The sequence below is a fragment of the Roseburia sp. OM04-10BH genome, from assembly GCF_003462605.1.
Taxonomy (GTDB): Bacteria; Bacillota; Clostridia; order Lachnospirales; family Lachnospiraceae; genus Roseburia_C; species Roseburia_C amylophila.
In genome coordinates, this window is record NZ_QTZI01000001.1 from 461,374 (window position 1) to 555,262 (window position 93,889).

Here is a 93,889-nt window from a genome sequence, read left to right on the forward strand (position 1 = left end):
AGCTATCTATGTCAAACATTGGAAAGACTGTTTTTATAGCAAAAAGCAAAACGAAATATTAAGAACGGTGGTATTTCGGTGTGAAAATAAAATGTCCTTTTTTATAGAAAAAATTCTAATGTAAAATATATCCTCTTTTGCAGAGCTTTTTACAAATTAAACATGAAAGAAACATATTTTTCTCAACAAATAAACACAGAACTAACACAATTTATGGATATTATCATAATCAGAAAGTAACAAAGAGATGAAAGGAGTAATCTTTATGGAAAACAATTATAACAACAATTTTAACTCCGGCTCTCCTTATTCATATAATCAGACGAACCAGCAGACAGGAGACGGAACAAATACTTCATGGAGCAGTCAGGTGAACGGAAATACTTCACAGGGCTACAGTCAGGGAACCCAGTATGGACAGGGAAATGCCTATTATAGTCAGGGAACCCAGTATGGACAGGGAAATGCCTATTATAGTCAGGGAACACAGCCATATGGACAGAATCAGCAGAAGAAAAAACGGAAAGAAAAAGTAAAGAAAGAACATGGTAAAGGCGGATTTGGTGTAAAACTTGCAAAATGTGCAGCTATTGCATTAGTCTTTGGATTGATTTCAGGAAGCGTATTTGCGGGAACAAATCAGCTGCTTGGAACGAAGTGGAGCAACTCTGAATCTGCTAAGACAGAGGCTTCCCTGAATAAGAGCAGCAGCGGAGATACCGTTAAGGCAGCAAATACTTCATCCAAAGCAGTAACCGATTTGACGGATGTCTCAGATATTGCAGATAATGTAATGCCATCTATTGTTGCAATTACGAATATGAGTGAAAAACAGGTAAGCACCTGGTATGGATATACTGCATCACAGCCACAGGAAAGCTGTGGTTCCGGAATCATAGTAAGCCAGGATGACCAGTACATCTATGTAGCAACGAATAATCATGTGGTATCCGGTGCCCAAAGTATTACCGTGCAGTTCTCAGATGACAGCACAGTAGCCGCAGAAGTAAAAGGAACAGATGCAGGAAGTGACTTAGCAGTCGTTGCAGTTCCGATTTCCGATATCAGCGCAGACACCTTAAGTACCATTAAGGTTGCAACCCTTGGCAATTCTGATGACTTAAGTGTAGGTCAGGCAGCAGTCGCAATTGGAAATGCGTTAGGTTATGGGCAGTCTGTTACAACCGGTGTTATCAGTGCATTGAACCGAGAGGTGTCCGTAGAAAATGAAGACGGTTCTACCACAACCAATGAACTGATTCAGACTGATGCGGCTATTAACCCTGGTAATAGTGGTGGCGCATTGCTGAACGCCAAGGGTGAAGTAATCGGTATCAGTTCTGTAAAATATTCTGATACCAGTGTAGAAGGTATGGGCTATGCTATCCCGATTAATACAGCGTCTCCGATTATTGAAAAATTAATCAACCGGGAACAGGTGGATGAATCCCGTTCCGCATATCTTGGAATCTCCGGTGTAGATGTATCCTCCACCGTTGCACAGACCTATAATATGCCGGAAGGAATATATCTCTATCAGGTAAAGGAAGGTTCACCGGCAGAGCAGGCAGGCTTACAGGCAGGAGATATTATCACATCCTTTGATGGAAGCAAGGTTTCATCTACAACAGAATTAAATGATGCGATTAAGTATTGTGCAGCAGGTGATTCTGTAGAAGTTGTATTTGAACGTCAGACAGATGGACAGTATCAGGAACAGACGGTAACCGTAACTTTAGGGCAGAAAAACTAAAAACGGATAACAAAATGTAACCCTTAGTCATCTATAAAGCAAAGCTACCGATAAGGCAGATAAAACAGCAGTGTCTTAAATATGTTGAAGAAAACATGGACACTGCTGTTTTTTTACTTTACAGGAAATTGCTTTCCTGTAAAGTAAAAAACGCTCCGCGAGGATGCACACTGCGGCGTATAAGGTAGATGTCGCAAGCGACCGCCGCAGGCGCGAGAATGTGCAAGGCACATTCTTTGTTACGCAAGTAGCGAGAAAAAGTCTAGCAGAAAAGAAGGAGCCAAGTTTGTTTGAGCGAACTTCTTTTCTGCTAGACTTTGGTGAGCACTGCGATAACTTTAGAAAAAATTAATAGTTGTTTTGGGTATTTTCTGATATGATAGAAAAGTAAGAAAAATAAACTTATGAGGAAAGTAAAAGATGAATCCATTAGATTTTAGTAGAATAAAAGACGAGGCACATCCGGAGGATTTTTTAAGTGAGATGAAACCCTTTGGGGATTTGATGATGTATTACCGGTGTGCCATGATGGAAGTGGAAACAAAGTTTAAGGTATTAAATGAGCAGTTTTCCACACAATATAACAGGAATCCGATTGAGTCCATAAAAACAAGACTGAAGAAACCGGCAAGTATTATTGAAAAAATCAAACGGAAGAACATTGGATTTTCCATGAAAGCAATTGAGGAGAATATGTTTGATATTGCGGGAGTGCGTGTCATCTGTTCTTTTCAGGAAGATATTTATACTATGGCAGATTTGCTGCTGCAGCAGGATGATATCATTCTGGTAGAGAAGAAAGATTATATTGCACATCCGAAGGATAACGGATACCGTAGTCTGCATCTGATTGTAGATGTGCCGATATTTTTATCGAACGAGAAGCGCCATATGAAAGTGGAGGTGCAGCTCCGAACCATTGCCATGGATTTCTGGGCGAGTCTTGAGCACAAGCTTCGCTATAAGAAACATATTAATAATTCAGAAGAAATAGCAGATAAATTAAAGCATGTTGCAGATGTAATTACAGAAATGGACTGCGAGATGCAGGATATCCGTCATATGATAGAATTTATAGACGATAATACAGAATCGTAGTATACTATAGATATCTGGCACAAGGAGGAGGTAATAAGATGACAGAGGGTGGACTTCTGATTTTCCTTGGAATTTTAATCTTATTTGTAATAATTGTAGCTGTAATAGCGGTAGTAGCCGCAGTATCCGGGGCAGCAGCGGCAATTGCAGATGAGGACAAAGAAGAAGAGTAGAGAAAAAGAACGTTCCTGAATGGAAATTATTCCAGACGGGAACGTCCTTTTTTGTCTTTTACAATGTTATAAATCGATACCAAGTCCTTCAAAAAGCACTTTCATAGAGTCTATTTCAAGAATCAGAATCATGGCACTTTTAATCTGGGTATGGGCAAAACTTAACCGTTCATCAATAAAGAGAACCTGATAATCCAGTCTTGTAAATTCTTTTTCCGGGACAGCCAGAATTTCACCAATGGTACCAAGATGGTTCTGCGGTGGTTCAATATCAATAAAGGTATTTGTCATTTTTGCAATAGAATTTACATAAGCAGCAGTTGTGATGTTTGCCATTTCGCGCAATACGGATAAATCCATATCATTCAGTGAATCAATGGAATCGACATTTTTTTCATAAAAGGTGTTGATAAGCCGGCTGGTAAATTCTTTCTCCACAATCTGAAGCATAACACCATTCATATCACCTTTTACATTTACAGTCATACCAATAGCAGTTTTATCTGCCCCACCAAGATAATCTGCAGCTTTGGTATAATCCATCAGGCAGATATTTGGCACTTCAATATCTACCGGTGTATTTAAGAGACCTGCCAGTGCAGTAGCAGCATTACCGGAACCGATGTTGCCAATTTCAGCTAGAACGCTTAAATGCATAGAATCCAGTTCTTTTAAATTTAGCATAGACATAAAAACTCTCCCTTTGTCATTACAGTATAAATTTTTCTCGTTTTCGTTTATTATAACATAGGATACAGGCAATGAGAATGGATTCTTATGGCATTTCAAAAGGAATTATAAAGAATTTTGAAGAATAAAAAACTCACCCTTGACAAAAGTGCCTGGCAAATTTAATATAATGCCTAGAGATAAAGGTAATGAGAAAGAGGAGTACATCGGTACGGTTCTAAGAGAGGACGGCTCATCGGCTGAAAGGTTGTCTGAATACGACAGATGGAAGGTAGCTTTCGAACCGGAAGACCCAGAAAGCCTGTAACCGGAATCATATAAAGAATTTCAACAAGGCATAAGTTTTCCCGACACTCCACGTTACGGAGAAGAGATATGCATAGATACTATGCATAACGAAGGTGGTACCGCGCTGATTCGCCCTTCTTATCCAGTTGGATAGGGAGGGCTTTTTAACTTTACAGGAAATTGCTTTCCTATAAAGTAAAAAACGCTCCGCGAGGATGCACCAAGTCCCATACCTTTCAGATAACTGAAATGTCTACTAATAAAGATAGCACTTTTACAAATTACGAAACGTCCAATTTAGAAAAAGGAGAACAATTATGAGCAAAGAACTTGCAAAAACCTACGACCCAAAAGGGATTGAAGACCGACTTTATAAGAAATGGGAAAACAATGGATATTTCCATGCACAGGCTGACCGCAGCAAGAAACCGTTTACCATTGTAATGCCGCCGCCAAATATTACCGGACAGCTTCATATGGGACATGCATTGGATAATACCATGCAGGATATATTAATCCGTTACAAGAGAATGCAGGGATATAATGCATTATGGCAGCCGGGAACAGACCATGCAGCCATTGCAACAGAGGTAAAGGTTATTGATTCCTTAAAGAAGCAGGGAATTGACAAGAATGACCTCGGAAGAGAAGGCTTCTTAGAAAAATGCTGGGAGTGGAAGGATGAGTATGGCAGCCGCATCATCAACCAGTTAAAGAAAATGGGTTCTTCCGCGGACTGGAGTAGAGAACGTTTTACCATGGATAAAGGATGCTCTGATGCAGTTCTTGAAGTATTTATAAAATTATATGAAAAAGGTCTTATTTATAAAGGCTCCCGTATTGTAAACTGGTGTCCTGTCTGCAAGACATCTATTTCCGATGCCGAGGTAGAACATGAAGAACAGGATGGCTTCTTCTGGCATATCAATTATCCGGTAGTAGGAGAAGCGGGAAGATTCGTAGAAATCGCAACCACCCGTCCGGAGACTTTATTTGGTGATACTGCAGTAGCAGTAAATCCGGATGATGAACGTTATCAGGATATTATCGGAAAAATGTTAAAGCTTCCGATGACAGACCGTGAGATTCCGGTTATTGCAGACTCCTATGTAGATAAAGAATTTGGAACCGGATGTGTAAAGATTACACCGGCTCATGACCCGAACGACTTTGAAGTTGGAAAACGTCATAATCTGGAAGAAATCGTTGTTATCAATGATGATGCAACCATGAACAGCAAAGCCGGCAAATATGCGGGCATGGACAGATACGAATGCCGGAAAGCACTGGTAGAGGATTTAGAGAAGGAAGGACTTTTGGTAAAAGTTGTTCCGCATTCCCATAACGTAGGAACCCATGACCGCTGTGGCACAACCGTAGAGCCAATGATTAAACAGCAGTGGTTTGTAAAAATGGATGATTTAATCAAACCGGCAGTAGAAGGTGTAAAGAATGGAGAAATCAAGCTCCTTCCAAAACGTATGGAGAAAACCTACTTCAACTGGACGGATAATATCCGTGACTGGTGTATTTCCAGACAGCTCTGGTGGGGACATCGTATTCCTGCATATTACTGTGATGAATGCGGAGAAATGGTAGTATCTAAGAATGCACCGGAGAAATGTCCGAAGTGCGGCTGCACCCATATGACACAGGATCCGGATACTCTGGATACCTGGTTCTCTTCTGCATTATGGCCATTCTCAACCTTAGGCTGGCCGGAGAAAACAGAAGACTTAGATTATTTCTATCCGAATGATGTATTAGTAACCGGATACGATATTATTTTCTTCTGGGTAATCCGTATGATTTTCTCAGGATATGAGCAGATGGGAAAAGCACCATTCCATACTGTATTATTCCACGGACTGGTTCGTGATTCCCAGGGCCGTAAGATGAGTAAATCTCTTGGAAATGGAATTGACCCGTTAGAGGTTATTGATAAATATGGTGCAGATGCCTTGAGACTGACGCTGATTACCGGAAATGCACCGGGAAATGATATGCGTTTCTACTGGGAGCGTGTAGAAGCATCCCGTAACTTTGCCAATAAAGTGTGGAATGCATCCCGTTTCATTATGATGAACTTAGAGGGTATGGAAGTAACAAAGCCTGCAATTTCTGACCTGGCACCGGAAGATAAATGGATTCTTTCAGCAGTTAATACATTGACCAAAGATGTAACAGAAAATATGGATAAATTCGAACTTGGTATTGCAGTACAGAAAGTATATGACTTTATCTGGGATGAATTCTGTGACTGGTATATCGAGATCGCCAAAGTTCGTACTTATAAGAAAGACGAGGATGCCAGGGCTGCCAACAGTGCACTCTGGACACTTCGTACTGTATTAGGACAGGCATTAAAATTATTACATCCATATATGCCATTTATCACAGAAGAAATCTACTGTACCTTAAATCCGCAGGAAGAGACCATTATGCTGGCTGACTGGCCGGTTTACAAAGAAGAGTGGAATTTCCCGGCAGAAGAAGAGATGCTTGCTCATGTAAAAGAGCTGGTAAAAGGCATCCGTAACTTAAGAACAGAGATGGATGTTCCACCATCCAGAAAGGCAAAGGTATTTATCGTATCTGAAGACAAAGCACTTTGTGAGACCTTCGAGAGCATGAAGAAAACATACCAGAATCTTATCAGTGCCAGCGAGATTGATGTCCAGTCCGATAAGGCAGGAATCGAAGAAGATGCAGTATCCGTAGTTATTCCGGGAGCTGTTGTATACATGCCGTTGGAAGACTTGGTAGATATGGAAAAAGAAAAAGAGCGTCTTTTGAAAGAAGAAGAGCGTCTTAAGAAAGAACTTGCCCGCTCCCACGGCATGTTAAATAATGAGAAGTTTGTAAGCAAGGCACCTGCTGCAAAGATTCAGGAAGAGAAAGATAAGCTTGCAAAATATGAGCAGATGATGGCTACCGTACAGGAGCGTCTGGCTCAGATGAAATAGTTACAAAAGTTAAAAGACAGGTATTGTCGATTCGCCGCAGTTTCTGCGGCGAAAACTTTTTATGGAAACAGGATAACCTCTTGAAAAAATTTTCCACTATATTATACTTAGAAAAGTGGTGACAAAAATGACTTATGAAGAGATTTGCAATTATATATATGAAATACCAAAGTTCACAAAGAAAAACAGTTTAGAGCATACGAAAGAAATGCTGCAGAGACTTTCTATCAGAGAGCATCAGTTTGAAATCATCCATGTGGCAGGAAGCAATGGCAAAGGAAGTGTCTGTGCATTTATCAATCAGGTGCTGGTGGAACATGGATGTGAAGTGGGACTCTTTACTTCTCCGCACCTTGTATGCATGGAAGAACGTTTCGTAATCAATGGCGAAAAGTGCAGCCAGGAAGAATTTGTAGAAAGCTTTGAGGCAGTGCAGAAGGTGGTAGAGCAGATGGAAGCAGAAGGACTGCCGCATCCAGCATTTTTTGAATATCTTTTTGCCATGGGCATGTATCTTTTTCAGAAGCGGAAAGTACATTATCTTATTTTAGAGACCGGACTTGGCGGAAGGTTAGATGCAACGAATGTATTTGAGGAACCGTTGCTTACGATTATTACATCTATCAGTCTCGAACATACACAGATTTTAGGAGATTCCATTGAAGCAATTGCAGGAGAAAAGGCAGGGATTATCAAAGAAGGCGTTCCTGTTATCTTTGATGGAAGTAATGAAACAGCGGCAGAAGTGATAAGGCAGACTGCAAGGGCAAAAAGAGCACCTTATTACTGTATTTCTTTAGAAAGTCTTAAAATTCATAAAATAACCGGGAAAACTATTGATTTTTGTTATACCAATGGGTATGATGTTGTTGATTTGAAAATCCCGTTTCCGGCAGAATATCAGATGATGAATGCGTCACTGGCATATCGGGCGTTATCTGTCCTTCAGGTGGAAACCGGAATTGGAAAAGCAGAGATTATCTCTGCAATGGAACATACCAGATGGATGGGCAGAATGCAGCAGGCAGAGCCATTTATCTATTTTGACGGAGCACATAATGCAGATGGTATTGCCCACTTTGTGAAAAATGTGCAGAAGATTGCGGAAGAAAAGCCAGTTCTTCTTTTTTCCATGATGGAAGAGAAGAATCATAAAGAAGCAGTAAAAGTACTGTGCAAGGAAGTTTCGTGGGATAGTATTGTGCTGACCCGCATCCCGGACAGCCGTGGAATTGACCCATTGAAATTGCAGGATGAATTTATGGCAAACGACCGGGAAACAGTAGTAATAGAAGACTGTGCACAGGCATACAGATATGTAAAGGAATACAGGAAGGACAACCAGATGGTATTCTGTGCGGGTTCCCTGTATTTGATTGGAGAATTGGAAAAGATAGCAGGAGGAAATGAAGCATGATAGATTTTGAAGAAGAATTAAAGAAATTCAAACCAAGCCTGGAAGTAGAAGAGGCAGAGGAAGCTATTTACAATCAGGACTTAACGGATATGACAGACATTTTAAGAGAAATGATGAAAGAAGCAAGACGACAGTAGAATTCGTTAAGTGAGGTAAAGTATGAAATGTTATAATTGCGGAGCAGATCTGACAGGGGACAACCGTTGTCCGAACTGTGGAATTGACGTAAAAGTATATAAGAAAATTGTGATGACCTCTAATTATTATTATAATCAGGGATTAGAGCGAAGCAATGTCCGTGATTTATCCGGAGCGATTGAAAGTCTTAAGAAGAGTCTTCGGTTTGATAAGACGAACATTCAGGCAAGAAATCTCCTGGGACTGGTACTTTTTGAGACCGGTGAGGCGGTATCTGCCATGGGTGAATGGGTGATTAGTAAGAGCCTTCAGCCAAAGGATAATGATGCAGGACGTTATCTGGACGCTGTGCAGAAGAATCCGGCACAGTTAGAAACGGTAAATCAGACCATTAAGAAATACAATCAGGCATTGTTATATTGCAGACAGAATAGTACAGATCTTGCAATTATCCAGTTGAAGAAGGTATTGTCCTTAAACCCGAAACTGGTAAAGGGACATCAGCTGCTGGCTCTTTTGTACATGAAAGAGAATAAATTCGAGCAGGCAAAGAAGTCATTGCGGGCAGCTATGAAAATTGATTCCAGCAATACGATTACACTGCGTTACATGAAAGAGACCAATCAGATGCTGCGCAGTGCCAACAGCAGTAAGAAGAAAAAGAAAGAAGATGACCTTATTTCCTATAAGAGTGGAAATGACCTCATTATCCAGCCGACAAAATTCAAAGATACTTCAGGTTTTGCCACAATACTGACCATTTTGCTTGGGGTGGCAATTGGTGTTGCAGTCACCTGTTTCCTTGTAGTGCCAAGTGTAAAGCAGAAGGCAAAGAGTGATGCCAATACATCAGTGGTTCAGGCAAATGATACCATAACCACGAAGAATCAGCAGATTACCAATCTGGAAAATCAGATTGATGACCTGAACCAGCAGGTGTCTTCTGCAAAAAGCGATTCCGAGGAGACTTCCAATAAGATTAGCAGCTATGACCAGCTGCTTTCAGCATATAAATCCTTCCAGGAGGGAGATATTACAGCAGCAGGAGATGCACTTTCCGGTGTGAAGGAAGAAAACCTTTCCGATACCGCAAAGGAAATTTATCAGAATATCAACGCAACTGTAAATGACCAGTATCTTCAGGTGACTTATGCAGACAGTTATCAGGCATACAGTAATTATAACTATGAAGAAGCGAAGACCGGATTTGAAAAAGTAGTAGAGATGGATGAGGCATACCAGGATGGCAATGCGATTTATTATCTGGCACAGACCTACCGGAATCTGGGCGAGAATGAAAAAGCCATCGAATACTATCAGAAAGTGATTGATGGTTATCCGAATACGGAACGTGCAGCCAATTCTTCCCGCTATCTGGAAGAATTACAGAATGCAGAACAGTAACAGAATAAAGAAAAACAGTTTACAAAAGACGTCAGGCAGATTGCCGGGCGTCTTTTGTAGTTTACAGGAAATTGCTTTCCTGTAAACTACAAAACGCACCGCGAGGATGCACACTGCGGCGTATAAGGTAGATGTCGCAAGCGACCGCCGCAGGCGCGGGAATGTGCCAGGGCACATTCTTTTTACGTAATGTATATGGAGGATAGAAGAATGGAATTTAAGTATGAATTAGAAAATGGATGTCTTACCATCCGGGTACCAAAGGAGTTGGATCATCATTGCGCCACACAGCTGCGGGCAGAGGCAGATTTACTGATTGATTCTTACCGGGTTAACAAACTGGTTTTTGATTTTGCCGGTACAGAATTTATGGACAGCTCAGGGATTGGCGTGGTAATCGGAAGGTGCCGGAACATGAATTACAGCGGCGGAAAAGTGGTGGCAGAGAATATGAATGAGCGGATCCGGAAAATTTTTGTGGTATCAGGTCTGCATAAACTGGTTCAGATGAAAGAAGGGGAGAAGAAGTAGGTATGAAAATGGAGGCTGTAAGTATGGAAAGAAGAAATGAGATGAAACTGGAATTTGAGGCATTATCCGTAAATGAAGGATTTGCCAGAGTAGCGGTAGCAGCATTTTGCGCCCGGATGAATCCCACACTGGATGAGTTAGAGGATATTAAAACTGCGGTATCGGAGGCAGTAACCAATGCCATTATCCATGGCTATGAAGAAAAGGAAGGAACGGTAGTGATGCAGTGCTGTCTTTCCGGAAGTACCGTACATATTACCGTAAAAGACAGCGGGAAGGGAATTGCGGATATTGAACGGGCAAAGGAGCCGTTTTTTACGACAAGGCCGGAGCTGGAGCGGTCCGGTATGGGCTTTTCTTTTATGGAGGCTTTCATGGATGAAGTAGAAGTATGGTCAAAGGTAGGAGAAGGAACTGTTATAAAAATGAAAAAAAATCTGGTGCGGGAAAGTTAAGTGGAGAATGGAACAGACAATTGCTTATATCAAACGGGCACACAAAGGGGATAAGCAGGCAAGAGATACGCTGGTGCTTGGAAATCAGGGGCTGGTCTGGAGTGTGGTACAAAGATTTTTAGGAAGAGGACATGATAAAGAAGAACTGTTTCAGATCGGATGCATTGGACTGATGAAGGCAGTGGATAAATTTGATGTAAGTTATGAGGTATGCTTTTCCACTTATGCAGTGCCGGTGATTATGGGAGAAATACGCCGCTTCCTGAGGGATGACGGCATGGTGAAGGTCAGCAGGAGCATGAAAGAAAAAGGCTATCTTATCAGCAATGCAAGAAAGGAACTGACAGACATGCTTGGAAGGGAGCCGGAGTTAAAGGAACTGGCAGAAAAAACCGGGCTTTCGGAGGAAGAGATTGTCCTTGCAGTGGAAGCCAATGGAGAAGTAGAATCCATTTACCAGAGCGTCTATCAGTCGGATGGCAGTGAAATCTATCTATTGGACCGGTTAAAGGATAAGAAGAATGCGCAGGAAGAACTGGAAAATAAGCTTCTGATAGAAGAATTGCTGCAACAGTTATCCGGAAGGGAGCAGCAGCTGATTAAGATGCGTTATTTTGAAAATGCCACGCAAAGCCAGATTGCTGCAAAGCTTGGCACCAGTCAGGTACAGGTCAGCCGCATGGAGAAGAAAATATTACTGCAGATGAGAAATTACATGAGTCAGGGTTGACAAACAAAGGGGGTGGAAATATACTAAAAAAGGATTAAGCGAGATTCCCTTGTCAAAGTGTTCCGGCTTTGATGGGGATTTTTTTTACAGGAAATGAAGAGAAAGGAAGTGGAAAGATGATTAAGTACTATTGCAGTGAACAGAACCGTATCACCGAAATTGAATCACCAGGGGAGGATTGCTGGATTTCCCTTGTAAATCCAACAGAGGTAGAAGTCGCAGCAATGGTAAATCAGTATGGAATTGATGCAGATGCCATGCGTTCCGCACTGGATACGGACGAGCGCTCGCGTATTGAAACAGATGAGAATTATACTATGGTATTGGTTAATATCCCGAATATTGAAACCCATAATGATAAGGAACTTTATGATACCATTCCACTTTCTATTTTTGTGGTAAAAAAAGCAGTCATTACAGTAAGTCTTGAGAAGACTCCAATATTAGAAGCATTTGCCAATGGCACGGTGCGGGATTTTAATCCTGCCATGCGTTCCCGCTTTGTGCTTCAGATTTTGTACCGGACATCCTCTCTTTTCTTACAGTACTTAAGAAGTATTGACCGCCAGAGTGAAATTGTGGAAAACAAGCTGCACAAGTCCACACAGAACCGGGAGTTAATCGAGCTTTTGAAACTGGAAAAGAGTCTGGTTTACTTTACGACAGCACTCCGCTCCAATGAGGTGGTACTGGAAAAATTATTTAAAAATGACAATATTAAAAAATATCAGGAAGATGAAGAACTTCTTGAGGATGTTATTGTTGAAAACAAGCAGGCAATTGAGATGGCAAATATTTACAGCGGCATTTTGAGCGGAATGATGGATGCTTTTGCATCAGTTATTTCCAACAATCTGAATGTGGTAATGAAGGTGCTTGCCATAATAACAGCTGTACTTTCTGTTCCGACTATGATATTCTCAGCGTATGGCATGAATGTGGCTGCAAAGGGAATGCCGTTCGCAGAGAGTCCTTATGGATTTGTTATTATCGTATTAATTGCAGTGGTATGCAGTCTTATTGTTGCATTAATCTTTGCTAAGACAAAGATGTTTAAATAAAAGCAGGAAATGGAAGGTAATATGTACGACAATTATGTGTTTGACCTGTATGGAACACTGGTAGATATCCATACAGAGGAAAACGATGCTAAGGTATGGGAAAAACTGAGTCTGTTTTACGGATTTTATGGAGCTTTATATGACCCGCAGGAATTACAGGAATCTTATCTGGCATTGATTCAAAGCAAAGAGACAGATTTAAAGGGAGAGTTGGAAAAGGAGCCGCACTATGCCCATGAGGCATTTCCGGAGATTCGTATTGAAGAAGTATTCAAAGAGCTTTATGCGAAGAAGGGGATAAAGGCTGATGATGCGCTGGCAGTTCATACCGGACAGTTCTTCCGGGTACTGACCATGGAGTATGTGCGGATTTATGATGGCGTAAGAGAATTATTAAAAGCATTGAAAAAATGTGGTAAAAAGGTATATCTTTTATCCAATGCCCAGAGAATCTTTACGGAATATGAGATGAATTATTTGGATATTACAAAATATTTTGACGATATTTTAATTTCATCCGATTATGGAACCAAGAAACCGGACATCCGTTTTTTTGAACAACTGATAGAAAAGTATCATCTGGATGTGAAGAAAACACTGATGATAGGAAATGATGTACGTTGTGACATCAACGGGGCCAAAGAGGCAGGTCTTGACACTTTTTACATTCATTCGAATATTTCTCCAAAAGATGACAAAAAGCCGGACAGTACCTATTACCTGCCTGCAATGGATATGAAAAAAGTAAAAGAACTTATCCTGCAAAACGCTTCCGGTACTCACGGGGTGTAACATAAAAGCGTTTCTTAAACAGCCGGTTGAAGTAAGAGAGGTTGTCAAAGCCTACTTCAGCGGCAATGTCTAATATAGAAGCTTCAGACGAAATAAGCAGCCGGCTGGCCATGGTCAGCCGGTAATCATTTAAATATTCTGTAAAAGTAGTTCCCATGGTATTTTTGAAAAACTTCATAAAATGAGACTGGCTTAAGTCCAGCGCATCTGCCATTTCTTCAATGGAAATTTTACTGGCATAATTTGTCTCAATATATTTAATGATGCGTTTCATCTTTTCCAGGGATTTCTGGTTCTTGCGGGAGGCACTTGTTTCGCAGCAGTTAGAAATCAGAATGGAAAAGAGCAGGAAAAGCTGTCCTTTAATCACAAGCTGGAAGGCCGGGGGATTGGTCCTGCAGACTTCATCCGCAGCATTGATACAGCCGGCAACCTCGTTATAGAATGGCATACCCGGTGTAAAATGTGTGGTAAGCCGCAGTGTGCCGTCTAAAAGCGGTGTAAAGTAGCGGCTGTTACAGATGTCTGTCTGTTTGGCAAGGAGCATTTCCAGTTTAAAAATAATATTAATATATTCCATTTTGTAATCGAGATACTGTTCAATGGAATGAACCTGTCCCGGAAGAATCAGAAGAATACTTCCTTCCTGAACCGGATATTCTTCCAAATCTACGGTAATCAGTCCGCAGCCTTTTTTGATGTAGATAATTTCCGTTTCATCATGCCAGTGGGCAGGCACTCGCTCAAAATCTAAGGGAATTGAACAGGGATAGGTGATATATGGGAAACTTTCTGAACCATGTGATTTCTTTTCCTGGTAATTTTCATATTCGAGAATATTCATGGGAAACGCCTTTCGTCAAAATGTACAAAAAAGTGATTTTTTCTAAAATCACCGAAATATGATAGTATTGTACCACTTTTGACCGGTATATTACAAGAAAATGTAAAAGAAATGTTAGATAATGCATACATAAGAGAACGAACTGAATTCAAATTTTACGGAGGGTCAAAAATGAATTTACAGGAAATCGTAACAAAGAAATATAACAAGGGAATTGCTGATTGCTCTAATGAAGAATTATACTTCGCATTATTAGAGATGACAAAAGCAATGGCTGAGAAGAAAGAAAACCACAACGGAAAGAAAAAATTATATTATATTTCCGCAGAGTTCTTAATTGGAAAACTTCTCTCCAACAACCTGATTAATTTAGGTGTATATGATGAAGTGAGAGATGTACTTGCAGCAAATGGCAAAGACATCTGTGCAATTGAAGAGGTTGAGCCGGAACCATCACTTGGTAACGGTGGTCTTGGAAGACTTGCAGCATGCTTCCTTGATTCTATTGCAACATTAGGATTAAACGGTGATGGAGTTGGACTTAACTATCATTACGGATTATTCAAACAGGTATTTGAAAACAACCTTCAGAAAGAAACCAAGAATCCTTGGATTCAGGATGAAAGTTGGCTGACAAAGACAGATAAGAGCTATCAGGTACAGTTTGGTGGATTTAATGTAACTTCAAAATTATATGATATTGATGTTACCGGATATGAAAACACAACCAACAAGCTTCATTTATTCGATATCGAAACAGTAGATGAGAGCATCGTTGGGGATGGAATTGACTTTGACAAAGAGGATATCAAGAAAAACCTGACATTATTCTTATATCCGGATGACAGCGATGACAAGGGACGTCTCCTTCGTGTTTACCAGCAGTACTTCATGGTAAGCAACGCTGCACAGTTAATCTTAGATGAGGCAGTAGAAAGAGGATGTAACTTACATGATCTTGCTGATTATGCAGTAATCCAGATTAATGATACCCATCCATCTATGGTAATCCCGGAGATGATTCGTCTGTTAATGGAAAGAGGAATCGGCATGGACGAGGCTATTGCAATCGTTTCCAAGTGTTGTGCATATACTAATCACACCATCTTAGCAGAAGCATTAGAGAAATGGCCAATCTCTTTCTTAGAGAAAGTTGTTCCACAGTTAATGCCAATCATCTACGAATTAAACAACCGTGTAGTTGCTAAATATGATGACAAGTCTGTATACATCATTGATGATGAAAAACGTGTACACATGGCTCATATGGATATCCACTACGGATTCAGCGTAAATGGTGTTGCATACCTTCATACAGAAATCTTAAAAGATTCTGAGTTAAATAACTTCTACAAGATTTATCCTGAGAAGTTCAATAACAAGACAAACGGTATCACATTCCGTCGTTGGTTATTACACTGTGATAAGGGATTGACATCCTTAATCGAAGAACTGATTGGACCAGGATTCAAGAAAGATGCAATGGAACTGGAAAAATTAGGACAGTTCGTAAATGATGATGCAGTATTAGATAAATTACTTGCAATCAAGACTGAGAACAAAGTTGTTCTTAAGAACTACTTAAAGGCAACACAGAACATCGACTTAGATGAGAACTCAGTATTTGATATCCAGATTAAGAGATTACATGAGTACAAGAGACAGCAGATGAATGCACTCTATGTAATTAACAAATATTTTGAAATCAAAGCAGGAAAGAAACCGGCAAGAAAGATTACTGCAATCTTTGGTGCAAAGGCAGCTCCGGCTTACATCATTGCAAAAGACATTATCCATTTAATTCTCTGCTTACAGCAGTTAATTGCAAATGACCCGGAAGTAAGTCCGTACTTACAGGTTGTTATGGTAGAGAACTACAATGTTACTTTAGCTGAGAAATTAATCCCGGCAGCAGATATCCATGAGCAGATTTCCTTAGCTTCTAAAGAGGCATCCGGAACATCTAACATGAAGTTCATGTTAAATGGTGCAGTAGCAATCGGAACCATGGACGGAGCAAACGTAGAAATGCATCAGTTAGTAGGAGATGATAACATCTACATCTTCGGAGAGTCTTCTGACGAAGTAATTGAGCATTATGCAAAAGCTGATTATGTATCACGCAAGTATTATGATAATGATGCAGATATCAAACGTGCAATCGACTTCATCGTAAGTGATGAAATGAAAGCAATCGGAAATGCAGAGAACTTAGAGAGACTTTTCAATGAGTTAATCAACAAAGACTGGTTCATGACTCTTCCGGATTTCGAATCTTATCGTGCAAAGAAAGATGAAATGCTTGCAGATTATGAAGATAGAAAAGCATGGGCAAAAATGATGCTGACAAACATCAGCAAAGCCGGCTTCTTCTCATCTGACCGTACAATTGAGCAGTACAACAAAGATATTTGGAAATTAGACTAAATTTTGATAAAAGTATTCTCCAACCTTTAAAAACAATGAGGGACAGATAGAAATATCTGTCCCTTGTTGCGTTTTATGAAATACGACTTAGAGCTTCAATCCCTTTAACAGTGCGCCAAGGCTGGTAGAAGCACTTTCATCAGAGGTGTAGGCGGATAAGTCTTCTTTTTCTTCTACAGAAGTATCTACCATTTCTTCTTCCAATGCACGCATGCTTAAGCTGATTTTGCCGTCGTTGGTATTTAAAAGCTTGGCTTTTATATGCTGTCCTTCCTTTAATACTTCGGAAGGCTTGTTGATACGGCGTTCACAAATCTGGGAAATGTGGACAAGTCCCGTAAGTCCGTCCCCAAGGTTGATAAATGCACCATATGGCATCAGACTTTCTACCGTTCCTTCTACGATACTTCCTGGAACAAGCATGGCAATCTTATGATTTCTTTCTTCTGTTTCTTTTTCAAGAGCAATGGATTTACCGGAGAGCACCAGACGGTCATCTTCCTCGTCTACAGTAATGACACGGACTTCTAATTCTTTGCCAACATAGCTTTCGGTATCTTCTACATAGGCTGTGGTAATCTGTGAAGCCGGAATAAATCCGCGAATGCCATAAAGGTATGCAACCACACCGGCTTTTACCGCTTCACTGACCTTTACGGTAACAACGGTTTCGTTTTCCAACAGCTCTTTTAACTTATCCCAGGCAAGCACTTCGTTGGCTTCTTTCATGGAAAGTAAAATGTTGCCTTCTCCATCATCCCGGCGGATGACCGTTGCTTCTAAGACATCTCCCGGATGAATGTGTTCGTCAATGACAAAGGATGGGTCGTTGCTGACTTCATCTGCTTTGATGATTCCCGGGGCATAATACTTTAAGTCCAATGTGATGGCGTCTTCATCCACAGAGATAACGGTTCCGGTTAAGATGTCTCCTTCGTTGATTTTCCGGAAGGAAGCCTCAAGCTCTGCTTCAAAGTCCTGCATGGTTTCTTTTGCTTCGTTTTCTGACATAGTAAAACCTCTTTTCTTATCTGATTCTGGTCAGGCGATTGCGAAAGGGGACAGGAGCTGCCGGTAAAGAAGTTTTGCGGTATTCCAAGACACTGTTTTTCGGATGATGAAATACCACCGTTCTAAGTGGTTCGTTTTTCTTTTTACGATAAAAACAGTCTTTTCCATGTTTGAGCAGAATCGGGACACTGTCCGTCAAAGTACGGATGCCTGATAAGGGCTGTTAGGGGCACCCGGAATTTCATCTGGCAGCAGGCAACGCTGGTACAGGGATGTACCAGCGAGGCACAATTGAACATGGATGTGAATTTGTGCCGGTTGCCAGATGAAAGAAAAAGTATGCCGAAATTCCCAGTGCCCCTTGCAGACATTATGTGGCATCCGCCCTTGATGGACAGTGCCCCGATTCTGTCAAAGCAAGTGAAAAGACAGTTTATAATCAAGAAAAATAAACCACTAAGAACGGTTGGCATTTCACATCAAAGAAAATCAGATTCCCTTGGAATGCCGCAAAATTTTTTTGTCGGAATCCTTTCTGTCCCGCTTCGCAATCGCCTAACCATATGCATGAGAATAACTCATGATTTTTCTTGCAGTGTATCACAGGAAACGAAGAAAAACAAGCCGGGGCGAGGTTGAAAGAAGAGCCTTAATTTGCTATACTAAAGCGGATGAAAGCGAGGCAATTATGAAGAAAATAAAATATATGGCAGTTGTACTTGCCACAGGACTACTGTTGGCCGGCTGTGAGGAGGATGAGACACAGAATAATAAAGATGCATATCGGCAGATAGGCATCAACTGTATGCAGGAGGGTGACTATGAAGGCGCCATTGATGCATTTCAGAATGCACTGGACCAGTCGCTGGCAGTTGTGGGAGAAGAAGAAATAGATACCTGTTATTATAAAGCAGCAGCACAGTATGCCGCAGGAAAGAAAGAGGATGCCATTGAGACCTATCAGGCGTTAATCAATTATGACAAGAAAAATGCCCAGGCATATTTCCTGTTAGGAGAACTGTACCGGAAAGAAAATGACATGGATAAAGCAAAAGAAAATTTTAATCTGGCAGCACAGTATGCCGGCAGTGACTATGAAATGTATATTGCTTTGTACCAGGAGTGTTATGCCGCAGGAATGCAGACCGAAGGTCAGGAGTATCTGAAAAAAGGTATTGAAGCAGGTGGTAAATCAGCGGAGGACTATGCCCAGAGAGGCAGAATTTATCTATTACTGGGAGATTATGATAATGCGGAAACAGAGCTTACGACAGCTATTAATAAAAAGAGCACGGAAGCTTCTTTGTATATGGCACAGCTCTATGAAGTGAAAGGCGAAGATGAGAAGGCAGCCGGATTATATAAAGAATATATCGATGAAAATCAGGATAATCCGACAGCATTGATCTGTCTGGGAGGAATGGAATTAGAAAAAGGTAATTATGACAGTGCAATAAACTATCTTAAGATGGCACTGGATTTAGATGCAGGCTCACAGAAGCAGGAGGCGCAGCGTAATCTGATACTGGCATATGAACAGAGCGGAGATTTCACATCTGCAAAAAGCGAGATGGAGGATTATACAAAGAATTATCCGAATGACGAAGAAGCTGCCCGGGAATACTTGTTTTTGATGACACGTTAAGCAAAAAGGGCAAAATGTATGGGACAGGAAAACGAGGGAAAAAGGCAGAGAGGAACAATACGAAAATGAGCGAAACCTATGAGATTATCGTGCTGGATTTAGATGGCACCTTAACCAATTCAAAGAAAGTCATTACACCAAAGACGAAAGACGCACTGATGCGGATTCAAAAGGAAGGGAAAAAAGTAGTGCTGGCATCCGGCCGTCCTACCGGGGGCATCGTAAAGCTGGCAGACGAACTGGATTTGAAGAGCTATGGCGGATTTGTACTGGCATTTAATGGTGGAAAGATTATTAATTATGAGACCGGAGAGATTGTATACAATAAGACAATACCGGTAGAACTGGTGCCGGCAGTGTATGAGCAGGCATGCAGACTGGGTGTAGGCGTGCTTACTTATAAAGGAAATACCATCATCCATGGAAACGGAGTGAATGAATATAGCCGTAACGAGGGAAAAATTAACGGAATGCCGATAAAAGAGGTAGATAATTTCGCAGAATATGTAGATTATCCGGTAAATAAATTCCTGATGACAGGAGAACCGGAAAAGATTGCAAAAGCACAGGATGTGATGCGGCAGACCTTTGGAGAACAATTAAACATTTTTCGCTCAGAACCGTTTTTCTTAGAAATTGTTCCACCATCCATTGATAAGGCATATTCTCTTGGAAAACTGTTAGAATATCTGGGAGAAAAGAAGGAGCAGATGATCTGCTGTGGAGATGGCTTTAATGACAAGTCTATGATTGCATTTGCCGGGCTTGGTGTGGCAATGGCAAACGCACAGCCGGAGGTAAAAGAGGTCGCAGATTATATTACCACTTCCAATGATGAAGACGGAGTGGCGCTTGTAATAGACAGATTCATGTAAGGAAGGCGTATGGCATGCAGAAAATAACAGAACTATTGTCAAAGGGAAAATCACCATATCATGTAACAGAATGGACAGGAAAGCAGTTACAGGAGGCAGGGTATGAAGAATTAAAGCTGCAGGAATCCTGGCAGCTTCATGCAGGCGGTAAATACTATGTAAGACCGTATTCCGGTATGGTAGCAGCATTCGCTGTTCCGGAACAGCTGGACAGAAAGACGGCACTCCGCCTGATGCTGGCCCATACAGATTTTCCATGTTTTAAAATAAAACCGAATCCTGAAGTGAAGACGAAGGATTACAGGCAGTTAAATGTGGAGCCATATGGCGGTATGCTCAAAAATACATGGTTTGACCGTCCACTTGGAATTTATGGGAAAGTGGTATTAGAATCGGAACATCCATTTGCACCGGAAGTAAAGCTTTTCGGAAGTGAGGAACCGGCAGCAGTGATTCCGTCATTAGCACCACACCTGAACCGTGAGGCAGGCGGAAAACAGGAATATGATATGCAAAGAGAACTGCTTCCACTGCTTGGAATAGAGCAGGACGGAGACGTTACAGAGAATTTTTTCACGGATTACTTAAAAGAACAGCTTGGGGCAGAGGCAAATGAGGTTTTAAGCTATGATTTATTTCTTACCAATATGGATGAACCGGAATTAATAGGAAGTGATAAGAAGCTTCTTTCTTCTCCGAGAATCGATAATCTGGCATCGGTAGCAGCAATTGTGGAGACAATGTGTGAAAAAACGACCGGAGATTCACTGGTTGTGGCAGGATTATTTGATAATGAGGAAATCGGCAGCCGCTCCAAGCAGGGAGCAGACAGCAGTCTTCTTAAGGATATCATAATGAAGATTGGTGCAGCCTTTGGAATGGCAGAAACAGAGGTAAATGATATGCTCCGGGGAGGCTTTCTCTTGTCTATAGACGGAGCTCATGCCGTACACCCGAATTACACAAATAAATCAGATATTACGAATGATGTGATATTGGGAAAAGGAATTACCGTAAAGACTTCTGCCAGCCAGCGGTATCTTTCTGACAGTGAGGCAACAGCGGTGGTGATGCAGCTTTGTAAAAAGACAGATATTCCATATCAGGTGCAGGTAAACCGTTCCGGCATGCCGGGTGGACAGACCCTTGGACCGATTGTGGTTTCCTATCTGCCAATGCAGGGAGCGGATATTGGAATTCCGATGCTTGCCATGCATTCTGCAAGAGAACTGGCAGATATGAGAGATTATCAGGCATTGGTAATGTTTTTGAAAATATTTTCTGCATAAAGAAATTGCAAAAAAAGTTGAATTTTTTGGAAAAATATCACAAAATGTCGTTGACAATCGGTAAGATTCAGTACAAAATTAGTAGTATAACGTAATGCACAGAAAGTGCATTGATTGGAGGAAATATATGGCATTGGGAAAGAATAAAAAAATTATAAATCTGGTTCAGTCAATTAGTGAGATGAAAGAAGAGAATTATGCTGCAGGTTCACCGGAACTGCAGAATATGTATGAACGCATGAGCGCTGGCAGACGTCAGCTTGCACAGGTATATGTGGAAGATATGCAGGCAGTTATGACAATGAGTGCCTTAGGCCTGAAAGTCGGACATGATACCGTAAAGATGACAACGACAGCAGAGGATGTCAATACAGCAACAAAGGCAATCCATGATGCAGCAGCAGAAACATCCAGTATTGCAGAGGAAGTAAGAAATGCCCATGAGGGTCTGACCAATACAATTGTTGATGTATCAGAGAAAACTACTGATATTTATAAGAAGATAGAGAATGGCCAGGAAGAACTGACAGCTATCCGGGATTTATCCAAAGATGCAATCTCAGAATCCACAGAAATGAAGAAGAATATGGATGCATTGATGGATGTTATCAATCATATGAATGAAGTCATTGAAGGTATCAATGCAATTTCCGAACAGACCAACCTGCTGGCATTGAACGCATCAATCGAGGCAGCAAGAGCAGGAGAAGCAGGAAAGGGATTTGCCGTTGTAGCGGAAGAAATCCGTCAGCTGGCAGAGGGAACCAAACAGTTAACTGGAAATATGGGTGAATTCGTAGAAGGAATCCGCGATGCTTCTGAGAAGAGTTCTAAGAGTGTGGATGTTGCAATTACATCTCTTGACAATATTGATCAGAAGATTAATGCTGTATGGAATATTAATGACGAGAACAAGAAAAATGTTGGAACCATCAGCGAATCGATTGGTTCCCTTGCTGGTATCAGTGAAGAAATCAGTAGCTCCATGAATGTGCTGGAAACCCAGGTGTCCTGTATTGAAGACCAGTGCAGTAATCTCAGCAATGATGCAGAATTGCTGACCGTTATAAATGGAAATTTAAAAGGTTCGGTAGAACCATTAACCCAGGTTGAAACGGGTATGGATAATGTGGCGAAGGTTATAGGAAAAATGAGCCGTGATGCATTTTACCGTATGGATAATGCAGTTTTTGATGCTTATGTACAAAAAGCAATGGAAGCACATAGGGCATGGCTTGAGACTTTACATACCATGGTAACTGAGAAGAATGTCCTTACGTTACAATTTGATGATACAAAATGCGGCTTTGGTCATTTTTACTATTCCATGCATCCGGAAAATCCGGCAATTGCACCGGCCTGGAATGCACTGGCAGAGAAACACAGAAGATTCCATGGATATGGAAAAGAAGTGCAGCAGGCACTGTTCGATGAGAACGCGGAAAGAGCAGAAGAAATTTATCTGGAAGCAGAGAAATGCTCAAATGAATTACAGAATGATTTTGCAGCAATTTTAAATATTTCTGCAGGATTATCCCAGAACGGACAGAGTGTGTTTGCATAAACAGAAAGTAAGAAAAGGATATTTTATGCCTGAATTTTTTGAAAACAATGAAATGGAAGAAAGAGTCATCCTGGTTGGCGTAAGCAGCCAGGATGGCGATGATACAGAAGACTCCCTGGATGAATTGGAGGAGCTGGTGAAGACTGCCGGAGCAGTAACGGTGGGCAGGGTAATCCAGAACCGTCAGACAATACATCCGGGGCTTTATATTGGTAGCGGAAAAGTAGAAGAACTGCTGGATGAAATTGCATGGACCAATGCAACAGGAATTGTTTGCGATGACGAACTAAGCCCGGCACAGCTTCGGAATCTTTCAGATGCCCTGAACGTAAAAGTGATGGACAGAACCTTAATTATCCTTGATATTTTTGCTGCCAGAGCATCTACCAGTGAAGGAAAGATACAGGTGGAACTGGCACAGCTTCGTTACCGCATGAGTCGTCTTTCCGGCATAGGAAAGAGTATGTCAAGGCTGGGAGGAGGAATTGGAACGAGAGGTCCGGGAGAGAAAAAGTTAGAGGTAGACCGTCGTCTGATTGCATCAAGAATCAGCCAGCTCAAACGGGAGTTAGAGGAAGTGAAACGGCACCGGGAAGTGAATCGTGTGGCAAGACAGCGGAATCATGTTCCGGTGGCAGCGATTGTAGGGTATACCAATGCCGGTAAATCAACCCTTTTAAATGCTCTGACCGGAGCTGGAATTCTTGCAGAGGATAAACTTTTTGCAACCTTAGACCCGACTACCAGAATGTTAGAACTTCCGGGAAGCCAGAAGCTTTTGCTTACGGATACGGTAGGGTTTATCCGAAAACTGCCGCATCATCTGATTGATGCCTTCCGTAGTACTTTAGAGGAAGCTAAGTATGCAGATTTTATCATTCATGTGGTGGATGCATCCAATCCACAGGCTGCCAAGCAGATGCATATTGTATATGAGACATTGCACCAGTTAGAGGTTACAGATAAAAAGATATTGACATTGTTTAATAAGCAGGATGCCATTACAGACCGGGAACCATTGCGGGATGGCAGGGCAGATATTACTTTACGGGTATCTGCAGCAAGAGGTGATGGACTAGAAGAATTGAAAGACTGCCTCGCCCGGATACTGCGGGAGAACAAACACTATCTTGAGACAGTGCTGCCATATGACAAGGGTGGATTGCTGCAGCAGATAAGAGAAACAGGAGAATTAATAGCAGAAGAATATCTGCCGGAGGGAATCCGTATAGAAGCATATGTACCTCCGGAGCTATTTGAGAAAATACATGCATGAGCAGATTGCCCCAGAACTGCTTGTATGCTAAAATAGGAGCAACAGGAGGTATTCCACATGACAATCTTAATAAAAGGTGGCCGCATTTTAGATCCGGCTACGAAAACAGATGATGTAATGGACCTTTTCATAGAAGATGGAGTCATTACCAAAAGAGGGAAAAATATCAAGAAAAAGGCAGAGAAGACTATCGATGCCAAAGGACTGTATGTAATGCCGGGACTCGTTGATATGCATGTGCATTTGCGGGATCCAGGATTTACTCATAAGGGTGATGTTGAAACAGAAACCCGTTCCGCAGCAAGAGGCGGATATACTACGGTACTTGCAATGCCAAATACCAAGCCGGTGGTAGATAATGCTGATGTGGTACGTTATGTACATCATAAGGCAGAAAATGTCGGACTGGTGCATGTATTACAGGTTGGTGCTGTAACAAAAGGACAGCAGGGAGAGGAATTAGCTGACATCAAAGAGATGGTGGAGGCAGGAAGCCCTGCAATCAGTGAAGATGGCAAATCAGTCATGAATTCACTTCTTGCAAGAGATGCCATGCTGGTAGCAAGAGACTGTAACATTCCGGTACTGTCACATTGCGAAGATAAGAATCTGGTTGGCTCCGGCGTGGTCAACGAGGATGAGAATGCAAAACGGTGGGGACTGGCTGGAATTACCAATTCTGTAGAAGATATCATGATTGCAAGAAATATCCTGTTATCCAAAGATACCGGTGCACACCTGCATCTTTGCCACTGCTCCACAAAGAACAGTGTAATCATGGTAAAATATGCCAAGTTAGAGCATATTCCGGTATCCGCAGAGGTATGTCCGCATCATTTTACACTGACATCAGATGATATGGTAGAGGGAGATACCAATTATAAGATGAATCCGCCACTCCGCCGTAAAGAGGATGTGGAGGCATTGAAAAAGGGACTTTCCGACGGAACCATGGAAGTCATTTCTACAGACCATGCACCGCATACAGCAGATGAAAAAAATAGCAGCATGGTAAAGGCACCATTCGGAATCGTTGGAATGGAAACTGCAGCAGCACTGACTTATACAGAACTCGTGCTGGGTGGATACTTAACACCGATGCAGATGGTAGAGAAGATGAGCTATAACCCGGCACAGATTCTTCATTTGAAGAAAGGAACTTTGGAAGAGGGAAGAATGGCAGATGTCATGCTTTTTGATCCGGAATGCACTTATGCCATTGATAAGAACAAGTTCTGGTCGAAAGCAAAGAATACACCATTCCACGGCAGAAAAGTAACCGGTAAAGTAATGATGACTATCTGTGACGGCAAAATTGTATATGATGCAGCAGAAGAATAAGAAAAAGAAAGGCTTAAAGATATGATTAACAAATTAATTAAAAAAATCGAGAAAACCCATGCACCAATCGTTGTCGGCTTAGATCCGATGTTAGATTATGTTCCGGAACATATTAAGGCAGCAGCATTTAAGGAGTGTGGTGAGACTTTAGAGGGTGCAGCAGAAGCAATCTGGCAGTTTAACAAAGCAATTGTAGATGCCACTTATGATCTGATTCCTGCTGTAAAACCACAGATTGCCATGTATGAGCAGTTTGGAACAGAGGGTGTGAAAGCATATCAGAAGACAGTAGATTACTGCCACTCCAAAGACCTTGTGGTAATCGGAGATGTAAAACGTGGCGATATCGGTTCTACATCCGCAGCTTATGCAGTGGGACATCTTGGTAAAGTCCAGGTGGGAAGTAAGAAGCTTTCTGCTTTTGATGAAGACTTTGCAACCGTTAATCCATATCTTGGTTCAGACGGAATCAAGCCTTTCCTGGAAGTATGTAAAGAAGAGAAAAAAGGTATCTTCATTTTAGTTAAGACCAGCAATCCATCCAGTGGAGAATTCCAGGACAGATTAATTGATGGCAGACCACTGTATGAATATGTCGGTGAAAAGGTAGCACAGTGGGGCGAAGAAGTCATGGGAGATAACTACAGCTATGTGGGAGCAGTAGTAGGAGCAACCTATCCGGAGATAGGAAAAGTCCTTCGTAAAGTAATGCCAAAGAGCTTTATCCTGGTTCCGGGATACGGTGCCCAGGGTGGAAAAGGAGCGGACTTAGTACATTACTTCGACGAAAACGGACTGGGTGCAATTGTCAATTCATCCCGTGGAATCATTGCAGCATATAAGCAGGAGGCTTATGCATCTTTTGGAACAGAACATTTTGCAGATGCATCCAGAGCAGCAGTAGAGGCAATGATAAAAGATATCGATGGAGCTTTACAGGCAAGATAGGAGAAGAAGATGGCAGAGAAGTTTAAAGAACAGGCGATTATTATCCGCCAGGAAGAAATTGCGGATGACATTTACAGTATGTGGCTGCGTACGGAAGAGATTGCAGCACATGCAAAAGCAGGTCAGTTTGTATCTGTATATTGTAATGAAGGAAGCAGGCTGCTTCCAAGACCAATCAGTATCTGTGAAATTGATAAAAAGGATAATGCCATCCGTCTGGTATACCGTAAAGTTGGAAAGGGAACAGAAGAGTTTTCCGGTATGCATACCGGCGGAATTCTTAATATAACAGGACCGCTGGGAAATGGATTTCCGAAGAAAGAAAAGAAAGCGTTCTTAATTGGTGGTGGAATTGGTATTCCGCCAATGTTAGAGCTGGCAAAAGAATTGGACTGTGAAAAGCAGATGGTACTTGGTTTCCGGGATGAACTTTTCCTGATGGATGAATTTCGTGAAGAAGGAGAAGTCTATGTGGCAACTGAGGACGGAAGTGCCGGGACAGAAGGAAATGTATTGGATGCCATCCGTGAAAATGGGCTGACAGCAGATATTATCTATGCCTGCGGGCCAAAGCCGATGCTGGCAGCTATTAAGGAATATGCAAAAGAGAAACAGATTGAGTGCTGGATTTCCATGGAAGAACGTATGGCTTGTGGAATCGGAGCCTGTTTAGCCTGCGTGTGCCAGTCTAAGGACAAGGATGAACATTCCAATGTCAATAACAAACGTGTATGTAAAGAAGGACCGGTTTTCCGGGCTGAGGAGGTGGAACTTTAATGAATACAAGAGTAAATCTAGCAGGAGTATTATTGAAGAACCCGATTATGACAGCATCCGGAACCTTTGGCTCCGGTCAGGAATACAGTGAATTTGTAGATTTGAATAAACTGGGTGCAGTAGTGACGAAAGGTGTTGCCAATGTACCATGGCCGGGGAATCCGACCCCTCGTGTGGCAGAAGTGTACGGTGGAATGTTAAATGCTATCGGTTTACAGAATCCTGGTATTGATGTATTTGTACAGCGTGATATTCCATTTCTTACCCACTATGACACACGCATTATTGTAAATGTTTGTGGAAAAACAGCCTCCGATTATATAGAAGTTGTGGAAAGACTGGCCGAACAGCCGGTAGATATGCTGGAAATCAATATTTCCTGCCCAAATGTCAAAGAAGGCGGTATTGCCTTTGGACAGAATGCTGCTTCTGTAGAAGAAATTACAAAAGAAGTGAAAAAATATGCAAGACAGCCGGTTATTATGAAATTGAGCCCGAATGTAACGGATATTACAGAGATGGCAAAAGCGGCAGAAGCAGGCGGAGCAGATGTAATTTCCCTGATTAATACACTGACTGGAATGAAGATTGATGTAAACCGCAGAAAATTTGCTTTGGCAAACAGAACTGGTGGGATGTCCGGACCGGCAGTGCATCCAATTGCAGTGCGTATGGTATATCAGGCAGCCCAGGCAGTGAATATTCCGATTATCGGAATGGGAGGTGTACAGAGCACGGAAGATGCATTGGAACTGATACTGGCAGGAGCAACCGCAGTATCTGTGGGAACTGCAAACTTTACCAATCCTACCGCAACGATTGATATTATCAATGGTATACAGGATTATATGGAAAATAATGGAGTTGAAGATATCAATGAACTGATTGGTGCAGTCACTGATTAATGGGACTGTTTTTGATGCTGCCGGAAGAATATCACGGGATTCACAGGGGATTATCTTTTGCTACGAAATACCGCAGTTCTAAAATGCGTGTTTTTCTTTTTGTTATGAAAACAGTCTTTCCAATGTTTGTCAGAATATCGACACAGTTCGCCGAAACACAGATGCCTGATAAGGGCTGTTAGGGGCACTGGGAATTTCGTCTGGCAACAGGCAACGCTGGTACAGGGATGTACCAGCGAGGCACAATTGAACATGGATGTGAATTTGTGCCGGTTGCCAGACAAAAAGCAACGCATACCGAAATCCCCTGTGCCCCTTGCAGGCATTATGTGGCATCTGTACCCGGCGGACAGCGTCGATATTCAGCCAAAGCAACCGGAAAGACAGTTTATAATCAAGAAAAACACGCATTATAAGAACTGTTGGCATTTCATACCGGATAAAGATAAATCTCCTGTAATCCCGTGATATTATTGGGGCAATCATCTTTTTGTCCCCTTTCGCAACCGCCTAAAGGAATGTAATTGCCAGAAAGGATAGAAACAGTGGAAAAGATTTGGAATTTCTTTGAAAATCTTGATGAACTTGTATATGTCTCAGATGTTGATACATATGAGCTTGTGTATATGAACCGGAAAACACGGGAAAACTTTGGATTTCAGACCCAGGAGGAAATAAAAGGAAAGAAATGTTATGAGGTGATGCAGCATAATGCCGCCCCTTGTAGTATGTGCAATAATCAGGAACTGGTAGAAGGTGAGTTTAAAGAATGGAAGTATTATAATCCGGTTCTTGGCAAACATCTGTTGTTGAAGGATACTATGCTGGAACAGGATGGTCGACGTTACCGGGTAGAAATTGCACTGGATGTCAGCAACGAAGAAAAACAGGGAAGTCTGATTCAAAACTATGAAAATATGGAGGCTATTATAAATGAGGGCATAAGAATTGCGTTAAATGCCCCTACATCAGAACAGTCACTGGAAATTATCCTGGAATATCTTGGAAAGGCATTGAATGGAGAACGTACCTATATTTTTGAAAAAAACTTATTGGGAAATGACGATAACACCTATGAATGGGTAGCGAATGGTATCAGGCCTGAGAAAGATAATTTGCAGAATGTTCCGGCTGAAGTATGCGAGAACTGGTACCGCAATTTTAGGGAAGGCAAAAATATTATCATTGGTAATCTGGAAAATATACGTGAGAGTGATCCACTGCAGTATGAGAATCTGAAACAACAGAATATTTCAACGCTGGTAGTAGTTCCACTGTATGAAGGTCAGAAAATCATCGGTTTTTATGGAGTTGATAATCCTCCCGAAAAAATGTTGGATTATACTTCTAATATGCTTCAGATTATGGGATATTTTATTGTCTCCAGCATCAGAAGGCGTAATCTGGTGCGGGAATTGGAACGGATGAGCTATAGTGACCAGCTTACGAAACTTGGAAACCGGTTCGCCATGGAACAGTATGTTACAGATGCATCAGGGACTTCATGCTTTGGTGTGGTGTATTGCGATATTACAGGACTGAAAAGGGTAAATGATACTTTAGGTCATCAGGCAGGTGACCAGCTCATTCTGCGTGCCGGCGAATTACTCCGTGAGGAATTTTCAGACTATGGACTGTTCCGTATTGGAGGGGATGAACTTCTGGCACTGTGTGCAGGTATCGGAGAAGAGGAACTGAAGCAGCGGATAGAACGTATGAAGGCTGGCATGAAGAAAAAAGATGTAGTAATGGCAGTCGGATCAGTATGGCAGGAAAGCTGGGAGCGTGGATTTGACCTCTTGCTGATGGAAGCTGAACGCAGAATGTATCAGGAAAAAGCAGCTTATTATAATAATGCTGGTATAGACCGGCGCCATTAAGAAAAATGCATTGAGGTTTTCAGGGAAGTATGGTAGCATAAGAAATTAGGTAAAAGAAAAAAGTGATATTTCACTGTTGACATATTCAGGAGGTTTCATACATGGAAGCATATAAGAAAGAGTTTATAGATTTCCTACCTGCTCCTTTATCTTAACCCTTGTGAATGCCCTCAAATGCTTGATTTTACAGGCTTTGAGGGCATTTTTAATTTGAGAGGAAACTATCGTAACTTATCATAAAATGGTGTAATTTGATGAAAAAAGTGTGTAGTAAAGTGTGTAGTAATTCGTAGGAAGGATACGCTAAATATCAAGAGTGGCAGTTGATTCGTCCATGTGTTTGTAGAGATACAGATGCATGGACTTTTTTATTTTGGTTACCGGCACAGATGCCGGAGAAAGAGAGGATTATATGACAGAGAAGATTAGAGAATACAGTATGAACGGAGCACTGATTATCGGTGTGGATAATGGCTACGGAAATATGAAAACAGCCAGAAGATGCTTTAAGACAGCAATTGCAAAGTATGACAGCGCACCTGTGTTAAGCAGAGATTATATCGAGTACGATGGTGGATATTATGTCATTGGAGAGGGAAGAAAGGGTTTTGTGGCAGATAAGCAGACTGATGACGACAATTATATGCTGACACTTGCGGCTATTGTAAAGGAACTGGAAGCAAGAGGAATGACAGACTCTGTAAACAGGGCAAGGATTCATCTTGCAGTTGGGCTTCCTCTGAAATGGGTGCAGGCACAGAGGGAGGACTTTAAGAGATATATGCTTAGAAACAGCAGCGTAGAGGTCGGCTATAAAGACAGACTTTATTATATTGAATTCGCTGGCTGTACAGTTATGCCGCAGTGTTACTCGGCAGTGACAGAGAATCTGAAGGATTTTGCAGGGGTGACACTTCTTGCAGATATTGGAAATGGCACCATGAATTTGATGTATCTGAATAACGGTAGACCAATGGAAAGCAAGGCATGGACCGAGAAGCTTGGTGTGTTCCAGTGTTTTCAGAAGATTCACAATATGGTGCAGGACAAAACGGGAGACAATCTTATGGATGATGTAATTGATAATATTCTTCGTAGCGGGAAGATTGAACTGCCGGAGCCACATGCATCACTCGTGGAAAAGGCAATTTGTGACTATGTGGAGGAGATTTTTCAGAAGCTTCGTGACCATGAATATAATGAGAAGCTGATGAAGGTTTACTTCATGGGTGGCGGAGCAAGACTGGTAGAACAGTTTGGAAGTTATAATCCGGACACCACCATTTTTAATCATGATATCCGTGCTAATGCAAAGGGCTATGAGTATTACTGCTATATGCTTTTAAGACATCAGGAAAGAGCAGGCAGAAGGTAGGTGAGGCAATATGACAAAGCACTACAGGAATCACAACATCCGTTTCAATATGACGGATGAGGGAGGCGTGCAGGCGTGGGAACGCCTGCACTCCGCTGAAGTGGAACAGGACTTTAAGTCGCAGAATGCTTTTGTGGTGGCTGCGATTAATGATTATTATGAAAGGCATCTTGCCAAGAAAAACGATCCATATCTGGAGAGTCGGGAAAAGGAAGATGCCTTTGCAGACAGACTGGTGCAGACTGTGGAGCAGAAGCTTCTTTCAAATCTTCCGGCACTTGCAGCCATGTATCAGATGCAACAGCAGGCATTTTTTCAGGCAGGACTACAGGCTGGTGGGATAATGTCTTATCCGTATCAGCAGGGAAATCCGGGAGCTGAGGCATCGGTGGGGGTAAAGCTAGTTACGGAACCGATACAGGGCAGTGAACAACCGATAGAAGTTGTAAAGCAAGAACTGTCGGAGCCAGAAGAGAATGAGTTTCTGGATTACTCGTTTGGTGTGTAAATTATGGATTCGTGTTGATTTTCAATTGATAAAAGAAGAAGTGGCATGATATAATTAACCACACAATGAGTGTGTGAGATAAAGGTTCAGATACCACTTCGAACGGTGGAAGAGTGGGAAGCGGGTCGAAGAAAGCCTCCTGAATATATTCCACGGTTGAAAAAGTATCAGATTATGTATGAACAGCAATTTGGGAAGCAAAACAAGAAGGAACACGATGATACTGTTTGAGGTCACAGTTTGTGACCTCAGAATGAGTACACAGATTGTAGACTTGAAGTCGCAATTTGCGACTTCAAAAATGGATTGGAGGATTCGATGGCAAAAGATAATAGTGAATTGATTGACGTAAATTCAGATGTAAAGGATAGGGTTATGGAAGTGAGTCATATTCAGAGTCTTATATATGTTATTAGAGGAAAACAGGTAATGCTCGATAGTGACTTGGCAATTTTGTATCAAGTTGAAACAAAAACTTTTAATCAGGCTGTAAAAAGAAATATTGAAAGATTTCCTGAGAATTTCAGGTTTCAACTAAAAAAGGAAGAGTACGACTCTTTGAGGTCACAATTTGTGACCTCAAAAGAAGGGAGAGGTGGAAGAAGATATCTGCCATATGTTTTTACAGAACAAGGTATTGCAATGCTTTCTGCGGTGCTGAGGAGTGATATTGCAATACAAGTCAGTATCAGGATAATGGAAACATTTGTTGAAATGCGTAAATATATGGCAAACACGTCACTTTTGTATGATCGCATGAATGCAATAGAAGAAAGACAGATAACTTATCAAAATGAAACAAATGAGAAATTTGATAAAGTATTTGCATATATTTCTGACCACGAAGAATCACAGCAGAAAATCTTTTTTGATGGACAGATATATGATGCGTTTAGCTTACTGATAGATCTGGTAGCTAGTGCAACGAAAAGTCTTGTATTGGTCGATAATTATGTCGATGTGGGAACTTTAAATATTCTGTCCAAGAAGAAAGAGAATGTATCGGTAACGATTTACACAGTTAGAAAAACCAGATTGTCAGAAAAAGATATTGAAACTTTCAATCAACAGTATCCCAAACTTGAAGTGAACTACACAGGTGTATTTCATGACAGGTTTTTAATCATTGATGACAAAAAAGCGTATCACATTGGTGCATCATTAAAAGATGCAGGAAAGAAATGTTTTGCTATAAGCTTATTAAACGATTCTGGTGTGATATATGATATTTTACAGAGGCTGGATATAGAAACAGAAGAAAACGAATCATAAAGAGGGATAATGACTTGGGGTGGGTAACACCCAAGTCCCCCCCCAAGTCACCCCCCCAAGTCTAACAGACTGATATTACAGAAAGAATTCTATTGTTTTGTAATGAGGGTAGAAGCAAGAAGGATATAGCCGATGATAATCAATTCAATTATCCAAGTAAACATCGGCTACATTCCCGGGTACAATTGCAGTAAAGACAGAAAGACACACCATCCCCTTTGTAGATGGTGTGTCTTTCTGTCTGGGGGTCTCGGGGGCGTAGCCCATGAGCAGGTAGCACCGATGGCGCAGACAATGAGGCGGAAATAAAATCAGGGTACCGGAGGGGACCCTGATTTTATTTTTGACGAGTTGGCAAGCCAGCGGTACTACCTGCCTATATCATCCCCACCACATCGGAAAGGGAATAGAAGATTTCAATAAGTAGTAGAGATGTGAAAAAAAGCAGTCCGAAGCGGTAAGCGAAGGGCTGCTTTTGTCTGTCTGACGGAGTCTTTTTTCCGTCAGGCAGACCTGTGGGGATGATGTGCCCTGCTGACGAAGCATCGCTTACACAAAGGCTACGAAGAAATACCAAGACGGATGCAGATGATAGCGGTTCTTATGGACAGTATAGCTATAACAGATACAGTTTAGACAACATCTGCAACCAAATGGCTACAAAGCAGAGCAACAGTAGAACCACAACAGGGGCATGACACTGCAATTTACCGGTGCAGACCACAATTTCTATTAGTATGTAGCCATAATCCGGTGCAATCGTAGCCAAAACACAATAACTGAAAATACCAAAAAATGAAGCCATGAAACAATTGGAAGAAAAGGCAGCAATGCCAATTCAACCAATGAGTTTTGTGGCTTTTTTTACAGATAAAAAGAAGGAGGACACTATGGGGAAACGAACAAGAGACGAGGTAATCTATTCTCGTGTGGATTACCGTGTAAAACAGGAATTTGAATCACAGATGAAGGAGAGCGGATATAAGACTTCCGCTGATTTCATCGACTATCTGCTCCGGGGCAACAAGGGCAGGCAGATTGACGGGACAACATTAAAGCAGTTTATGGAGGTCATGAATGAGGTCTGCTACGAACTGAAAAAGCAGGGAGTCAATATCAACCAGCTGGCAAGGAATATCAATGCCTATCCGGATTTGATATCCATGACAGCATTTGAACCGTTCCAGAGAGTATTCCGGCGGTTGGAAGACTCAGTATTAAAACTATATGAAAAGGTGGTGAGTTAGATGGCGGTATATGGAAATGTCAATGTAAAATATGCTCCATGCAAGTCTGTGGCACAGCTTCACAGTGCTGCAGATTATATTCTGGGGAAGAAGAAGGAACAGCTAAGTTCCAGTGTTATCAAGACAAAGTCGGAGTTATATAATGCTTTTGGCTGCAATCGGGATAACTTTGCAAACAGTGTCCTTATGACAAGGAAAATGCATCAGAAGAAGTATAGCCGGTTCTTCCCGCGGGACATTCTGGCACAGAAGCTATCAATATCCTTTCATCCGGAGGACAATGATAAGCTGACTTATGCAGAGGCTTACAAGATGGCAGAGGACTTTGCTCGTGAGTTCTTCTGGAAAAAGGGATTTGAGGTATTGTTTGCGGTTCATGTGGATACGGAGCATGTTCACGTGCATTTTCTGGTAAATAACTGTAATCAGAAGGATGGTTCTTCCTTTCGGAGAGGTCCGAAGGAGCTGGTGGAAATGTCGGAATATTTTGGAGAACAGTGCAGAAGCCGGGGCTTGACACACTCTGTCCGTGACAGCTTCTACAATCCGGATAAGACCAGGGAGGAACGCACCTTAGCGGAAAATCATATGCAGAAAAGGGGAAAACTTTCTTTCAAGGATGAAATGCGTGTGTATATCAGACTTGCCATGAATGATCCGACCACGCAGAACATTCATGATGTGGTGAATATGTTAGAAAGAACCTATCATATGAATGTAAGGCTGAAAGGTAATACCATTAGCTATGCCCTTCCCTATCGTAGCAGTAATGGAGGCAAGGTAAAGGCAGTACGAGGCAGTAAGCTTGGTAAGCGATTCACGGTTGCAGGCATCAGGGAATATATGAAACAGAAGGAAAAAGAGGATTGGTTTGATTATCCAAGGCAGGAGCAGGACATCGAGCATTCCAGTCAGTCCATGAAGGATTATCCCAGATGGGAAGAGGATGAGGAGGAAGTGAAGGAGTCTGCTTCTAAGGCTAAAAAGCAGATACCAACACAGGAGTCACAGCCGACCAGAAAACCGGATGTTTCTGTATATGAGGCATATGACGAGTTTCAGGAAAAACATGAGATACCGGAGAATGACGAGTCTTTCTTTTATGGTGCTGCATTTGATGACTTCAATAAAGAGTGGCAGGGACTTGATGCAGGCGCAGGCTCGGTAAGTACTGAGTTTGGCACAACAAATAACTCAACCGACGCAGAACCATATAATGAGGATGAGTTAGACGAATTACTTGATAACAATTCGTCAACGGTGCCGGTTCAAAATAAGCCGTTTCCATCTCCAGCAGAATACCGCAAGCTCTCTCTGGAAAAACGTGCTAAACTTCTTCCGCCACCTTCTGATGACCGAATTGAAGAACTAAAGAAGTATCAGGACAGAATGGGATATACCGAAGAATCCATGCGGAGTATGCGTTACAAGATGTCTGTATATGATGATTTTACCGAGGAATATGATTATCGTGTGAAATACAACAGAAATCATTCTTCAGAGGAGCAGCTAAAAGCACAAGCGGAACAGCAGATAATCACACCGGTTCGTAGACGTGGGCGTGGCAGATGACAAGGCTTTGATTGCCTTTCAAACTCACTTTCGGTAAGAAAAACTCCATTGCACATAAAATGATTTTGAGCTATAATTTTAATGGATTTTTGTATGAAAGGCGGGTATGATATATTACCAAACATTATGCTGGTAGGAGCAGAGCAAGAGTTATCACAGACGGGAAAAGAACACCGTTTGAAAGAAGCTATTGCCCCCGTAGCGGAAAAGTATGATTATATCATTATAGACACGCCGCCCTCTTTGGGTGTGTTGACCGTAAACGCATTTACGGTGGCAGGTGATATTCTGATACCGACCACAGCGGGCATATTTGCCACAACAGGAATTAACCAGCTTAACGAAACAGTAAGGAGCGTACAGCGGTACTGCAATCCTAATGTAAAGATAACGGGTATTCTGTTTACAAGGTTCAATCCGAGAGCAAACATCAGCAAGCAGATAAAGGAACTTACGGAACAGTTGAGCGAGTACATTTCTGCACCGATATATAAGACCTATATTCGGTCAGCGGTAGCGGTAGAGGAAGCACAGGCAAACAGAACAGATATATTTGAGTATGCGGAGAAGTCCACCGTATCAGAGGACTATAAAGCCTTTATAGAGGAATTTTTGAAAGGAGAGGTAGAGAGTAATGGCAGGAAAGGCAAAATTTGACCAAGAAGCGGCGTTTAAGTCGATTATAGGTGCAGGAGCAAGCGAGGGTTCAGAGAAGCCAGTGGCAAAAGGCAGACCAAAAGCGGAGTGGGAAACAAAGAAGCCCATAAAAAAGCGTGTGAGCATTGGAACGAGGGTGGCTTAGCAAAGGTTTGGATAGATAAGGACGGGTATCTTTGTATCGAATATGAAAGCGGCGAATGGTGGCACTACAACGATAAAGGAGAGTGGTGGTAGATGAAAGTAGGAAAGTATCAGATAGGACGTTTCCATGCGATTATTCGCAAGGAATACGCAGACGGAAGTGTTGACTATTGGCAGGGATATAAGACATTATTAAATGAAGAATGAGGTGAAGAGAATGAATAAGAAACAAAAGAAAATATTTTTTTGTGTTTGTATGATTTTTTTTCTGTTTTTAATTGTTACTATATATTTATTGAAGCAGAAATCACCATATGAATATTTGAAAGAACAAAAAGGAATGACAGCACAAACTACTGCAAATGAATGTTTGGAAGAAATTCGATTCGACAATAAATATATAGTGTTTTTCATAAATGAGAATGGAAATCTATCATGTGCAGTTATGAAGAAGAAGATATTTTCTTATGAAATATTAAGAATTAGTGGAGAACTATCACAGAGCAAGAATAGTAAAAATTATTTATTTAGTTCATACGAAGATAATGGATATAAATGGATTGATTGGGGTGTGATAAATGATAGTGATATTGAATCAGTATTATCTAATGATAACAAGATGAATATTATTGATAATTTGCAGTATTCATTTAGAATATGTTGGATTATTGGAAACGGAGAAGAGAATACGCCACCAGAGCATGAAGAAATAAAAATAGGTAGTTCAATTTGAACTACCTATTTTTTATGGTTAGTTTAATAATATATTCCGGTAATATTGCAAACTAAAGGCCATTGATTTTTTACATTACTTAATGTAAATCCAGCCGAAACGCTATCACTTCCTACATTCATAGAAACACTACCTGTTGTTTTTTGATAGGTATGAATATATTTTAAGACAGCTTCTGCCGTGTTACCATTTCCAGTCATAGTATTCTTTTTGATATTAATAGTTGCATTTATATTTTTATTATAATTTGCAAAATGGTCTTCAAAAAGACTTTCTTCAAAAGACCATACTCTTCCACCGTTTGCGATAGAGTCAACCATTGTAGGATAAGTGACTTTTCCAGTTAAATCAGTCGCCGAGCATGAAGATGAATTTGTAGTAAATAAACCAGACCAAGTAATTCCCATAAAATCTTTACCTATGGCTGGATTTTTTTCTGAACTTGTAAAAGCCCCAAAGTCCCAATTTGCGTTTCCATTTAATTTACATGAGACGCTTTTTCCAGAGATAGATTGAGAACCAGAAAAAGTAAGTGTTAATTTTCCATAGGTTCTTTTAGCAGCACGACTTGTAGACATTGTGTTAATGTTGGAGAAATTATCAATACCAATATTTTCAACTTCGTCTTTAGATAAAAGACGACTATTAGAAACATAAATATCTTCATTTTTATCGGTAGCAAGAGTTTCTTCTACAAAAACTGTTGCTGTTATCGTATCAAGTTGCTTTGATTCGTTGTTAAGTGAATAGTTATTAGGTGCAGGTGATGTTTCTGTTACAATATAAGCATCTGGAAATTCTGGGGAGTAAATTATATTGTTAGTTTTTGTTACAGTATCATTTGAGATATTATTAGATTCTTTTGCAAATGTCGTTGTAGACATTCCCATAACCATAACAGCAGTAAGTGCAAGATTTACAAGTTTCTTAAAATGTTTTTTCATCATAGGCAATACCTCGCTTTCTTTGAAAAATCAATGGTTTACATAAGTCATCATTGCATATTGTCAATATTTTGTCATGTAAAAAATGAAAAATTCTGTAAATTTATAAACGCAATAATGATATAACAGAAAAATGTGATTGTACTTGCATTGTCAAGATAATTATTTAATAGGAATATTGATAATAAATTATATATAATATATAATTTATAATTTATGTATAGTAAATATGAAATAAGTTATTTATTTAAAGAAAGAGGAAAGGGAGTGAAGCTGAACGAGAGATTACTTTTTAATCATTTTTTTAATAGTGGTGCTGGTTCTGCTTCTTCCGTTTATCCTTTGGTGGAAGCACAGGCACAAAGAAACAGATAGAAAGGGGAACAGTAAAATGTAATAGGGTGAATGATTATAGCAAAAAGACCAGTATCAATATATGATTTTAAGGCTTTCGGGGCTGCCATTAAAGCCGCGAGAAACGAATACGGAGAAAGTCGCAAAAAAGTAAGCGACGAGTTATATATCTCCCCGCGCTATCTTGCTAAGGCTTTCGGGGCTGCCATTAAAGCCGCGAGAAACGAATACGGAGAAAGTCGCAAAAAAGTAAGCGACGAGTTATATATCTCCCCGCGCTATCTTGCGAATATCGATAACAAAGGACAGCAGCCGAGCCTACAAGTTTTCTATGACCTCGTTACCCGTTATGCTGATATTTGGGTGTGTTCTGACTATATGTATCATTGTTATGGCAATACCTAATGCGTGCTGATTAGTATTTTTTTATATTGCTCCGCAAGCTCTTTCTTTCCCCATCTCATATACAAACTATACAAATAACGAGCAGTACTTTTGGAATAATCATTATCAGGGTTCTCGTTCATAACAGCATGAAAGACGGCATCTGCGTTAAGCAGGTGCTGTTCTGCTATCACAGGCTGAGAACGGGTATAAGCAATGACACCACGATAGAACTCGCACATACCATAATCAAGGTTATTTCTACCCATAACTTCATCAATGGTGGATTCACAGAAATCAATAATTTCCAGAGCAGAATCATATTCCTTATTCTGCACCAGCATGTTAGCAAGTGAGAGTGTCTGCTGCAGGGTATCATTATTCTCTATCAATCCAAGACTGGCATATTCCCTGCGTACTGTGAAAGCTGTCTTGAGTTCTGATACGGCTTCTTCCAGTTTCTTCCGGAACAGATAAGCTGTAGAGAGGTTGTTGTGCAGGTTTGAAAGCAGATTGGCGGAACGGGCATCCGCAGTATTGGTCTTATGGTAATTTTCCATGAGGGCAATCGCCTTTTTATATTTCTTAATGGCATTATCATATTCCTTGCGTGGGAACAGAAGCTGTGCTTTGTAATCTAATAATAATGCTTTGTCACAGGCAGAAATGTGGTTGGTTTCTTGCGTAATATCTGGTGTGCCTGATTTATCTGAATTATACGATTTACTCGTTTCATCCGACTTGCCCGAATCATTCATAAGATTCATCACATATTCTATACGTTCTACCAGCTCCGACAGATAATCGGTATCCAGATATTTGTCAAAGTAAGGGTACATATCCTGTAAGAACAGTAGATAGTAAGCCCTGTTATCTAGGATGATGTGTCTGTTGATGCTTTTCAGACATTCCATGACAGTCACCGGTCTTTTTACATCCAGACCGTGAGCAAGGCAAATCAAATGCAGGTGATTTAACATCACATGGCAGTCTGATACGGTTGGAATGGTCTCTGCGATTGCCACTTCCTGAATGAGAGGATGGAGTGCAATCGTCTTATTTTCGGTATCTTCACTGATAATGCCATAGCGTATCAGCTCATTAACATTTTTGAGAGAATCCAGTTCCAGCCACATTTTGAACGCACTTTTATAAACTCCTGATACCGGCAGGAGTGAGAGGTTACGGAGGATATCAATACTGTCCTCATTTAATCTATTAAGCTTCATCAACATGCGAAGGTGTCCTATCATACTGGCATAGGAGAATTCATCATCCTTGAATACCTCGATTTCTTCCATGTTCTGCCCGATACCGCAGGAACGCAGCTCCTGTAACAATTCTTCCGGTTCCATGCCGCTGGCTTCTAAGGTAAGAGCAGCCATGCAGACAGTCAGGGTATGACAGTTCACTTCTTCTATAATGGCAGACACACTGTCCGGATCACGTTTTGCAGAAGGACAATGCTTGTAGAACAGTTCTGTCAGTTCTTTTTCTTTATCCAATTCCTTTATTTCTATAGAATCATAATTCTTAAGTTTGCATCTGCTGGTAATCAATAGCTGCATATCATTCTTCATCAGTTCCTTTAAGAAGGGTTCGTCCTTTGGAAGCACATTGAAGTTGTCCAGAATCAGCAGTGTATCTGTGTGGAGTCTCTGCATCACCTTATAGTGATTCTGAAAACGGACTTCCTCATTCATTTCTACGGAATCATCTGCAAATGTAAGGTTTGCGATGTCTTTTCTCAAATCACCGGTGTAATACAGATAAATGATATTGGTGTACTTTTTACGGTTCGTCTGTGCATAGGCTTTGGCAACTTCGCTTTTTCCAATGCCTGCCATACCAGTAATGAATAAGACGGATTGATTGGAAAGATGGGATGCGATTGCTTTTATCTCATCCTTTCGTCCAATGAATGCCTGATTGCAGGAGGGAAGCTTATTGCAAAGAATCACTTCCGAAAGGTCGGGAGAATAGAGCGCACCTGTGCTATGGTCATTCAAAATCGCATATCTTACCACAGAGCAGAAAAAGGCTGCATTATCCGGCTCCTGAATCAGTGCATCAGCCATTTCCTGCCCGATGGTTTTTATACTGTCTGTAATCAATTCCTCCATCTGGATTCGAGCCTGTGCTTCGTTCAACAGGTTCGGAATAATCTTATCTCTGAAATCATCCTCCATCGTATCCCATTCATCCTCATCTTCATAAGTCTTTAGGATATCTATAGGAATCGGGCGGGCGCCATTGCACCAGCGGCTGTACATCGTCGTGTCATCTGCGATTAATTCCGAAGCTGTCAGAGTATCATCCAGATATGCAGAGAACAGACTGCGTACAAGCTGGTGCTGCGGGTAGGTTTTCTTTTTATTTTCCAATAATACACCAATCACATTGGCGAAGGTCAGTCTGTTTCTCATCTGTGTGCTCCTTTCAGAGAGGATTTATCAATCCCGCTATCTATCTTATCTGTCTTTCTATATTTTCATTCTTTGAAAAGTTTCTATGTCAAGTCGCGGTCAAGTGACCGTCAATTATTTTATTCTCTATATTTTACTACAATTAACTTACAAAACGTAGCCGGGCGGCATCAGAAATGAAGCAAATCGGCTACAACAATCATAACACAAAACAAACTTATGTTCTACAAGAATATCGAAATGTTTTAACTGTACATTGAAAACTTCATGAGTTGTATTCACAGTCAACGGACTTTGCGATGATACTTAAAGCAATTTAAGCGGAGCAAAGAACAGACACTTCCGTCAAGGGTGGGAGATGATCTCGCGCAGGAGAGGCCCACAGGCAGGTTTCAGTAGTGAGAAATCGGTGCTAAAGAATCCAGACAGTGGATACGTAGAAAACCAAACTAAGAGTACTGGAACAATCTTACTTTAGGAACCGCTTATTGCGGGTAGGAAAGAAGGTGGTTAATGAGAATATTACGAGAGGAGGCAGGACTACCATGAAAACAGAACTTGATACAAGAGCGTTATTAAATGTAAAGGAAATGTGTGAGTACCTTGGTATTGGACAGACGAAAGCAAGAGAATTGCTTTCCAATCCGGCCAATGGTTTCACGGTAAGAATCGGTAACAGACTATATGCTCATAAGGGCAGATTAGACCACTGGTTACTGAATCAGATTCTTTCATAAATAAGAACACGGAGGAGTTTCAAAATGAGAATTCAATTTTTGAAACGGATTGATAATTGTAAGGTTTTATGGTAGAATAGGGACGATATTTGGAATCCTTCCTATTCTACACTTAGGAAGGAGGCATAAATGGGTAAATCCCTTAATGGTAAAGAATTAGGTAAAGGCTTATCACAGAGAAAGGATGGTCTTTATCAGGGAAGATTCGTGAATCGTTTTGGCAAGAAGCAGACGGTTTACGCAAAGACGCTGAATGAGGTAAGACAGAAGCTTAGAAACGAACAGTATGAGGATGAAAAGGCACTCAATGTTGTTGCGAAGGACGTAACGCTTGACGAATGGTATGAAATCTGGATGGATACCTGCAAGAAGAATTGCAGAGACTCCACCAAGGAGACATACGCAGGTCATTATCGCAGAATACAGAAGGCTCTGGGATGGAGAAAACTCACATCCTTGAATTTACTGATTATGCAGCAGGCGATTAACGAACTGGAAACAGACAATGAGCGTAAGAATTCGAAAAAGATACTGGTCGATATGCTGGAGAAAGCAATAGACTCTGATTTACTTATCAAAAATTCTGCTAAGCAGATCAATACTGTGATTTCTAAAGAGGTTAAGAAAGAACGTAGAGTATTAACGGTAGGTGAAACGGAGCTTTTTTTTAGCTATGCGAAGGACACATTCTACTACAATTTATATGTAGTGGCAATCGACACAGGAATGCGTATTGGTGAGTTGATGGGGCTTCAGTGGTCTGATGTAGACTTTGAAAAGAAGGTTGTACACGTCAGACGTTCCTTATGCTATTTCCGCAAGGATGGCAAATATGTCTTTGAATGGCATGATACCAAGACGCATAACAGCAAGCGAACCATTCCCTTAACAACAAGAGCTATGGAAGCTCTGAAAAAACAAAGAGTTCGCGGGCAGGAGATTCTGCTTAAGAACGCACAAACAGCACAGGACGAATACAAGAATCTGGTTTTCGTAACCAGAAACAATCGACCTACACAGCAGTTCATCGTACAGGAATGTATGGATGTAACAACGAGACGAATTCAGAAGGAACACCCGGAATTTGAGAGGTTCTCTCCTCATTGTTTCCGTCACACCTTTGCAACAAGGGCAATCGAGAACGGAATGCAGCCTAAGAGCGTGCAGAAGCTTCTCGGACATGGCTCCTTACAGCTGACAATGGATTTGTATTGTCACGTAACAGATGATACCTTGTTTGACGAGATGAGGAAGATGGAAGCGGTGTAAAGTGTGTAAAAAGTGTGTAGTAAAGCAATTTGAGACAATAATAAAGGCGTGAAAGCCTTATAAACAGGAGGTTTTAAGATAAAATGGAACAGTATAAGCAGGAATTTATTGAATTTATGGTGGAGAGTGAGGTTTTGAAATTTGGTGACTTCACATTAAAGAGTGGAAGAAAGTCTCCATTTTTTATGAATGCAGGTGCATATGTAACCGGTTCACAGTTATCCCGCCTTGGAGAATATTATGCAAAAGCAATTCACGACCACTATGGTACCGATTTTGATGTGCTATTTGGACCGGCATATAAGGGAATTCCGCTTTCTGTTGCAACAACAATCGCATTTAGCCGTCTTTATGGCAAAGAGATTCGTTACTGTTCTAACCGTAAAGAAGTAAAAGACCATGGCGATACCGGAATTTTGCTTGGAAGCAAAATCAAAGATGGTGACCGTGTTGTTATTATTGAGGATGTAACGACATCCGGAAAATCTATTCAGGAGACATTCCCAATCATTCAGGCACAGGGAGACGTAACTATCCTTGGACTGATGGTATCCTTAAACCGTATGGAAAAAGGCCTTGAAACAGACAAATGCGCATTGGATGAGATTCGGGAGAAATATGGTTTCCCTGCAAATGCAATTGTCAGCATGGCAGATGTGGTAGAGTGTTTATACAACCGTCCTTGCCAGGGCAGGCTTATCATTGATGATAAGATGAAAGAAGCAATTGATAAATATTATGAGCAGTATGGGGCAAAATAAACAGCAAAAATGAAATGGGGAAAAGGAATTGAGTCAGAAGACGAGAAAACTGCTTCGTATCGGAGCATGGATTTTATTCGTAATATATCTGGGTCTGCTTTGCTATTTCCTGTTCTTCTCAGAAATGATGGGAAGAACCTATTCCGAAAGAAGCTACCATTATAATCTTATGCCCTTAAAAGAAATCAAGCGGTTTATTATTTACCGAAAGGTACTGGGGACGAAAGCAGTCTGCTTTAACCTTCTGGGAAATATTGTCGCTTTTATTCCTTATGGAATGCTGCTACCATTACTGGCACATAATCAGAGAAAGTTCTACCGGATAGTGCTTTTGAGTTTTGACTTCAGCCTGCTGGTGGAACTGGTACAGCTTGTATCCAAGGTAGGAAGCTTTGATGTAGATGATCTGATTTTAAATACCATCGGCGGGGCAATTGGATATGTTGGATTTTTGCTGGCAAATCATATCCGGTGTCACAAATTTGAGCAGAAAGAATAGACTTCGGTACAATATGGTATCGGGAGAAAGAACATGAGAAAAAGACGAAGAGGATACAGAAAATATAAATTTACAGAAAAAACACTTTCGAAAAGAGGAATTACAGCACTTGTTCTGGCATTACTGTCACTGGTCAGTTTTGTGGTGATGGTAGTTCTTGCATTCAGAAGTGCCGGTAATTTAAGCATATACATAGCCTGCTATGGAATCCTGGCCTTTTTTGCAGCATTAGCCGCAGTGATTCTTGCAATTATAAGCCTGAAGGAGGAAAATTCATTTCGCAGCATTCCGTATGCTGCTACATTTTTCTCGATTTTTTCACTGCTTATCTGGATTGCTGTCTATGCAGGCGGTATTCTGTTGTAGGCAAAATTAGAAATATAAAGGATATAAAGTATGGAATATCAGAATTTAAACGCAGAAGAAAGAGAAGCAATTACAGAACGACTGGATTTGGTAACGGAACGGATACATGAACTTGCGGCAGAACCGGAGGTTTGTGAGCCGTTCCGTGCTTATTTTAAAGGAACGGCAGCATTTATTGTAAAAACGGAAGAAGTATTGCGGCAGGTATTAAATGACAGCTTCTGCAGCCAGAGCAGGAAAACATTACAGAAGATAAATGAAGCATTGTATGAGGACATTTTGCCGGAACATTATAAAGAAAGCTATGCCAACCCGGATTATGCCTGTATAACCCTGGGCGAGGAATACGGCACACTCCTTAGCATGCTCTATGCAGAGCTTCGGAACCTGATCCCTTATGCTTATGAGGGCGATGTGGAAGCCTATACCTGCTTCTGTGAATTGTTTATCCAGGTTTATACCTGTTTTAATGACGAAGAGGGAACAACCCCGAAAGAAGTGCAGCAGGCAATTTACTGGTTCTTCCACGATTACAGTGAATTATTTACAGAGCGCAGCGTCTGTGAAATGGTAGATGCCAGCCGGGATTTCTTTACCCGGATTGTAATGGATTCTGATTTACAGGATTTAAAATACCTTTATTATTATGGAGAACCAGTCGGAGAAAATGAAATCCGTATGGCAGAATATATGAACCAGCTTCCGCAGGAGAAGATTCAGGCAATGGCAGATACTTATACGGAAGGCTACCGGATTGGCTTTGTTACCACTGGAAAAGACTTATCCATAAAATCTACCGTAAATGTGGAATATGCCATCGGAATGGAACGCATGGTGCGGGCAGCGATTGCAAATTTTGAGAAGATGGGATTAAAACCGACGATTTACCGGGAGGCGTTTTCTTCCTTCCGTAACCGCGGCAATTCCAAGCGGGGCTGCTATGCGGCTTCTGTGAACCGTCAGTTTGATTATGACCATAAAGCAGATAAAGCAGTATATTTAGATAAAGCCTTTGTGGAACGCCGATTAGAGACACTCCGGACTGTATATGAAGATAAGAAAGAACTTGCAGCAGGCTACGCAGGTCCGGCTGTAATCGAGGTGTTCGGAGAGCCGTTATTTGAACCGGAAAATAAAAAAACTGCCTGCCATTACAGTGATAAGCAGAATGAATTAAATGTCTATTATGCGTCACAGGCTGGGCAGATTACCAATCAGTATATTAAGGGAGAGGAAAGAAGCTTTACGATTATTGCTTATCCGCTCCCGCAGATTGGCAGCAACTTTGAAGAAATCTTTGATAAGACGGTAGAATTAAATACACTGGATTATACCCTGTACCGGGATATGCAGGCGAAAATTATTGAAGTATTAGACCAGGGAGTCCGGGCACATATCAAGGGAAAAGGCAATAACGAAACAGATATGACCGTGGAATTATACCGCCTTAAGAATCCACAGGAAGAGACTATCTTTGAAAACTGCGTGGCAGATGTCAATATTCCGGTAGGGGAAGTATTTACTTCACCGGTGCTGACCGGAACCCACGGAGTACTGCATGTATCTTATGTCTATCTTAACGGACTCCGGTATGAGAACCTGAAAATGACGTTTGAAGATGGAAAAGTTGTGGATTACAGTTGCAGTAATTTTGACAGTGAAGAAGGGAACCATAAATATATTTATGATAATGTGCTGATGCACCATGATACGCTGCCGTTAGGGGAGTTTGCTATTGGAACCAACACCACGGCATACCGGATGGCAAAGGACTTTGATATTGCAGATAAATTGCCGATTCTGATTGCAGAGAAGACAGGTCCACATTTTGCAGTGGGAGATACCTGTTATTCCCAGGCAGAGGATACGCCGGTTTATAATCCGGATGGCAAAGAAATTGTGGCAAGGGACAATGAAATCTCAATTCTTCGGAAAGAAGACGAGAGTAAGGCATACTTTAACTGCCATACGGATATTACGATACCGTATGATGAATTAGACTGCATTTATATTGAACGGGCAGATGGCAGTACCGGGGATATTATAAGAGATGGCAGGTTTGTAGTACCGGGCACAGAAAAACTGAATGAGCCGTTGGAAAATAAGACTTCATTTCCGGCGTAAAACAGTGTATACTAAAAGGACAAGTATCTATGAGAAAAGGAGAAAGAAAATGGCAAAAGTAGGAATTGTAATGGGCAGTGATTCAGATATGCCTGTAATGGCAAAAGCAGCAGATATTTTGGAACAGCTTGGAATCGAGTATGAGATGACAATTATTTCCGCACATCGTGAGCCGGATGTATTTTTTGAATATGCAAAGAGCGCAGAGAGCAAAGGATTTAAAGTAATTATCGCAGGAGCAGGAATGGCAGCACATCTTCCGGGAATGTGTGCAGCAATCTTCCCTATGCCGGTAATCGGAATTCCAATGCATACCACATCTTTAGGCGGAAGAGATTCTCTTTATTCTATCGTACAGATGCCGACCGGTATTCCGGTAGCAACCGTTGCAATCAATGGTGGCGCAAATGCAGGAATTCTTGCAGCAAAGATTCTTGCAACATCAGATGATGCATTATTGGCACGATTAAAAGAATATTCTAAGAATTTAAAAGAGCAGGTAGAAGCAAAGGATAAGAAGCTTCAGGAAGTCGGCTACAAAGAATACATGAAATAGCAGGCACAAGTGAGTCAACACGCTTTTAGAGCTGGCGAGTGGAGAAATCATTAGGTAAGAACAGTGAAATAGAGGAAAAAAGAAAAGGGTAGAGAGAAAAAAGTTTTAAAAATAAGGTTGAGGAGAATACGAATGAAAACAACACTGATTATTATGGCGGCAGGCATTGGCTCCCGTTTTGGCGGCGGAATTAAGCAGCTTGAGAAAATGGGACCAAATGGCGAGATTATTATGGACTATTCCATTTATGACGCGGTGGACGCAGGTTTTGATAAGGTTGTATTTATCATTCGCAAGGATATTGAGGCGGATTTTAAAGAAATCATTGGAAACAGAATCGGAAAACAGGTAGAAGTAGATTATGTATTCCAGGATATCAATGATATACCGGAAGGCTTTACAGTGCCGGAAGGCAGAACAAAACCATGGGGAACCGGTCAGGCAGTATTATGCTGCAAAGGCGTAGTGAAGGAACCATTTTTAGTCATCAATGCAGATGATTATTACGGAAAAGAAGCATTTGTAAAGATGCATGATTTTCTGGTAAATCATGAAGAGGATAAGGAAAGATTCCGCCTTGGAATGGCTGGATATATCCTGAAGAACACACTGAGTGATAACGGAACCGTTACCCGTGGTGTCTGTGTGGTAGATGAAAAGAGTGGCTATCTTGAAAAAATTTTAGAGACACACAGCATCTATGCCGATGAAAAAGGAAAAGTACATTGTGAAGAAGCTGATGTGGCAGAATGGATTCACCCGGATGTAAATGTATCTATGAACATGTGGGCTGGCTATCCGGATTTTATTGATTATCTGGAAGAGGGCTTCCGTGAGTTCTTAGCACATATTGAAGACAATCCGATGAAGAAAGAGTATCTGCTGCCAAATATTGTGGAATTGCTTTTGAATCAGGATAAGGCAACCGTAAAAGTTTATGAGACAGCAGACCGCTGGTTTGGAGTTACTTATTTAGAGGACAAACCATTTGTTGTGGATTCCATCCGCGGACTGATTAAAGACGGTGTCTATCCGGAAAATCTTTGGGCATAGAATTGGAGGATTGTAACATGAAAAAGAAGAGAATTGTGATTGCATTAGGACATGAAGCATTGGGAACAACACTTCCGGAACAGAAGAAAGCAACCAAGCTTACCGCAAAAGCAATCGGAGATTATATTAAGGATGACTGTCAGGTAGTTCTTTCCCACAGCAATGGACCACAGGTGGGAATGATACATACTGCAATGGCTGAATTCGCAAGAATTTATCCGGAATATACTGCTACTCCGATGTCTGTCTGCTCTGCTATGAGTCAGGGCTATATCGGATACGATTTGCAGAATGCCATTCGTACCGAATTATTAAACCGTGGAATTTACAAACCGGTATCTACTGTTTTAACACAGGTAACCGTAGACCCATACGATGAAGCATTTTATCATCCAACCAAAATTATCGGCCGTGTCATGACAGAGGAAGAGGCAGAAGCAGAAGAGAAGAAAGGTAACCATACGGTAAAACAGGGCGATGGATACCGCCGTATCGTAGCAGCTCCAAAGCCAATGGACATCGTAGAAATTGATGCCATCCGTGCACTTTCCGATGCAGACCAGGTAGTAATTGCCTGTGGTGGTGGCGGTATTCCTGTATTAGAGCAGGATAATAATCTAAAAGGTGCCAGCGCAGTCATTGAAAAAGACCTTGCAGCAGGCAGACTTGCAGAGCTTTTAGATGCTGACCAGCTCATTATCTTAACTAGTGTAGAGCGGGTATGCTTAAATTATGGTACAGCCAATGAACAGCCATTGGATGAGATGACCGTAGAAGAAGCAAAACAGTATATGGACGAGGGACAGTTTGAAGAAGGAACCATGCTTCCGAAGATTCAGGCAGCAATCGATTATATCGGTAATTCTGCAGTCCGTTCCGTACTGATTGCCAACTTGGAGGAAGCATTAGATGGCGTCAGCGGATTAAAGGGAACTTTGATTCATAAGTAAGATGATATAAGGGAAATGTGAGGGAATCTATGAGAACATCAGAAAGAAGCACATTCCATAAGGGCAGCAGGCACTCGGCAGTTACCGTATGCCTGTTGCTTGTTATGTGTCTGGTATTTCTGACCGCTTGCGGGAAGGATAAAAAAGACGATACAGTTGCGAATGTGAATACCGAAGAAACATTAACAAATACAGAGGTACCAACAACAGAAAATGTAATTGACACCGAAGAAGTTGTAGATACGGAAACAGAAACAGAGACGGAAACAGAGCATGTTCCGGCAGTATTGAATCCGGATACGGTAGTTTATGCAGAAGAGACTGTTTATACGACAACAAGAGTCAATGTGAGGGTAGAACCTTCTACCGATGCAGAGGTTTATAAGAAATTATCTGCGGGAAAAGAACTTACCCGCACTGCAAATGATGGAAGCTGGAGCCAGGTTTCATTGGATGAAGGAACTTATTATATAGCATCCGATTATCTGACCACAGAGAAGCCGCAGGAGCCGGTAGCATTGACTGGAAGTGCGGGAACCGGAATTACATCCGGAAGCGGTGGACATGTCATCTGCATTGACCCGGGACATCAGAGCAGAGGAGACAGTACACCGGAGCCGGTAGCACCGGGATCTTCTGAGACCAAGGCAAGAGTAACCGGAGGAACATCCGGCGTTGCAACCGGACAGACAGAATATCAGCTTAACTTATCCGTCAGCTTAAAATTGCGGGATGAACTGGTAGCAAGAGGTTATACCGTAGTCATGACAAGAGAAACCAATGATGTGAATCTCAGTAACAGCGAGCGGGCAGCCATTGCAACCAATGCGGGAGCAGAAGCATTTGTCCGTATACATGCCAACGGATCTACCAACAGCGGAGCCAATGGGGCTATGACAATCTGCCAGACGGCGTCCAATCCGTATGTAGGAAGCTTTTACAGCCAGAGCCGTTCTCTTTCCCAGAATATACTGGATAGTCTGTGTGCACAGACCGGTGCAAAGAAGGAATATGTGTGGGAGACTGATACCATGAGTGGAATTAACTGGAGTACCGTACCGGTAACAATTGTAGAAATGGGATATATGACAAATCCCACCGAAGATTCCAATATGGCAACGGACTCTTATCAGACTCAGATTGCACAGGGAATCGCCAATGGGATTGATGCTTATTTTGCCGGTAATTAGGCAAGATAATTAATGACAGCAAAGAGAATGAGATCTTCTTTTGGAGAAGCATTTGCAATGCTGTGGGACTCTCCGCTTTTGCAGACGCAGGTATCACCGGCTTCTAAAGCAACGATGGTTCCGTTATCGTCATAGGCTGCATGACCGGAGAGAATGGTGATGATTTCTTCTTCCCCTTCATGCATATGCTTTCCGAGAGAACAGCCCGGTCTTAAGATGAGTTTTGCAATCATCTTGGCTGGGCTTTCATAGTCTATAGGATTGACGGAACGGATAATCTCAACGGTGCCGGTTCCGCCTTTCATATTTTCGTTAAAAATATGTTTTAATTCAGATGCTCTATGATACATATATTACCTCCTGAATAGTTGTGCTATGCATTACAGTATAGCCAGTGAGCAGTCAAATGTAAATATGTATTGTGATAGAAAATTATTGCCAATAAGAATGAAAAAGAAATACAGGAGACCTTTATGAATTTATTATCAGCAGAGAATATAACCAAGACATTTACCGGAAGAAAGTTATTTTCCAATACCTCCTTTTATTTGCAGGAAGGAGAGAAAGTCGGAATTGTGGGAATTAACGGAACCGGAAAATCCACTTTACTGAAAATGCTGGCAGGCTTAGAGGAACCGGATGCTGGAGAAATCACCAAGGCAAATCATGCGGTAATCCGCTATCTTCCGCAGATGCCGGAATTTGGAGAAGAAGAGACTGTTTTAGAAAGTGTACTGGTAGCGGCACACCGGAAAAATCAGGCAGATGCTTCCGGGGAAGATTATCAGATGTGGAATTTAGAGAGCAAGGCAAAATCCATGCTCACAAGACTTGGCGTATATAATTTTGAAGAAAAGACGAAAAACTTATCCGGTGGAGAAAGAAAACGTCTGGCTCTTGTGGCAGTACTTTTAACACCCTGCGATATTCTGCTGTTAGACGAGCCTACCAACCACCTGGATGCAGATATGGCAGAGTGGCTGGAAGGATACTTAAAGGGCTTTAAGGGAACACTGATTATGGTAACCCATGACCGGTATTTTCTGGACAGCGTATGTAACCGTATTGCAGAAATTGATAAAGGCTCCATTTACAGTTATCAGGAAAATTATTCCGGTTATCTGAATCTGAAGCAGGAGCGTATGGATATGGCAGTTGCCGGGGAACGGAAGCGGCAGTCCATCCTTCGCAAGGAGATCGCCTGGATGCAGCGGGGCGCAAGGGCAAGGTCTACCAAGCAGAAAGCCCATATCAAACGTTATGAGAATCTTAGAGACCAGTCGGGACCACAGTTTGATAAGCAGGTGGAATTAAGCTCGGTTTCCAGCCGTATGGGAAAGACGACGGTAGAGCTTCATCATATCAGTAAATCCTATGGAGAAAAAAAGCTGATTGAGGATTTTTCCTATATCTTTCTTAAGAATGACAGAGTCGGATTTGTGGGACATAATGGATGCGGTAAGACCACTTTGATGAAGATTATCGATGGCAGGGTAAAGCCGGATGCCGGAGAACTGGTTATCGGACAGACCATAAAGATAGGCTATTATTCCCAGGAGATTGAAAAGGATGCATCGGCGGGAGTTGCCTATATGGATCCGTCTTTAAAGGTTATTGAATATATCCGCAATACGGCAGAATATGTCCGGACAGAGGATGGACTGGTGTCCGCATCAGCCATGTTGGAGCGTTTCTTATTCCCACCGGAAGAACAGTATGGTGTTATCGGAAAACTTTCCGGTGGAGAAAAGCGGAGACTGAATCTGCTTCGTGTATTGATGGAAGCACCGAATGTACTGATTTTGGACGAGCCAACCAATGATCTTGATATTACCACACTGGCAATTTTAGAGGATTATCTTGATAATTATGATGGAATCGTCATTACGGTATCCCATGACCGGTATTTCCTTGACCGTATCGCAAAGCGGATTTTTGCATTTGAACAGGGAAACATAAGACAGTATGAGGGCGGTTATACGGATTATCTTGCCAAGCGGCCGGAGGATGAGACAGCAGTGGGAAATGCAGGCACAGAGACTTCCGGGAAGAAAGCAGACCAGACGGAAAACGCAGATGCCACAGAGAATGCCGAAAAGAAGGATTCCAGGGCGACCTGGAAGAGCGGCAGGAAGTTGAAATTTACCTGGCAGGAGCAGAAGGATTATGAGACCATTGAGGACGATATTGCAGCTTTGGAAGCAAAGTTAGAAGAACTGGATGAGAAGATGGGAAGCTTTGCCAGTGATTTTGTAAAGTTAAATGAGCTGACCCAGGAGAAGATAAAAGTGGAAGATGAATTAGAGCATAAGATGGAACGCTGGGAGTATTTAGAAGAACTGAATGCCAGAATAAAGGCTCAGGACAAGTAGGAGATAAGGCTATGGAGAAGGAAAAAAACAGTAAGAATATTATGGATTATGCAACGGTTACACTCTTAGATGCAGAGAATGCCATTGAAATCATCGACCAGACAAAGCTGCCGGGAACGATAGAACTGATCCGGTTAAAGAGTGCACAGGAAATCTGGGATGCCATTTATTTATTAAAAGTCCGTGGCGCACCGGCAATTGGTGTAGCAGCAGGCTTTGGCATTTATCTTCTGGCAAAAGAAATTGAAACAGAGGATTATGAAGTCTTTTATGAAGCTTTTCAGAAACAGAAAGAATATTTGAATTCTTCCCGTCCGACCGCAGTCAATCTCTCCTGGGCATTAAACCGGATGGAGAAAGTCTGTATTGCAAATAAAAATAAGCCGGTTGCAGAGATAAAAGAATTGCTTCATAAAGAAGCCCTTGAGATTCAGGAAGAAGATATCCGGGTCTGCAAAAGTATCGGAGAACACGGGCTGACATTGGTGAAGCCGGGTGATGGTATTTTGACCCATTGCAATGCCGGACAGCTTGCCACCAGTAAATATGGAACTGCTACAGCACCGATTTATCTGGGGGAGGAAAGAGGTTATCATTTTCATGTATTTGCAGATGAGACAAGACCTCTTTTGCAGGGGGCGAGACTTACTTCTTTTGAACTGCATGCAGCAGGGGTGGATGTGACTCTGATTTGTGATAATATGTCTGGCACCGTTATGAAACAGGGACTGGTACAGGCAGTATTTGTAGGCTGCGACCGGGTGGCAGCCAATGGAGACACCGCAAATAAAATCGGAACCTCCGTTGTGGCAACGGTAGCAAAGCGGTATCATGTACCTTTTTATGTCTGTGCACCGACCTCTACCATTGACTTAAATACAGCAACCGGAGATGATATCTGCATTGAAGAGCGTCCGGCAGAGGAAGTGACGGAGATGTGGTATCAGGAGCGGATGGCACCGGAAGGCGTCAAAGTATACAATCCGGCATTTGATGTGACAGATCACGATTTAATAAGCGGAATTGTAACAGAGTATGGAATCGCAAGAGAGCCATATACGGAGAGCTTAAAAGAAATCCTTTCGAAGAGAAATGCATAAGGTATCAATTTTTGTGCAAACTGATATCTTGAAAAGTATCTATCAGTAAGGTATGATAGTAATAATGAGGTTTTAATAAAAATATAGGCGGTGTCGATCACGTACACCGCCTGTTTAGCGAAAAGAGGGAATAGAAATGGCAATAAAGTTTCAGAAAGAGCCAATGAATGCACATTCATCCATAAAGCATGTAATCGGCGTAGTCAGCGGTAAAGGTGGTGTTGGAAAATCTTTTGTCACAGCATCCATGGCAGCCGCTATGCGTAAGAAAGGTTATGAAGTAGGTATTATGGATGCCGACATTACCGGACCATCCATTCCAAAGATGTATGGAATTCACGGAAAAGCAGTCGGAGATGGAAAAGAGATTCTTCCGGCAGTGGCAGAAGACGGAACCAGGATTATGTCTGTAAATTTATTGGTTGATACAGAAGAAACACCGGTTGTATGGCGTGGACCAGTCGTTGCCGGCGTAGTAAAGCAGTTCTGGAGTGACGTGGTATGGGGTGACATTGATTACCTTTTCGTAGATATGCCACCGGGAACCGGAGATGTTCCACTGACTGTATTCCAGTCTCTTCCGGTAGAAGGAATCATTATCGTAACTTCTCCGCAGGAACTGGTTCAGATGATTGTAAAGAAAGCATATAACATGGCAGGGATGATGAATGTTCCTGTCCTTGGAATCGTTGAAAATTACAGCTATTTAAAATGTCCGGATTGTGGAAAAGAGATTTCCTTATTTGGAGAAAGCCATATTGATGAAATCGCAGCAGACCTTGATTTGTCCGTTCTTGGAAAACTTCCATTGGATCCGGCATATGCAAAAGCTGCCGATGCAGGACAATTTTATACTATGGACAACCCATATATTGCCAAAGCAATTGAGACGTTGGAACAAATTTAGATAATAACAGGTAATCTGCCATTTCGGTGGGTTACCTGTTTTATGCGGGAAAATATGTTTCCCGTAGTTAAAGCGGATGCAGCATAGCAACAGAAAAATGCATGAAAAGCACCGCAGAAGTGGAAAATAAAATTCCACGGATATCACACATTATATTTTAAGGAGGAGCTTTCGTTATGAACGAACGAAAAGACGCAATTCGCGACGCACGGACACTTGGTGTTCCGAAGATGCTGTTGTTAGGACTTCAGCACATGTTCGCAATGTTTGGCGCAACCATTCTTGTGCCGATTCTGGTGAACAGCTATTTTGAGGGAGAAGGCCTTTCCGTACAGGTTACTTTAATCTGTGCCGGTCTTGGAACTTTATTCTTCCACCTTTGTACCAAATTAAAAGTACCTGCATTCTTAGGTTCATCCTTTGCATTCTTAGGAGGATTTTCTACGATTGCACAGTTGGATACCGGAGTCTTTGCAGACATGACCATGGGAGAGAAGCTTCCATATGCCTGTGGTGGTATTGTTGTCGCAGGAGCTTTATATCTGATTCTTGCACTTGTTATCAAGGTCGTAGGAGTAAAGAAAGTAATGCGTTTCCTGCCACCTGTTGTAACAGGACCAATCATCATCTGTATCGGCCTTTCCCTTGCACCATCTGCAGTAAACAATGCATCCACCAACTGGATTCTTGCACTGATTGCACTGGCAGTTATCATTATCTTTAACATCTGGGGAAAAGGAATGTTCCGCATTATCCCGATTCTTTTAGGTGTTGTCATTTCCTATGCAGCAGCACTGATTATGCAGGCAGCAGGACTGACTAATCCGGATGGAAGTGCTATCTTAAACTTTACCGAAGTAGCATCTGCAAGCTGGGTAGGACTTCCTCCATTCCAGTTATGCAAATTTAACCTGACTGCAATCTTGGTTATGGCACCAATCGCACTGGCAACTATGATGGAGCATATCGGAGATATGTCTGCAATTTCTGCAACTGTTGGTGAGAACTTCATCGAAGATCCGGGACTTCACAGAACCTTAATCGGTGACGGACTTGCAACCGCATTTGCAGGTATGGTTGGTGGTCCTGCAAATACTACATATGGTGAGAATACCGGTGTATTGGAATTAAGCCGTGTGCATGACCCTAGAGTGATCCGTATTGCAGCTGTATTTGCAGTTATATTAAGCTTTATTCCGAAAATGGCTGAAATCATTGGCTCCATGCCATCTGCAATCATCGGTGGTGTCAGCTTCATGCTTTATGGTATGATCTCTGCAATCGGTGTCAGAAACGTAGTAGAAAATCACGTTGATTTTACCAAATCCCGTAACTTAATCATTGCAGCAGTAATCTTAGTCAGCGGACTTGGATTTTCCAATGGACTTACCTTTACCATTGCAGGAACCAGCATTACCTTAACCGGACTTGCAATCGCAGCTTTAGCCGGAATTATCTTAAATGCAATCTTACCTGGTAAAGATTATCATTTCGGAGATGATCCAAAGGCAGATGCCAACCGTGGACTTGACATGAATCCGATTCAGGAAGAAGATATTCAGTAAGTAATAAAAAGCAATTTATGTAGAAAGAAACAGGTCATATTCAGCTTGTGAGGGCTGGGATGACCTGTTTTGCGTTGCTTGGGAATGGCTGGCGTTTATTTTTTTAATATTTCATTAAGTTGTTTCGAAATCAAAGGAAACACGGTATACTATAAGCAGCAGTAAAAGTGATGAAAACGTACGGAAAGAAGAGGAACATATCATGTTAGAACAGTTATTACATATAGATGGGCAGATTTTATTATGGATACAGGAGTATCTGCGATTCCCGGCACTGACTTCCGTGATGAAGGATATTACAAATCTTGGAAATGCTGGAATCTTATGGATTCTGATAACCATTGTGCTTTTGTTGGACAAGAAGACGAGAAACGTAGGCTATATGTCGGCACTGGCATTAATTGGTTCGTTAATTGTAGACAATATTATACTTAAAAATCTGGTGGCAAGAACCAGACCCTATGAAGTGGTTGATGGATTGAAACTTTTAATTGAAAAGCAGTCAGATTATTCTTTCCCATCGGGACATACCGGAAGTTCTTTCGCATCAGCAATTGTATTATGGAAAGAGCTTCCTAAAAAATATGGAGTAATGGCATTAATTGCAGCTGTTCTGATTGCATATTCACGGTTATATGTAGGGGTGCATTATCCATCGGATGTGTTGGCAGGAGTGGTGATTGGAACCGTACTGGCGTTAGTTTCGGTATGGCTGGTAAAAAAGATTCAGGGACAGAAGAAACTTGTGAAGTAAGAGAAACATTTCTGAACTAGAGACAAAAAATAGAGAATGATAGGAAATAGAGAAGAGCCAGAAAACAGAAAGCAGACTCAAGGCAGGAGGAGAAGGATGGAATTACAGCAGGCGGTGGAATTATCAAAGCGGGTTCAAAATGAAATCAAAAAAAGCGTAAAAGGAAAAGATGATTGTATCCGGAAGGCATTCTGTGCAATTTTAGCAGGAGGACATATTTTAATTGAAGATGTACCGGGAGTGGGAAAGACAACGCTGGCACTGGCTTTTTCGAGGGCATTGTGCCTTGAAAATCACAGGGTACAGTTTACGCCGGATGTGCTGCCGGCGGATATTTTGGGATTTTCCATGTATGATAAGGAGCAGAGCGGCTTTTATTATCATCCGGGTGCAGTCATGTGCAATCTGTTTTTGGCGGATGAGATTAACCGGACTTCTCCAAAGACCCAGTCAGCCCTGTTAGAGGTTATGGAAGAGGGAAAAGTGACGGTAGATGGCATCAGTCATCCGGTTCCGAAACCATTTCTTGTAATGGCAACCCAGAATCCGAAGGGAAGTGCCGGGACACAGATGCTGCCGGAATCCCAGTTAGACCGTTTCATGATTTGTATGAGCATGGGATACCCGGATTTGAAAAGTGAGATTGAGATTGCCAAAGGAAAGAGCATCGGACAGAGCTATGAGAGCATAGAAGGTGTGATGACAGGGGCGCAGCTGCAGGCAATGAAAGAAACCGTAGAAAATATTTTTATACATGACAGAATTTATGAATATATGATGGCGCTGATTCATGCCACCAGAAAAAATCCTTATATTGAGCTGGGCGTCAGTCCGCGTGGAATGGTGGCACTGACGAAAATGGTGCGTGCCAATGCATTTTTAAATGAGAGAGATTATGTGATTCCGGCTGATGTAGAGGATGTTTTTTATGATGTCACAAAGCATAGAATCGTATTAAATACCAAAGCACGGGTCACCGGGGTGTCCGGGGAAGCAGTTCTTGAAAAAATTATGGAAGATACCACAAAACCAACTTCATTTAAGGGAAAAGAGTAGCCTATGGCAACAGGACTGATACTTGTACTTATTGTTGGTGCATTAGGATATCTTGGAACCATTTATACCTGCCCGGCATTGATACTTTTGTCGATTTGCTGCGGAGTAATGCTGTTTTTAGGCTATGGCTATATTTTATATATGATGCTTCGGGTAAAATGCCGGATTCAGATTCCGATTGTTATGGCAGAGCAGGAAGAAGGCGTTATGATCTGTGCGGTGACGGAAAACCGGAGCAGGCTGCCATTGCCGAAGGTGGTATACCGGATGGATTATCAGAACTCCTTTGGCAGGAAAAAGAGAAAGTTATCCATACAGACGGCGGCGGATGCAAAGAGCAGCAGCCGGATGAGCGTGGAGGTAGCATCAAAAAGCAGTGGAAATTATACATTCCGGCTGGTTCGGGTAAGATTTTATGGCCTGCTTGGAATCGGCTATCTGACCAGGTATGTGCGCTATGAGGAACGGCTTTCCATTATGCCAAAGATAACACCGGTAATGATAGAGGTGGGATTAGCTTCCCGGTATTTTCAGGGAGAATCGGAAGTATATGATGATAAAACCGGGGGAGATGACGTATCTGAGGTATTTCAGATCCGTTCCTTTCAGCCGGGAGATAAAATCCAGAATATTCACTGGAAATTATCGGCAAAAGAAGATGAACTGATGGTGCGGGAAAACAGCCAGCCGATGGGCTGTCCGGTGGTGATTCTTCTTGACATCAGCGGAGGACAGAAAGAGACGGAGAAGCAGAGAAACCACTTTTTTGAAATGGTAATTTCGATTTCTTTTGGACTGGTGGAAAAACAGTGCCCTCATTATATCGCATGGTATGATGAAAAGGAACATGACCTCATCCGGGTAAGGGTAGATAAGGAAGAGAAGGTATATTATTTTATTCTGCTTTTGTATGGAGCGGTTCAGAGCCGGGAAAAGATGGATATTGCACTTTTATATCAGGAGAAATACCGGGGTGAGACAGCAGTTACAAAGATAGAAATGAACCTTGCAGGAAAACTTATTGTGGCAGGAACGGAAATAGAAGATTTCGCAAAAGCGGAGATTAGAGTATGAGAAAAAAGAAGAAAACATATGCATCGGTTATGAAAAAGACCGGAAACATACGGTATTCGCAGAAAGGACGGCGGGCAGGAAAAATTGCATTGCCGCCGCAGGTCATGCGTGTGGGAATGCAGAGCCTGCTGGCTGTACTTTGGGAGCTTTCCATGTTCTTTATATTTGGAGACATCTTTCTGACTAACCGGTTTGGAAAGCCTGTATTGATATGGGTTTCTGTTTCTGCGGCAGCATTGACGTTTTCTTTTTCCTATTTTAAGAAGGCGGACAAGTGGCTGCTGCCTGTGGGAGAACTGCTGGTGGGACTGGTGCTTGGCAGGAAGGAACTTTATCCCGGGATGGCAGGACTGATCCGGCTGGTAGTGCAGAAAATCAATATGTACTATAATGTGCAGATTGTATCCGGATTTGAACGGTATCTTGATTTAAATCCGGTGGTAGCAGTAACAGCATGGCTGTTAGTTATCTTGTCTATTCTGCAGATTTATTTTCTGGTGGTAAGAAAACGGCTGGCTGGAGTGTTGATTCCACCGCTACTTCTTATAATGCTGGATTTTGCGGTGGGCTATGCACCATCAAAGCGGGCATTGATTTGTTTCTCACTGGCTGCGGCAGGAAGCTTTGGTTACCGGGCTGCCGGCCGGGTGGAATTAAAGCAGTTGGAATATCTAAGGCAGAAAGCAGTATGCCTTTTTCTGGTGGTGGCGGTAGTTGTTTCTTCGCTGGTATTTAGAGTGGCAGAACCGAAAGCCAAAGAAATGGTGGCAAGAAGAAGTGAAATTGAAAAAACTGCACAGGATATGGTAACAGAAATGGCAATGACAGCTGCCAATCTTTTGGCAGAAATTCCTTTTGGTAAAGATATTTTCTCCTTCCATCAGACGGGACGGGTCAGCAATATGGCACCGGAATTTGAGGACAAGCCGGTTATGGAAGTGACTGCTTATCAGATACCGGATGATACGGTATATTTAAGAGGTTATGTAGGCGATTATTACAAAAATGGAAGCTGGAAGACTTATGATTCCAGTGATTTTGTGACTGCCATGCAGGAAGCAGACAGCAGTCTTAAGGAACAGACCGCGGGACAACAGGTACAGAATATTCTGGCATATACCCAGAGCTATTATACCTATTACTGGGATACCATTTACCGGGTGCAGTATTTTGATGAGAAAGACCCCTATGCATACCTGCCATACTATACGTTGGCAAGCTATTATCAGGATGAACGGCAGCCCGCCGGGGTTCTTATGGATGGAGACCGTACTGTGCTCCGAAATGGCAATGACGTTCTGGAAGTAGACGGAACCATAAGAAACAGCATGTCACATCTTTATATGAATGCTTTGTTTACAGCAGATTTGGCAGATGGTGCTTATGTGGACCGGAATGAGACACTGAGCGAATCGGAAGTAAATGAAATTATAGAGAATATGAATAGCTGGCGGTATGATTTGGCTGGGTTTAACAGTAAATTACCGGAAGACGAATGGGCATTTATAAAGAAATATAATAAGTATACGGAAAAATATACGTATGTGCCGGAAAATCTCACAAGAATCCGGGAACTGGGAAATCAGTTGGAAGCGGAGTATGAAAGAGATTATTCGGATTTTGTAGATAACCGATTTACTGAGAATGGTACTTATTATGATAATATTTATAACTTTAAGGAAATCTATGCAGTCTATCTGGTGAAACGGGAACTGGCGAAGTGTAACTATAATCTGGATTTGGACAATGTGCCATGGGGACAGGATGTAACAGAACATTTTCTGTTTGATACGAAGGAAGGCTTCTGTCAGCATTTTGCCAGTGCGGGAACACTGCTTCTGCGGCAGATGGGAATTAAGGCACGGTATGTCAGCGGCTATGCTGTAAGTACATCGAAGTTTAAGATGGACAGTGATGGTAATTATACGGCAGAGGTTCTTGATAATCAGGCACATGCCTGGACGGAAATCTATATAGACAGTGTTGGCTGGGTGCCGGTGGAAATGACACCGGGAAATAAAACCGGCATTGACCGTCTGGAGATTCAGCAGGAAAGTGACAGCATTACCATCCGGATGAATGATGGCAGAACAGCTGACCTAATTACGCTGGAGCGAAGTGATTATCAGGACAGTTCCAAAGATGACAGTCAGTCGGATTTATCCGGCAGCGGAATGCCAAATACGGAAAATCAGAATACAAAAAATCAAAACACAGAAAGTCAGGATACAGAAAACCCGGATACGGAAAATCAGGGCACGGAAAACCGGAATACAGAAAATTCCATGCAGGATGGCAATAAGGCAGGAAAACAGAATAAAAAGGGAAGCCGTTTAAAGGTCATTTTGATTGCTGTGGTAATCATCATTCTGCTTCTTGTAGCAGGTATCTGGTATTACTTAAGAGCGATAGAAGGAAAACGGAAGAAGGGAACACATAGTTACAAGCGTATCATCCGTTGGAATTCGAACCAGATTTATCGTATTTTACGGCGGAAGGGCATTGTAAATGCAAAAGTACAATCCGACCGGGCATTCCGGGAACAGCTTTTAAATTATGGGGGCTGGAGCATGGAAGAAAAGGAGCGTTATCTTCAGATTCTTGAAGTGGCAGCGTATAGCCATAAGAAACTTACCAGAGAGGATGTGCAGTTTGTACAGAAGCTTTACCGGAAACTGAAAGAATAAAAAGAGAAGCTTTGCAAAAAAACAACAGCCGCGCCAGTGTATACACTGATACGGCTGTTGCGATGGCATTATACGGTTTCCGGTTCGTCGTAATCAACACCAAAGGTTTCTACGGTAACGGTTTTCATTCGCTGGTCTTCCATTGGACGGTCGCTGTAGTCGGTTGCAACTTCTGCAATTTTATTTACCACATCCATGCCTTCGATGATTTTACCGAAAGCAGCGTAAGCACCATCTAAGTGTGGAGCATCCTTATGCATGATAAAGAACTGGGAGCCGGCAGAGTTTGGCATCATGGAACGAGCCATGGAAAGAACGCCTGCAGAATGCTTTAAGTCATTTGCAAAGCCGTTCTGTGCAAATTCACCCTTGATACCATATCCTGGACCGCCCATTCCGGTTCCTTCCGGGTCACCACCCTGAATCATAAAACCGTTGATGACACGATGGAAGATAAGTCCATCATAAAATCCCTTGTTGACAAGGCTGATAAAGTTATTTACTGTGTTAGGAGCAACCTGCGGATATAATTCCGCTTTCATAATATCTCCGTTTTCCATTTCAAATGTAATAATAGGATTCTGAGCCATTGTAAGATACCTCATTTCTGTTCATTGAATTCATCCTGCATAACAGAATGTAGTTCTACTATAGCGGAAAAAGGCTTTTTTGTAAAGAAAGAGAGAAGGAAATATGTGTCACTGGAATACTGTAAACTGGAACTGTATCATACGAAAAGAAACATTAGAAGAAAAACTTTCTGAAGAAGAGAAACATGCATTAAGCCGCCTGCAAAAAGAACTGTCAGAGCAGAAAAAAGTGGAACTTCTTTTTACAGATGCTGATATGGAAAAAGATATCACATTTTTCCTGAGCGGACATCATGTAAAGCCGGAGGAATGTATGCTGCTTGCAACAGAACCGGAAGAAGTGGCATGGGCGAAAAAGGATGCAGATTCAGACTCAGACCAGCTTACCATCATTGGCTATGAAGTACCGGATTTTTCAAAACAGATGCCTTTAAGCAATGTGGATATGCTGCTTCTTGGACTGGAAGAAGTGGATACAGAATTTTTACTTCGGACATTTCAGCGGAAGCATCACCTGCCGTGGCGGATATTAGAGACAAAGCGGTGCTATCTGAGAGAGATTACGTTAGATGACATGGACGATTTATTTGATTTATATAATAAGAAGGGAATCACCGATTATATCGAGCCCCTTTACGAAAGGCAGGAAGAGGAGGAGTACCAGAGAGCATATATTGAAAATATGTATGGCTACTATGGATATGGCATGTGGCTGGTAAAGGAAAAAGATACCCACCGGCTGATTGGAAGAGCCGGAATCGACTATCGCATGCTAGGAGAAGAAGAAATTATCGAGATGGGTTATGTCATTGCACCGGAATACCAGAGGCAGGGTTATGCATATGAGGTCTGTCAGGCAATCATGGCATGGGTAAAAAATAATCTTGATTTTCGAAGAATTGACTGTCTGGTGGAGCCGGGGAATGAAGCATCGTTGGGACTGCTTCACAAACTTGGCTTTCAGGAAACAGAGAAGATAAAACAGGATGGAAAAATATTCCGACATTTTCGGTATTTTTATTCATGATTGGAAAGTTAAGCGGCAGGAGACATTTTTATACATAATATAAATCTTTTTTTCATATATAGTACAAAGCGAAACTGTATCCGGAACATGATATAAAAAATAAGTTACGGATGCAGGCGCAAGGTACGAAGATGGATGGAGGATATATGGGAAAAGAGAAGGTGGCAGGAAAAGGAAATCTTTTTACGACAATGGGCAAAGTGTTGCTGGTCATGTATATTCTGACGGGAATACTGCTTTTTATTCTGGCGGCAGTCTTATATAAAATGGAATTAAGCGAAGCTGCGGTAAATATCAGCATTATCATAAGCTATATTGTAGTGGGATTTGTCGGCGGCTTCATCATTGGAAAGATTAAGAAGAGCCGGAAATATCTGTGGGGAGCCGTGATGGGGCTATTATATTTTGCAGTGCTGCTCATTGTGTCCCTGATATTGAAAAAGGGACTGGATTCCGGAATGCAGCACATTCTTACAACACTGATTTTATGCACTGCTTCGGGAACTGTGGGAGGAATGCTCAGTTAAAAAAAGTGCTTTTCTTATGAAAGACTATGTGTTATACTAACTAGAGGTATTTTTTCGAAAGGAGATAACGAGATGAAACATATTAAGACCCTGAATACAAGAAAGTTACAGAATACAGTAAAGAAGGGCGGATGCGGCGAGTGCCAGACATCTTGTCAGTCAGCATGCAAGACTTCCTGTACTGTAGGAAACCAGACTTGCGAGCATTGCAAATAATTACCAAAAGTTCAGATTGAGAACGAACGAAACGACCGTACGCCTGCGCGGACGGTCGTTATAATGTTGTAAGAAAGTGAGGAAATATTGTAGTGGTTCACCAGTATAAAAACAACGGCTATAATATTGTCCTGGATGTAAACAGCGGCGCCATCCATATTGTGGATGACTTAACCTATGATGTCATTGCATTGTGGGAAGAGACAAGCCGTGAAGAAATCATACAGAGACTGAATAAGACCTATGATGAGGCGGAGATAAAAGAAGCAATTGAAGAGATAGAGGAATTGCAGAAGAACGGAGATTTGTTCACACCGGATGATTATGAAGAATACATCGGTGATGTAACAAAGCGTCCTACTGTAGTAAAAGCACTGTGTCTGCATATTGCCCATGATTGTAACCTTGCCTGCAGATACTGTTTTGCAGAAGAGGGAGAATATCACGGCAGACGTGCGTTAATGTCCTATGAAGTAGGAAAAGCTGCATTGGATTTCCTGATTGCCAATTCCGGCAACCGCCGGAACTTAGAGGTGGACTTCTTCGGTGGAGAACCTACCTTAAACTTCCAGGTGGTAAAAGATTTAGTAGCATATGGAAGAGAGCAGGAAAAAATACATAATAAGAATTTCCGGTTTACACTGACCACAAATGGCGTTCTTTTAAATGACGATATTATGGAGTTTGCCAATAAAGAGATGGACAATGTTGTATTAAGTATTGACGGAAGAAAAGAAGTCAATGATTATATGCGTCCGTTCCGTGGTGGTCAGGGAAGCTATGATGTGATTGTTCCGAAATTCCAGAAATTTGCAGACAGCAGAAATCAGGAACGCTACTACGTGCGTGGAACCTATACCCATCATAATTTAGATTTTTCCAAGGATGTACTGCATCTGGCAGACCTTGGGTTTAAGCAGATTTCCGTAGAGCCGGTTGTGGCACAGGAGACAGATGATTATGCCATTCGTGAGGAAGACCTGCCACAGCTTTTTGCAGAATATGATGCACTGGCAAAAGAGATGGTAAAACGGAAAAAAGAAGGAAAAGCATTCAACTTCTTCCATTTTATGATTGATTTGGAGGGCGGCCCTTGTGTTGCCAAGAGACTTTCCGGATGTGGTTCCGGAACCGAGTATCTGGCAGTAACACCTTGGGGAGACTTGTATCCATGTCATCAGTTTGTTGGAAATGAAGATTTCCTGATGGGAAATGTTTTTGAAGGCTTAAAACGTACCGATATCCGGGATTCCTTTAAGAGCTGTAATGTTTATTCCAAGGAAAAATGCAGAGAGTGTTTTGCAAGATTCTACTGTAGCGGTGGATGTGCAGCGAACTCTTATAATTTCCATGGTGATATTCATAATACCTATGACATTGGTTGTGCATTGCAGAAGAAACGTGTGGAATGCGCAATTATGATAAAAGCCGCAGAGGCGGAAATTTAAGTCAGGAGAAAGGAAGAAGAAAATGAAGAAAAGTAAGGGCGTAGCCATATTACTTGCAGTTCTCTTGGTTTTAGCAGGACTGTCGTATTATGCGTCTATCATCTTATCTTCAACCGGAAAAGGTGAAGATAAGAACATTAAGCTTGGATTGGATCTGGCAGGTGGTGTCAGCATCACATATCAGGTGGAATCCGAGAATCCGACTTCCGAGCAGATGAAGGATACTATTTACAAGCTTCAGAAGCGTGTGGAAGGCTACAGTACAGAAGCATCTGTATATCAGGAAGGTGATGACCGTATCACCGTTGAAATTCCAGGAGTAAAGGATGCCAACAAGATTCTGGACGAACTTGGAAAACCGGGTTCCTTAGAGTTCCGGGATCCGGACGGAAATGTTTACATGACCGGTAATGATGTAAAGGATGCACAGGCTGCAACACAGCAGGATAACCTTGGCAACAAGCAGTATGTGGTCCAGCTTACACTTACCGATGAAGGCGCACAGAAATTTGCAGATGCAACCACTGCCAACGTTGGAAAGGTCTGCCCAATTGTATACGATGATGAGGCAATCAGTACACCTCGTGTAAAAGAAGCAATTACCGGCGGAAGCGCAGTAATCGATGGAATGAGTTCCTATGAAGAAGCAGAGACTTTAGCTTCTAATATCCGTATCGGTTCTCTTTCCTTAGAGTTATCTGAGTTACAGTCCCAGATAGTGGCAGCACAGCTTGGTACAGAAGCAATTTCAACGGCATTAAAGGCAGCAGCAATCGGTCTTGCCCTGATTGCGGTATTCATGATTGCTTACTACTGGATTTCCGGTGTGGCAGCAACCATAGCACTTGGAATTTATACTACAATGGTAGTTGCAGTTATTTATCTTTTTGAAATTACACTTACCCTTCCGGGTATCGCAGGTATCATCCTTTCCATTGGTATGGCGGTAGATGCAAATGTTATTATCTTCGCCCGTATCAGGGAAGAAATTGCATCCGGCAAGACTGTTTCGACAGCGATTAAGACCGGATTCCAGAAAGCGTTATCTGCAATTTTAGACGGAAATATCACCACCCTGATTGCTGCAGCAGTGCTGGCATTTAAGGGAAGCGGTTTCGTAAAAGGATTTGCTTATACACTGGCAATCGGTATCGTTTTATCTATGTTTACCGCATTAGTTGTAACAAGACTGGTATTACATGGACTGTATGTAATTGGTTTCCGTGATGCAAAATTCTATGGAAGACAGAAAGACCGCCGTCCAATGCATTTTATTGCAAAACGCCACGTATTCTTTATTGTTTCAGCAGTAATTATCATTGCCGGATTTGTGGGAATGGGCGTAAACAAAGCCAATGGCAAGGGCGCATTGAACTTAAGCCTTGAATTTGTCGGTGGTACATCTACAACCGTAGATATGGGTAAAGATTATACTCTTGCAGAATTAGATTCTGAAGTAATTCCTCTGATTGAGGATGTGACTGGAGATTCCAGTGTACAGGCTCAGAAGGTAGAAGGAAGTACACAGGTTGTATTTAAGACCAGAAGCCTTGATTTGGACGAAAGAGAGCAGTTAAATACTACATTAGAAGAAAATCTTGGTGTAGATACTTCAACTGTTTCCTCTACCAATATCAGTTCCACTATCAGTGGTGAAATGACAAAAGATGCAGTCTGGGCAGTAGTAATTGCAACAATCTGTATGCTGGTTTATATCTGGTTCCGGTTTAAAGACATTCGTTTTGCAACCTCTGCTATTTTAGCACTGATTCATGATGTATTGGTTATTTTAACCTGTTACTCTCTGCTGCGGCTGTCTGTAGGAAGCACATTTATTGCAGTAATGCTGACAATCATCGGATATTCCATCAATGATACCATCGTTATCTTTGACCGAATCCGTGAGAATATGCATCTGGTAAGAAATGTGGATAAGGAAAGCTTAACCGAAATAGCTGACCGCTCCATTTCCCAGACAATTTCCCGAAGCTTAAATACTTCAATTACAACTTTTGTAATGGTATTCCTGCTTTATATCCTTGGAGTTGCATCCATTAAAGATTTCTCACTTCCTCTTATGGTAGGTATTGTGAGCGGAACTTATTCTTCTATCTGTATTGCAACAGAGCTGTGGTTTGTATTCAAAACACGCTTTGCAAAGAAGAATGCATAAGTAACAGAAATGATTTCCCCTCTTCTGATTTGGAAGAGGGGATTTTTACATTTGGGCGTTGTTTAAAAATTAATATCCGGGGCTTGCAAAAGGATAGAAGAGATTTGTTACAATAATATTACGTTGATTCGCAGCAGATTATCTTTCGTTATGAAATACCACAATTCTAAAATGCGTGTTTTTCTTTTGGTTATGAAAACAGTCTTTCCAATGTTTGCCAGAATAGCTACACGGTTCGTCGAAGTACAGATGCCTGATAAGGGCTGTTAGGGGCACTGGGAATTTCATCTGGCAACAGGCAACGCTGGTACAGGGATGTACCAGCGAGGCACATTTGAACATGGACGTGAATTTGTGCCGGTTGCCAGATGAAAGTATAATTATGCCGAAATTCCCTGTGCCCCTTGCAGGCGTTATGCGGCATCTGTTCTCGACGGACAGTGCAGCTATTCAGTCAAAGCAACCGGAAAGACAGTTTATATGCAAGAAAAACACGCATTCTAAGAACTGCTGGCATTTCATAACGGATAAAGATAATCCGCTGTAAATCTCCGTAATATTTTCCAGCAAAGATTATTTCCGTTTGCAATTGCCAAAAATTAATATTTGAAAAAGGAGAAAAGAATGACTACAATTCAGAAAATAGCAATTGCATATGCAATAATTGCAAATATTGTCGGGCTATCCGTCATGGGAATAGATAAACGCAGAGCCATCTGTCATAAATGGCGTATTCCGGAAAAAACATTATTTCTGGTAAGCATACTGGGAGGAAGCATTGGGACATGGGCAGGTATGTATCTGTTCCGTCATAAGACAAAACATTGGTACTTTGTAATAGGAATGCCATTTATACTGATTGTGCAACTGGTTTTATACTATTATTTTTGGTAAAAATATTTTCAAACCGGGATAGGCGTGATAAAATATATCAAACAGAAATGAGATATGGATAATAGGTGAACAACAGTATCAGGGAGAAATGCAAATTATGGCAGGAATGATGGAGTTAAATGGCTGCCGGATTATTGTAAAGGAAATTGCCGGCGGGAAGAGGGTATTAGATACAAGAATTAAATCTTATGATCCGATCCGTAAAGTAGTAAAGGTTAGTGCAGGAAGCCTGGACAACCGGATGGAGCATGCAGTGACGGTTATCATATTTGGACCGAATGGGAGCCTGGTAGAAGCTACCGGTAATCTTCGGAAGGTTATAATTGCCAATGAAGTAGAAATCGAGCTGGGCAGGAGTAAGAATGGTGAGAAGCGGAAGCATGCCCGTTATCCCTTAAAAGAAAAGGGATATATAGAATCTGTTATTGTGGATGGAACATTAATTGAATTGCAGAAGCCAATTGAAATGGAAACCTGTAATATCAGTGGAAATGGAATTCTGATTCAGACAATGGCAGGAAGCGGGACAGTTGGAACGGAACTGCGGATTTGCGTGAAACTTGGAGATACAATGTTACAGAAGACATATCGGATTGTCCGGATACAGAATGCAAATCTTAAGACAGAAGAGTATGGCTGCATGATGATTCGTGACAGGAATATATAAGGGCGGAGTGACAGAATGAGACTTAGAAAAATTCCAATTGATTTTTTATGGGAAGGCCTGGAACTTTCCGGAGATATTTATAATGACAGAGGTTCGGTGCTGCTTTTGAAACGGGGCGAAGTCCTGACACAGGACCGGTTAGATAAACTTTCCAAGTTTGAACGTGGTGGATATATTACAACCAGTGAGGAAACTTATCAGGAAATTCTCAACAGTGGAAAAGCACCAAGAGCTGCATTGCAGAGAGTATACGAAGAAGCAATCGGCTATACAGCATTAAAAAACGATGTAGACAGTATTTTTTCTGTAACCAGAAATGCTTCCGAAATTAATATGGAAGCAACGGAGACTGTTACAAAGGATATTTTTACTAAGATTAAGGTATTGGATTTTCCTAAAATATTTCAGTGTATTGATGCACCGAGAGAGATGGATGAGAATTTGCAGCGCCATTCCCTGAACGTAGCATTTACCAATGGTGTTATCGGGCAGTGGCTGAAGCTTCCGGAACCGGTGATTAAAAAGCTGGTATGCGCCGGATTAGTGCACGATATCGGAAAGACGAAGATACCGGAAGAAATCTTAAATGCACCGAGAAGACTTACGGAAGAAGAATTTGAAATCATAAAAGCTCATCCCGTTTATTCATATGAGCTGCTTTGGGATAATGTAGATGAAGATATCCGGTTAGCGGCAAGACATCATCATGAGCGGCTGGATGGCAAGGGTTATCCGGATCAGATTGCAGGAGATGAGATTTCTCTGCTGGCAAGGATTACCGCCATTTCCGATGTGTATGATGCCATGATTTCCCAGAGAAGTTATAAGGAATCCATGATTCCTTTTGATGTGTTGGAGAAATTTAAAAAGGGTGAATTTCCGGGACTGGATGAACGCCTGGTAGACTTATTTGTGAAAAATATGGTGGAAAATTACCGGGATGTAAAGGTACAGATGTCCGATGGAAGAATCGGTGTGGTGCGTTACATTCCACCAAATGACCTGAATCATCCGATTATCAACTGTAATCATGATGTCAGTCAGACAGATGATAAATGGTATTGCGTCTGCATTGCAAATCAGACAGGAAAATAGATTTTGCATAAATAAAAACCTCTTTACCAGAAAACTGGTAAGGAGGTTTTTGTTTACAGGCTCTGTTTCAGACAGGTTTTGATATCATCGGAAGCATTGCTGATTGGTTTCAGGTGGAAGGTATCGGTAAGATACTGCAGCACATTTGGACTGATGAAGGCAGGAAGCGTTGGACCTAAATAAATATCATGAATGCCAAGGCTTAAAAGGGCAAGCAGGTCAGCAACCGCTTTCTGTTCATACCAGGATATAATCAGTGACAGTGGAAGTCCGTTTACGTCCGTTTCAAAAGCATCTGCAAGTGCAGTAGCAATGCGGATGGCAGAGTAGACATCATTACACTGTCCCACATCTAAAAGGCGTGGAAGCCCTGCTACTTCACCAAAATCCAGTTTGTTGAAACGGTATTTGCCGCAGGCAAGCGTCAGAATCATACAGTCAGTTGGAACCATCTGGGCAAAGTCAGTGTAGTAATTTCGACCCGGACGGGCACCGTCACAGCCGCCGATAAGGAAGAAATGGCGGATTTGTCCGCTTTTAACAGCTTCCACAAGCTGTGGGGCATAGCTTAAGGCAGCGTGGTGTCCGAAACCTACCAGAATCTCTTTTGCCGGCTGGTCTTCCTGGAAACCGCCAAGTTCAATTGCCTGTTTTATGATTTCACTGAAATCTTTGTCTCCATTTTCTTTCCGACCGACATGTTTCACACCATCCCAGCCTACTACATTCGTGCTGTAAATCCTGTCTTTGTAGGAATCTCTCGGACGCATCAGGCAGTTGGTGGTCATCAGGATACAGCCTGGAATGTTGTCAAACTGTTTCTGCTGATCCTGCCAGGCTCCACCGAAGTTACCTACAAGATGAGAATATTTTTTCAGTCCATCATAACCGTGGCAGGGCAGCATTTCACCATGGGTATAGATGTTGATGCCGGTGCCTTCCGTCTGCTTCAACAGCATTTCCAAATCCTTTAAGTCGTGGCCGGAGACAATGATAAATGGCCCTTTTTTAATAGTAACATTTACCTTATGCGGGGAAGGATTGCCATAAATAGTGGTATTGGCATCGTCCAGTTTTTTCATGACTTCAATAGCCATTTCACCGGTACGCATGGTCAGACGGATCAGGTCTTCGACAGTCAGCCGGTCATCGGTAATGGCTTCTAATGCCAGTATATAAAAGTCATCCACTTCATCACTGAAGTAACCTAATTCTCTTGCCTGATGACCATAGGCACTGATACCTTTTAAACCGTAGAGAATAGTCTGACGGAGGGAGCGGATGTCTGGGTCTAAGGATTTGTCATACATAATGCCCGCCATAGGAGCATCCTTTAACATATCCGTTTTTGAATCCGGCAGATGATAGGTGGCATGGAGTGTGGAATTCGAAATTTCACCTACCAAATTGTGAAGCTCTTCTTTGATTTGCTGTGATTGCCGGAGCAGTGCCACATGTACATCTGCATCAAAATTTACATTGGTAAGTGTCGTAAAAAGTACATTTTCAATAAAGCTTACAATCGATTTGTCCATATGTTGTCCCTGCTCCACCAGCACTTTTCCGTAGCAGCTGATTCCCTTTATCTGAAAAATAAGTAAATCCTGCAGGTTGGCAATTTCCGGTGTCTTTCCGCATACGCCAAGCTTTGTACAGCCTTTGCCACCGGCTGTCTGTTCACACTGATAGCAGAACATTTCATAATTTAAATCCATGTTATTTCCCATACGATAATCTCCTTTTATAGAAAATTTTTTGGACGATTGCGAAAAGATATATTTTTCTTTCAAAATTTTTACTATAGAAGGGCATTTCAGCACAAATTACTTCCAATGCCCTTCTATATTTAAAATTTTTGAAATAAATTCTTACGTTCTTTTTCATAATCGCCTAAGAAAAGTTTATATATCGGCATTAGCATGAGCCGGGAAAAGGAATATTATGCATGAAGAAATAGAGTAGATAAAATAGAAAGTTGACAATGGAATAAAATCTGGCTAAAATACTTAGGAACCGAACTAATTAGAAATAGTAATAAGTTTAAAGAAAGGAACAGATTTGCCATGGAAACAGGAAAGGTAATTAATAAAATATCCAACCGGCTCCGCAGACGTTCTAAGAAAATACAGGAATCTATCGGAATCAGCGGAGCAAAGGGTAACATTTTAAATTATATTCTGGTGGAATCAGAAAACCATCCGGTATACCAGAAAGAGATTGAGGAAGAATTTGGCTTGCGTCCGTCTACTGCAACAGAGACTTTAAAGAATCTTGAGCAGGCAGAACTAATCTGCCGGGTGCCGGAATCAGAGGATGGAAGATATAAGAAGATTGTTTTTACAGAACAGGCGCGGAAGATTGAACATATTCTGCGAAAGGAAATTACGGAATCGGAAGAACTTTTATTACAGGGAATTAAGGAAGAAGAAAGAAAAGAATTTTTAAGAATTGCCGAGAAGATGCTTCGGAATCTGGAATGAGAAATTTAAAGTTACAAGAGGCCAATGAGTGTCTTTGGGAAGCAGATTTTACCGGCAGAAAGGAAGGGTTACAATGGACGAAAATGAATTAATGGGCAGCATGAAGGTTTCGAAGGCAGTAGCAAAGATGGCAATTCCAAGTGTCATCAGCAGTCTGGTTACTGTCGTTTATAATATGGCGGATACATTTTTCGTAGGGCAGACAGGGGATCCGTTGCAGGTGGCAGCAGTCAGTCTGACGAATCCGATTTTTATATTATTCATGGCATTTGCCAATATGTTTGGTATGGGCGGAAGCGCAGCGGCATCTATGGCATTGGGCGAAAAGAAGGAAAAAAGAGTAAAGCAGGTTTCTTCTTTTATTACCTATGCATCACTTATCGTGGGAATTGTTTTTGCTGCAATTTTACTGGTTGGAATGCAGCCGGTTTTACAATTGTTTGGAGCAGATGCAGATACTTATGAACTGGCGAAAGGATACACAACATACATTTCTTATGGTGCACCGTTTATTATCTGGTCTGCGGCAGCAAGCTTTGTTGTGCGTGCGGACGGAGCCAGCCGGGAAGCTATGACAGGAAGTATGATAGGAACCGTGGCCAATATTATTTTAGACCCGATATTTATCAGTGGATTTGGTATGGGTGCAGCAGGCGCAGCCATTGCAACGACTATTGGAAATATAATGGCGAGTGTATATTATCTTTGGTATTTCTGTAGAAAGAGCAGGAACATGTCTATGGCATTCCGGTATTTTAAATGTGGGGACAGAATTCTGTCCCAGGTATGCTCGGCAGGACTTCCAACAGCTATTTTTTCTGCATTGATGAGCATTTCTACGATTATTTTAAACCAGATTCTGGTGGCATATGGAAATGCACCGGTAGCGGCTATTGGAATTGTATTTAAGGCAAATATGTTTATCACATTTTTACAGATGGGACTGGCAAATGGAGTACAACCGTTATTAGGCTATAGTTACGGTGCAGGGAACAGGGAGCGTTTTATTACAGTGGAACGTTATACGAAGAAATGCTGTCTGATTGTAGGTGTATTGGCGACAGCACTGTTTTTCTTTTTCCGGGAGCCGATTATCCGCCTGTTTATTTCTGATACAGAGGTCATAAATTATGGTGTGGAAATGCTGATTGCTTATATGATTTCCGGTCCGGTCATTGGCATTTTATTTATGAATATGAACTGTATGCAGTCTACCGGAAATGCACTTCCGGCAACGATTCTTTCTATATTGAGACAGGGCGTACTTTTGATTCCGGTGCTTTACGGCTTGAATGCATTGCTCGGTCTGCACGGTGTTATCTACGGACAGGCATTGACGGATTATGTGGCAGTTCTCCTTTCTATTGTAATCTGGCGTTGGAAACGCAGGAAAACTTTATAGGCGAAAATGGTCAGGTTGCCTTTTTCACAGGTTGGTGCTATGCTGACGATAGTAGATTGGCAGAGTAAGTGGAGGAGAAGGCATGGAGCAGAATGTTCAGAAAGCAGAACAGATGAAATACCGGCTGGCAGATGCCATGAAGCAGTGTATGGCGAAGATGCCGATAGAACGGATTACAGTCCGGCAGATTGTGGAACTGAGCGGAACGACAAGACAGACATTTTACCGTCATTTTCAGGATAAATATGATCTGATAAACTGGTATTTTGACAAAATTTTAGCAGAATCCTTTGAACATATGGGAGAGGGAAAGACGGTATATGAGGGGCTGGTAAAGAAATTTGAATATATTGAGCAGGAAAAATTATTTTTCCGGGCTGCATTTAAATCAGACAGCCAGAACTGCTTAAGAGACCATGATTTTGAACTGATTACCCGGTTTTATACGGATAAAATAGAAAAGAAATCAGGACAGAAATTATCGGAGCATCTTCATTTCCTTCTGGAAATGTATTGCCAGGGTTCAGTTTATATGACAATTCAGTGGGTGCTTGGAAGAAAGAAGACTACACCGAGGGAACTGGCAAAGGCACTGACGGAAGCGGTGCCGGCAGAACTGAAAGCGTTATTTGAAAAATTGCAGATGATATAGTGGTGACGGATGATGATTGAGAGTGGAATTTGCCCATGACAGATATTGAAAAATCAAGTGACAGAGTTGCCTTTTTGTAACTTTTTATTTGTCTTTTTCATTGGTAAAATAGAGGTATCAATAAAGGACAAAGGAGAAGATAAAATGGCAAACAGAATTATGTTAAACGAGACTTCCTACCATGGCGCAGGAGCAATTAAAGAAATCGCAAACGAGGCAAAGGCAAGAGCATTTAAGAAAGCATTTGTCTGTTCTGACCCGGATTTGATTAAGTTTGGTGTAACATCCAAAGTAACCGATGTATTGGATGAAGCAGGACTTGCTTATGAAATCTATTCAGATATTAAGGCAAATCCTACCATTCAGAACGTACAGCATGGTGTGGAAGCATTTAAAGCATCAAAAGCAGATTATATCATTGCAATTGGTGGTGGTTCATCTATGGATACATCAAAAGCAATTGGTATCATTATTGCAAATCCGGAATTTGAGGATGTCAGAAGCTTAGAGGGTGTAGCTCCGACAAAGAAGCCTTGTGTTCCGATTATTGCTGTACCGACAACAGCCGGAACTGCAGCAGAAGTTACCATTAACTATGTAATTACAGATGTAGAGCGTAAGAGAAAATTTGTATGTGTAGACCCGCATGATATGCCGGTTATCGCAGTAATTGACCCGGAGATGATGTCATCTATGCCAAAGGGACTGACTGCTTCCACCGGAATGGATGCACTGACACATGCCATTGAAGGATATACTACAAAGGCTGCATGGGAAATGACTGATATGTTCCATTTGAAAGCGATTGAAATTATCAGCAGATCTTTAAGAAGTGCAGTTGCCAATGAAAAAGAAGGCCGTGAAGGAATGGCATTAGGACAGTATATTGCAGGAATGGGATTTTCTAATGTAGGACTTGGAATTGCACATTCCATGGCACATACATTAGGTGCTGTATATGATACTCCACATGGAGTTGCCTGTGCAATGATGCTTCCAATCGTAATGGAATACAACGCAGAATGCACTGGTGAGAAATATCGTGAGATTGCAAGAGCAATGGGTGTAAAAGGCGTTGATGATATGTCTGTAGAAGAATACAGAAAGGCAGCCATTGATGCGGTACAGCAGTTATCTGTAGATGTTGGAATTCCAACAAAATTAGAGGCGTTAAAGGAAGAAGACTTAGAATTCCTTGCAGAATCCGCTTTTGCTGATGCCTGTGCACCGGGCAATCCAAAGGATACAAATGTAGAGGATTTGAAAGCTTTATTCCGTAAACTGATGTAATCAGAAACTTAGACAATATATGATAGAAGAAAAGATAGCAGACTCCCGGAGCATCGGAAAAACGATGTTTCGGGAGTTCTTTATGAAAAATTTATTTGCGTCTGATAGGATGGAACCGTATAATGAAATTGGATTGATATTCAATAGAGCATACTTTGTGAAGGGTTTGAGAGAGGAATCGGAAACAAAGGAGGCTATTAACCTGAACAGCGAAATTACAAATGCAGTAAAAGCTGCAAGAAATCGGGCACAATATGATGAATGTGCCAAAAGACTCTTAGGACAAAAAAGTATTCTGGCGCATATTTTGGTGAATACCGTGGATGAATTTAAAGGTATGAATCCCAAGGATGTGATACCGTATATTGAAGGAGAACCACAGGTTGGTGTTGTGCCCATAGAACCGGGACTTACAAATGCAAGCGATATGGCAGGACATATTGGCGGATTTAATTCAGAAAATGCAGAAATAAATGAAGGAACGGTCAGGTTTGATATTGTTTTTTATGTGCGCATGAGAGATGGAATTTCTCAAATTATAGTAAATATTGAAGCTCAGAAGAACAAACCTGTTACATATAAAATATTGAACCGGGCGATATTCTATGTAAGCAGGCTTATTTCATCCCAAAAGGAACGTGATTTTTGGCATTCGGATTATGATGACATAAAACGGGTATTTAGTATCTGGATTTGCATGAATATGGATATGAATTCGATGAGTTATATTCATCTGATGAAAGAAGATATCGTAAATGAATATGACTGGGAAGGAAATATAAACCTTTTGAATATTGTATTGCTTGGTGTAACAAATGAAGTTCCCAAAAGAGAGGAACGCTATGAGCTGCATCGGCTGATAAGCACACTTTTGTCAAATGAAATAGAAGCAGAAGAAAAATTAAATATGATAGAACTGGAATATCAGATTCCGGTAAGTGAAGAATTGAGAGAGGAAGTGAACCTGATGTGTAATCTGAGTGAAGGAATAGAAGAAAGAGCAGCAGAAAAGGCTACAGAAAAGACATTAAGAGAAACAAACAAAAAAGTAATTACCAATATGCACAGGAAGGGCTATACCTTAGAACAGATAGCAGAGATTGTGGAAATCAAACCGGAGGAAGTAGGAAAAATCATAGAAGAATCTATGTCAGTATAGAATAGAGAGAGGAAGTAGAAAAATGGCAGCACAGTTAGCGTTTGCAAGTGATTATATGGAAGGAGCTCATCCGGCAATTCTAAAAAAGTTAATGGAGACAAATCTGATAAAAAGTGCCGGATACGGACTGGATGAATATTCGGAAACTGCAAGGGAAAAGATTCGGAAAGCCTGCAATGCACCGGAGGCAGAGGTGCATTTTCTGGTGGGAGGAACGCAGACCAATGCCACGGTAATTGGTGCCCTGTTAGCATCCTATCAGGGAGTGATTGCGGCAGAGACCGGACATGTCAGTTCCCATGAGGCAGGAGCTATTGAAGCGGGTGGACATAAAGTGTTGACGATTCCGCAGACAGACGGAAAAATCAGTGCAGAAAAGGTAGAAGAAGTCTTAAATAAATTTAAAGAGGATGGCAACCGTGATCATATGGTGATGCCGGGAATGGTATACATTTCCCAGCCGACAGAATATGGAACCTTATATAACCGGCAGGAATTAGAAGCATTAAGTAAAGTATGCCGCAGCAATGGTATTCCACTTTATTTGGATGGAGCAAGACTGGCTTATGCACTGGCATGTTCGGCGAATGATGTGACATTAGAAGATATTGCAGCATGCTGCGATGCCTTCTATATCGGAGGAACAAAATGCGGTGCATTGTTTGGAGAGGCAGTGGTATTTCCGAAGCCAGGACTTATTCCGCATTTCTTTACCATTATAAAACAGCATGGAGCACTGCTTGCTAAGGGACGGATACTTGGCATCCAGTTTGATGTCTTATTTGAAAATGATTTGTATGAGCATATCGGAGAGCCGGCAATTGCAGCGGCAGATAAGATTCGGGAAGGCTTAAAGGAAAATGGAATTGAGCTTTATCTGGATGCTCCCACCAATCAGGTATTTTGCGCGGTAGACAATGCATTTATGGAAAAGCTTGCGCAAAAAGTTGAATTCAGCTTCTGGGAGAAAAAGGATGAGACGCATACGGTAATTCGTTTTGCAACCAGCTGGGCAACGACAATGGAAGACGTGGATGAGCTGATAAAGTGGATTAAACAGAAGAAAAATAGAAATTAACAAAAATTGTCTGAAAATTTTAGCACTCACCTCTTGACAGTGCTAATAATGCGTGCTATATTTATGCTTGGAAACAGAAATAACAGGAATTCGTTCATAGCACAGTGGGAAATGAGGTGAAAGATATGAACATTCAGAAATTTACACAGAAGTCAATGGAAGCAATCCAGGATTGCGAAAAATTAGCATATGAATATGGCAATCAGGAAATCGAGCAGGAACATCTTTTAGTGGCATTACTGCAGCAGGAAGATGGACTGATTTTAAAACTGATCGAGAAAATGGAAATCCAGAAGGAGCATTTTGTAGACAATGCAATCCGCCATCTGGAAGCAAGAACCAAGGTGTCCGGCGGCCAGGTTTATGTCGGCCAGGCATTGAATAAGGTATTGATTAGTGCAGAGGATGAGGCAAAGCAGATGGGAGATGATTATGTCTCCGTAGAGCATCTGTTTTTATCCTTGTTAAAATATCCGAACCCTGCATTAAAGGAAATTTTTAAGGAATATGGTATTACAAGAGACCGTTTCCTGCAGGCATTGTCTACGGTGCGTGGCAACCAGCGTGTGACCTCCGATAATCCGGAAGCTACTTATGATACCTTAAATAAATATGGTTATGATATGGTAGAGAGAGCGAGAGACCAGAAGCTGGATCCGGTCATCGGACGAGATGCAGAAATCCGGAATGTAGTGCGTATTTTGTCCCGTAAGACGAAAAACAATCCGGTACTGATTGGCGAACCCGGTGTAGGTAAAACCGCAGTTGTAGAGGGACTGGCACAACGGATTGTACGTGGTGATGTTCCGGAAGGATTAAAGGATAAGAAGCTCTTTGCACTGGATATGGGTGCATTGGTAGCCGGAGCAAAATACCGTGGTGAATTTGAGGAACGTCTGAAAGCAGTATTGGATGAAGTAAAGAAATCCGAAGGACAGATTATCCTCTTTATCGATGAGCTGCATACCATTGTCGGTGCAGGAAAAACCGATGGAGCCATGGATGCCGGACAGCTTTTAAAACCAATGCTTGCCCGTGGAGAACTGCATTGTATCGGTGCTACCACATTGGATGAGTACCGGGAATACATTGAAAAGGATGCCGCATTGGAACGAAGATTCCAGCCGGTTATGGTAGACGAACCAACGGTAGAAGATACTATTTCTATCCTGCGTGGATTAAAGGAGAGGTATGAAGTATTCCATGGAGTAAAGATTACCGACAGTGCACTGGTTTCCGCAGCAGTGCTTTCGAACCGTTATATCTCAGACCGGTTCTTACCGGATAAGGCAATTGACCTGGTGGATGAAGCCTGTGCACTGATTAAGACAGAACTTGATTCCATGCCGACTGAGTTAGACGAACTGAACCGTCGTGTCATGCAGTTAGAGATTGAAGAGACTGCATTGAAAAAAGAGGATGACCGTCTGAGCCAGGAGCGTCTGGCAGACTTACAGAAAGAGTTGGCAGAGCTTCGGAGTGAGTTCCAGAATAAGAAGGCACAGTGGGACAATGAAAAGAAATCCGTAGAGAAAGTCCAGAAGCTGCGTGAGGATTTGGAAAGCCTGAAAAATGAAATCCAGCAGGCAGAGCAGAGCTATGATTTAAATAAAGCGGCAGAATTAAAATATGGTAAGCTGCCGCAGTTACAGCAGCAGTTGGAAATTGAAGAAGAGAAAGTCAAAGGTGAAGATTTATCACTGGTACATGAAAGCGTCAGCGAAGAAGAAATCGCAAAGATTATCTCCCGCTGGACCGGAATCCCGGTAGCAAAACTGACTGAGAGCGAACGAAATAAGACACTGCACCTTGATGAAGAACTGCATAAACGTGTCATTGGACAGGACGAGGGCGTTACCAAGGTAACAGAAGCAATCATTCGTTCCAAAGCCGGAATCAAAGACCCGAGCAAGCCAATCGGTTCTTTCCTGTTCTTAGGACCAACCGGTGTAGGTAAGACAGAGCTTGCCAAAGCATTAGCAAGCTGCCTTTTCGATGATGAATCCAATATGGTCCGTCTCGATATGAGCGAGTATATGGAGAAATATTCCGTCTCCCGTCTGATTGGAGCACCTCCTGGATATGTAGGCTATGATGAAGGTGGTCAGCTGACGGAGGCAGTCCGCCGGAAACCGTATTCCGTAGTCCTCTTTGATGAGGTGGAAAAAGCACATCCGGATGTCTTTAATGTACTGCTTCAGGTACTGGATGACGGGCGAATTACCGATTCCCAGGGACGTACCGTAGACTTTAAGAATACCATTATTATCATGACTTCTAACTTAGGCTCCATGCATCTGTTGGAGGGCATTGACGAAAATGGCGAGATTCGTCCGGAAGCAGAAGAAGCTGTCATGGAAGAACTGAAGGGTAACTTCCGGCCGGAATTTTTAAACCGTCTGGATGAAATCATTATGTTCAAGCCGCTGACCAAAGACAACATCGGCAACATTATCAAGTTACTGATGGAAGATCTGAATAAACGTCTTGCAGACCGTGAACTGAAAGTGGAACTGACCAAGGCTGCCGAGGATTATATTACCGAGAAAGGTTATGACCCGGTATATGGTGCAAGACCGCTGAAACGTTTCCTGCAGAAATATGTGGAGACATTGGCAGCAAAATTGATTCTTGCAGATAAAGTCAGAGAGGGAGATACCATTCTTATCGACCTTACCAATGGAGAACTGACTGCCAGCGCAAAACCGGCGACCGCCTGAAATGGTTCAAGCCTGACATAATAAGAAATGCAGTTGCTGCATATATTGTCAGGAGAGCAGAAAAGTAACGGTGTAAAATGAGTCGAATCCGAAAAGCATTGATATGGATGAATCTGGCACTGGCGGTATTGGTAATTGCCGCCGGAGCCTGTCGGATCCGTGTCAATCATCTGGTAAATGCAGAGAGCATGAATATAAAGAAAACAAGTGGAATAAAAGAGGTTGCATTGACATTTGACGATGGACCAAGCCCGGAATGTACGAAAGATTTACTGGAAGGGCTGAAGGAGCGCAATGTCAAAGCAACCTTTTTTGTAATCGGAGAGAAAGCAGAGGCATATCCGGATTTGATAAAGAAAATTCAGGATGATGGGCATATCATAGGAAATCATTCCTATACCCATGTGAACCTTGGCATCTTATCGAAGAAAGATGCCTGTGAGCAGATTCGAAAGACCAATGATGCCATTTATCAGATTACCGGGGAATATCCGCAGTTTTTGCGCTCTCCTTTCGGAAGCACCCAGAAGAATCTGGACTGTCAGATGAATATGATAGAGGTGCTCTGGGATGTAGACCCAAGGGACTGGGAGGTGCAGAATAAGGAAAAAGTCGTCAATAAAGTAATGACGGATGTCAAAGATGGTGATATTATTTTATTACATGACGGTTATGACAGCAGTATGCTGGCAGCCTTTGAGATTATTGACCGGCTGCAGGCACAGGGTTATGAATTTGTAACGGTAGATAAGCTGATATTTGAGTTACCTTGAGAAAAAAGAATGTTTCAATGGATTTTTTGCGTGTTTTCGCTGGAAAATCGAGAAAAAATACCAGAATAGACTTGTCAAAAGGCAAAAATTAAGGTATGGTATCTTAGGATGAAATGAATTATTTTAAAGCTCAAATGTCATTTTGAAACCAAAAAAGTATAAAAATGAAGAAAAATAAGAGTAAAAATGCAAGATTCGTTTTGAAATTATGCAAGGAGCAAAAATGGATTTATTTGATTACATGCGGGAACAGAATATGGAAAAAGAGTCTCCCCTTGCGGCAAGACTTCGTCCCACGACCTTAGACGAAGTGGTCGGGCAGGAACATATTATCGGAAAGGACAAGCTGTTATATCGTGCCATTAAAGCAGATAAGTTAAGTTCTATTCTTTTCTATGGACCGCCGGGAACCGGAAAGACCACGCTGGCAAAAGTGATTGCCAATACCACCAGTGCTGAATTCCTTCAGATGAATGCTACATCTGCAGGAAAGAAGGACATGGAGGAAGTGGTGCAGCAGGCAAAGAACAATCAGGGAATGTATGGAAAGAAAACGATTCTTTTCATCGACGAGATTCATCGTTTTAATAAAGGACAGCAGGACTACCTTCTGCCTTTTGTAGAAGACGGAACGATTATCCTGATTGGTGCCACAACGGAAAATCCATATTTTGAAGTCAATGGAGCTTTACTATCCCGTTCCATTATTTTTGAACTGCATGCACTGGAAAAAGAAGATATTAAGAAGCTTTTGGTGCGGGCAGTTACTGATAAGGAAAAAGGAATGGGTGCATATCAGGCAGTCATCGATGAGGATGCACTGGAATTCATGGCAGATGTAGCCAATGGAGATGCAAGGGCAGCCCTTACCGCCATTGAACTTGGAATCTTAACCACACCACGAAGCGAAGACGGACTTATCCATATTACAATCGATGTGGCACAGGAATGTATCCAGAAGCGTGTAGTGAAATATGATAAGGCAGGCGATAATCATTATGATACGATTTCTGCATTTATCAAAAGTATCCGTGGAACAGACCCGGATGCAGCCCTTTATTACCTCGCAAGAATGTTATATGCAGGAGAAGATATCCGTTTCATCGCAAGAAGAATCATGATCAGCGCGGCAGAGGATGTTGGTACAGCAGACCCGATGGCATTGAATGTAGCGGTTTCTGCAGCACAGGCAGTAGAACGCATCGGTATGCCGGAGGCACAGATTATTCTTGCAGAAGCAGTTGCCTATGTGGCAAGTGCACCAAAGAGTAATGCATCCTATATGGGACTGAATCGCGCGATGGATGTGGTAGAACATACCAAAACGGCACCGATACCAAATCACTTAAAGGATGCACATTACAAATCCGCCGGAAAATTAGGACATGGTCTGGGTTATCTTTATTCTCATGATTACCCGCATCACTATGTCAGACAGCAGTATCTTCCGGACGGGCTGACGGATTCGGTATTTTATGAGCCGACCGACAATGGAAAAGAAAAAGAAATCGCCCAGTGGCTTCACTGGTTAAAAGAAAATGATGAATGATACAGGAGGAAGGAATAAGATGCAGTCTTATCAGGAAATGTCAAAAGAAGAATTGTATAAGGTAAAGGAAGGTCTTGAAAAAGAGTATGCAAAATACAAGGGAATGGGTCTTTCTTTAAATATGGCAAGAGGAAAGCCGGCAGCAACCCAGCTCGACCTTGCTATGCCGATGCTGGATGTATTAAACAGCAGCAGTGAATTAATTGCAGAAGATGGTACAGACTGTAGAAATTATGGAGAATTAAAAGGAATTCCGGAAGCAAGAAAATTAATTGCAGATATGGTAGGAAGCACACCTGACCATGTCTTTGTATACGGTAATTCCAGCTTAAATGTTATGTACGATACCGTATCCCGTTCCTTTACCCACGGTGTCATGGGAAGTACACCATGGTGCAAACTGGATAAAGTAAAATTCTTATGTCCGGTACCGGGTTATGACCGTCATTTCGGAGTAACAGAATTTTTCGGTGTAGAAATGGTAAATGTACCGATGACTTCTGAAGGACCGGATATGGATATGGTAGAGCGTCTGGTAAGCAGTGATGATTCCATCAAAGGAATCTGGTGTGTACCAAAATATTCCAATCCGCAGGGAATTACTTATTCCGATGAAACTGTCCGCCGTATGGCAGCATTAAAGCCGGCAGCAGAAGACTTCCGTATTTACTGGGACAATGCCTATGTAGTACATCATCTCTATGAAGATGAGCAGGATGACCTTTTAGATATCATCAGCGAATGTGAGAAAGCCGGCAACCCGGATATGGTATATGAATTCTGCTCTACATCAAAGGTAAGCTTCCCAGGAAGCGGTATCGCAGCAATTGTAACATCCAAGGCAAACCTTGAGTTCATTGAAAAACAGTTTACGATGCAGACCATCGGACATGATAAGATTAATCAGCTTCGTCATGTACGTTATTTCAAAAATATTGACGGAATCAATGCACATATGATGAAACAGGCAGCAATTATGCGTCCGAAGTTTGAAATGGTAGAAAGAACATTGCAGGATGAATTAGGCGGGCTTGGAATCGGTTCCTGGATTAGCCCGAAGGGTGGATACTTCATCTGCTTTAATACTTTGCCGGGATGTGCAAAGAGTGTTGTTGCCAAAGCAAAAGAAGCAGGCGTTGTTATGACACCGGCAGGAGCACCTTTCCCTTATGGAAAAGACCCGGAGGATTCTGTTATCCGTATTGCACCAAGCTTCCCGACTATGGAAGAACTTGAGACAGCAACTAAAATTTTTGTACTTTGCGTCAAACTTGCAAGCGTAGAAAAACTGCTTGCAGAATAGAAAGAATCATATGAAACAGGAAAAAAGACAGGGAATTTTATTTATTATAGGAGCAGGGTTCTTTTTTGCACTGATGACATTTTTTGTCCGGCTGTCAGGAGACCTGCCTACGATGGAAAAGGCTTTTTTCCGAAATGCAGTAGCTGCCGTTGTGGCAGCTTTTCTGCTCATCCGGGCAAAAGAGCCATTCTATGCACCAAAGAAAAGCTGGAGCGGACTCTTCATGCGAAGCTTCTGCGGAACGGTAGGATTAATCTGTAATTTCTATGCCATTGACCGGCTGAATATTGCAGATGCCAATATGTTAAATAAGTTATCGCCTTTCTTTGCAATTATTATGTCAACCTTTATCTTAAAGGAAAAGGCAAATAAAGTAGAATGGGGAGCAGTTGTGCTGGCATTTACCGGAGCACTACTTGTCATTAAGCCATCCTTTGATATACAGTTTGTTTACGGACTGATTGGAGCACTGGGCGGACTGGGGGCAGGAATTGCTTATACCTATGTGCGTAAATTGGGAAAAATGGGAGTGAAGGGACCGGTTATTGTCCTTTGTTTTTCACTCTTTTCCTGTGTTGTCACATTACCGTTTTTTATCATCGGATATAAGCCAATGGACATGGCACAGTTTGCCTGTCTTATGCTGGCTGGTATCTGTGCAGCAGGCGGACAGATCTGCATTACCACAGCATATACGAAAGCACCGGCAAAAGAGATATCTGTTTTTGATTACACCCAGATTGTCTTTGCGGCACTTCTTGGCATTCTGTTCCTGGATCAGATACCGGATGTCCTCAGTATTGCAGGCTATATTGTAATCATTGGAACTGCCATATTTAAGTGGCAGTATAATATGAAATACGACACCTAGAAAAGGAAATTGGAAAAGATTTCTGAAAATGCACTTTTTTACGGTAATGCGTAAAATTACAGTTGCGTTGAATCAGGCTATCACTTATAATGATACTCAAAGTAAATTTATTGGGCGATTGCGAAATTGGATAGATGTACTTTCCGTTGCTTTGACGGGGGCGCTGTACTGTCCGTCAACTGCGGATGCAGCATAAAGTCTGCAAGGGGCACTAAGAATTTCGGTATAATGCCATATTTTCCGGCAACCGGCGCAAATTCACATCCATGTTCAATTGCGCCTCGCTGGCACGTCCCTGTGCCAGCGTTGCCAAAGAACCGACGAAATTCTAAGTGCCCCTAACAGCCCTTATCATGCATCTGAAGTTGACGAACAATGCAGCGACGATGTCAAACATTGGAAAGACTGTTTTTATCGCGTTACGCAAAACATGCCTTTTAGAACTGCGGGATTTCAGTGCAGACTTCAAATCCCCTTTCATAGCAAAATTTTGAAAGAAAAGCTATCCCCTTTCGCAATCGCCTAAAGAAAATCACATAGAGAAGGAGAAGAAACATGTATACATTAGAAGATATTCAGGCAGTGGACATGGAAGTTGCAGATGCCATTACCAAAGAATTTGACCGTCAGAACAGCCACATTGAGCTGATCGCATCTGAGAACTGGGTAAGCCCGGCAGTAATGTCAGCGATGGGAAGTGTAATGACTAATAAATATGCAGAAGGCTATCCGGGAAAGAGATATTACGGCGGATGTGACTGCGTTGATATTGTAGAGAACCTGGCAATTGAGAGAGCAAAAGAGCTGTTTGGCTGTGACTATGTAAATGTACAGCCACATTCCGGTGCACAGGCAAACATGGCTGTACAGTTTGCTATTTTAAAACCGGGTGACACCGTAATGGGAATGAACTTAGACCACGGCGGACATTTAACACACGGAAGCCCGGTAAACTTTTCTGGAACTTATTTCCATATTGTACCTTATGGTGTAAATGATGAAGGCTTCATTGACTACGATAACGTAATGAAGATTGCAATGGAATGTAAGCCAAAGATGATTATTGCAGGTGCGTCCGCATATGCAAGAACCATTGATTTCAAGAAATTCCGTGAAATCGCAGATGCCTGTGGTGCAGTTCTTATGGTTGATATGGCACATATTGCCGGACTTGTTGCAGCCGGACTTCATCCAAGCCCAATCCCATATGCAGATGTTGTAACAACAACAACCCATAAGACCTTAAGAGGACCAAGAGGCGGAATGATTCTCTGCAATCAGGAAGCAGCAGATAAATATAACTTTAATAAGGCAGTATTTCCGGGAATCCAGGGTGGACCTTTAATGCATGTCATTGCAGCAAAGGCAGTCTGCTTAAAAGAAGCGTTACAGCCGGAATTCAAGGTATATCAGCAGGGTATTATTGATAATGCCCAGGCACTTTGCAAGGGCTTATTAAGCCGTGACATCAGGATTGTATCCGGTGGAACCGACAATCATCTGATGTTAGTAGATCTTACTAACTATGATCTGACAGGTAAGGCAGTAGAGAAATTATTAGACTCTGTAAATATCACCTGTAATAAGAATACCATTCCGAATGATCCGAAGTCTCCATTTGTAACCAGTGGCGTCCGTCTCGGTACTGCAGCTGTTACATCAAGAGGCATGAATACAGAGGATATGGATAAGATTGCAGAAGCAATTGCCATGATGATTAAAGAGGGTGAAACAGCTTCTGAAAAAGCAAGAGCAATCGTATCAGAGTTAACTGCAAAATATCCTTTGAAATAAATCACAAAAAATTTTGTCGGGAAATTAATGATTTCTTAAGAAATCTTAGGAATTATCCACGCTGTATTTCAGATAAGAAAATGATAAAATAGTCGTAAAGTATGAAAGCTTTACGGCTATTTTTTTCGAAGTCAGGCACCCATAAAAAGCTGCCAACGGCAGTTTCTACAGGTAAAAGGCAGGAAAAAGGAATTATTCAGGAGGAGACAGATGAGCAAAAAGAAGGTAGGCATTATTATTGGAGTTATTGCAGTGGCAGTAGTTGCAGCCGGAGTAGGATTCTATTTCCTAAAGGGAAGAAGCAGCGGTGGAAATTCGGCAGACAAGGTATATGTAGAAAAAGTATCTGCAATCATGAATCAGTCAGCAGGAGTCAATAACCGTTACAGTGGTGTGGTAGAACCACAGGAGACCTTAGAGATAAATAAGGATTCCGAACGTAAAGTAAAGGAAGTATACGTTTCTGTTGGTGATGAAGTAGAAGAGGGAACCGTATTATTTTCTTATGATACAGAAGATCTGCAGATGCAGATAGACCAGGCAAAGCTTGAGATGGAAGGCATTGCAAATGACATTTCCAATTCAAATGCACAGATTGCAGAATTGCAGAAAGAAAAAGCAAGCGCACCGGAAGACCAGCAGTTTGAATATACCACACAGATTCAGACACTGCAGACTTCCATTAAGCAGTCAGAATACAACAAGAAAAGCAAACAGGCAGAGATTGACAAATACCAGAAATCCATCGACAACTCAGAAGTAACCAGTAAGATGGCTGGTGTTGTAAAAGAAATCAATGAAAACGGGGTGGATCCCAATGGAAATACTGCAGCATATATGAAAATATTAGCGACAGGCGAGTACCGTGTAAAAGGAACAATTGATGAGACTTCTGTAGGAACAATTTCAGAGGGAACACCGGTTATTTTACGTTCCAGATTAGATGAGACGCAGACCTGGACAGGAAGTATTTCCAAGATTGATACTGAAAGCACCCAGACGGACAGTAATTCTTCTGATATGTATGATGGAGGCAGTTCTGGAGATTCTGCGTCTAAGTATTCATTCTATGTTACTTTGGACAGTACAGACGGACTGATGTTAGGACAGCATTTATATATAGAGCCGGATTACGGACAGGGCGAGGTTGAAGAAAAGGAAGGACTCTGGCTGTATGACTATTATATTGTGCAGGATGATGGAGACCCATATGTGTGGGCAGCAGATAAGAAGAACCGTCTGGAAAAACGTAAAGTGGAATTAGGCGAGCATGATGAAAATCTGGGTGAATATGAGATTAAATCCGGACTTTCTGAAGATGACCTGATTGCATTCCCGATGCAGGGACTGTATGAGGGTGTAGCTGCAGTTACCAATATGGAAGAAGTAGATTATTCTTCTCCATTATACAATCAGGAATCTACAGATGATTCCGGTATGGATGAGGGAATGTATGATGAAGCCGGAACTGAATCTATGGATGAAGGCATGTATAATACTGACGGAACCGAATACATGGACGAAGGAATGTATGATGAAGCCGGAACTGAATTTACAGATAGCGGCGAGTCAGGTGCGACAGATTCGGAGGTGGTTGAATGATTCTGAATCTGCAGCATATCTATAAAGATTACAATCAGGATAAACTGGTAGTTCCGGTATTGAAGGATGTATCTTTACAGGTAGAAGAAGGAGAATATGTTGCTATCATGGGACCGTCCGGTTCCGGAAAGACAACATTGATGAATATTATCGGATGTCTGGACAGACCGACTTCCGGAACCTATGAACTGGCAGGAAAGGATGTCTTAAACTTAAAAGACCGTGAGATGTCTGCTGTCCGACTGAACAGTATTGGATTTGTATTTCAGAGTTTTCAACTGATGCCAAGGGAAAGTGCACTGGATAACGTATCACTTCCACTGAGCTATGCCGGTGTAAAGAAGAAAGAACGGAAAGAAAGAGCACAGAAGGCATTGGAGCGTGTAGGATTAGGAGACCGTTCCGGGTTCCGTCCGACACAGCTTTCCGGTGGACAGAAGCAGAGAGTAGCAATTGCCCGTGCCATGGTAAATAATCCGAAGATTTTACTGGCAGACGAGCCGACCGGAGCATTGGACCAGAAATCCGGTAAACAGATTATGGAATTGTTCCAGAGCCTGAATGATGAGGGCGTTACCATTGTCATGATTACCCACGATATTAACATTGCAAAACAGGCAAAGAGAATCCTCCATATAGTAGACGGAGAAATATTTACAGACGATGAGGAGGGCAAGGCATGAAAAAGAAAGTTATAATTGCAATTCTAATCGTAGTTTTAGCCGGAGGTGGAATCACCGGAGGAATAGTAGGATACCGGGCATACCAGAATAGTAAGCTGGTAGCAGAGGTACAGTCAGTATCCATGTTAAATACTGGTTCCTGGGGTGACAGCATGGAAAGTGACGGAACCGTGACCAATGGACAGCAGCAGGATGTTTATGTCAGCACAGAGCAGACCATTCAGAAAGTGTTTGTAACAGAAGGACAGGAAGTATCCGAAGGTGACCCGCTGTTACAATATGATATGACCAATATTGACCTGGCAATTGAGATGAAGAAATTAGACATCCAGACAATCGAAAATAATAGTGCTGTAGCACAGAAGGAATTGGAAAAGCTTAAAAATACCAAGCCAATCAGCAATGCCACAACAAGTACACCGTCTGTAGACAGTGTGACGCCATCAGCACCGGAAACACCATCTACGGATACTTCTGTAACCACACCGGATACGGTAGAAGAGAAGAACGGAGATGCCTATAATTATATTTCAACAACGGCGCAACCATATACCGGAGATGGAAGCCAGGAGAATCCATACCGCTTCTTATGTACAAAGGAAGCATATGTCTATGGAAGCTATCTGAATACATTGAAAAGTGAGGGGAAGGTTGCGGTATTTGAAATTCATGACGGAAATACCGTAGCCGGAACCTTAATCAGTGCATGGACAAAAGTCGGTGCAGCTTTAGAGGAAGCAGACCCGGATGCAAAATGGTATGTTATTGATGGAAGTAAAGTAATTAATGAGCCGGATGTCCCGGATACCCCGGTCGAACCGGTTGTACCGGATACACCATCTGTACCGGATGATAACCAGCAGAGCGGATATACGGCAGATGAACTGGCAAAAGAGATTGCGGATAAAGAAAAAGAACTGACTAAGCTTGATCTGGATAAAAGAAAAGCGGAGCTTGCGTTGAAACAGATGGAAAGCCAGTCAGAAGATGGAATGGTTTATGCTGAGTTTAATGGTACCGTAAAGAAAGCAGGAGATCCGGATAATCTTCCAAATGATGGAAGTGCATTTTTGACACTTTCCGGTTCAGATGGTCTATATGTAAAAGGAACTCTAAATGAGCTTGCATTGGAACAGGTGAAAGTCGGACAGAGTGTTACAGCAACCTCCTGGAGCACCGGAATGGTATTTGATGCAACAATAACAGAGATTAATGATTACCCGGAGGATTCCAATGGCTATTATTATGGCAATGGCAATCCGAATGCATCCTATTATGGCTATACCGCATATATTGAAGACAGTACTGGACTTAGCAATGGAGACAACTTAAGTCTTTCCATTAATCTTGGTGGAGATGAAGATTCTTCCGATAAGATTTATCTGGATAAAGCATATGTGCGTAAGGAAGATGGTAAGAGCTATGTCATGAAGGATGATGGAACTGGTCATCTTGTAAAACAGTATGTGAAGACAGGAAAGACCATATACGGATATGCAGTAGAAATTAAATCCGGAGTTACAATGGATGATTATCTTGCTTTTCCATATGGTAAGACAGCAAAAGAAGGAGTCAAAACCAATAAGGATGAAGATTCCGGAACTGTAATGTATTAGTAGGAGGGACGAACATGTTAGAAAATTTAAGATTATCTTTTCAGGGTATCTGGTCACACAAGATGCGTTCCTTCTTAACTATGCTGGGTATTATTATTGGTATTGCAGCGATTATTGCAATTGTATCTACGATTAAAGGAACGAATGAACAGATTGAGCAGAACCTGATTGGCGCAGGTGATAACAATGTTACAGTGCAGTTGTATCAGGGAGATTATTCCATGGATTTTTCCTATGGAAGTGTACCGGGTGGAATTCCGGTAATTACAAATGAAGCACTGGAGCAGATTAAAGATCTGGATGAAGTAGAGGATGCATCTTTATTCCTTTCCAGACAGGATTATGATGGAGCATACTATAAAAATACTTCTCTTTCCGGCGGTTATATTATGGGAGTAGACAATGGCTACTTTAATACTGCGGGAATGATTATGAAGAGCGGACGCTGCTTTACCGAAGAGGACTACAGTGATTTTGCAAAGGTCGCAATCTTAGATGAAGATTCTGCAGAAGCATTATTTCAGGGTGAGAATCCAATTGGAAAGACCATTGAGATTAAGCAGCAGCCATATATTGTTGTAGGAATTGCAACCAAGAGCGAGCAGTTCGAGCCGGTTATCAATTCCATTGATGATTATTATACTTATTCCCAGGACAGCAGTGGTAAGATTTATGTACCATCTGTAACCTGGCCGATTATCTATCGTTATGACGAACCACAGCAGGTTCTTATTAAAGCAAAGAGCACCAGCGATATGACCAATGCAGGAAAGAAGAGTGCCGATATTTTAAATGGCTATCTTGCAACATCGGATGATACCATTAAGTACAAATCCGAAGACTTACTGGAGCAGGCAAAACAAATTCAGCAGTTGAGCCAGTCCACCAATACTATGTTAATCTGGATTGCTGGAATTTCCCTTCTGGTTGGCGGTATCGGTGTAATGAATATCATGCTGGTATCCGTAACGGAGCGTACCAGTGAGATTGGTCTGAAGAAAGCAATCGGAGCAAGAAAGTCTGTTATCTTGGGACAGTTCTTAACCGAGGCAGCAGTACTTACCAGTTTAGGCGGATTGATTGGAGTTCTGGTGGGAATCATATTAGCTGAGATTATCTCAAAACTTAGTACCACACCGGTTGCCATCAGTGCACCGGCAGCCGTAGGCGGCGTGGTATTCTCCATGATTATCGGAATTATTTTCGGTCTTCTGCCATCCTATAAGGCAGCAAACTTAGACCCAATCGAGGCATTGCGTCACGAGTAAAAAATAGAAAAATGTAGACCTATAGGACAAGATGTAAAAAGAGTTATAGGACAAAATGTGTTGATGAAAACCGCTTTCAAGCCTTGAAAATAAAGGGC

81 protein-coding genes and 1 pseudogene are annotated in these 93,889 nt (G+C 41.8%); 74 read left to right on the forward strand and 8 right to left on the reverse strand.

Translation table 11 applies throughout. The features are described 5' to 3' along the window. Nucleotides 1–265 precede the first annotated feature (265 nt). From DXB43_RS02055 to DXB43_RS15620, 3 genes are all read left to right on the forward strand, one after another. The gene (locus tag DXB43_RS02055; RefSeq protein WP_117946454.1) at nt 266–1,753 is read left to right on the forward strand and encodes a S1C family serine protease; all 1,488 of its coding nucleotides are present in this window, start codon (nt 266–268) and stop codon (nt 1,751–1,753) included. 420 nt (nt 1,754–2,173) lie between these two features. Next, on the forward strand, nt 2,174–2,851 hold the full coding sequence (locus tag DXB43_RS02060) for a GTP pyrophosphokinase (RefSeq protein ID WP_117840515.1): 678 nt from the start codon (nt 2,174–2,176) through the stop codon (nt 2,849–2,851). A gap of 38 nt (nt 2,852–2,889) precedes the next feature. Next, on the forward strand, nt 2,890–3,024 hold the full coding sequence (locus tag DXB43_RS15620; RefSeq protein ID WP_022244432.1) for a hypothetical protein: 135 nt from the start codon (nt 2,890–2,892) through the stop codon (nt 3,022–3,024). Between the two features lie 66 nt (nt 3,025–3,090). On the opposite strand, the gene DXB43_RS02065 is transcribed toward DXB43_RS15620, so the two are convergent. Then, nucleotides 3,091–3,714: a chemotaxis protein CheC gene (locus tag DXB43_RS02065; protein ID WP_117946456.1), complete on the reverse strand. Its 624-nt coding sequence runs from the start codon at nt 3,712–3,714 to the stop codon at nt 3,091–3,093. A 605-nt stretch (nt 3,715–4,319) separates the two neighbouring features. On the opposite strand from DXB43_RS02065, the gene DXB43_RS02070 reads away from it, so the two are divergent. The 9 genes from DXB43_RS02070 to DXB43_RS02105 all read left to right on the forward strand — a co-directional run bounded on the left by DXB43_RS02070 (nt 4,320) and on the right by DXB43_RS02105 (nt 13,496). Further along, on the forward strand, nt 4,320–6,968 hold the full coding sequence (locus tag DXB43_RS02070; protein ID WP_117946458.1) for a valine--tRNA ligase: 2,649 nt from the start codon (nt 4,320–4,322) through the stop codon (nt 6,966–6,968). 127 nt (nt 6,969–7,095) lie between these two features. Beyond that, complete coding sequence (locus DXB43_RS02075; RefSeq protein WP_022244428.1) at nt 7,096–8,385, forward strand: bifunctional folylpolyglutamate synthase/dihydrofolate synthase; 1,290 nt, start codon at nt 7,096–7,098, stop codon at nt 8,383–8,385. Then, nucleotides 8,382–8,522, forward strand: a complete 141-nt coding sequence (locus tag DXB43_RS15240; protein ID WP_022244427.1) for a hypothetical protein — start codon at nt 8,382–8,384, stop codon at nt 8,520–8,522. Before DXB43_RS02075 ends, DXB43_RS15240 begins: the two co-directional genes overlap by 4 nt. A 22-nt stretch (nt 8,523–8,544) precedes the next feature. Then, nucleotides 8,545–9,927 (forward strand): tetratricopeptide repeat protein, encoded by a 1,383-nt coding sequence (locus DXB43_RS02080; RefSeq protein ID WP_117946460.1) that lies wholly within the window; start codon nt 8,545–8,547, stop codon nt 9,925–9,927. Nucleotides 9,928–10,137: 210 nt separating this feature from the next. After that, nucleotides 10,138–10,458, forward strand: a complete 321-nt coding sequence (locus tag DXB43_RS02085; RefSeq protein WP_022244425.1) for an STAS domain-containing protein — start codon at nt 10,138–10,140, stop codon at nt 10,456–10,458. Nucleotides 10,459–10,481: 23 nt separating this feature from the next. Beyond that, the gene (gene spoIIAB, locus DXB43_RS02090) at nt 10,482–10,913 is read left to right on the forward strand and encodes an anti-sigma F factor (RefSeq protein ID WP_117946566.1); all 432 of its coding nucleotides are present in this window, start codon (nt 10,482–10,484) and stop codon (nt 10,911–10,913) included. 7 nt (nt 10,914–10,920) lie between these two features. Then, nucleotides 10,921–11,643, forward strand: coding sequence for a SigF/SigG family RNA polymerase sporulation sigma factor (locus DXB43_RS02095; protein ID WP_117946462.1), 723 nt, complete (start codon nt 10,921–10,923; stop codon nt 11,641–11,643). Between the two features lie 116 nt (nt 11,644–11,759). Next, on the forward strand, nt 11,760–12,704 hold the full coding sequence (locus DXB43_RS02100; protein ID WP_117946568.1) for a magnesium transporter CorA family protein: 945 nt from the start codon (nt 11,760–11,762) through the stop codon (nt 12,702–12,704). A gap of 21 nt (nt 12,705–12,725) precedes the next feature. Continuing rightward, nucleotides 12,726–13,496: an HAD family hydrolase gene (locus DXB43_RS02105; RefSeq protein ID WP_243006621.1), complete on the forward strand. Its 771-nt coding sequence runs from the start codon at nt 12,726–12,728 to the stop codon at nt 13,494–13,496. On the opposite strand, the gene DXB43_RS02110 is transcribed toward DXB43_RS02105, so the two are convergent. Continuing rightward, nucleotides 13,459–14,340, reverse strand: coding sequence for an AraC family transcriptional regulator (locus DXB43_RS02110; RefSeq protein WP_117946466.1), 882 nt, complete (start codon nt 14,338–14,340; stop codon nt 13,459–13,461). The two genes, DXB43_RS02105 and DXB43_RS02110, sit on opposite strands and share 38 nt — an antisense overlap. 171 nt (nt 14,341–14,511) lie before the next feature. Here DXB43_RS02110 and DXB43_RS02115 point away from each other — a divergent pair, with 171 nt between their 5' ends. Next, complete coding sequence (locus tag DXB43_RS02115) at nt 14,512–16,767, forward strand: glycogen/starch/alpha-glucan phosphorylase (RefSeq protein ID WP_022244419.1); 2,256 nt, start codon at nt 14,512–14,514, stop codon at nt 16,765–16,767. 87 nt (nt 16,768–16,854) lie between these two features. Here DXB43_RS02115 and DXB43_RS02120 read toward each other — a convergent pair whose 3' ends face one another. Further along, nucleotides 16,855–17,778 carry a 30S ribosomal protein S1 gene (locus DXB43_RS02120; protein WP_117946468.1) on the reverse strand — a complete coding sequence of 308 codons (924 nt, stop codon included), beginning with the start codon at nt 17,776–17,778 and terminating at the stop codon, nt 16,855–16,857. Between the two features lie 688 nt (nt 17,779–18,466). Between DXB43_RS02120 and DXB43_RS02125 the strand changes: the two genes are divergently transcribed. The 18 genes from DXB43_RS02125 (at nt 18,467) to DXB43_RS02215 (ending at nt 37,786) form a co-directional block, all read left to right on the forward strand. Next, entirely contained in the window at nt 18,467–19,423 is a 957-nt protein-coding gene (locus tag DXB43_RS02125; protein ID WP_158567182.1) for a tetratricopeptide repeat protein, read from the forward strand. A 65-nt stretch (nt 19,424–19,488) separates the two neighbouring features. Continuing rightward, the gene (locus tag DXB43_RS02130) at nt 19,489–20,298 is read left to right on the forward strand and encodes a Cof-type HAD-IIB family hydrolase (RefSeq protein ID WP_022244416.1); all 810 of its coding nucleotides are present in this window, start codon (nt 19,489–19,491) and stop codon (nt 20,296–20,298) included. 14 nt (nt 20,299–20,312) lie between these two features. After that, nucleotides 20,313–21,587 (forward strand): M18 family aminopeptidase, encoded by a 1,275-nt coding sequence (locus tag DXB43_RS02135; RefSeq protein WP_117946472.1) that lies wholly within the window; start codon nt 20,313–20,315, stop codon nt 21,585–21,587. Nucleotides 21,588–21,714: 127 nt separating this feature from the next. Further along, nucleotides 21,715–23,151 (forward strand): methyl-accepting chemotaxis protein, encoded by a 1,437-nt coding sequence (locus DXB43_RS02140; RefSeq protein ID WP_158567183.1) that lies wholly within the window; start codon nt 21,715–21,717, stop codon nt 23,149–23,151. 25 nt (nt 23,152–23,176) lie between these two features. After that, complete coding sequence (gene hflX / locus DXB43_RS02145) at nt 23,177–24,427, forward strand: GTPase HflX (RefSeq protein ID WP_117946570.1); 1,251 nt, start codon at nt 23,177–23,179, stop codon at nt 24,425–24,427. Nucleotides 24,428–24,484: 57 nt separating this feature from the next. Then, on the forward strand, nt 24,485–25,768 hold the full coding sequence (locus tag DXB43_RS02150) for a dihydroorotase (RefSeq protein WP_117946476.1): 1,284 nt from the start codon (nt 24,485–24,487) through the stop codon (nt 25,766–25,768). 21 nt (nt 25,769–25,789) lie between these two features. Next, nucleotides 25,790–26,716 (forward strand): orotidine-5'-phosphate decarboxylase, encoded by a 927-nt coding sequence (gene pyrF, locus DXB43_RS02155; RefSeq protein ID WP_117946478.1) that lies wholly within the window; start codon nt 25,790–25,792, stop codon nt 26,714–26,716. A gap of 9 nt (nt 26,717–26,725) precedes the next feature. Further along, nucleotides 26,726–27,493: a dihydroorotate dehydrogenase electron transfer subunit gene (locus DXB43_RS02160; RefSeq protein WP_022244410.1), complete on the forward strand. Its 768-nt coding sequence runs from the start codon at nt 26,726–26,728 to the stop codon at nt 27,491–27,493. Then, the gene (locus DXB43_RS02165; RefSeq protein WP_022244409.1) at nt 27,493–28,398 is read left to right on the forward strand and encodes a dihydroorotate dehydrogenase; all 906 of its coding nucleotides are present in this window, start codon (nt 27,493–27,495) and stop codon (nt 28,396–28,398) included. Before DXB43_RS02160 ends, DXB43_RS02165 begins: the two co-directional genes overlap by 1 nt. 545 nt (nt 28,399–28,943) lie before the next feature. Then, nucleotides 28,944–30,278 carry a sensor domain-containing diguanylate cyclase gene (locus tag DXB43_RS02175; RefSeq protein WP_242997817.1) on the forward strand — a complete coding sequence of 445 codons (1,335 nt, stop codon included), beginning with the start codon at nt 28,944–28,946 and terminating at the stop codon, nt 30,276–30,278. A 358-nt stretch (nt 30,279–30,636) separates the two neighbouring features. Then, nucleotides 30,637–31,653: a ParM/StbA family protein gene (locus DXB43_RS02180; protein ID WP_117946480.1), complete on the forward strand. Its 1,017-nt coding sequence runs from the start codon at nt 30,637–30,639 to the stop codon at nt 31,651–31,653. A gap of 10 nt (nt 31,654–31,663) precedes the next feature. After that, nucleotides 31,664–32,161 (forward strand): hypothetical protein, encoded by a 498-nt coding sequence (locus DXB43_RS02185; protein WP_117946482.1) that lies wholly within the window; start codon nt 31,664–31,666, stop codon nt 32,159–32,161. A 318-nt stretch (nt 32,162–32,479) separates the two neighbouring features. Beyond that, a complete protein-coding gene (locus DXB43_RS02195; protein WP_008120482.1) occupies nt 32,480–33,433 on the forward strand; it encodes an ORF6N domain-containing protein in 954 nt (317 codons plus the stop codon). A gap of 890 nt (nt 33,434–34,323) precedes the next feature. After that, nucleotides 34,324–34,680, forward strand: a complete 357-nt coding sequence (mobC, locus tag DXB43_RS02200) for a plasmid mobilization relaxosome protein MobC (protein WP_022292457.1) — start codon at nt 34,324–34,326, stop codon at nt 34,678–34,680. After that, nucleotides 34,681–36,252 carry a relaxase/mobilization nuclease domain-containing protein gene (locus tag DXB43_RS02205; protein ID WP_008120479.1) on the forward strand — a complete coding sequence of 524 codons (1,572 nt, stop codon included), beginning with the start codon at nt 34,681–34,683 and terminating at the stop codon, nt 36,250–36,252. 93 nt (nt 36,253–36,345) lie between these two features. Next, nucleotides 36,346–36,909: a ParA family protein gene (locus tag DXB43_RS02210; protein ID WP_022292459.1), complete on the forward strand. Its 564-nt coding sequence runs from the start codon at nt 36,346–36,348 to the stop codon at nt 36,907–36,909. Beyond that, complete coding sequence (locus tag DXB43_RS15245) at nt 36,887–37,054, forward strand: hypothetical protein (protein WP_008120476.1); 168 nt, start codon at nt 36,887–36,889, stop codon at nt 37,052–37,054. The genes DXB43_RS02210 and DXB43_RS15245 overlap by 23 nt, the downstream gene beginning before the upstream one ends. 216 nt (nt 37,055–37,270) lie before the next feature. Further along, complete coding sequence (locus tag DXB43_RS02215; protein WP_022292460.1) at nt 37,271–37,786, forward strand: hypothetical protein; 516 nt, start codon at nt 37,271–37,273, stop codon at nt 37,784–37,786. A 23-nt stretch (nt 37,787–37,809) separates the two neighbouring features. Here the strand turns inward: DXB43_RS02215 and DXB43_RS02220 are convergent, their stop codons facing one another. After that, a complete protein-coding gene (locus tag DXB43_RS02220; RefSeq protein WP_117946484.1) occupies nt 37,810–38,733 on the reverse strand; it encodes a hypothetical protein in 924 nt (307 codons plus the stop codon). A gap of 408 nt (nt 38,734–39,141) precedes the next feature. Here DXB43_RS02220 and DXB43_RS15865 point away from each other — a divergent pair. Beyond that, nucleotides 39,142–39,435: pseudogene (locus tag DXB43_RS15865) on the forward strand (hypothetical protein); the annotation flags it as partial. Between the two features lie 50 nt (nt 39,436–39,485). Here DXB43_RS15865 and DXB43_RS02230 read toward each other — a convergent pair. Then, complete coding sequence (locus tag DXB43_RS02230) at nt 39,486–41,894, reverse strand: ATP-binding protein (protein WP_008120474.1); 2,409 nt, start codon at nt 41,892–41,894, stop codon at nt 39,486–39,488. Between the two features lie 545 nt (nt 41,895–42,439). Here DXB43_RS02230 and DXB43_RS02235 point away from each other — a divergent pair. From DXB43_RS02235 to DXB43_RS15360, 10 genes are all read left to right on the forward strand, one after another. Next, nucleotides 42,440–42,631 (forward strand): excisionase, encoded by a 192-nt coding sequence (locus tag DXB43_RS02235; protein ID WP_015568191.1) that lies wholly within the window; start codon nt 42,440–42,442, stop codon nt 42,629–42,631. 129 nt (nt 42,632–42,760) lie between these two features. Continuing rightward, a complete protein-coding gene (locus DXB43_RS02240) occupies nt 42,761–43,900 on the forward strand; it encodes a tyrosine-type recombinase/integrase (RefSeq protein WP_008120472.1) in 1,140 nt (379 codons plus the stop codon). Nucleotides 43,901–43,983: 83 nt separating this feature from the next. Continuing rightward, the gene (gene pyrE / locus DXB43_RS02245) at nt 43,984–44,661 is read left to right on the forward strand and encodes an orotate phosphoribosyltransferase (protein ID WP_117946486.1); all 678 of its coding nucleotides are present in this window, start codon (nt 43,984–43,986) and stop codon (nt 44,659–44,661) included. 28 nt (nt 44,662–44,689) lie between these two features. Further along, nucleotides 44,690–45,160: a VanZ family protein gene (locus tag DXB43_RS02250; RefSeq protein ID WP_117697497.1), complete on the forward strand. Its 471-nt coding sequence runs from the start codon at nt 44,690–44,692 to the stop codon at nt 45,158–45,160. A 33-nt stretch (nt 45,161–45,193) separates the two neighbouring features. Then, nucleotides 45,194–45,526 carry a DUF6142 family protein gene (locus DXB43_RS02255; protein ID WP_117697499.1) on the forward strand — a complete coding sequence of 111 codons (333 nt, stop codon included), beginning with the start codon at nt 45,194–45,196 and terminating at the stop codon, nt 45,524–45,526. A gap of 30 nt (nt 45,527–45,556) precedes the next feature. Further along, complete coding sequence (locus tag DXB43_RS02260; RefSeq protein WP_117946488.1) at nt 45,557–47,650, forward strand: aminopeptidase; 2,094 nt, start codon at nt 45,557–45,559, stop codon at nt 47,648–47,650. A 49-nt stretch (nt 47,651–47,699) separates the two neighbouring features. After that, a complete protein-coding gene (gene purE / locus DXB43_RS02265) occupies nt 47,700–48,206 on the forward strand; it encodes a 5-(carboxyamino)imidazole ribonucleotide mutase (RefSeq protein ID WP_022244165.1) in 507 nt (168 codons plus the stop codon). A gap of 132 nt (nt 48,207–48,338) precedes the next feature. Further along, complete coding sequence (locus DXB43_RS02270) at nt 48,339–49,259, forward strand: sugar phosphate nucleotidyltransferase (protein WP_117697503.1); 921 nt, start codon at nt 48,339–48,341, stop codon at nt 49,257–49,259. 17 nt (nt 49,260–49,276) lie between these two features. Then, nucleotides 49,277–50,209 (forward strand): carbamate kinase, encoded by a 933-nt coding sequence (gene arcC, locus DXB43_RS02275; protein WP_022244167.1) that lies wholly within the window; start codon nt 49,277–49,279, stop codon nt 50,207–50,209. 29 nt (nt 50,210–50,238) lie between these two features. Further along, nucleotides 50,239–51,399, forward strand: coding sequence for an N-acetylmuramoyl-L-alanine amidase (locus DXB43_RS15360; protein ID WP_022244168.1), 1,161 nt, complete (start codon nt 50,239–50,241; stop codon nt 51,397–51,399). On the opposite strand, the gene DXB43_RS02285 is transcribed toward DXB43_RS15360, so the two are convergent. Further along, nucleotides 51,396–51,749 (reverse strand): cupin domain-containing protein, encoded by a 354-nt coding sequence (locus DXB43_RS02285; RefSeq protein WP_022244169.1) that lies wholly within the window; start codon nt 51,747–51,749, stop codon nt 51,396–51,398. The genes DXB43_RS15360 and DXB43_RS02285 overlap by 4 nt on opposite strands. A gap of 123 nt (nt 51,750–51,872) precedes the next feature. On the opposite strand from DXB43_RS02285, the gene DXB43_RS02290 reads away from it, so the two are divergent. From DXB43_RS02290 to DXB43_RS02325, 8 genes are all read left to right on the forward strand, one after another. Then, a complete protein-coding gene (locus tag DXB43_RS02290) occupies nt 51,873–53,771 on the forward strand; it encodes an ABC-F family ATP-binding cassette domain-containing protein (protein ID WP_117946490.1) in 1,899 nt (632 codons plus the stop codon). Between the two features lie 11 nt (nt 53,772–53,782). Further along, on the forward strand, nt 53,783–54,871 hold the full coding sequence (mtnA, locus tag DXB43_RS02295) for an S-methyl-5-thioribose-1-phosphate isomerase (RefSeq protein ID WP_117946492.1): 1,089 nt from the start codon (nt 53,783–53,785) through the stop codon (nt 54,869–54,871). 136 nt (nt 54,872–55,007) lie between these two features. After that, nucleotides 55,008–55,778, forward strand: coding sequence for an Mrp/NBP35 family ATP-binding protein (locus DXB43_RS02300; RefSeq protein ID WP_242988692.1), 771 nt, complete (start codon nt 55,008–55,010; stop codon nt 55,776–55,778). A 176-nt stretch (nt 55,779–55,954) separates the two neighbouring features. After that, a complete protein-coding gene (locus tag DXB43_RS02305; RefSeq protein ID WP_117946494.1) occupies nt 55,955–57,343 on the forward strand; it encodes a uracil-xanthine permease family protein in 1,389 nt (462 codons plus the stop codon). A gap of 202 nt (nt 57,344–57,545) precedes the next feature. Then, nucleotides 57,546–58,097 (forward strand): phosphatase PAP2 family protein, encoded by a 552-nt coding sequence (locus tag DXB43_RS02310; protein WP_117840565.1) that lies wholly within the window; start codon nt 57,546–57,548, stop codon nt 58,095–58,097. Nucleotides 58,098–58,193: 96 nt separating this feature from the next. Then, complete coding sequence (locus DXB43_RS02315) at nt 58,194–59,153, forward strand: AAA family ATPase (RefSeq protein ID WP_117946496.1); 960 nt, start codon at nt 58,194–58,196, stop codon at nt 59,151–59,153. Between the two features lie 3 nt (nt 59,154–59,156). Next, entirely contained in the window at nt 59,157–60,227 is a 1,071-nt protein-coding gene (locus DXB43_RS02320; protein WP_117946498.1) for a DUF58 domain-containing protein, read from the forward strand. Then, nucleotides 60,224–62,914 carry a transglutaminase-like domain-containing protein gene (locus DXB43_RS02325; protein ID WP_117946500.1) on the forward strand — a complete coding sequence of 897 codons (2,691 nt, stop codon included), beginning with the start codon at nt 60,224–60,226 and terminating at the stop codon, nt 62,912–62,914. Before DXB43_RS02320 ends, DXB43_RS02325 begins: the two co-directional genes overlap by 4 nt. 68 nt (nt 62,915–62,982) lie before the next feature. Here DXB43_RS02325 and DXB43_RS02330 read toward each other — a convergent pair whose 3' ends face one another. After that, a complete protein-coding gene (locus DXB43_RS02330; protein ID WP_117840572.1) occupies nt 62,983–63,504 on the reverse strand; it encodes a peptidylprolyl isomerase in 522 nt (173 codons plus the stop codon). Nucleotides 63,505–63,607: 103 nt separating this feature from the next. Here DXB43_RS02330 and DXB43_RS02335 point away from each other — a divergent pair, with 103 nt between their 5' ends. The 8 genes from DXB43_RS02335 to DXB43_RS02370 all read left to right on the forward strand — a co-directional run bounded on the left by DXB43_RS02335 (nt 63,608) and on the right by DXB43_RS02370 (nt 71,551). Continuing rightward, nucleotides 63,608–64,531: a GNAT family N-acetyltransferase gene (locus DXB43_RS02335; protein WP_117946502.1), complete on the forward strand. Its 924-nt coding sequence runs from the start codon at nt 63,608–63,610 to the stop codon at nt 64,529–64,531. Between the two features lie 146 nt (nt 64,532–64,677). Next, nucleotides 64,678–65,058: a TIGR04086 family membrane protein gene (locus tag DXB43_RS02340; protein ID WP_022244180.1), complete on the forward strand. Its 381-nt coding sequence runs from the start codon at nt 64,678–64,680 to the stop codon at nt 65,056–65,058. 72 nt (nt 65,059–65,130) lie between these two features. Further along, nucleotides 65,131–65,274, forward strand: coding sequence for a six-cysteine ranthipeptide SCIFF (gene scfA, locus DXB43_RS02345; protein WP_022244181.1), 144 nt, complete (start codon nt 65,131–65,133; stop codon nt 65,272–65,274). A 92-nt stretch (nt 65,275–65,366) separates the two neighbouring features. Next, nucleotides 65,367–66,722, forward strand: a complete 1,356-nt coding sequence (gene scfB, locus DXB43_RS02350) for a thioether cross-link-forming SCIFF peptide maturase (protein WP_022244182.1) — start codon at nt 65,367–65,369, stop codon at nt 66,720–66,722. Nucleotides 66,723–66,744: 22 nt separating this feature from the next. Next, the gene (gene secD, locus DXB43_RS02355; protein WP_117697530.1) at nt 66,745–68,895 is read left to right on the forward strand and encodes a protein translocase subunit SecD; all 2,151 of its coding nucleotides are present in this window, start codon (nt 66,745–66,747) and stop codon (nt 68,893–68,895) included. A gap of 624 nt (nt 68,896–69,519) precedes the next feature. Beyond that, the gene (locus tag DXB43_RS02360; RefSeq protein WP_117840578.1) at nt 69,520–69,789 is read left to right on the forward strand and encodes a DUF1294 domain-containing protein; all 270 of its coding nucleotides are present in this window, start codon (nt 69,520–69,522) and stop codon (nt 69,787–69,789) included. A 97-nt stretch (nt 69,790–69,886) separates the two neighbouring features. Then, nucleotides 69,887–70,456, forward strand: coding sequence for a PilZ domain-containing protein (locus tag DXB43_RS02365; protein WP_158551983.1), 570 nt, complete (start codon nt 69,887–69,889; stop codon nt 70,454–70,456). Nucleotides 70,457–70,471: 15 nt separating this feature from the next. Next, on the forward strand, nt 70,472–71,551 hold the full coding sequence (locus tag DXB43_RS02370; RefSeq protein ID WP_117946503.1) for an HD-GYP domain-containing protein: 1,080 nt from the start codon (nt 70,472–70,474) through the stop codon (nt 71,549–71,551). Between the two features lie 53 nt (nt 71,552–71,604). Here the strand turns inward: DXB43_RS02370 and hcp are convergent, their stop codons facing one another. Continuing rightward, complete coding sequence (gene hcp, locus DXB43_RS02375; RefSeq protein WP_117946505.1) at nt 71,605–73,278, reverse strand: hydroxylamine reductase; 1,674 nt, start codon at nt 73,276–73,278, stop codon at nt 71,605–71,607. Between the two features lie 336 nt (nt 73,279–73,614). On the opposite strand from hcp, the gene DXB43_RS02380 reads away from it, so the two are divergent. The 16 genes from DXB43_RS02380 to DXB43_RS02455 all read left to right on the forward strand — a co-directional run bounded on the left by DXB43_RS02380 (nt 73,615) and on the right by DXB43_RS02455 (nt 93,791). Continuing rightward, nucleotides 73,615–74,031: a MarR family winged helix-turn-helix transcriptional regulator gene (locus DXB43_RS02380; RefSeq protein WP_117840584.1), complete on the forward strand. Its 417-nt coding sequence runs from the start codon at nt 73,615–73,617 to the stop codon at nt 74,029–74,031. Nucleotides 74,032–74,104: 73 nt separating this feature from the next. After that, entirely contained in the window at nt 74,105–75,433 is a 1,329-nt protein-coding gene (locus DXB43_RS02385) for an MATE family efflux transporter (RefSeq protein ID WP_117697641.1), read from the forward strand. 82 nt (nt 75,434–75,515) lie between these two features. Next, nucleotides 75,516–76,085 (forward strand): TetR/AcrR family transcriptional regulator C-terminal domain-containing protein, encoded by a 570-nt coding sequence (locus DXB43_RS02390; RefSeq protein ID WP_117946507.1) that lies wholly within the window; start codon nt 75,516–75,518, stop codon nt 76,083–76,085. A gap of 144 nt (nt 76,086–76,229) precedes the next feature. Beyond that, nucleotides 76,230–77,375, forward strand: a complete 1,146-nt coding sequence (fucO, locus tag DXB43_RS02395) for a lactaldehyde reductase (protein ID WP_022243917.1) — start codon at nt 76,230–76,232, stop codon at nt 77,373–77,375. Nucleotides 77,376–77,577: 202 nt separating this feature from the next. Continuing rightward, entirely contained in the window at nt 77,578–78,534 is a 957-nt protein-coding gene (locus DXB43_RS02400) for a hypothetical protein (RefSeq protein ID WP_117946574.1), read from the forward strand. A 22-nt stretch (nt 78,535–78,556) separates the two neighbouring features. Then, entirely contained in the window at nt 78,557–79,612 is a 1,056-nt protein-coding gene (locus DXB43_RS02405; protein ID WP_117946509.1) for a threonine aldolase family protein, read from the forward strand. A 125-nt stretch (nt 79,613–79,737) separates the two neighbouring features. Continuing rightward, nucleotides 79,738–82,332, forward strand: coding sequence for an ATP-dependent chaperone ClpB (gene clpB / locus DXB43_RS02410; RefSeq protein WP_117946511.1), 2,595 nt, complete (start codon nt 79,738–79,740; stop codon nt 82,330–82,332). A gap of 77 nt (nt 82,333–82,409) precedes the next feature. Continuing rightward, nucleotides 82,410–83,105, forward strand: coding sequence for a polysaccharide deacetylase family protein (locus DXB43_RS02415; RefSeq protein WP_022243921.1), 696 nt, complete (start codon nt 82,410–82,412; stop codon nt 83,103–83,105). Between the two features lie 223 nt (nt 83,106–83,328). Continuing rightward, nucleotides 83,329–84,654, forward strand: coding sequence for a replication-associated recombination protein A (locus DXB43_RS02420; protein ID WP_022243922.1), 1,326 nt, complete (start codon nt 83,329–83,331; stop codon nt 84,652–84,654). Between the two features lie 19 nt (nt 84,655–84,673). Further along, nucleotides 84,674–85,957, forward strand: a complete 1,284-nt coding sequence (locus DXB43_RS02425; protein ID WP_117946513.1) for an aminotransferase class I/II-fold pyridoxal phosphate-dependent enzyme — start codon at nt 84,674–84,676, stop codon at nt 85,955–85,957. A 10-nt stretch (nt 85,958–85,967) separates the two neighbouring features. Continuing rightward, nucleotides 85,968–86,828 carry a DMT family transporter gene (locus DXB43_RS02430; RefSeq protein WP_117946516.1) on the forward strand — a complete coding sequence of 287 codons (861 nt, stop codon included), beginning with the start codon at nt 85,968–85,970 and terminating at the stop codon, nt 86,826–86,828. A 555-nt stretch (nt 86,829–87,383) separates the two neighbouring features. Beyond that, nucleotides 87,384–88,622, forward strand: a complete 1,239-nt coding sequence (gene glyA, locus DXB43_RS02435) for a serine hydroxymethyltransferase (protein ID WP_117946518.1) — start codon at nt 87,384–87,386, stop codon at nt 88,620–88,622. Nucleotides 88,623–88,832: 210 nt separating this feature from the next. Continuing rightward, nucleotides 88,833–90,224 carry an efflux RND transporter periplasmic adaptor subunit gene (locus tag DXB43_RS02440; protein ID WP_117946520.1) on the forward strand — a complete coding sequence of 464 codons (1,392 nt, stop codon included), beginning with the start codon at nt 88,833–88,835 and terminating at the stop codon, nt 90,222–90,224. Next, nucleotides 90,221–90,907 (forward strand): ABC transporter ATP-binding protein, encoded by a 687-nt coding sequence (locus DXB43_RS02445; RefSeq protein WP_022243927.1) that lies wholly within the window; start codon nt 90,221–90,223, stop codon nt 90,905–90,907. The genes DXB43_RS02440 and DXB43_RS02445 overlap by 4 nt, the downstream gene beginning before the upstream one ends. Beyond that, nucleotides 90,904–92,523, forward strand: a complete 1,620-nt coding sequence (locus tag DXB43_RS02450) for a biotin/lipoyl-binding protein (RefSeq protein WP_117946521.1) — start codon at nt 90,904–90,906, stop codon at nt 92,521–92,523. Before DXB43_RS02445 ends, DXB43_RS02450 begins: the two co-directional genes overlap by 4 nt. A gap of 14 nt (nt 92,524–92,537) precedes the next feature. After that, nucleotides 92,538–93,791 carry an ABC transporter permease gene (locus DXB43_RS02455; RefSeq protein WP_022243929.1) on the forward strand — a complete coding sequence of 418 codons (1,254 nt, stop codon included), beginning with the start codon at nt 92,538–92,540 and terminating at the stop codon, nt 93,789–93,791. Nucleotides 93,792–93,889: the final 98 nt, after the last annotated feature.

Bases quoted from the DNA above. Each gene is read 5' to 3' on its own strand.
- DXB43_RS02430 (WP_117946516.1), top strand. From the start codon at position 85,968: ATGAAACAGGAAAAAAGACAGGGAATTTTATTTATTATAGGAGCAGGG.
- DXB43_RS02130 (WP_022244416.1), top strand. From the start codon at position 19,489: ATGAGCGAAACCTATGAGATTATCGTGCTGGATTTAGATGGCACCTTA.
- DXB43_RS15245 (WP_008120476.1), top strand. From the start codon at position 36,887: ATGGCAGGAAAGGCAAAATTTGACCAAGAAGCGGCGTTTAAGTCGATT.
- DXB43_RS02215 (WP_022292460.1), top strand. From the start codon at position 37,271: ATGAATAAGAAACAAAAGAAAATATTTTTTTGTGTTTGTATGATTTTT.
- DXB43_RS02205 (WP_008120479.1), top strand. From the start codon at position 34,681: ATGGCGGTATATGGAAATGTCAATGTAAAATATGCTCCATGCAAGTCT.
- DXB43_RS02290 (WP_117946490.1), top strand. From the start codon at position 51,873: ATGAATTTATTATCAGCAGAGAATATAACCAAGACATTTACCGGAAGA.
- mtnA (WP_117946492.1), top strand. From the start codon at position 53,783: ATGGAGAAGGAAAAAAACAGTAAGAATATTATGGATTATGCAACGGTT.
- DXB43_RS02055 (WP_117946454.1), top strand. From the start codon at position 266: ATGGAAAACAATTATAACAACAATTTTAACTCCGGCTCTCCTTATTCA.
- DXB43_RS15360 (WP_022244168.1), top strand. From the start codon at position 50,239: ATGAGAACATCAGAAAGAAGCACATTCCATAAGGGCAGCAGGCACTCG.
- DXB43_RS02125 (WP_158567182.1), top strand. From the start codon at position 18,467: ATGAAGAAAATAAAATATATGGCAGTTGTACTTGCCACAGGACTACTG.
- spoIIAB (WP_117946566.1), top strand. From the start codon at position 10,482: ATGGAAAGAAGAAATGAGATGAAACTGGAATTTGAGGCATTATCCGTA.
- DXB43_RS02370 (WP_117946503.1), top strand. From the start codon at position 70,472: ATGAGACTTAGAAAAATTCCAATTGATTTTTTATGGGAAGGCCTGGAA.
- pyrF (WP_117946478.1), top strand. From the start codon at position 25,790: ATGATTAACAAATTAATTAAAAAAATCGAGAAAACCCATGCACCAATC.
- DXB43_RS02235 (WP_015568191.1), top strand. From the start codon at position 42,440: ATGAAAACAGAACTTGATACAAGAGCGTTATTAAATGTAAAGGAAATG.
- DXB43_RS02405 (WP_117946509.1), top strand. From the start codon at position 78,557: ATGGCAGCACAGTTAGCGTTTGCAAGTGATTATATGGAAGGAGCTCAT.
- DXB43_RS15240 (WP_022244427.1), top strand. From the start codon at position 8,382: ATGATAGATTTTGAAGAAGAATTAAAGAAATTCAAACCAAGCCTGGAA.
- pyrE (WP_117946486.1), top strand. From the start codon at position 43,984: ATGGAACAGTATAAGCAGGAATTTATTGAATTTATGGTGGAGAGTGAG.
- DXB43_RS02095 (WP_117946462.1), top strand. From the start codon at position 10,921: ATGGAACAGACAATTGCTTATATCAAACGGGCACACAAAGGGGATAAG.
- DXB43_RS02115 (WP_022244419.1), top strand. From the start codon at position 14,512: ATGAATTTACAGGAAATCGTAACAAAGAAATATAACAAGGGAATTGCT.
- DXB43_RS02160 (WP_022244410.1), top strand. From the start codon at position 26,726: ATGGCAGAGAAGTTTAAAGAACAGGCGATTATTATCCGCCAGGAAGAA.
- clpB (WP_117946511.1), top strand. From the start codon at position 79,738: ATGAACATTCAGAAATTTACACAGAAGTCAATGGAAGCAATCCAGGAT.
- purE (WP_022244165.1), top strand. From the start codon at position 47,700: ATGGCAAAAGTAGGAATTGTAATGGGCAGTGATTCAGATATGCCTGTA.
- DXB43_RS02255 (WP_117697499.1), top strand. From the start codon at position 45,194: ATGAGAAAAAGACGAAGAGGATACAGAAAATATAAATTTACAGAAAAA.
- DXB43_RS02180 (WP_117946480.1), top strand. From the start codon at position 30,637: ATGGACTTTTTTATTTTGGTTACCGGCACAGATGCCGGAGAAAGAGAG.
- hflX (WP_117946570.1), top strand. From the start codon at position 23,177: ATGCCTGAATTTTTTGAAAACAATGAAATGGAAGAAAGAGTCATCCTG.
- DXB43_RS02455 (WP_022243929.1), top strand. From the start codon at position 92,538: ATGTTAGAAAATTTAAGATTATCTTTTCAGGGTATCTGGTCACACAAG.
- DXB43_RS02120 (WP_117946468.1), bottom strand. From the start codon at position 17,778: ATGTCAGAAAACGAAGCAAAAGAAACCATGCAGGACTTTGAAGCAGAG.
- DXB43_RS02240 (WP_008120472.1), top strand. From the start codon at position 42,761: ATGGGTAAATCCCTTAATGGTAAAGAATTAGGTAAAGGCTTATCACAG.
- DXB43_RS02085 (WP_022244425.1), top strand. From the start codon at position 10,138: ATGGAATTTAAGTATGAATTAGAAAATGGATGTCTTACCATCCGGGTA.
- DXB43_RS02310 (WP_117840565.1), top strand. From the start codon at position 57,546: ATGTTAGAACAGTTATTACATATAGATGGGCAGATTTTATTATGGATA.
- glyA (WP_117946518.1), top strand. From the start codon at position 87,384: ATGTATACATTAGAAGATATTCAGGCAGTGGACATGGAAGTTGCAGAT.
- DXB43_RS02060 (WP_117840515.1), top strand. From the start codon at position 2,174: ATGAATCCATTAGATTTTAGTAGAATAAAAGACGAGGCACATCCGGAG.
- arcC (WP_022244167.1), top strand. From the start codon at position 49,277: ATGAAAAAGAAGAGAATTGTGATTGCATTAGGACATGAAGCATTGGGA.
- DXB43_RS02100 (WP_117946568.1), top strand. From the start codon at position 11,760: ATGATTAAGTACTATTGCAGTGAACAGAACCGTATCACCGAAATTGAA.
- DXB43_RS02330 (WP_117840572.1), bottom strand. From the start codon at position 63,504: ATGGCTCAGAATCCTATTATTACATTTGAAATGGAAAACGGAGATATT.
- DXB43_RS02285 (WP_022244169.1), bottom strand. From the start codon at position 51,749: ATGTATCATAGAGCATCTGAATTAAAACATATTTTTAACGAAAATATG.
- DXB43_RS02385 (WP_117697641.1), top strand. From the start codon at position 74,105: ATGGACGAAAATGAATTAATGGGCAGCATGAAGGTTTCGAAGGCAGTA.
- DXB43_RS02390 (WP_117946507.1), top strand. From the start codon at position 75,516: ATGGAGCAGAATGTTCAGAAAGCAGAACAGATGAAATACCGGCTGGCA.
- scfA (WP_022244181.1), top strand. From the start codon at position 65,131: ATGAAACATATTAAGACCCTGAATACAAGAAAGTTACAGAATACAGTA.
- DXB43_RS02360 (WP_117840578.1), top strand. From the start codon at position 69,520: ATGACTACAATTCAGAAAATAGCAATTGCATATGCAATAATTGCAAAT.
- DXB43_RS02325 (WP_117946500.1), top strand. From the start codon at position 60,224: ATGAGAAAAAAGAAGAAAACATATGCATCGGTTATGAAAAAGACCGGA.
- DXB43_RS02300 (WP_242988692.1), top strand. From the start codon at position 55,008: ATGGCAATAAAGTTTCAGAAAGAGCCAATGAATGCACATTCATCCATA.
- DXB43_RS02210 (WP_022292459.1), top strand. From the start codon at position 36,346: ATGAAAGGCGGGTATGATATATTACCAAACATTATGCTGGTAGGAGCA.
- DXB43_RS02305 (WP_117946494.1), top strand. From the start codon at position 55,955: ATGAACGAACGAAAAGACGCAATTCGCGACGCACGGACACTTGGTGTT.
- DXB43_RS02380 (WP_117840584.1), top strand. From the start codon at position 73,615: ATGGAAACAGGAAAGGTAATTAATAAAATATCCAACCGGCTCCGCAGA.
- DXB43_RS02415 (WP_022243921.1), top strand. From the start codon at position 82,410: ATGAGTCGAATCCGAAAAGCATTGATATGGATGAATCTGGCACTGGCG.
- DXB43_RS02320 (WP_117946498.1), top strand. From the start codon at position 59,157: ATGGCAACAGGACTGATACTTGTACTTATTGTTGGTGCATTAGGATAT.
- DXB43_RS02220 (WP_117946484.1), bottom strand. From the start codon at position 38,733: ATGATGAAAAAACATTTTAAGAAACTTGTAAATCTTGCACTTACTGCT.
- DXB43_RS02195 (WP_008120482.1), top strand. From the start codon at position 32,480: ATGGCAAAAGATAATAGTGAATTGATTGACGTAAATTCAGATGTAAAG.
- DXB43_RS02105 (WP_243006621.1), top strand. From the start codon at position 12,726: ATGTACGACAATTATGTGTTTGACCTGTATGGAACACTGGTAGATATC.
- DXB43_RS02185 (WP_117946482.1), top strand. From the start codon at position 31,664: ATGACAAAGCACTACAGGAATCACAACATCCGTTTCAATATGACGGAT.
- DXB43_RS02135 (WP_117946472.1), top strand. From the start codon at position 20,313: ATGCAGAAAATAACAGAACTATTGTCAAAGGGAAAATCACCATATCAT.
- DXB43_RS02450 (WP_117946521.1), top strand. From the start codon at position 90,904: ATGAAAAAGAAAGTTATAATTGCAATTCTAATCGTAGTTTTAGCCGGA.
- DXB43_RS02270 (WP_117697503.1), top strand. From the start codon at position 48,339: ATGAAAACAACACTGATTATTATGGCGGCAGGCATTGGCTCCCGTTTT.
- DXB43_RS02230 (WP_008120474.1), bottom strand. From the start codon at position 41,894: ATGAGAAACAGACTGACCTTCGCCAATGTGATTGGTGTATTATTGGAA.
- mobC (WP_022292457.1), top strand. From the start codon at position 34,324: ATGGGGAAACGAACAAGAGACGAGGTAATCTATTCTCGTGTGGATTAC.
- DXB43_RS02065 (WP_117946456.1), bottom strand. From the start codon at position 3,714: ATGTCTATGCTAAATTTAAAAGAACTGGATTCTATGCATTTAAGCGTT.
- DXB43_RS02260 (WP_117946488.1), top strand. From the start codon at position 45,557: ATGGAATATCAGAATTTAAACGCAGAAGAAAGAGAAGCAATTACAGAA.
- fucO (WP_022243917.1), top strand. From the start codon at position 76,230: ATGGCAAACAGAATTATGTTAAACGAGACTTCCTACCATGGCGCAGGA.
- DXB43_RS02335 (WP_117946502.1), top strand. From the start codon at position 63,608: ATGTGTCACTGGAATACTGTAAACTGGAACTGTATCATACGAAAAGAA.
- DXB43_RS02440 (WP_117946520.1), top strand. From the start codon at position 88,833: ATGAGCAAAAAGAAGGTAGGCATTATTATTGGAGTTATTGCAGTGGCA.
- DXB43_RS02150 (WP_117946476.1), top strand. From the start codon at position 24,485: ATGACAATCTTAATAAAAGGTGGCCGCATTTTAGATCCGGCTACGAAA.
- DXB43_RS02425 (WP_117946513.1), top strand. From the start codon at position 84,674: ATGCAGTCTTATCAGGAAATGTCAAAAGAAGAATTGTATAAGGTAAAG.
- DXB43_RS02080 (WP_117946460.1), top strand. From the start codon at position 8,545: ATGAAATGTTATAATTGCGGAGCAGATCTGACAGGGGACAACCGTTGT.
- DXB43_RS02070 (WP_117946458.1), top strand. From the start codon at position 4,320: ATGAGCAAAGAACTTGCAAAAACCTACGACCCAAAAGGGATTGAAGAC.
- hcp (WP_117946505.1), bottom strand. From the start codon at position 73,278: ATGGGAAATAACATGGATTTAAATTATGAAATGTTCTGCTATCAGTGT.
- secD (WP_117697530.1), top strand. From the start codon at position 66,745: ATGAAGAAAAGTAAGGGCGTAGCCATATTACTTGCAGTTCTCTTGGTT.
- DXB43_RS02340 (WP_022244180.1), top strand. From the start codon at position 64,678: ATGGGAAAAGAGAAGGTGGCAGGAAAAGGAAATCTTTTTACGACAATG.
- DXB43_RS15620 (WP_022244432.1), top strand. From the start codon at position 2,890: ATGACAGAGGGTGGACTTCTGATTTTCCTTGGAATTTTAATCTTATTT.
- DXB43_RS02165 (WP_022244409.1), top strand. From the start codon at position 27,493: ATGAATACAAGAGTAAATCTAGCAGGAGTATTATTGAAGAACCCGATT.
- DXB43_RS02445 (WP_022243927.1), top strand. From the start codon at position 90,221: ATGATTCTGAATCTGCAGCATATCTATAAAGATTACAATCAGGATAAA.
- DXB43_RS02420 (WP_022243922.1), top strand. From the start codon at position 83,329: ATGGATTTATTTGATTACATGCGGGAACAGAATATGGAAAAAGAGTCT.
- DXB43_RS02075 (WP_022244428.1), top strand. From the start codon at position 7,096: ATGACTTATGAAGAGATTTGCAATTATATATATGAAATACCAAAGTTC.
- DXB43_RS02140 (WP_158567183.1), top strand. From the start codon at position 21,715: ATGGCATTGGGAAAGAATAAAAAAATTATAAATCTGGTTCAGTCAATT.
- DXB43_RS02110 (WP_117946466.1), bottom strand. From the start codon at position 14,340: ATGAATATTCTCGAATATGAAAATTACCAGGAAAAGAAATCACATGGT.
- DXB43_RS02365 (WP_158551983.1), top strand. From the start codon at position 69,887: ATGGCAGGAATGATGGAGTTAAATGGCTGCCGGATTATTGTAAAGGAA.
- DXB43_RS02315 (WP_117946496.1), top strand. From the start codon at position 58,194: ATGGAATTACAGCAGGCGGTGGAATTATCAAAGCGGGTTCAAAATGAA.